This window comes from Bacillus sp. DU-106 (genome assembly GCF_004799705.1).
GTDB lineage: Bacteria > Bacillota > Bacilli > Bacillales > Bacillaceae_G > Bacillus_A > Bacillus_A cereus.
Map to the genome: position 1 here is coordinate 90,001 of NZ_CP026607.1, position 114,322 is coordinate 204,322.

The following is a 114,322-nucleotide window of genomic DNA, read 5'->3' on the forward strand; positions in this document are numbered from 1 at the left end:
ACCGTGTGCCTACAAATAGTCAGAGCCCGTTAACGGGTGATGGCGTGCCTTTTGTAGAATGAACCGGCGAGTTACGATCCCGTGCGAGGTTAAGCTGAAGAGGCGGAGCCGCAGCGAAAGCGAGTCTGAATAGGGCGTTTAGTACGTGGTCGTAGACCCGAAACCAGGTGATCTACCCATGTCCAGGGTGAAGTTCAGGTAACACTGAATGGAGGCCCGAACCCACGCACGTTGAAAAGTGCGGGGATGAGGTGTGGGTAGCGGAGAAATTCCAATCGAACCTGGAGATAGCTGGTTCTCCCCGAAATAGCTTTAGGGCTAGCCTTAAGTGTAAGAGTCTTGGAGGTAGAGCACTGATTGGACTAGGGGTCCTCATCGGATTACCGAATTCAGTCAAACTCCGAATGCCAATGACTTATCCTTAGGAGTCAGACTGCGAGTGATAAGATCCGTAGTCAAAAGGGAAACAGCCCAGACCGCCAGCTAAGGTCCCAAAGTGTGTATTAAGTGGAAAAGGATGTGGAGTTGCTTAGACAACTAGGATGTTGGCTTAGAAGCAGCCACCATTTAAAGAGTGCGTAATAGCTCACTAGTCGAGTGACTCTGCGCCGAAAATGTACCGGGGCTAAATACACCACCGAAGCTGCGGATTGATACCAATGGTATCAGTGGTAGGGGAGCGTTCTAAGGACAGTGAAGTCAGACCGGAAGGACTGGTGGAGTGCTTAGAAGTGAGAATGCCGGTATGAGTAGCGAAAGACGGGTGAGAATCCCGTCCACCGAATGCCTAAGGTTTCCTGAGGAAGGCTCGTCCGCTCAGGGTTAGTCAGGACCTAAGCCGAGGCCGACAGGCGTAGGCGATGGACAACAGGTTGATATTCCTGTACCACCTCTTTATCGTTTGAGCAATGGAGGGACGCAGAAGGATAGAAGAAGCGTGCGATTGGTTGTGCACGTCCAAGCAGTTAGGCTGATAAGTAGGCAAATCCGCTTATCGTAAAGGCTGAGCTGTGATGGGGAAGCTCCTTATGGAGCGAAGTCTTTGATTCCCCGCTGCCAAGAAAAGCTTCTAGCGAGATAAAAGGTGCCTGTACCGCAAACCGACACAGGTAGGCGAGGAGAGAATCCTAAGGTGTGCGAGAGAACTCTGGTTAAGGAACTCGGCAAAATGACCCCGTAACTTCGGGAGAAGGGGTGCTTTCTTAACGGAAAGCCGCAGTGAATAGGCCCAAGCGACTGTTTAGCAAAAACACAGCTCTCTGCGAAGCCGTAAGGCGAAGTATAGGGGGTGACACCTGCCCGGTGCTGGAAGGTTAAGGAGAGGGGTTAGCGTAAGCGAAGCTCTGAACTGAAGCCCCAGTAAACGGCGGCCGTAACTATAACGGTCCTAAGGTAGCGAAATTCCTTGTCGGGTAAGTTCCGACCCGCACGAAAGGTGTAACGATTTGGGCACTGTCTCAACCAGAGACTCGGTGAAATTATAGTACCTGTGAAGATGCAGGTTACCCGCGACAGGACGGAAAGACCCCGTGGAGCTTTACTGTAGCCTGATATTGAATTTTGGTACAGTTTGTACAGGATAGGCGGGAGCCATTGAAACCGGAGCGCTAGCTTCGGTGGAGGCGCTGGTGGGATACCGCCCTGACTGTATTGAAATTCTAACCTACGGGTCTTATCGACCCGGGAGACAGTGTCAGGTGGGCAGTTTGACTGGGGCGGTCGCCTCCTAAAGTGTAACGGAGGCGCCCAAAGGTTCCCTCAGAATGGTTGGAAATCATTCGTAGAGTGCAAAGGCATAAGGGAGCTTGACTGCGAGACCTACAAGTCGAGCAGGGACGAAAGTCGGGCTTAGTGATCCGGTGGTTCCGCATGGAAGGGCCATCGCTCAACGGATAAAAGCTACCCCGGGGATAACAGGCTTATCTCCCCCAAGAGTCCACATCGACGGGGAGGTTTGGCACCTCGATGTCGGCTCATCGCATCCTGGGGCTGTAGTCGGTCCCAAGGGTTGGGCTGTTCGCCCATTAAAGCGGTACGCGAGCTGGGTTCAGAACGTCGTGAGACAGTTCGGTCCCTATCCGTCGTGGGCGTAGGAAATTTGAGAGGAGCTGTCCTTAGTACGAGAGGACCGGGATGGACGCACCGCTGGTGTACCAGTTGTTCTGCCAAGGGCATAGCTGGGTAGCTATGTGCGGAAGGGATAAGTGCTGAAAGCATCTAAGCATGAAGCCCCCCTCAAGATGAGATTTCCCATAGCGTAAGCTAGTAAGATCCCTGAAAGATGATCAGGTTGATAGGTTCGAGGTGGAAGCATGGTGACATGTGGAGCTGACGAATACTAATAGATCGAGGACTTAACCATATAATATGTAGCAAATGTTATCTAGTTTTGAAGGAATATGCCTTCATAGTTTGGTGATGATGGCAGAGAGGTCACACCCGTTCCCATACCGAACACGGAAGTTAAGCTCTCTAGCGCCGATGGTAGTTGGGACCTTGTCCCTGTGAGAGTAGGACGTCGCCAAGCAACTAAACACGAGTCAAATGACTCGTGTTTTTTCGTGTTTTCTTTTATAATCCATAGTAATTAAAAAAATATGCTTAAATAATTACTATTTTGATTAAATGCAGGGGAATGTGGCTAGGATAGTGAATAAGCAAAAGAGTTGCAAATTTTATTAATACGTATATAATTAAAGTCAAAGATAGTCAAAGTCAATAAAGGTGGCGGATAAATGAGAAATATATCTGATATCATTGAGCAATATCTAAAGCAAGTTATTGACTTAAGTAATAATAATGTGATTGAAATCAAAAGAAATGAGATTGCGGATCGATTCGAGTGCGTACCATCTCAAATCAATTATGTAATCAATACCCGTTTTACATTAGAAAGAGGATTTGTAGTAGAAAGTAAACGTGGTGGAGGAGGTTACATTCGCATTATAAAAGTCAAACTGCATGATGATATAGACATTATTGATCAAATGCTTCATATGATTGATCATAGCGTTGCACAAGGGAATGCAGAGAGTATGATTATACGTTTATTAGAAGAGGGAATCATAACAGGCCGTGAAGCAAAATTAATGTTAAGTGTACTAGATCGTTCTGTATTATCAATGGATATTCCTTCTCGAGATGAACTTAGGGCTCGAATATTATGCGCAATGTTAAGAACACTGAAATATAAATAAATACAGCTTTTGTAAAAGAATGATAATTAAGATAGGGCAGTTAAATATTGTAGAAGTTTTGAAAAAGAGCATGTACTTTTATCTGAGTGGATTAAGGAAAGAGGACAATCTAGTAATGTATGAAAAGTATCATGAGGTAGATCGTTCCTGTTGTAAAGGTGGGGATATTGATGACTTGTCAAAACTGTAATATAAGACCAGCAACTTTACATTATACAAAAGTAATCAACGAGAAGAAGGCGGAAGTTCATCTTTGTGAGCAATGTGCGGAGCAAAGTGGCTATACGTCTTTCTTTCAATCATCACAGTCTAACTTTTCATTTCATGATGTATTTGCTGGTTTATTACACGGTGAATCAACAATGTTTGGAGAAGGAAAAAACGGGTTTTCAAATACAAATACAGTAAGATGTCCAGATTGTAAGATGACATATGAACATTTTACAAAAGTGGGACGCTTTGGTTGTGCTTCTTGTTACGATACATTTAAAGGACACTTAAACCCATTGTTAAAGCGACTTCATGGTGGACATACAGAACATTGTGGAAAAATTCCGGAACGAATGGAAGGAAATATCCACTTAAAGAAAGAATTAGATGAACTAAAACTTATTCTGAAACAATATGTACAGAATGAGGAGTTTGAGAAAGCTGCTGAGGTAAGAGATGAGATTCGAGGGCTTGAAACTCAGCTTAGTGAGCATAGAGAGGGGGAGTAGTTCTATGTCACTGGACAAAATTATGAATGAAGCGATTAGTCCATGGATGAAGGGGGATGGCCCTGATTCTGATATTGTTTTAAGTAGTCGAATTCGTTTGGCTCGTAATTTTAAGCAATATCAATTTTCTACTATGCAAAACGAAGAGGAAGCTCAAAAGGTTCAAGAATTATTTAAAAAGAAATTTATAAATAAAGCGGTAGAGCCCTTTGGGAAGTTTGGACTATTAAAAATGAATGAACTAACTCCTCTTCAAAGGCGAGTTTTAGTCGAAAAGCATTTAATTAGTCCAAATCTAGCAGGGACCGAATATGGAGCATGTCTGTTATCAGAAAGCGAACACATTAGTGTGATGCTTAATGAGGAAGACCACATTAGGATTCAGTGCCTATTTCCAGGACTACAGTTATCAAAGGCGCTTCAAAGCGCCAATCAAATAGATAATTGGATTGAGAAAGAGGTTGAATATGCTTTTGATGAATCACTTGGATATATTACGAGTTGTCCTACTAACGTTGGTACAGGATTAAGAGCTTCTGTAATGATTCATTTACCAGGGCTGGTTTTAACAAAAAGAATTAGCCGTATTATACAAGTAATTCAAAAATTAGGTTTAGTAGTAAGAGGAATATACGGTGAAGGTAGCGAAGCGTTAGGTAATATATTTCAAGTATCAAATCAAATGACGTTAGGGAAATCCGAAGAAGATATTATTGCAGATTTAAAGAGTGTCATGCAGCAAATTATACAACAAGAAAAATTGGCCAGAGAATTAATTGTACAAAATTCGAGCATTGAGCTTGAAGATAAGGTTTATCGTTCTTACGGTATACTAGCAAACAGTCGTTTAATTCAATCTGCAGAAGCGGCAACTTGCTTATCGGATGTACGACTCGGTATTGATCTAGGATATATAAAAGGTATATCGAGAAATATTTTGACTGAGCTAATGGTTCTTACGCAACCTGGTATTTTACAACAATATGCAGGAGGACCTTTAGGACCAGAAGAAAGAGATTATCGAAGAGCAACCTTAATCCGTGAGCGATTACGTATTGAAAAAAACTAAGCGCAAGTAGGAGGCGATTTCTATGATGTTTGGAAGATTTACAGAAAGAGCACAGAAAGTATTAGCTTTATCTCAAGAGGAAGCAATTCGCATTGGGCATAATAACATTGGAACAGAACATATTTTACTTGGGCTTGTACGCGAAGGTGAAGGAATTGCAGCAAAAGCGTTAATTGCTCTTGGATTGAGCCCGGAGAAAGTGCAAAAAGAGGTAGAAGCGTTAATTGGACGTGGAACAGAAGCTTCTCAAACTGTACATTATACACCTCGTGCTAAAAAAGTTATTGAATTGTCTATGGATGAAGCGCGTAAGCTAGGACATTCTTATGTTGGAACAGAACATATTTTACTTGGCTTAATCCGTGAAGGTGAAGGTGTAGCGGCACGTGTATTAAATAATTTAGGTGTAAGCCTCAACAAAGCAAGACAACAAGTGTTACAACTTCTTGGAAGTAACGAAGCAAGTTCAGGTCACCAAGGTGGTTCATCGACAAATGCAAATACACCGACACTAGACAGTTTAGCGCGCGACTTAACAGTTGTTGCACGTGAGAATCGTTTGGATCCTGTTATTGGACGTAGTAAAGAAATTCAACGTGTAATTGAAGTGTTAAGCCGTAGAACAAAAAACAATCCAGTGTTAATTGGAGAGCCTGGTGTAGGTAAAACAGCAATTGCTGAAGGGTTAGCACAGCAAATCGTAAATAATGAAGTTCCTGAAACGTTAAGAGATAAGCGTGTTATGACACTAGATATGGGAACAGTGGTAGCTGGGACGAAATATCGTGGTGAGTTTGAAGATCGTTTAAAGAAAGTAATGGATGAAATACGTCAAGCAGGGAATATTATTCTATTTATTGATGAACTTCATACATTAATCGGTGCAGGTGGAGCAGAAGGTGCAATCGATGCATCGAATATTTTAAAACCATCTTTAGCACGCGGAGAATTACAATGTATTGGTGCGACAACTTTAGATGAGTATCGTAAATATATTGAAAAGGATGCAGCTTTAGAGAGACGTTTCCAGCCAATTCATGTTGATGAGCCGAGTCTAGAAGAATCAACTCAAATCTTGAAAGGATTACGCGATCGTTATGAGGCGCATCACCGTGTGTCTATTACAGATGATGCAATTGATGCAGCTGTAAAACTTTCAGATCGTTATATTACGGATCGTTTCTTACCAGATAAAGCAATTGATTTAATTGATGAAGCTGCTTCAAAAGTTCGCTTGCGTTCTTATACAACACCACCAAACTTAAAAGAGCTTGAAGTGAAGCTTGAGGAAATTCGAAAAGAAAAAGATGCGGCTGTACAAAGTCAAGAGTTTGAAAAGGCTGCTTCCTTACGTGATATGGAACAACGCTTACGTGAGAAATTGGAAGATACAAAACGTCAGTGGAAAGAACAACAAGGAAAAGAAAATTCAGAGGTTACGGTAGAAGATATTGCAAATGTCGTTTCTACATGGACACGTATCCCTGTTTCTAAACTTGCACAAACAGAGACTGATAAATTATTAAACTTAGAATCCATTCTTCATGATCGTGTCATCGGTCAGGATGAAGCTGTAGTGGCTGTAGCGAAAGCTGTTCGTCGTGCAAGAGCAGGATTGAAAGATCCGAAACGTCCAATTGGTTCATTTATTTTCTTAGGGCCAACAGGTGTAGGTAAAACAGAATTAGCAAGAGCATTGGCAGAATCTATGTTCGGTGATGAGGATGCAATGATTCGCATTGATATGTCTGAGTATATGGAGAAACATTCAACTTCTCGCTTAGTTGGTTCTCCTCCAGGATATGTTGGGTATGAAGAAGGCGGACAATTAACAGAGAAGGTTCGTCGTAAGCCTTATTCAGTTGTCCTATTAGATGAAGTAGAGAAGGCACATCCTGATGTATTTAATATTCTACTACAGGTATTGGAAGATGGTCGTTTAACTGATTCTAAAGGACGTACAGTTGATTTCCGTAATACGATTGTTATTATGACGTCTAACGTTGGTGCTGAGGCGTTAAAACGTAACAAACATCTTGGATTTAACGTACAAGATGAAAGCCGTGATTATTCGGATATGAAAGGTAAAGTAATGGATGAGCTGAAAAAGGCATTTCGTCCAGAATTCTTAAACCGTATTGATGAAATTATCGTATTCCATATGCTTGAGAAAAAACATATTCAAGAAATTGTGACTCTTATGGTAAATCAGTTAGTGAATCGCTTAAAAGAACAAGAAATTGAATTGCACTTAACAGAAGGAGCGATTGCAGCTATTGCTGATAAAGGGTTTGATCGTGAATATGGTGCTCGTCCACTACGTAGAGCAATTCAGAAGCATGTAGAAGATAGACTATCGGAAGAACTTTTAAAAGGTGCTATTGAGAAAGGTCAAAAAGTTATCTTTGATGTAGAAGGGGAAACATTTGTCATTCATAGTGCTGAAAAGGTAAAATAAGTATAGACAAACTAAGAGGGCTACGAGATAGCCCTCTTTCTTGTACGAGAAGGTCAAATGTTTATAGATGAAAGCGAAGTGACATATAAAAAGATATGGCTAAAAAGAAAACAAAATTCACATGTCAAGAGTGTGGTTATCAATCACCAAAATATATGGGTAAATGTCCAGGGTGTGGTCAATGGAATTCGCTTGTTGAAGAGATGGAACCCGTTGTATCATCCAGACGCCTAAATTATGCAAATGCAATTCAAACAGAAGTAACAAAACCAAGACGTCTTACAGAAGTAGAAACAAAGTCTGAGGCACGTATTGAAACAAAATTTCAAGAGTTTAACCGTGTACTAGGTGGCGGAATTGTAGATGGATCTTTAGTACTTATTGGTGGGGACCCTGGGATTGGAAAATCAACGTTATTATTACAGATTTCCTCGCAATTAGCAGATGCTTCATATGATGTATTGTATATATCAGGTGAGGAGTCAGCAAAGCAGATTAAACTTCGTGCAGATCGTTTACATGTAAATGGTAGTAATCTATTTGTTGTATCAGAGACAGATTTACAGCGTATTGCAGCACATATTGAAGAGATGAATCCTGCTTTTGTTGTTATTGATTCTATTCAAACGATACATTTACCTGAGGTAACATCAGCTCCTGGTAGTGTGGCGCAAGTACGTGAATGTACAGCAGAATTAATGAAACTTGCAAAAACAAAGGGAATCCCAATTTTCATCGTAGGACATGTGACAAAAGAAGGTGCAATTGCGGGACCGCGTATGCTAGAACATATGGTTGATGCAGTTCTTTACTTTGAAGGAGATCGACACCATACATATCGTATTTTACGAGCTGTAAAGAATCGTTTTGGTTCTACGAATGAAATGGGTATCTTTGAAATGAAAGAACTTGGCCTTGCAGAAGTCTTAAATCCTTCTGAAATTTTCCTTGAGGAAAGACCAGTTGGAGTTGCAGGTTCAACAGTAGTTGCCTCAATGGAAGGAACAAGACCAGTTTTAGTAGAAATACAGGCATTAATTTCCCCTACTAGTTTTGGAAATCCTCGAAGAATGGCGACAGGAATTGATCATAATCGTGTCTCGCTTATTATGGCGGTACTAGAGAAAAGAACAGGTTTACTATTACAAAATCAAGATGCGTATTTAAAAGTAGCTGGTGGTTTGAAATTAGACGAACCGGCAATTGATTTAGCTGTCGCCTTAAGTATAGCTTCAAGTTTTAGAGATAAATCTACGGCACCAACTGATGCGGTAATAGGAGAAGTTGGATTAACTGGAGAAATAAGAAGAGTATCAAGAATTGAACAACGTGTACAAGAAGCAGCTAAATTAGGATTTCAACGTGCTATCATTCCTAGAAAAAATTTAGGGGGATGGACAATTCCAGAGGGGATTGAGGTTGTAGGTGTTTCTAATTTGGGAGAAGCGCTTCGTTTGACATTAGGAGGCTAGGCTATGGAAGAAAATAAGCAACGTGTCAAAAGTATGATTAACATTTTACAGCTCGTGGCCCCAGGAACACCACTGCGCGAAGGGATAGATAATGTACTTCGCGCACAAACGGGGGGACTAATTGTTCTTGGGTATAATGAGCAGATTAAAAGCATTGTTGATGGTGGTTTTCATATTAATTGCGCATTCTCTCCTGCTAGTTTATATGAATTAGCAAAAATGGATGGAGCACTTATTTTAAATGAAACTGGAAGTAAAATTTTAATTGCAAACGCACAGTTAGTTCCAGATTCATCTATTGATTCTATTGAAACAGGTATGCGTCACCGAACAGCAGAGCGTGTAGCAAAGCAGACGGGCAGCCTTGTTGTGGCCATTTCACAAAGACGTAATGTAATTACGCTATATCAAGGGAACTTACGTTATACATTAAAAGATATAGGTGTCATTTTAACGAAGGCAAATCAAGCAATTCAAACGCTAGAAAAATATAAGGCTGTATGGAATGACGGCATTACGAATTTGGGTATTCTAGAATTTGAAGAGGTCGTTACAATGTCCGAGGTGGTTCACGTTTTACATAGTGTTGAAATGGTGCTGCGTATTAAAAATGAAATATTGAGCTATATTCATGAGTTAGGAACAGAAGGTAGGTTAATTCGTTTACAGCTTACAGAATTACTAGCTGATTTAGAGGCAGAGGCAGCATTGTTAATTAAAGATTATCACCAGGAGAAAACACAAGACCATCATCAAATCTTGAAAAAGTTACAAGATCTTGCAAATACACAACTTTTAGAGGATAGTGATTTAGTTAAATTGCTTGGCTATCCAGGACAAACAAGTTTAGAAGAAAGTGTGACACCTAGAGGGTACCGAATCACAAGCAAGATTTCTCGTGTTCCGCCACTTATTATCGAGAATTTAATTAATCGATTTAAAACATTGCAAGGTGTTTGCCGAGCAACTATTAATGAATTGGATGATGTGGAAGGAATTGGAGAAGTGAGAGCGAAGAAAATACGAGAAGGTCTAAAAAGAATTCAAGAGCATCTCTATATGAGTAGACACAATTAAGAATATTACATTGATTCTATAATATAACGACACTAGAACATTTTTGGTATATGATATGATATATTGGTAAATAAAACTATTTACAAAAAAACACGTCCGCTTTTGCATTCGGCGTTTTGATTAGCGAAACAATGGTTAATAATGAGTAGGAGGTGGTTGGATGTTAAAACGGATTGTACAGCTCTTCTTTTTAGTGATTGGGGGAGCGTTAGGGATTTACTTAATCCCCAAAATTATTAATGTATTAGATATCGGTGCGGTTCCTTTGTTGGAAGGATCGTATGTTCGTGCAATTATTGGTGCAATTATTTTATTTTTAACAACATTTTGGCTTGTAGATTATATTGTTCAACTTATTAAGCATATTGAAGAGGCTCTTGTAAAGGCGCCTGTAGCAGATGTTTTATTTGGTACATTAGGATTAATCTCTGGTCTTATTGTTGCATATTTAATTTTGATACCAATTCGTGAATTTACAATTCCAGTTATTAGTACGGTGTTGCAAGTGTTCTTCACCCTTTTACTTGGATATTTAGGATTCCAAGTAGGATTTAAAAAAAGGAATGAATTGCTAGGATTATTTACATTACCCCAACGCGGAGGTAAGAAGAAAAACAATAGTGAGAATGAAGAGGTAGAGGTCGAAGCAGAAAAATCTACGACTCATTGGAAAATTCTCGATACGAGTGTAATTATTGACGGACGTATTGCAGATATTTGCCAAACAAAGTTTTTAGAAGGAACAATTGTCATTCCGCAATTCGTATTAGAAGAGCTTCAGCATATTGCCGATTCTTCAGATGCTTTAAAGCGTAATCGTGGCCGCAGAGGGCTAGACATTTTAAATCGTATTCAAAAGGAGATGCCAATTCCGGTAGAAATTTATGAAGGCGATTTCGATGATATCCAAGAAGTAGATAGCAAGCTTGTAAAGTTGGCAAAAATCACTGGTGGAACTGTAGTAACAAACGATTTCAATTTAAACAAAGTTTCTGAATTACAAGGGGTTACGGTGTTAAACATTAATGATTTAGCTAATGCGATTAAACCAGTCGTACTCCCTGGTGAAGAATTAAGTGTTTATGTTGTGAAAGATGGTAAAGAACAAAATCAAGGTGTTGCATACTTAGATGATGGTACGATGATTGTAGTAGAAGATGGTAGAGAGTATGTGGGTTCACAACTTGACGTACTTGTTACTAGCGTATTACAAACATCGGCTGGTCGTATGATTTTCGCAAAACGTAAATTGCTAGAAAAAGCATTATAAGTAGAGGATTATTAATATGTATACATTAATTATTCCGGCAGCAGGCCAAGGAAAACGAATGGGTGCTGGTAAAAATAAGTTATTTTTACTTATAGATGAAGTACCAATTATTGTGCACACATTGCGTGCTTTTGAAAAAGATAAAGCGTGCAAAAGTATTATTATGGCAATTAACGAAGAAGAACGCCCGTATTTTGAAGAGTTAATGCAGAAGTACCAGATTGAAAAGCACGTACAATTCATTCAGGGTGGAGCCGAAAGACAAGATAGCGTCTATAACGCACTTCAGTATGCGAGTGGTGTCGAATATGTTCTTGTGCATGACGGGGCGCGCCCGTTCGTAACGAATAAAGTGATTCGCGATGTATTAACTGCAGCAGAAAAATATGGAGCTTCCATTTGTGCAGTGCCAGTAAAAGATACTGTTAAGAAAGTAGAGCAGGGTGTTGTTGTAGAAACGGTAGAGCGATCTCAACTTAACGCTGTACAAACACCACAAGGATTCTCTGTTTCTCTTTTGCTAGAAGCTCATAGAAGCGCAAAGCAAAGTTGTTTTCTTGGCACAGATGATGCAAGTCTCGTAGAACGTGTTGGGAAGCAAGTAGGTGTAGTAGAGGGGAGTTACTATAATATTAAAGTGACGACTCCGGAAGATCTATTAATTGCTGAAAGTTTCCTACGTGTTCAAAAGAAATAACATTGATGACGTGTTAATAAAGAAAAGCTCGGCAACAGCCGGGCTTTTCTTTATAAGGATAGCGATATAATATAGAGTCATAAAGCTCAGTAGTTTAGCTTAAGGAGGAAGTAAGGATGTTTCGAATTGGACAAGGTTTTGATGTACATGAATTTGCGGAAGGGCGCCCGTTGATTATCGGTGGAATTACAATTCCACACGAGAAAGGATTAATCGGCCATTCAGATGCAGATGTATTGTTACATACGATTGCTGATGCATGTTTAGGTGCGATTGCAGCAGGAGATATCGGAAAGCATTTTCCTGATACAGACCCAGCTTTTAAAGATGCAGATTCAGCTGTATTGTTACAAAAAGTTTGGGAATTTGTGCGTGAACAAGGTTACGAGTTAGGAAATTTAGATTGTACAATTATTGCTCAAAAACCAAAAATGGCACCACATATTGAGAGTATGCGTAAGCGCATTAGTGAACTGTTAGAAACGTCTATCGATAACATTAATGTAAAGGCAACAACAACAGAAAAATTAGGATTTACAGGTAGAGAAGAAGGGATTGCTTCTCAAGCGGTTGTTTTATTACAGAAAAAATAATGGTTTTTAATTCGTAAGATGGATAATCACATTTTTTTGGTGTACAATTATAGAATGTGTTGACATTAAGAATGGAAGGTGTACCAATTATGGAAAAGCAAGTGAGAGTGCGCTACGCGCCAAGTCCAACAGGACACTTACATATCGGAAATGCGCGTACGGCATTATTTAATTATTTATTTGCTCGTCATTTAGATGGCAAATTTATTATTCGTATTGAAGATACTGATGTAAAACGTAACGTGGCTGGTGGAGAAGAAAGCCAATTAAAATACTTGAAATGGCTCGGTATGGACTGGGATGAAGGTGTTGATGTTGGTGGTGAATTTGGACCATATCGCCAAACAGAGCGTTTAGATATTTATAAAAAATTATATGAAGATTTATTAGAGCGTGGTCTAGCTTATAAATGTTATATGACAGAAGAAGAGCTAGAAGCAGAGCGTGAAGGACAAATCGCTCGCGGTGAAACACCTCGTTACGCAGGTAACCACCGTGAATTAACTGAAGAACAAGTGAAAGAATTTGAAGCTGAGGGACGTATTCCAAGTATTCGTTTCCGTGTACCAGCTAATCGTGACTACACATTCAAAGATATTGTAAAAGATGAAGTTGCGTTCCATTCAAATGATTTCGGTGATTTTGTTATTGTGAAAAAGGATGGAATTCCAACTTATAACTTTGCAGTAGCAGTAGATGATCATCTAATGGAAATTACACATGTACTTCGTGGTGATGATCATATTTCAAATACACCGAAACAAATGATGATTTATGAAGCTTTCGGCTGGGATATTCCACAATTCGGTCATATGACTCTAATTGTTAATGAAAGTCGTAAAAAGTTAAGTAAGCGTGATGAATCTATTATTCAATTTATTGAGCAATATAAAGAGCTTGGGTATCTTCCAGAAGCAATCTTTAACTTTATTGCACTACTAGGTTGGTCTCCGGTAGGAGAAGAAGAAATCTTCTCTAAAGATGAGTTTATCAAAATGTTCGATGCAGCTCGTTTATCAAAATCACCTGCATTATTTGATTCTCAAAAACTAAAATGGATGAACAACCAGTATATGAAAAAGCAAGATTTAGATACGGTTGTAGAGTTAAGCTTACCGCATTTAGTGAAAGCTGGACGTGTGGGAGAAACTTTAAGCGAACAAGACCAAGCTTGGATTCGTGATGTAATTGCTTTATACCATGAACAAATGAGTTTTGGAGCTGAAATTGTAGAGCTTTCTGAAATGTTCTTTAAAGATCATGTTGATTATGAAGAAGAAGGACAAGAAGTATTAAATGGTGAACAAGTACCTGAAGTACTTCGTGCATTTGCTGGTCAAATAGAAGCTCTAGAAGCAATGGAGCCAGCAGCAATTAAGGCAGCGATTAAAGCAGTTCAAAAGGAAACAGGACATAAAGGTAAAAATTTATTTATGCCAATCCGTGTTGCAACTACAGGACAAACGCATGGTCCAGAGCTTCCGAATGCTATTGCACTTCTTGGAAAAGAAAAAGTTTTAAATCGTCTTCAAAAAGTAATTGGTTAACATTTTCTAGGTTTAGAAATATAATAAGTATACCTAAAACCTAATAAGGAAAAGCGACGAGAAGGAGAAGTAGAAAATCAGGCTTTTTACAGAGAGAACCACCTTTAGGCTGGGAGTGGTTTATAAGCGGATTTTTGAAATGCCCCTTCGAGTCTTCTGCTGAACAGCGAATTGCTTCGTGGGATGTCTTAGGCCGCAAAGTAAGCAGAAGCGGTTTACACCGTTATCATGGATGAGTTTGAGGCTTTTTTAAGCCTAAACAGAGTGGAACCGCGCTTAAAAGGCGTCTCTGTCAATATGACAGAGACGCCTTTTTTTTATACCGTGTAAATAGGTATGAATATAGAATTTATCTCCTTATATAAAGAATTAGGGGAGAAGTGATGAGTTAGGGGAGTTAGTTCGCTCGACAAAAAAGCAGCCCATAAAGGGGAGGGAACACCGATGTTTAAGAGGCTTCGGGAAGATATTGAAGTCGTTTTTGAACAGGATCCAGCGGCAAGAGGTTATTTCGAAGTCATTTTAACTTACTCTGGATTACATGCAGTTTGGGCCCATCGAATTGCACATGCTTTTTATAAAAGAAATTTTTTCTTTCTTGCACGTTTTGTTTCACAAGTGAGCCGCTTTTTTACTGGCATTGAGATCCATCCAGGAGCAACAATTGGTCGACGTTTTTTCATAGATCATGGAATGGGAGTTGTAATCGGAGAAACTTGTGAAATTGGTGATAATGTAACGATTTATCAAGGGGTTACATTAGGTGGTACAGGAAAAGAAAAAGGAAAGAGGCATCCAACAATTCAGGATAATGTATTAATTGCGACGGGTGCTAAAGTTCTTGGTTCTATTACTGTGGGAGAGAATTCTAAAATCGGAGCAGGGTCTGTCGTATTAAAAGAAGTTCCTGCACATTCTACAGTTGTAGGTATACCTGGCCGTGTCGTTATTCAAAATGGAGTAAAGATTGGTCAAGAATTAAATCACTCTGACCTTCCGGATCCGATTTTTGATAAATTAAAGGCTATGGAAGTAGAACTTGATAAATTGAAGAAACAATTGGAATTAAAGGTAGAAAGGAAGGATAAAAATGACTATTCACATTTATAATACGTTAACACGTCAAAAAGAAGAGTTTGTTCCATTAGAAGAAAATAAGGTAAAGATGTATGTATGCGGACCTACAGTTTATAACTACATTCATATTGGGAATGCAAGGCCTCCTATGGTATTCGATACAGTGCGTCGTTATTTAGAATACAAAGGATACGATGTGCAATATGTATCTAACTTTACGGATGTAGATGATAAATTAATTAAAGCGGCAAATGAATTAGGTGAAGATGTACCGACAATTGCTGATCGTTTTGTTGAAGCGTACTTTGAAGATGTAACAGCACTAGGTTGCAAACACGCAACAGTTCATCCTCGTGTAACAGAAAATATGGATATCATTATTGAATTTATTCAAGAACTTGTGAATAAAGGGTATGCATATGAATCAGAGGGTGATGTGTACTTTAAGACGAAGGAATTCGAAGGTTACGGTAAATTATCACATCAACCAATCGCAGATTTACGTCACGGTGCTCGTATTGAGGTAGGGGAAAAGAAACAAGACCCTCTTGATTTTGCTTTATGGAAAGCTGCGAAAGAAGGAGAAATCTTCTGGGAAAGCCCTTGGGGGCAAGGACGTCCAGGATGGCATATTGAATGCTCAGCAATGGCGCGTAAGTACTTAGGGGATACAATTGACATTCATGCTGGTGGTCAAGACTTGGCTTTCCCACATCATGAAAATGAAATTGCGCAGTCAGAGGCATTGACTGGAAAAACGTTTGCACGTTACTGGATGCATAATGGATATATTAATATTAACAATGAGAAGATGTCTAAATCGCTTGGTAACTTTATTTTAGTTCACGATATTATTAAGCAATACGACCCGCAGTTAATTAGATTCTTTATGTTATCAGTACACTATCGTCACCCGATTAACTTTAGTGAAGAGTTATTACAAAGTACGAATAATGGACTGGAAAGAATTAAAACAGCTTATGGGAACTTAAAGCATCGTATGGAGAGTAGTACGGATTTAACGGACCATAATGAGAAATGGTTAGCTGAAATAGAGAAATTCCAGACTGCATTTGAAGAGGCAATGAATGATGACTTTAACACTGCAAATGCAATTACCGAATTATACAACGTAGCAAATCATGCAAATCAATATTTACTTGAAGAGCATACATCTAAAGTTGTGATTGAAGCATACGTAAAACAACTGGAAACGTTATTTGATATTTTGGGATTAGAATTATCAAAAGAAGAATTACTGGATGAAGAAATTGAAGAGCTTATCCAAAAGCGCATTGAAGCTCGTAAAAATCGTGATTTTGCATTGTCTGATCAAATTCGTGACGATTTAAAAGAACGTAATATTATTTTAGAAGATACCGCTCAAGGTACAAGATGGAAAAGAGGATAAGGATGATCGATGCAAAGCAATTAAACAGCTTGGCGTTAGCGTATATGGGTGATGCGGTATATGAACAATATATCCGCTATCACCTCCTTCAAAAAGGAAAAGTTCGCCCTAATCAATTACACCGCTTAGGGACGAGCTTTGTTTCAGCAAAAGCACAGGCGAAAGTTGTTTATCATTTATTAGAGACGGCATTTTTGACAGAGGAAGAAGAGGCGGTATTAAGAAGAGGGCGTAATGCAAATTCAGGTACAGTTCCGAAAAATACGGATGTACAAACATATCGACATAGTACAGCCTTTGAAGCGCTAATTGGTTATCATCATTTATTAAATAATCGTGAAAGATTAGACGAAATTGTATATAAGGCAATTGCAGTTTTAGAAGAAAAGGAAGGGGGCACATCATCATGACTAGTGAATATATTATCGGACGTAACCCTGTAATTGAAGCGTTAAGATCAGGGAGAGATATTAATAAAATTTGGATCGCAGAAGGTGCTGCCAAAGGACAAGTACAAATTGTACTAGCGTTAGCGAAAGAAAATAAGATTATTTTACAACATGCACCAAAGAAAAAGTTAGATCAATTAGTTGAGGGTAATCATCAAGGTGTAATTGCTCAAGTAGCTGCATATCAGTATGCAGAGTTAGAAGATTTATTCAAAGTGGCAGAAAAACGTAATGAAGATCCATTCTTCTTGATTTTAGATGAGATTGAAGATCCGCATAACCTAGGTTCTATTATGCGTACTGCTGATGCAACAGGAGCTCATGGAATTATTATTCCGAAGAGAAGAGCTGTGGGACTTACAGCATCAGTTGCGAAAGCATCAACAGGAGCGATTGAATACATTCCTGTTGCGCGCGTAACAAACTTATCTCGTACAATTGATGAATTAAAAGAGCGTGGACTTTGGATTGCTGGTACAGATGCCAAAGGGAAAACGGATTACCGTAATTTAGATGGTACAATGCCGATTGGGTTAGTAATTGGTAGTGAAGGAAAAGGTATGAGTCGTATTATTGGTGAAAAGTGTGATTTCTTAATCACTTTACCGATGGTTGGTAAAGTTACATCCTTAAATGCTTCAGTAGCCGCAAGTTTGTTAATGTATGAGGTATATCGTAAACGTCACGAAATTGGTAAATAAAAAATGAACGATATTTTAATCGTTGACGGTTACAACATTATCGGAGCTTGGGGAGATTTGAAGAAACTGCGGGATGTAGATTTACAATCATCAAGAGATGCGCTTATTGATAAGATGGCGGATTATCAAGGTTATACAGGTATAAAAGTGATGATAGTCTTTGATGCCTATACAGTCCATGGTATTGAAAAAAAGATGAAACAATCTCGTGTAGAAGTAATATTCACACGAAAGAATCAAACTGCAGACGAAAAGATAGAGCAACTTGCGATAGAGCTTAGAAATATAAATACACAAATATATGTTGCGACTTCGGATTATACAGAACAATGGGTTATATTTGGGCAAGGTGCCCTTCGAAAATCTGCGCGTGAATTAGAGTTGGAAGTACAAGCGATGGAACAACAAGTAAGAAGGCGCACAAAAGACACGAAAGAACAGCAGCCCGCCATGCGAAAGATATTTAGTAAAGATATTACAGAAAAATTAGAAAAATTAAGAAGAGGAGAGCGTTGAAGCATTGACGCTCTTTATCTTTTTACTGTATAATATTGCTAAATAAATAGCGGTCGGAGGGATCAAGGTGGAAGCAGGCTTCGTAAGTATAGGCGACGTTACATTTCGTGATTTAGAGGATGAGGCAATCGTTGAGTTAGTTCGAAAAGGTAATACTGACGCTCTAGAATATTTAATTCACAAGTATAAGAACTTTGTTCGTGCGAAATCAAGATCTTACTTTTTAGTGGGTGCCGATCGAGAAGACATTGTTCAAGAAGGTATGATAGGGTTGTTTAAAGCAATTCGTGATTATAAAGAGGACAAGCTGTCTTCATTCAAAGCATTTGCTGAACTATGTATCACTCGACAAATTATTACCGCTATTAAAACGGCAACAAGACAAAAACATATTCCTTTAAATTCGTATGTGTCTTTAGATAAGCCGATTTACGATGAGGAATCTGATCGAACGTTATTGGATGTTATTTCTGAAGCGAAGGTGACTGATCCTGAAGAGATGATCATTAGCCAGGAAGAATATACAGACATAGAATCAAAAATATCTGAATTATTAAGCGATTTAGAAAGGAAAGTGCTTTCTTTATATTTAGATGGTCGTTCTTATCAAGAGATTTCAGAACAGTTAAACAGGCATGTGAAATCTATTGATAACGCTTTACAAAGAGTAAAGAGAAAATTGGAACGATATATGGAAATGAGAGAAAGTACAACTTTAAATTCATAAGAAGTAACAAGTGCTACAGGTGTAAAATAAATCACCTGTTTTCTTTTGTAGAGAGTACAAAATGCATGTCATTGACATTGTCTTTTATTGTATGATACATTTTTAGGGACATAATGTTACAAGGTTGGTGTAACTAATGAGGAAAAAAGTTGTACTCTCATGTGAAGAGTGTAAAAATCGAAACTACTCTACTATGAAAGATACGAGCTCAATAGAGCGACTTGAAATAAAAAAGTTTTGTAAAACATGCAATCAGCATACAGTTCACAAGGAAACAAAATAAATAATTGAAATAATACACTGGAGGTCCCGCAGATGCGTTTAACGAACTTTTTCGGCGATGTAGGTCGCGAAATGAAAAAAGTAAGTTGGCCTAAAAAAGATGAATTACTCCGCTCAACAGCGACTGTTGTTGCTACAGTTGTGTTCTTTGCGATTTTCTTCGCAGTAGTTGATATGGGCATTTCTTCTTTAATTCGGTTAATTCTTGGTTAATTCTTGAATAAGAAGCACTTATCCATGATATAATGTTATTTATAAGAACTGTGTAAAAGCCCGGTGAACGGGTTTTTTCATTTGCGCAAAAAAATGTACGTCAGGGAGGGAAGGACGCTCGTCCTAAATGAATGGAAAAAAGTTGGTATGTTGTCCATACTTATTCTGGATATGAAAATAAAGTAAAAGCAAACCTAGAGAAACGTGTAGAATCAATGGGTATGCAAGATAAAATTTTCCGTGTTGTTGTCCCGGAAGAAGTAGAAGTAGAAATGAAAAACGGAAAAGAAAAATTAATGAAAAGAAAAGTGTTCCCAGGTTATGTATTAGTAGAATTAATCATGACTGATGACTCTTGGTATGTTGTACGTAACACGCCGGGTGTAACTGGGTTCGTTGGTTCTTCTGGTTCTGGATCTAAACCATCACCTCTATTAGAAGAGGAAGTTGTTACCATTATGAAACATATGGGAATGGATAACGAAGTGGTTGATTTCGACTTTGAACTTCATGAGACAGTACGTGTAAATGAGGGGCCATTCGCAGATTATACAGGTGCTATTGAAGAAATTGATGTGGAGAAGAAAAAGGTTAGCGTGCTTGTGGACATGTTTGGTCGCGAGACTCCAGTTGAACTTGACTTCCATCAAATTGAAAAATTATAAAATGAAACTTGAAATGAATTGTAAAAAGTGATAATATCTTTTAAGTCAGTACGTCTTCGTTATCGGAGACGTTTTTTGAAAGATTTTATCCTTACAGATAAAATATGACGTGGGAGGGCAAATCACTGTCCAATTGACCACATCACGGACTTAAGGAGGTGTGTCTCGTGGCTAAAAAGGTAATTAAAATGGTAAAGCTTCAAATTCCTGCAGGTAAAGCTAACCCAGCTCCACCAGTTGGTCCAGCATTAGGACAAGCAGGTGTTAACATCATGGGCTTCTGTAAAGAGTTTAACGCTCGTACAGCAGATCAAGCTGGTCTTATCATCCCTGTTGAAATTACGGTATTTGAGGACCGTTCATTCACTTTCATTACTAAAACTCCTCCTGCTGCTGTTCTTCTTAAGAAAGTAGCTGGTATTGAGTCTGGTTCTGGTGAACCAAACCGTAATAAAGTGGCAACTGTTAAGCGTGATAAAGTACGCGAAATCGCTGAAACTAAAATGCCTGACCTAAACGCTGCTAGCGTAGAAGCTGCAATGCGTATGGTTGAAGGTACTGCACGCAGTATGGGCATCGTTATCGAAGACTAATTCGATTTGTTTTTAAAAAAGGTTGCGGGTCTGGAATTCCAATTCGCAACCTTTATTATCGTAAATGATTATCGTTTTTAAATAAATGGATGGCGCTCATCCTCAGGTTATACCTGAAAACAGGCGTAAACGTGGGAGGTTATTCCGCTAAAACCACATTCGAGGAGGAAATAAAAATGGCTAAAAGAGGTAAAAAGTACGTAGAAGCTGCAAAGCTTGTTGATCGTGCAGCTGCTTACTCTGCGACAGAAGCAGTAGAATTAGTAAAGAAAACAAACACAGCTAAATTTGATGCAACTGTAGAAGCTGCATTCCGTTTAGGTGTTGACCCTAAGAAAGCTGACCAACAAATCCGTGGTGCAGTTGTTCTTCCACACGGTACTGGTAAAGTACAACGTGTATTAGTATTTGCTAAAGGTGAAAAAGCTAAAGAAGCTGAAGCTGCTGGAGCTGACTTCGTAGGCGATACTGATTACATCGGTAAAATCCAACAAGGTTGGTTCGATTTCGATGTAGTAGTAGCAACTCCTGACATGATGGGTGAAGTTGGTAAACTTGGTCGCGTATTAGGACCTAAAGGTTTAATGCCAAACCCTAAAACTGGAACAGTTACTTTCGATGTAACTAAAGCTGTTAACGAAATCAAAGCTGGTAAAGTTGAATACCGCGTTGATAAAGCTGGTAACATCCACGTTCCAATCGGTAAAGTATCTTTCGAAGATGCTAAATTAGTAGAAAACTTCAAAACAATTGCTGACACTTTACAAAAAGTTAAGCCAGCTGCTGCAAAAGGTACTTACATGAAGAACGTAACAGTTGCTTCTACAATGGGACCTGGCGTACGTGTAGACGTTTCTACATTAGCGTAAATTTTGGAAGTTGACTTCATAAAGAAGTTTTAATATAATCATTTATGTTGTGAATTTAATTAGTGTACCGTAGACAGTAGGTGTCAATAGACTTAATTTCCTACCTAGGTGTTAATATACGAAGCGGAATTTTTTTCTGTGACTATATGCCTCCATGTCTACAAGTTGGGCATGGAGGTTTTTAGTGCACTTTCGGTACATCTTCTATATAATCTACAGGAGGTGTAATAACATGAGCAAAGTAATCGAAACTAAACAACAAGTTGTAACTGAAATCGCGGACAAACTTCGCGCTAGTAAATCTACAATCGTTGTTGACTACCGTGGTTTAACAGTTTCTGAAGCAACAGAATTACGTAAGCAATTACGTGAAGCTGGCGTTGAGTTCAAAGTTTACAAAAACTCTCTAACTCGTCGTGCTGCAGAATCTGCTGAAATGGCTGAGTTAAATGAATTCTTAACGGGACCAAACGCAATCGCGTTCAGTAACGAGGATGTAGTTGCTCCTGCGAAAGTATTAAACGACTTCGCTAAAGATCATGAAGCTTTAGAAATTAAAGCGGGCGTAATCGAAGGTAAACTTGTAACACTTGATGAGGTTAAAGCAATCGCTACTCTTCCATCACGTGAAGGCTTACTTTCTATGCTTCTTAGCGTTCTTCAAGCTCCAATCCGTAACCTTGCACTTGCTACTAAAGCAGTTGCAGACCAAAAGGAAGAGCAAGGCGCTTAATTTTTTAAAAGATAATTACGTATTATCGATAAAACAATACAAACCTATTTAAGGGAGGATATTTACAATGACTAAAGAACAAATCATTGAAGCAGTTAAATCTATGACTGTATTAGAACTTAACGACTTAGTAAAAGCTATCGAGGAAGAATTCGGCGTAACTGCTGCTGCTCCTGTAGCTGTTGCTGGTGGCGCTGGAGAAGCTGCTGCTGAGAAAACTGAATTTGATGTGGAACTAACTAGCGCTGGTGCACAAAAAATCAAAGTTATCAAAGTTGTTCGTGAAATCACTGGTCTTGGCTTAAAAGAAGCTAAAGAATTAGTTGACAACACTCCAAAAGTAATCAAAGAAGCTGCTGCTAAAGAAGAAGCTGAAGAAATCAAAGCTAAACTTGAAGAAGTTGGCGCTGCTGTAGAAGTTAAGTAATTAACTTTTGATGCTTTAAAAAAAGCTCGCTCTCATGCGAGCTTTTTTTTTAACTGTAAAGAAAAGAGGTGGCCATATGGCAGACCATTATTTTTCTAACGACCCTTCTAGTAAAAGTGATCGTAAGCGATGGGAGTTTGTCCTTCGTGGATCTCGATTTACTTTCTTATCTGATCATGGGGTGTTCTCGAAAAACGAAGTGGACTTTGGTTCCCGTCTTTTAATTGAAGCGTTTCAAATGCCAGATATTAAAGGTAATATATTAGACGTAGGTTGCGGATACGGTCCTATTGGTTTGTCGTTAGCGAAAGAGTTTCAAGGTCGTGAAGTTCACATGGTGGATGTGAATGAGAGGGCACTTGGGCTTGCGAAAGAAAACGCCGCTAATAACAAAATCGAGAATATACGTATTTTTCAAAGTAGCGTCTATGAAAATGTAGATGGTAAGTATGCTGCTATTCTATCTAACCCTCCAATTCGTGCGGGTAAAGATATCGTACATGAGATTTTAGAAAAAGCTGTGGAGTATTTAGTTCCAGGTGGAGAACTTTGGATTGTTATTCAAAAGAAACAAGGTGCACCGTCTGCGCTAAAAAAACTAGAAGAAGTATTTTCTGAGGTTGAGGTTGTAGAAAAGAAAAAAGGATATTATATCATAAAATCAAAAAAACGTTGACGGTTATTTTTGGCTATGTTAACATTATACAATGCCAATATATGATTTTCTGCGTTGAGAAAGATGTATATTTTTGTTTCTCTTGGAAAAGATAGTAAAATCAGCAGATTATGAAACAGAATGATGGTTTTCTTATAGAAGCCATTTTTCTTTTTTGAGCAGGTAGAAAGACTCAACGTATTTATCTTTAAGAGAAAGAGACTACGCTAATAGCAGTAGTTGTATTTATTTGTGATTTTGCACAAATTTTTTTGTGCATTTATAATACTCATGATTTGAGGGGTGAAGCAGTTGACAGGTCAACTAGTTCAATACGGACGCCACCGCCAACGAAGAAGTTATGCCCGTATTAGTGAAGTATTAGAGTTACCAAATCTTATCGAAATTCAAACCTCTTCTTATCAGTGGTTTCTTGATGAGGGTTTGCGAGAAATGTTCCAAGACATTTCTCCGATTGAAGACTTTACGGGAAATCTATCGCTTGAATTTATCGACTACAGCTTAGGTGAACCTAAATACTCTGTAGACGAATGCAAAGAGCGTGATGTGACGTATGCAGCACCACTTCGTGTAAAAGTGCGTCTAATCAACAAGGAAACTGGTGAAGTAAAAGAACAAGATGTGTTCATGGGAGATTTCCCACTCATGACAGAGACTGGAACATTCGTAATTAACGGTGCAGAACGTGTTATCGTTTCCCAGTTAGTTCGCTCTCCAAGCGTATACTATAGTGGCAAAGTGGATAAAAACGGAAAACGTGGTTTTACTGCTACTGTAATTCCAAACCGCGGAGCTTGGTTAGAGTATGAGACAGATGCTAAGGATGTTGTATATGTGCGTATTGACCGTACGCGTAAACTTCCTGTAACTGTTTTGTTACGCGCATTAGGGTTTGGCTCTGATCAAGAAATCACCGAGCTTTTAGGTGATAACGAATACTTAAGCAACACATTAGAAAAAGACAACACAGATAGCACAGAAAAAGCATTGCTTGAAATTTATGAGCGTCTACGTCCTGGTGAACCACCAACAGTAGAAAATGCTAAGAGCTTACTTGTGTCTCGTTTCTTTGATCCAAAGCGCTACGATTTAGCAAATGTAGGTCGCTATAAGATCAACAAGAAGTTACACATTAAAAACAGATTGTTTAATCAACGTTTAGCTGAAACATTAGTGGATCCAGAAACTGGTGAAATTTTAGCGGCAGAAGGAACAATCTTAGATCGTCGTACACTTGATCGCATTTTACCTTACTTAGAGAAAAACATTGGATTCAAAACAGCGAAACCAATGGGTGGAGTGGTAGAAGGCGATGTTGAGCTGCAATCTATTAAGATTTATGCTCCTGAGTCGGAAGGCGAACGCGTAATTAATGTAATTGGTAATGCAAACATTACTCGTGATGTGAAACACATCACACCAGGTGATATCCTTGCTTCTATCAGTTACTTCTTCAACCTACTATACAAAGTAGGGGATACAGATGATATTGACCATTTAGGAAACCGTCGTCTGCGTTCTGTTGGAGAACTGTTACAAAATCAATTCCGTATCGGTCTTTCTCGTATGGAACGTGTTGTTCGTGAGAGAATGTCGATCCAAGATACAAATGCAATTACACCACAGGCACTAATTAATATTCGTCCTGTTATTGCATCTATTAAAGAGTTCTTCGGAAGTTCTCAGTTATCTCAGTTTATGGACCAAACAAACCCATTAGCAGAGTTAACTCACAAACGAAGACTATCTGCATTAGGACCTGGTGGTTTAACGCGTGAGCGCGCAGGCTTTGAAGTGCGTGACGTTCATTACTCTCACTACGGTCGTATGTGTCCGATTGAAACACCAGAGGGACCAAACATCGGTTTGATTAACTCATTATCTTCGTTCGCGAAAGTAAATGAGTTTGGTTTCATTGAAACACCATACCGTCGTGTTGACCCAGAAACTGGTCTTGTAACAGGGCATGTTGATTACTTAACAGCAGATGAAGAAGATAACTATGTTGTAGCCCAAGCGAATATGAAATTATCTGACGAAGGTGAATTCCTAAGTGAAGATATCGTAGCTCGTTTCCGTGGTGAAAACATTGTCACAAATAGAGAACGCATCGACTACATGGATGTATCTCCAAAACAAGTAGTGTCGGCAGCGACAGCTTGTATTCCGTTCTTAGAAAACGATGACTCTAACCGCGCACTTATGGGAGCGAACATGCAACGTCAGGCGGTTCCGTTAATGAATCCGGAATCTCCGATTGTAGGTACAGGTATGGAGTACGTATCAGCAAAAGACTCAGGTGCTGCAGTAATCTGTAAACATCCCGGTGTTGTTGAGCGCGTAGAAGCACGTGAAGTTTGGGTACGTCGCTATGTAGAAGTTGACGGTCAAATAGTAAAAGGCGACTTAGATCGCTACAAAATGCAAAAATTCATTCGTTCTAACCAAGGAACTTGTTACAACCAACGTCCAATCGTAAGTGTTGGAAATGAAGTTGTAAAAGGTGAAATCCTTGCGGATGGTCCTTCTATGGAATTAGGTGAACTAGCACTTGGACGTAACGTGCTTGTTGGCTTCATGACTTGGGACGGTTATAACTACGAGGATGCGATCATCATGAGTGAGCGCCTTGTAAAAGATGATGTGTACACTTCTATTCATATTGAAGAATATGAATCAGAAGCTCGTGATACGAAGCTTGGACCAGAAGAAATTACACGTGACATTCCAAACGTTGGGGAAGACGCATTACGTAACCTTGACGAGCGCGGTATCATTCGCGTTGGTGCTGAAGTAAAAGATGGAGATTTACTTGTTGGTAAAGTAACACCTAAAGGTGTAACAGAATTAACAGCTGAAGAACGTCTATTACATGCTATCTTTGGAGAAAAAGCGCGTGAAGTACGTGATACATCACTACGTGTACCACACGGTGGTGGCGGTATTATCTTAGACGTAAAAGTATTCAACCGTGAAGATGGCGATGAATTGCCACCGGGCGTGAATCAACTTGTACGTGCATATATCGTTCAAAAACGTAAAATTTCTGAAGGTGACAAGATGGCCGGACGTCACGGTAACAAAGGTGTTATTTCTCGTATTTTACCAGAAGAAGATATGCCTTACCTACCAGACGGTACGCCAATCGATATCATGTTAAACCCATTAGGGGTACCATCTCGTATGAATATCGGTCAGGTATTAGAGCTTCATCTTGGTATGGCAGCAAGATACCTTGGCATTCACATTGCAACACCAGTATTCGATGGTGCTCGTGAGGAAGATGTTTGGGGCACAATTGAAGAAGCTGGTATGGCAAATGACGCGAAAACAATCCTGTATGACGGACGTACTGGTGAACCATTCGATAACCGCGTATCTGTTGGTGTCATGTATATGATCAAACTTGCGCACATGGTTGACGATAAACTTCATGCTCGTTCTACTGGACCATACTCACTTGTAACGCAGCAACCTCTTGGAGGTAAAGCTCAGTTCGGTGGACAGCGTTTCGGTGAGATGGAGGTTTGGGCACTTGAAGCTTACGGTGCTGCTTATACTCTTCAAGAAATCTTAACAGTGAAGTCTGATGATGTTGTTGGACGTGTTAAGACTTATGAAGCAATTGTTAAAGGCGAAAATGTTCCAGAACCAGGCGTTCCTGAATCATTCAAAGTATTGATTAAAGAGCTGCAAAGTTTAGGTATGGACGTTAAAATGATGTCTAGCGACGATACAGAAATTGAAATGCGTGATACAGAAGATGACGATGATCATCAGTCAGCAGATAAATTGAATGTCGAAGTTGAGACAACTAAGGAATAATTGGGATAACCTGTAGACTAAAAGGGAGGTAGGCCCCTTGATAGATGTAAATAACTTTGAATATATGAAGATTGGACTTGCTTCACCTGACAAGATTCGTTCTTGGTCATACGGTGAAGTTAAGAAACCAGAAACTATTAACTATCGTACGTTAAAGCCTGAAAAAGATGGCTTGTTCTGTGAGCGTATTTTCGGACCACAAAAGGACTGGGAATGTCATTGCGGAAAATACAAACGTGTACGTTATAAAGGTGTAGTTTGTGATCGATGTGGCGTTGAAGTAACGCGTGCAAAAGTACGTCGTGAACGTATGGGTCATATCGAATTAGCTGCTCCTGTATCTCATATTTGGTATTTCAAAGGTATCCCGAGCCGCATGGGACTTGTCTTAGACATGTCCCCTCGCGCGCTTGAAGAAGTAATTTATTTCGCTTCTTATGTTGTAACAGAAAGTGGAGATACACCACTTGATAAGAAGCAATTACTTTCTGAAAAAGAATACCGTGCATATCGTGATCGATATGGTAGCACATTCCAAGCTGCTATGGGTGCAGAAGCAATTAAAAAGCTACTACAAGACATCGATTTAGATAAAGAAGTAGACTTCTTAAAAGAAGAATTAAAAACAGCACAAGGACAACGCCGTACTCGTGCTATTAAACGTCTAGAAGTATTAGAAGCATTCCGTAACTCTGGAAATGAACCGTCTTGGATGATCTTAGATGTTCTACCAGTAATCCCACCAGAACTACGCCCAATGGTACAGTTAGACGGTGGACGTTTTGCTACTTCTGACTTAAACGACTTATACCGTCGTGTAATTAACCGTAACAACCGTTTAAAACGTCTATTGGACTTAGGTGCACCAAGCATCATCGTTCAAAACGAAAAACGTATGTTACAAGAAGCTGTAGACGCATTAATCGATAATGGTCGTCGTGGCCGTCCAGTTACTGGGCCAGGTAACCGTCCATTAAAATCACTATCTCACATGCTAAAAGGTAAACAAGGACGTTTCCGTCAAAACTTATTAGGTAAACGTGTTGACTACTCTGGTCGTTCTGTAATCGTTGTAGGACCGAACTTAAAGATGTATCAATGTGGATTGCCAAAAGAAATGGCGCTTGAACTGTTCAAACCTTTCGTAATGAAAGAGTTAGTTGAAAAAGGATTAGCACATAACATTAAGAGTGCGAAACGTAAAATCGAGCGTGTACAACCTGAAGTTTGGGACGTTTTAGAGTCTGTGATTAAAGAACATCCAGTACTTCTAAACCGCGCACCAACACTTCACCGTCTTGGTATCCAGGCGTTTGAACCTACATTAGTAGAAGGTCGCGCAATCCGTCTTCACCCACTTGTATGTACTGCATACAACGCGGACTTTGACGGTGACCAAATGGCCGTTCACGTACCTTTATCATCAGAAGCTCAAGCTGAAGCTCGTCTTCTTATGTTAGCGGCACAAAACATCTTGAACCCGAAAGACGGTAAACCAGTTGTTACTCCATCTCAGGATATGGTATTAGGTAACTATTACTTAACACTTGAGCGTGAAGGTGCAATCGGTGAAGGTATGGTCTTCAAAGATGCAAACGAAGCATTGCTTGCATATCAAAATGGATATGTTCATCTTCATACACGTGTTGCAGTAGCTGCAAGTGCAGTAAACAACGCAACATTTACTGAAGAGCAAAAGAGTATGCTTCTATTAACAACAGTTGGTAAATTAATATTTAACGAAATCTTACCAGAGTCGTTCCCTTATATTAATGAACCAACAAATTCAAACCTTGAAAAAGAAACACCAGCGAAATATTTCGTTGAAAAAGGTGCGAACATTAAAGAAATTATTGCTAGTCGCGAAGAAGTGGCGCCATTTAGCAAGAAGATCCTTGGTAACATCATTGCGGAAGTGTTCAAACGTTTCCAAATTACAGAAACGTCTCGCATGCTTGACCGTATGAAAAACTTAGGATTCAAGTACTCTACAAAAGCTGGTATTACAGTTGGAGTATCTGACATTCTTGTATTAGGCGAAAAAGATGAAATTCTCCACGAAGCACAAGCAAAAGTAGATAATGTAATTAAACAATTCCGTCGCGGTTTAATCACGGAAGAAGAACGTTACGATCGCGTTATCTCTATTTGGAGTAATGCAAAAGATGTTATCCAAGGAAAACTGATGAAATCCTTGAATAAACGCAACCCAATCTTCATGATGAGTGACTCAGGTGCCCGTGGTAACGCATCTAACTTTACTCAGCTTGCTGGTATGCGTGGTCTTATGGCCAATCCATCTGGTCGTATCATCGAACTTCCAATCAAATCGAGTTTCCGTGAAGGTTTAACAGTACTTGAGTACTTCATCTCTACGCATGGTGCGCGTAAAGGTCTTGCCGATACAGCACTTAAAACTGCCGATTCTGGTTACTTAACACGTCGTCTTGTTGACGTTGCACAAGATGTAATCGTTCGTGAAGATGATTGTGGAACAGATCGCGGTTTATTAATTGGTGCGATTAAAGAGGGCAATGAAGTTATCGAGTCATTATATGATCGTCTTGTTGGACGTTTTGCAAGAAAAACTGTAAAACATCCTGAAACAGGTGAAGTATTAGTTGCTGAAAATCAATTAATTACTGAAGATATCGCTCATATCGTTGAAAATTCGGGTGTTGAAACTGTAAACATTCGTTCAGCGTTTACGTGTAACACTCGCCACGGTGTATGTAAGAAGTGTTACGGTCGTAACTTAGCAACTGGAACAGACGTAGAAGTAGGAGAAGCGGTAGGTATTATCGCAGCTCAATCTATCGGTGAGCCAGGTACACAGTTAACGATGCGTACATTCCATACAGGTGGGGTTGCCGGAGATGATATTACTCAAGGTTTACCTCGTATCCAAGAGATTTTCGAAGCTCGTAATCCGAAAGGTCAGGCAGTTATCAGTGAAATCGACGGTGTTATCGCAGCGATCAACGACGTTAAAGATCGCCAAGAAGTAGTTGTACAGGGTGAAGTTGAAGCTCGTACGTATGCTATTCCTTACGGTGCTCGTCTGAAAGTAACTCCAGGACAGCCAATTAGCCACGGTAAAGAGTTAACAGAAGGTTCTATTGATCCGAAAGAATTACTAAAAGTAACGGACATTACGGCGGTTCAAGAATACTTATTACGTGAAGTTCAAAAAGTATACCGTATGCAAGGGGTAGAAATTGGTGACAAACACGTAGAGGTAATGGTACGTCAAATGTTACGTAAAGTTCGTGTAAGTGATGCAGGTGAAACAGATGTATTACCAGGAACATTACTAGATATCCATCAGTTTACTGATGCGAATGCTAAGGTCTTACTGCAAGGTAAGCAACCAGCAACAGCTAGACCTGTTCTACTTGGTATTACAAAAGCTTCACTTGAAACAGATTCATTCTTATCTGCAGCATCGTTCCAAGAAACAACTCGTGTCTTAACTGATGCAGCAATTAAGGGTAAACGCGATGAACTTCTAGGATTAAAAGAAAATGTTATTATCGGTAAACTTGTTCCTGCTGGAACAGGTATGAATCGTTATCGCAAAGTGGATCTTGTAAAAACAACACAAGATGACATGAACGTAGAAAACGATGAGGTTTATGTGGAACAGTAAAATTTTCCGTCATAAATTTTGTATAAAAACAATTAATCTTAGTTGACATTGTATGAGTCAAAATGTTACTATAATCAAGGTTGCTCCTGAACGATGCTTTGGAGGATATTTATATGTCTTATCAAAAAGTATCAACTGCTGAAAATGTAGTCGTTGGTCATAAACGCACATTGGAAGCAATCAAAAATGGTACAGTTAAAGAAGTTGTCATCGCAGAGGATGCTGACATGCGGTTAACCCATGCTATCATTCGTATTGCAATGCAATATAACGTGCCCATAACAAAAGTTGAATCAGTTCGTAAGCTTGGTAAAGCTTCGGGGATTCAAGTGGGAGCTTCAGCAATAGGAATAATAAGTTAAAACTGTTTTTGTGAGGAGAGAGCATTTGCTCTTCCTTGCAAAAACTTTGTTTTCAACTAATAATGAACCACCTGGATATGTGGTCATACAAACATGCGAAGGGAGGATAATCAAATGCCTACTATTAACCAATTAGTGAGAAATGGTCGTACTGATAAAGTATGGAAATCTAAATCACCTGCGTTAAACAAAGGTTTTAACTCTTTAAAGAAAAAATCAACTGATATCTCTGCACCTCAAAAACGTGGTGTATGTACTCGTGTTGGTACAATGACTCCAAAGAAACCTAACTCAGCGTTACGTAAATACGCTCGTGTACGTTTAACAAACGGTATCGAGGTTACAGCTTACATCCCAGGTATCGGTCATAACCTACAAGAGCATAGCGTAGTATTAATTCGCGGTGGTCGTGTAAAGGATTTACCGGGGGTACGTTACCACATCGTTCGTGGTGCGCTTGACACAGCTGGTGTTGACAAACGTATGCAAGGACGTTCTAAATATGGTACTAAGAGACCAAAACCTGCTAAAAAATAATAACTTTAAAATGAAAGGAGGAACTCAATATGCCTCGTAAAGGACCTGTTGCGAAACGTGACGTGTTACCAGATCCAATGTACAATTCGAAGCTAGTAACACGCCTTATCAACAAAATGATGGTTGACGGTAAAAAAGGTAAATCTCAAACAATTCTTTATAATGCGTTCGATATCGTAAACGAACGTACTGGTAAAGAGCCAATGGAAGTATTCGAGCAAGCTCTTAAGAACATCATGCCTGTTCTTGAAGTACGCGCTCGTCGTGTTGGTGGTGCTAACTACCAAGTTCCAGTTGAGGTTCGTCCAGAACGCCGTACAACTTTAGGTCTTCGTTGGTTAGTAAACTACGCTCGTCTTCGTGGTGAAAAAACTATGGAAGAGCGTCTTGCTAACGAAATCTTAGATGCAGCTAACAACGCTGGTGCATCTGTTAAGAAACGTGAAGACACTCATAAAATGGCAGAAGCTAACAAAGCATTTGCTCATTACCGTTGGTAGGATTCAACGTAAAATAAATGTAAGCATAAACCGCTTTATTTGTCGCTTATGGAAGTGTGGAGAGGGAGAATGCCTCTCCCTTTCATCGGGCGCTCGTTTTACATAATGAGAGTACTGGACATACTGACATGTGTAACAATATAAAGTGGCTTTTTTGCTACTTAAAATAAAAAAATCCAATCCATATATGGAAGGAGCAAGACACCAAATGGCAAGAGAGTTCTCTTTAGAAAACACTCGTAATATTGGTATCATGGCTCACATCGATGCTGGTAAAACAACAGCAACTGAGCGTATTCTGTACTACACAGGACGTATTCATAAAATCGGTGAAACTCACGAAGGTGCATCTCAGATGGACTGGATGGAGCAAGAGCAAGAGCGTGGTATCACAATTACTTCTGCTGCAACTACAGCACAATGGAAAGGTCATCGTGTAAACATCATTGATACTCCAGGACACGTAGATTTCACAGTAGAAGTAGAACGTTCTTTACGCGTACTTGATGGCGCTGTAGCAGTACTTGATGCGCAATCTGGTGTAGAACCACAAACAGAAACTGTTTGGCGTCAGGCTACTACTTACGGCGTACCTCGTATCGTATTCGTTAACAAAATGGATAAGATCGGTGCAGATTTCTTATACTCTGTAGGAACAATCCACGATCGTTTACAAGCAAACGCACATCCAATTCAGTTACCAATCGGTGCTGAAGATGAGTTCAATGGTATCATTGACCTTGTTGAAGAGTGTGCTTACATGTACGGTAACGATTTAGGAACAGACATTCAACGTGTTGAAATTCCTGAAGAGCACAAAGAATTAGCTGAAGAATACCGTGGAAAACTTATTGAAGCGGTAGCTGAGCTTGATGAAGAAATGATGATGAAGTACCTAGAAGGTGAAGAAATCACTGTAGAAGAGCTTAAAGCTGGTATCCGTAAGGCTACAACTTCTGTAGAATTCTTCCCAGTAATCTGTGGTTCTGCATTCAAAAACAAAGGTGTTCAAATTCTGTTAGACGCAGTTATCGACTACCTTCCATCTCCACTAGATGTACCTGCTATTAAAGGTACTCTACCGGATACAGATGAAGAAGTAGAACGTAAGTCTAGCGATGAAGAACCATTCGCAGCTTTAGCATTCAAAATCATGACTGACCCTTATGTTGGTAAGTTAACGTTCTTCCGTGTGTACTCTGGTGTGTTAAACTCTGGATCATACGTGAAAAACTCAACTAAAGGTAAGCGTGAGCGTGTAGGTCGTATCCTACAAATGCACGCTAACAGCCGTGAAGAGATTTCAACAGTTTACGCTGGTGATATCGCTGCTGCTGTAGGTTTAAAAGATACTACTACTGGTGATACTCTTTGTGACGAGAAGAGCCTTGTTATCCTTGAGTCTATGGAATTCCCAGAGCCAGTTATCTCTGTAGCTATCGAACCAAAATCTAAAGCTGACCAAGATAAAATGGGTACAGCATTATCTAAGCTTTCTGAAGAAGATCCAACATTCCGTGCTCACACTGACCAAGAAACTGGCCAAACTATCATCGCTGGTATGGGTGAACTTCACCTTGATATCATCGTTGACCGTATGCGCCGTGAATTCAAAGTGGAAGCAAACGTTGGTGCTCCTCAGGTAGCATACCGTGAGACTTTCCGCGCTGCTGCGAAAGTTGAAGGTAAGTTCGCTCGTCAATCTGGTGGTCGTGGACAATTCGGTCACGTTTGGATTGAGTTTGAACCTAACGAAGAAGGTAAAGGATTCGAATTCGAAAACAAGATCGTCGGTGGTGTAGTTCCTCGTGAATACATCCCAGCTGTTGGAGCAGGTCTTGAAGATGCACTTAAAAATGGTGTACTAGCTGGTTATCCACTAGTTGACATTAAAGCTGCATTAGTTGACGGATCTTACCATGATGTCGATTCATCTGAGATGGCGTTCAAAATCGCTGCATCTATGGCACTTAAAGCTGCGGTTTCTAAATGTAGCCCAGTAATTCTTGAGCCAATGATGAAAGTTGAAGTTGTAATTCCTGAAGAGTACATGGGTGACATTATGGGTGACGTAACATCTCGTCGTGGACGTGTAGAAGGTATGGAAGCTCGCGGTAACGCACAAGTTGTTCGCGCTATGGTTCCACTTTCTGAAATGTTCGGTTATGCAACGTCATTACGTTCTAACACTCAAGGACGCGGAACATTCTCTATGGTGTTTGACCACTATGAAGAAGTACCAAAGTCTGTTTCTGAAGAAATTATCAAAAAAAATAAAGGTGAATAATTGATTTTTATCGATTGTTCAAGTATAACTACTTATGTAAGCTTAGAAAGTGGGACGTAAGTTTCACTTTCTAGTCTAAATATAAAATAACCTATATAAACTAAGGAGGAATTTAGAATGGCTAAAGCTAAATTCGAACGTTCTAAACCCCATGTTAACATCGGTACAATCGGCCACGTTGACCATGGTAAAACTACATTAACTGCTGCGATCACTACAGTTCTTGCAAAAGCTGGTGGTGCTGAAGCACGCGGATACGATCAAATCGATGCTGCTCCAGAAGAAAGAGAGCGCGGTATCACAATCTCAACTGCACACGTTGAGTACGAAACTGAAACTCGTCACTATGCACACGTTGACTGCCCAGGTCACGCTGACTATGTTAAAAACATGATCACTGGTGCTGCTCAAATGGACGGCGGTATCTTAGTAGTATCTGCTGCTGATGGCCCAATGCCTCAAACACGTGAGCACATCCTTCTTTCTCGTCAAGTAGGTGTTCCTTACATCGTTGTATTCTTAAACAAATGCGACATGGTAGATGACGAAGAATTATTAGAATTAGTAGAAATGGAAGTTCGCGACCTATTATCTGAATACGGATTCCCAGGCGACGACATTCCTGTAATCAAAGGTTCTGCTCTTAAAGCTCTTCAAGGAGAAGCTGATTGGGAAGCAAAAATCATTGAATTAATGGCTGAAGTTGATGCTTACATCCCAACTCCAGAACGTGAAACTGACAAACCATTCTTAATGCCTGTAGAGGACGTATTCTCTATCACAGGTCGTGGTACAGTTGCTACTGGTCGTGTTGAGCGCGGTATCGTTAAAGTTGGTGACGTAGTAGAAATCATCGGTCTTGCTGAAGAAAATGCTTCTACAACTGTAACTGGTGTAGAGATGTTCCGTAAACTTCTTGACCAAGCTCAAGCTGGAGACAACATCGGTGCTTTACTTCGTGGGGTTGCTCGTGAAGACATCCAACGTGGACAAGTACTTGCAAAAAGCGGTTCTGTAAAAGCTCACGCTAAATTCAAAGCTGAAGTTTTCGTATTATCTAAAGAAGAAGGTGGACGTCACACTCCATTCTTCGCTAACTACCGTCCTCAGTTCTACTTCCGTACAACTGACGTAACTGGTATCATCCAATTACCAGAAGGTACTGAAATGGTAATGCCTGGTGACAACATCGAAATGACTATCGAACTTATCGCTCCAATCGCTATCGAAGAGGGAACTAAATTCTCTATTCGTGAAGGTGGACGTACAGTAGGTTACGGTGTAGTTGCTACTATCGTTGAGTAATCTTAACTGATATAAAAAAACCTAAGGGATTTTCCCTTAGGTTTTTTGTTTGCGTTTATATAAGGAAGAAGAGGGTGTTTTTTGTTTTGACGAGTTTCTTCTATAGTATTATAAAAACGACAAAAGATAATCCAGAAACTGTAAAATGAATTCTGTTAGATGAAAACTTGAAATTCTTTAAAGTGCCATGTATAATAGCAAAAGTAGAGAAAAGCAGATGCAAACAAAAAGATGCTTGCATCTAGACGAATAACATTGTATAATAGACAATGTTGGTCTTTGACTGCGATGAAGTGGAAGGTTGCTGACACACCCGGCCGCTTTGCCATGGCATGGTGTGGGGAAATTTCCATGGAGAAGGTCTATTTTAGAAATAGGCGAACGAAGGAGGGAAAATAATGGCAAAAGAAAAAATTCGTATCCGTTTAAAAGCTTACGATCACCGTATTCTTGATCAGTCAGCTGAGAAAATTGTAGAAACAGCTAAGCGTTCTGGGGCAACAGTTTCTGGTCCGATCCCATTACCAACTGAAAAAACTGTTTACACAATTCTTCGTGCTGTTCATAAGTACAAAGATTCTCGTGAGCAATTCGAAATGCGCACGCACAAACGTCTAATCGACATCGTGAGTCCTACTCCACAAACAGTAGATTCATTAATGCGTTTAGACTTACCATCTGGTGTAGATATCGAAATCAAACTATAATTTATATAACTTAAAAATGTAGGAGGTGTAACTCATGACCAAAGGAATCTTAGGAAGAAAGATCGGTATGACTCAAGTATTTGCTGAGAACGGTGAGTTAATCCCAGTAACAGTTATCGCTGCTAATCCAAACGTTGTTCTTCAAAAGAAAACAACTGAAACTGATGGCTACAATGCAATCCAGTTAGGATTTGAAGATAAACGTGAAAAGTTAACTAACAAACCTGAACAAGGCCACACTGCTAAAGCATCTACAACTCCTAAGCGCTTCATTCGCGAAATCCGCGATGCAGACGTGGACGGATTAGAGGTTGGTCAAGAGGTAAAAGTTGACGTATTCGCTACAGGTGAAATCGTTGATGTAACAGGAATTTCTAAAGGTAAAGGTTTCCAAGGTGTTATCAAACGCCACGGACAATCTCGCGGACCTATGTCTCATGGTTCTCGCTATCACCGTCGTCCAGGTTCAATGGGCCCAGTTGCTCCGAACCGTGTATTCAAAGGCAAAAAACTTGCTGGACGTATGGGTGGAGACCAAGTTACTATCCAAAACTTAGAAATCGTTCAAGTTGACACTGAGCGCAACTTATTACTAGTAAAAGGTAACGTTCCAGGTGCTAAGAAATCTCTTGTAGTTGTTCAAGGCGCTGTGAAGGTTAGCAAATAATTCACAATAGGAAGGAGGAATTCCAATGCCAAAAGTTACTGTATATAACCAAACTGGTTCACAGGTTGGTGAAATCGAATTAGCTGAAGCTATTTTCGGTATCGAACCAAATGAAGCTGTACTTTTCGAAGCTGTAATGATGCAACGTGCATCTTTACGTCAAGGTACACACAAAGTAAAAACTCGCTCTGAAGTTCGCGGTGGTGGTCGTAAACCATGGCGTCAAAAAGGAACTGGACGTGCTCGTCAAGGGTCTATCCGCTCTCCTCAATGGCGTGGTGGTGGTACGGTATTCGGACCTACACCAAGAAGCTATGCGTACAAACTTCCTAAGAAAGTTCGTCGTTTAGCAATCAAATCTGCATTAGCTACTAAAGTAGTTGAGAACAACATTGTAGTTCTTGAAGACCTAGTGTTAAATGCACCAAAAACAAAAGACATGCTAGCAGTACTTAAAGGATTAACTGTTGAGAAGAAAGCTCTTATCGTAACTGCTGATGCAAACGAATCTGTAGAGTTATCTGCTCGCAATATCCCTGGAGTAACAGTAATCACTGCTGATGGCGTAAACGTTTTAGACGTGCTTCATCATGATAAGCTAATCATGACAAAAGCGGCAGTGGAAAAAGTAGAGGAGGTGCTTGCATAATGAGAGATCCTCGTGATATCATTAAGCGCCCAGTTATCACTGAACGTTCTATGGAAATGATGGCTGAAAAAAAATACACGTTCGATGTGGACGTTAAATCTAATAAAACAGAAGTTAAAGATGCTCTTGAAGCGATCTTTGGTGTTAAAGTAGAAAAAGTGAACATCATGAACTACAAGCCGAAAGCAAAACGCGTTGGTCGTCACGCTGGTTTTACTAGCCGTCGTCGTAAAGCAATCGTTAAGCTAACTGCTGACAGCAAAGAAATCGAAATCTTCCAAGGCGTTTAATTCTTACTAAAGAAGGAGGGAAATTGAGATGGGAATCAAAAAGTATAATCCAACTACTAACGGTCGTCGTAATATGACTACGAATGATTTCGCTGAAATCACGACTGATAGACCCGAAAAGTCATTACTTGCTCCTTTAAGCAAGAAGGCTGGTCGTAATAACCAAGGTAAAATCACTGTACGTCATCAAGGTGGCGGACATAAGCGTCAATACCGTATCATCGACTTTAAGCGTAACAAAGATGGAATTCCAGGACGCGTTGCTACGATCGAATACGATCCAAACCGCTCTGCGAATATCGCATTAATTAACTACGTTGACGGTGAAAAACGTTACATTCTTGCTCCTAAATCTTTAGAAGTAGGTATGGAAGTTATGTCTGGCCCAGAAGCTGACATTAAAATCGGTAACGCATTACCATTAATCAACATTCCAGTAGGTACTGTTGTTCATAACATCGAGCTTAAGCCTGGTCGTGGCGGACAATTAGTTCGTTCTGCTGGTACATCTGCTCAAGTACTTGGTAAAGAAGGTAAATACGTACTTGTACGTTTAACTTCTGGTGAAGTACGTCTTGTATTATCTGCTTGTCGCGCTTCAATCGGTCAAGTAGGTAACGAACAACACGAACTTATCAAAATCGGTAAAGCAGGTCGCTCTCGCTGGTTAGGTAAACGCCCAACAGTTCGTGGTTCTGTAATGAACCCTGTTGATCACCCACACGGTGGTGGTGAAGGACGTTCTCCAATCGGACGTAAGTCTCCAATGTCTCCATGGGGTAAACCAACTCTTGGATTCAAGACTCGTAAGAAAAACAAAGCGTCTGACAAATTTATCGTTCGTCGTCGTAAAAAATAATGGGATTGTAGTACGGTTCATTTCTAGAACCGTACGCCAATCACGAAGGGAGGCACCAAAATGGCTCGTAGCTTAAAAAAAGGACCATTTGTCGATGATCACTTAATGAGCAAAATGGAAAAATTAGTTGCATCTGAGCAAAAACAAGTTGTTAAAACTTGGTCTCGCCGTTCAACAATCTTCCCTCAGTTCATCGGACACACAATCGCTGTATATGATGGTCGTAAACACGTACCTGTGTACATCACTGAGGATATGGTTGGCCATAAGTTAGGTGAATTCGCACCAACTCGTACGTACAAAGGTCACCTTGCTGACGATAAGAAAACTAGAAGATAATGAGAGGAGGCACTTCAATGCAAGCTAAAGCAGTAGCGAGAACAGTTCGTATTGCTCCTCGTAAAGTTCGTTTAGTAGTAGACTTAATCCGAGGTAAGCAAGTGGGTGAAGCGATTGCTATCCTTAACCACACACCAAAAACTGCTTCTCCAGTTGTAGAAAAAGTTTTAAAATCTGCAATCGCAAATGCAGAGCACAATTATGAGATGGACATTAACAACCTAGTTGTAGAAAAAGTTTTCGTTGACGAAGGTCCAACGTTAAAACGTTTCCGTCCACGTGCAATGGGTCGTGCAAGCCAAATTAACAAACGCACAAGCCACATCACAGTTGTGGTATCAGAAAAGAAGGAGGGATAATCGATGGGTCAAAAGGTTAATCCAATTGGTCTTCGTGTCGGCGTTATCCGTGACTGGGAATCTCGTTGGTTCGCTGAGAAAGATTACGCTACATTATTACATGAAGACATCAAAATCCGTGAGTACATTAATGTACGCTTAAAAGATTCTGCTGTTGCTAAAGTAGAAATCGAACGTGCAGCAAATCGTGTAAATGTTACAATTCACACTGCAAAACCTGGTATGGTAATTGGTAAAGGTGGTACTGAAGTTGAAGCACTTCGTAAAGCTCTTAACCAATTAACAGGCAAGCGTGTACACATCAACATTTTAGAAGTTAAGAGAGCTGATCTTAACGCTAAATTAGTAGGCGAAAACATCGCTCGTCAATTAGAAAACCGTGTATCATTCCGTCGTGCACAAAAGCAAGTTATTCAACGTGCTATGCGTGCAGGTGCTAAAGGTATTAAAACACAGGTTTCTGGTCGTCTTGGCGGAGCTGATATCGCTCGTGCAGAATCTTACAGTGAAGGAACTGTTCCACTTCATACACTTCGCGCTGATATTGACTATGCAGCAGTTGAAGCTGATACAACATACGGTAAATTAGGCGTAAAAGTATGGATCTACCGTGGAGAAGTCCTTCCTACAAAAAAGAAAGCTTCTGAGGAAGGAGGAAAATAATATGTTAATGCCAAAACGCGTAAAATATCGTAGAGAGCATCGTGGTAAAATGCGTGGTCGTGCTAAAGGTGGAACTGAAATTGCTTTCGGTGAATTCGGTTTACAAGCACAAGCTGCTTCATGGATTACAAACCGTCAAATCGAAGCTGCTCGTCGTGCAATGACTCGTTACATGAAACGTGGCGGTAAAGTATGGATTAAAATTTTCCCTTCTAAACCTTACACTGCAAAACCTCTAGAAGTACGTATGGGTTCCGGTAAAGGGGCACCAGAAGGCTGGGTAGCAGTAGTAAAACCTGGGAAAATTATGTTCGAAATCGCGGGTGTATCTGAAGAGGTAGCACGCGAAGCATTACGTCTTGCAGCTCACAAGTTACCTGTGAAATGTAAATTCGTAAAACGTGAAGAAAATGGTGGTGAATCTAATGAAAACTAATGATATTCGTGAATTAACCACTGCCGAAATCGAAACAAAAGTTAAAGCTTTAAAGGAAGAGTTGTTTAATCTTCGCTTCCAACTTGCTACAGGACAATTAGAGAATCCAACTCGCATTCGTGAAGTGCGTAAAGCAATTGCTCGTATGAAAACTGTAGTTCGTGAAAGAGAGATCGGAATTAATCGATAAATTGAGGGGAGGTTTGCATAGTGAGCGAACGTAACCAACGCAAAGTTTATACTGGTCGTGTAGTGTCTGACAAAATGGACAAAACGATTACAGTTTTAGTTGAAACTTACAAAACTCATTCCTTGTACGGAAAACGTGTTAAGTATTCTAAGAAGTACAAAGCCCATGATGAGCAAAACCAAGCGAAACTTGGCGATATCGTTAAAATCATGGAAACTCGCCCGCTTTCTGCTACTAAGCGTTTCCGTTTAGTTGAAATCGTTGAAGAAGCGGTTATTATCTAAATAGACGAATCGGAATTTTTAGTCCGAAGGGAGGTTTCATAACATGATCCAACAAGAATCTCGTTTGAAAGTTGCTGACAACTCTGGTGCACGTGAACTTTTAACAATTAAAGTATTAGGCGGCTCTGGTCGTAAATATGCTAACATTGGTGACATTATCGTTGCTACGGTAAAACAAGCAACACCAGGTGGCGTTGTTAAAAAAGGTGACGTTGTTAAAGCAGTAGTAGTACGTACGAAGAGCGGAGCTCGTCGTCCGGACGGTTCTTACATCAAATTTGATGAAAACGCAGCGGTTATCATTAAAGACGATAAGAGCCCACGTGGTACTCGTATCTTCGGACCAGTAGCTCGTGAATTACGTGATAGCAACTTCATGAAGATCGTTTCTTTAGCTCCAGAAGTTCTATAATTTAAGGTATTGCCTTGCTAAGGAGGTGCAGAATTAAGATGCATGTAAAAAAAGGTGATAAAGTACAGGTAATCACTGGTAAAGACAAAGGAAAACAAGGCGTTATCCTTGTGGCTTTCCCAAAGCAAAACCGTGTTATCGTTGAGGGTGTCAATATCGTTAAGAAGCACTCTAAGCCATCTCAATTAAATCCACAAGGTGGAATTATTACTAAAGAAGCACCTATTCACGTTTCTAACGTTATGATTTTAGATCCGAAAACAGGTGAACCTACTCGCGTAGGCTTCAAAGTAGAAGATGGTAAAAAAGTTCGTATTGCAAAAAAATCTGGTGAATTATTAGATAAATAATTTTCTTAAGAAAGGAGGTCACTTCATTGAATCGCCTTAAAGAGAAGTTCCAAAAGGAAATTACTCCTGCTCTAGTGAGCAAGTTTAACTATAAATCTGTAATGCAGGTACCAAAAATCGAAAAGATCGTAATCAACACTGGTGTTGGTGACGCGGTATCTAACTCAAAAGCGTTAGACAACGCAGTAGAAGAATTAACACAAATCACAGGTCAAAAACCTGTTGTAACTCGTGCTAAAAAATCAATCGCTGGTTTCCGTCTTCGTGAAGGTATGCCAATCGGTGCGAAAGTAACTTTACGCGGCGAGCAAATGTATGAGTTCTTCGACAAATTAGTATCAGTTTCTTTACCACGTGTACGTGATTTCCGTGGTGTTTCTAAGAAATCATTCGATGGTCGTGGAAACTATACATTAGGTGTTAAAGAGCAACTTATTTTCCCTGAGATTGATTATGATAAAGTAAGCAAAGTCCGCGGTATGGACATCGTAATCGTTACTACAGCGAAAACTGATGAAGAAGCTCGTGAACTTTTAACACAATTCGGTATGCCATTCCAAAAATAATGGAAGCCAACGCTAAGTAGAGGAGGCGAAAACGTGGCTAAAAAATCTATGATAGCGAAACAAAAGCGTACTCCTAAGTTTAAAGTACAAGAGTATACACGTTGCGAACGCTGCGGTCGTCCGCATTCTGTATACCGCAAATTTAAACTTTGCCGTATTTGTTTCCGTGAACTTGCATATAAAGGTCAAATTCCTGGTGTTAAAAAAGCTAGTTGGTAAAACCCACAAATGGGAAGGAGGTAAAACACATGGTGATGACAGATCCAATTGCAGACATGCTTACTCGCATCCGTAATGCGAACATGGTACGTCATGAGAAATTAGAGGTTCCTGCTTCTAAAATCAAAAAAGAGATCGCTGAACTTTTAAAACGTGAAGGTTTCATTCGTGATGTAGAATACATCGAGGATAACAAACAAGGTATCCTTCGTATTTTCCTGAAATATGGTGCAAACAATGAACGTGTAATCACTGGATTAAAACGTATCAGTAAACCTGGCTTACGCGTTTACGCTAAAGCTGACGAAGTACCACGTGTACTTAACGGATTAGGTATCGCTCTTGTTTCTACATCTAAGGGAGTAATGACAGACAAAGACGCTCGTCAATTACAAACTGGTGGAGAAGTAGTAGCATACGTTTGGTAATATATATTTAAAACGAACGGAGGTGTGACCACATGTCTCGTATTGGTAAAAAGATTCTTGAAATCCCTGCAGGTGTTACTATTACAGTTGCAGAAGACAATACTGTAACAGTAAAAGGCCCTAAAGGTGAATTAACTCGTACTTTCAATGCTGATATGCTTATCAAAATTGAAGAGAATACATTAACAGTTGAGCGTCCATCTGAACAGAAGGAACACCGTGCATTACACGGTACAACTCGTGCTTTAATCGGAAACATGGTTGAAGGTGTAACTGAAGGTTTCGCACGCGGACTTGAATTAGTCGGTGTTGGTTACCGTGCTCAAAAACAAGGTGATAAACTTGTATTAAGCGTAGGTTATTCTCATCCAGTAGAAATGACTCCGGAAGCAGGTCTTGAAGTTGAAGTACCTGCACCAACTAAGATCGTAATTAAAGGTATCGACAAGCAACGTGTTGGCGAATTCGCTGCTAACATCCGTGCTGTACGTGCTCCTGAGCCTTACAAAGGTAAAGGTATTCGTTACGAAGGCGAAGTTGTTCGTCGTAAAGAAGGTAAAACTGCTAAGTAAACCCGTTAGGTGAGAGAAAGGAGTGACAAGAATGATCACTAAAGCTGATAAAAATGCGACTCGTAAGAAAAGACATGCACGTGTACGTGCTAAACTTACTGGTACTGCAGAGCGTCCACGTTTAAACGTGTTCCGTTCTAACCAACATATTTACGCTCAAGTTATTGATGATGTGAATGGTGTAACGTTAGTAAGTGCATCTACTCTTGATAAAGACCTTGCTCTTAACGGTACTAGCAATATTGAAGCTGCTACGAAAGTTGGAGAATCAGTTGCTAAGCGTGCTGTAGAGAAAGGCGTTAAAGAAGTAGTATTTGATCGCGGTGGTTACTTATACCATGGCCGTGTTAAAGCTCTAGCTGAAGCTGCTCGTGAGGCTGGATTACAATTTTAATGGTCAAAGGAGGGAAAATTGATGCATCGCATTGACCCAAGTAAATTAGAACTTGAAGAACGTGTAGTTACGATAAATCGTGTCGCGAAAGTTGTTAAGGGTGGTCGTCGTTTCCGCTTTGCTGCACTAGTTGTAGTTGGCGATAAAAACGGTCATGTTGGATTCGGTACTGGTAAAGCACAAGAGGTACCAGACGCAATCCGTAAAGCTATCGAAGACGCTAAGAAAAACTTAATCGCTGTACCATTAGTTGGTACAACAATTCCACACACAATCAACGGTCATTTTGGCGCTGGTGAAGTATTCTTAAAACCTGCTGCTGAGGGTACTGGTGTTATTGCTGGTGGACCTGTTCGTGCGGTCCTTGAATTAGCTGGTGTACAAGATATTCTTTCGAAATCTCTTGGTTCTAACACACCAATCAACATGATTCGCGCTACTGTGAACGGATTAAGCGAACTTAAGCGCGCTGAAGATGTTGCAAAATTACGCGGTAAATCTGTAGAAGAGCTACTAGGTTAAGGAGGGAAAACAAATGGCGAAAAAGTTAGAAATTACCCTCACTCGTAGTGTAATTGGTCGTCCACAAGATCAACGTGCGACGGTAGAAGCTTTAGGTCTTAAAAAGTTGAATTCAACTGTAGTTAAGGAAGAAACTCCTGCTATTCTTGGTATGATCAACAAAGTTTCTCACCTTGTAACTGTAAAAGAAGCTTAAGGATAACTCATTAATATAAGGAGGTGCCTGGGAATGAAACTTCATGAATTAAAACCTGCAGAAGGTTCTCGTAAAGTACGTAACCGTGTCGGTCGTGGTATCGGTTCTGGTAACGGTAAAACTGCTGGTAAAGGTCATAAAGGACAAAACGCACGTTCTGGCGGCGGTGTTCGTCTTGGCTTCGAAGGTGGTCAAACTCCATTATTCCGTCGTTTACCAAAACGCGGCTTCACAAACATTAACCGTAAAGAGTTTGCTATTGTAAACTTATCAACGTTAAATCGTTTTGAAGATGGTACAGAAGTAACACCTGAATTATTGCTGGAAACTGGCGTTATCAGCAAGTTAAACGACGGTGTTAAAGTTCTTGCAAGCGGAGCAGTAGAGAAAAAACTAACTGTTAAAGCGCACAAGTTCTCTTCAAGTGCTAAAGAAGCAATTGAAGCAGCTGGCGGATCAGTTGAGGTGATCTAATGTTTCGTACAATCTCCAACTTTATGCGCGTTGCTGAGATAAGACGTAAAATATTATTCACTTTAGCGATGTTAATCGTATTCAGGATTGGCACGTTTATCCCCGTGCCATTTACAAATGGAGACGTACTGAAGGCACAAGATCAATTAAATGCTTTAGGTATTCTAAATACATTTGGCGGTGGAGCCTTGAAAAACTTCTCCATCTTTGCGATGGGAATCATGCCGTATATTACAGCATCCATCATCGTGCAATTATTGCAGATGGATGTTGTTCCTAAATTTTCGGAATGGTCGAAGCAAGGTGAAATGGGCCGTCGTAAATTAACGCAATTCACGCGTTACTTTACAATTGTTCTTGCGTTTATTCAGGGGTTTGGTATGTCAATCGGTTTTAACGGTATGGTAGGTGGACAATTAATTTTGAATCCAGGTTGGAGCACTTATTTATACATTGCTACGGTACTGACTGCTGGTACTGCATTTTTAATGTGGTTAGGTGAACAGATTACAGCTAAAGGTGTAGGTAATGGTATTTCCATCCTTATCTTTGGCGGTATTGCCGCAGCGATCCCAAGTGTTATATCTCAAGTGTATCAGCAACAGTTTCAAAATATCGGAGATCAATTGTTCATGAGTATCGTTAAAGTTGCATTGATTTTACTAGCTGTGCTAGCAGTTATTGTGGGTGTTATTTTCATTCAACAGGCTGTTAGAAAGATCCCAATTCAATATGCGAAGCGTGTAACAGGAGGAAATGGTGGTTATGCTGGAGCACAAAACACACATTTACCGCTTAAGGTAAATAGTGCTGGTGTTATTCCAGTAATTTTTGCTGTTTCATTCTTAATTACGCCTCCGACTATTGCACAGTTCTTCCCGAAACATGATGTATCGCAGTGGATTATTGCAAACTTTAACTATTCTCACCCAGTGGGAATGATCATATATGTTGCGCTCATTGTAGCCTTCACATATTTCTATGCATTTGTTCAGGTTAATCCAGAGCAAATGTCAGAGAATCTAAACAAGCAAGGTGGATATGTTCCAGGTATTCGTCCGGGTAAGAATACGGAACAATATCTAACAAAAATCTTGTATCGTTTGACCTTTGTAGGATCAATTTTCCTAGCAGCGATTGCAATCTTACCAGTTATCTTTACGAAATTGGGAAATCTTCCTCCATCTGCACAGATCGGTGGAACGAGTATGTTAATCGTTGTCGGCGTTGCTTTAGAAACAATGAAGCAGCTAGAAAGCCAACTGGTAAAACGCCATTACAAAGGGTTTATCAAGCAGTGAGTAAGTGGGAAGAATTGTCTTCCCTACATGCTCATGTACTCTGAGGGGGAACAAGGATGAACTTAATTTTAATGGGGCTTCCTGGTGCTGGTAAAGGTACACAAGCCGAACAGATTGTTGCCAAGTATAACATCCCTCACATTTCAACAGGAGACATGTTCCGTGCAGCTATGAAGGCTGAAACTGAAATGGGTCTACAAGCAAAATCTTTTATTGATAAAGGTGCACTTGTTCCAGATGAAGTTACAATCGGAATCGTTCGTGAACGTTTAAGTCAAGACGACTGCGTAAGAGGTTTCTTACTAGACGGTTTCCCACGAACTGTTGCACAAGCATCAGCTCTTGAAGAAATTATGAAAGATCTTGGCAAAAAAATCGACTATGTTTTAAACATTAATGTGGATTCAGGGTTGTTATTAAAACGCCTTACAGGCCGTCGCATTTGTAAAGAGTGCGGTGCGACTTACCACTTAGAATTCAATCCACCAGCAAAAGCTGATGTGTGCGATAAATGTGGTGGCGAATTATATCAACGCTCTGATGACAATGAAGAAACTGTAGCAAATCGTTTAGATGTAAATATTAAGCAAACAAAACCTTTGCTTGATTTCTACGAAGAGCTTGGTTACTTACAAAGCATTAATGGTGAGCAAGATATCAATAAAGTATTTGCTGATATCGATGTTCTCATCGGAGGCTTAGCGTAATGATAATCTGCAAAACTCCTCGCGAGATAGAAATCATGCGAGAAGCTGGCAGGATCGTTGCTTTGACTCATCAAGAGTTGAAACAGCACATTACTCCAGGAATTACAACGAAAGAGCTCGATCAAATAGCGGAAAAGACGATTCAAAAATATGGTGCTACGCCATCTTTTAAAGGATACAACGGATTTCCGGGGAGCATATGTGCTTCTGTAAATGAAGAGCTTGTACACGGAATTCCAGGGAAGCGCAAGCTCAAAGAGGGCGATATCATCAGTATCGATATTGGTGCGAAATACAATGGGTACCATGGAGATTCTGCATGGACGTATCCAGTTGGAAACATTTCTGAATCTGTTCAAAAGCTACTTGATGTCACAGAAAAATCGTTGTATCTTGGTCTAGAACAAGTAAAACCAGGCGAGAGATTATCAAATATCTCACATGCGGTTCAAACCCATGCTGAAGAGAATGGATTCTCGATCGTTAGGGAGTATGTTGGTCACGGAATCGGGCAAGACTTACATGAGGACCCTCAAATCCCGCACTATGGTCCACCAAATAGAGGCCCTAGATTAAAGCCGGGAATGGTCATCTGTGTTGAGCCGATGGTGAATCAAGGAAGACGATATGTAAAAACACTATCTGATGACTGGACAGTGGTAACGGTAGATGGTAAATGGTGTGCCCATTTTGAGCACACGATTGCTCTTACAGAAGCAGGATACGAAATCCTTACCACTTTATAAGTAGCTGGCTCTCCGGGATTTCAGAGCAGTGTAAAATGTTACTGATTTGAAGAAGGGAGAACTATTGAATGGCTAAAGATGATGTAATTGAAGTCGAAGGTACCGTTCTTGAAACGTTGCCAAATGCTATGTTCAAAGTAGAATTAGAGAATGGGCATGTCGTATTGGCTCACGTTTCTGGTAAAATCCGTATGAACTTCATTCGTATTTTACCAGGAGACAAAGTTACGGTAGAATTATCTCCGTACGATTTAAATCGTGGTCGTATTACGTACCGTTTTAAATAATATAGCACTCCGTAATCTTTAAGGAGGTTCGAGACATGAAAGTAAGACCGTCAGTTAAACCAATCTGCGAAAAATGTAAAGTTATTCGTAGACGTGGAAAAGTAATGGTTATTTGTGAAAACCCTAAACATAAACAAAAACAAGGTTAATCAGAAGGAGGTGCATTCGTAATGGCACGTATCGCAGGTGTAGATATTCCTCGAGACAAACGCGTTGTTATTTCTTTAACTTACGTATTCGGCATTGGTCGCACAACTGCTGAAAAAATTCTTGCTGAAGCAGGTATTTCTGAAGAAACACGAGTTCGTGATTTAACGGAAGACGAATTAGGACGTATCCGTGATATCATCGATCGTATTAAAGTTGAGGGAGACCTTCGTCGTGAAGTATCTCTTAACATCAAACGTCTAATGGAGATCGGTTCTTACCGTGGTCTTCGTCACCGTCGTGGTTTACCAGTTCGTGGTCAAAACTCTAAAAACAATGCTCGTACACGTAAAGGTCCACGTCGTACAGTAGCAAATAAAAAGAAATAATAAGTAAAGGAGGTTGAACTAACAATGGCACGTAAAACAAACACTCGTAAAAAACGTGTGAAAAAGAATATTGAAGCTGGTATAGCTCATATTCGTTCTACTTTCAACAACACAATCGTAACACTTACAGATACTCACGGTAACGCACTTTCTTGGTCTAGTGCTGGTGCACTTGGTTTCCGTGGATCTCGTAAATCTACTCCATTCGCTGCGCAAATGGCTGCTGAAACTGCTGCTAAAGCTGCAATGGAACACGGTTTAAAAACTTTAGAGGTTACTGTTAAAGGTCCTGGTGCTGGTCGTGAAGCTGCAATTCGTGCTCTTCAAGCTGCAGGTCTAGAAGTAACAGCAATTAGAGATGTTACTCCAGTTCCTCATAATGGATGTCGTCCACCAAAACGTCGTCGTGTGTAATTTTTCTGTATAGAATTTTCCCTTTTGTCTATAATGGATATGATGCATTATCGAGAAATTTCGTACAGAAACATCGCTTGTTGTGCACAATCGGGAACTGCCTAAGGGGGACTTTCGGTTAGACAGGGGTTATACCTTTGTTTAACCGGGGTTTCGACGTTTTGAAGGAGGGTTTAGTTAATGATTGAAATCGAAAAGCCGAAAATCGAAACGGTTGAACTTAACGAAGATGCTAAATATGGTAAATTCGTAATTGAACCGCTTGAGCGTGGATATGGTACTACTTTGGGTAACTCCTTACGTCGTATTCTTTTATCCTCACTCCCTGGTGCCGCTGTTACTGCTATCCAAATCGATGGCGTATTACATGAATTTTCAACAGTTGAGGGCGTAGTAGAAGACGTTACGACGATCATCTTAAACTTGAAAAAGTTAGCTCTTAAAATCTACTCTGAAGAAGAGAAGACGTTGGAAATTGATGTACAGGGCGAAGGTATTGTCACAGCTGCTGATATTACTCACGATAGTGATGTAGAAATCTTAAATCCAGATTTACACATTGCAACGTTAGCAAAAGATGCGCATTTCCGCGTGCGTTTAACTGCAAAGCGTGGCCGTGGGTATACGCCAGCTGATGCAAATAAAAGCGAAGATCAACCAATAGGAGTAATTCCTATTGATTCTATTTATACTCCAGTATCACGTGTGACTTACCAAGTGGAAAAGACACGTGTCGGACAAGTGGCTAATTATGATAAGCTTACGCTTGATGTATGGACGGATGGAAGCATCGGGCCAAAAGAAGCTATCTCTTTAGGTGCCAAAATCTTAACTGAGCATTTAAATATCTTTGTTGGTTTAACTGATGAAGCACAAAATGCTGAGATTATGGTCGAGAAGGAAGAAGATCAAAAAGAGAAAGTTCTTGAGATGACTATCGAAGAACTAGACCTTTCTGTTCGTTCTTATAATTGCCTAAAACGTGCAGGAATTAATACTGTACAAGAGCTTGCGAACAAAACAGAAGAAGATATGATGAAAGTTCGTAACTTAGGACGTAAATCCTTAGAAGAAGTTAAACATAAACTTGAGGAATTAGGTTTAGGTTTACGTAAAGACGACTGAGGATTTAAACCCATCAACAAAGGAGGGAACTACGAATGGCATACAGAAAATTAGGCCGTACAAGTGCGCAACGTAAAGCTATGTTACGTGATTTAGCTACTGATTTAATTATCAACGAGCGCATCCAAACGACAGAAACTCGTGCAAAAGAACTTCGTTCTGTAGTGGAAAAAATGATCACTTTAGGTAAACGCGGAGATCTTCATGCTCGTCGTCAAGCAGCAGCTTTCATTCGCAATGAAGTAGCTAACGCTGAGACTGGTCAAGATGCACTTCAAAAACTATTCGCTGATGTAGCTCCACGCTATGCTGAGCGCCAAGGCGGATACACTCGTATTGCAAAAATTGGTCCACGTCGCGGAGACGCAGCACCAATGGTAATTATCGAGTTAGTATAATGATAATTAAAAGGGCAGGACAGTTCTTTTCAAGAAACTGGTCATGGCCCTTTTTTTTAAATATAAAAATAGGCTAACTTGGCGAAGGAAAGGGTGCCTTCTATTGAAAAAAGAGAAACTTCGGATAGAAAATATATCATTTCAATATCCTGGGGCAGCCACTTATGCATTAAAAGATGTTTCATTTTCCTTATATGAGGGAGAATGGGTATCTATTATTGGACAAAACGGTTCAGGAAAGTCTACACTTGCAAAATTATTGAATGGTTTGTTTTTGCCAGAAGCAGGGACTATTACAGTAAATGATACAATGGTTTTATCAGAGGAAACGGTATGGGATGTTCGAAAACAAATTGGAATGGTATTTCAAAATCCAGATAATCAATTTGTTGGAACGACAGTGCAAGATGATGTTGTATTTGGCTTGGAGAATATCGGAATGCCAAGAGAACAAATGATTGAAAGATTAGAACAGGCCTTGCAACTTGTCCGTATGGAAGATTTTCTTAATGATGAGCCTCATTCCTTATCTGGTGGGCAAAAGCAGCGAGTGGCAATAGCTGGCGTTTTAGCACTTCAACCATCTATTTTAATATTAGATGAAGCAACGTCAATGTTAGACCCTCAAGGGAGACGTGAAGTAGTAGAAACGGTTAGACAACTTGTTACTCAAAAAGGTATTACCGTGTTATCAATTACGCACGATTTAGAAGAAGCGGCACAGTCAGATCGTGTCATTATTTTAAATAAGGGAGAAATATTAGAGGAAGGGACTCCAGAAAAAATTTTCAAATCCTCTCATATGCTCCAAGAAATTGGCTTAGATGTACCGTTTTCGGTGAAAATAGCAGAATTATTAAAAAGAAATGAAATTCTCTTGCAAAATACGCATCTTACAATGGAAAGCTTGGTGAACGAACTTTGGAGATTACATTCCAAAAAGTAGAACATCGTTATCAATATAAAACTCCATTTGAAAGACGCGCACTTTATGATGTAGACGTGTCGTTTCCAAGTGGGGGCTATTATGCCATTATCGGTCATACTGGTTCAGGAAAGTCGACGATGATTCAACATTTAAATGGTTTATTGCAGCCGACAAATGGTACAGTTCAAATTGGTGAACATTTGATTTCGGCAGGAAAGAAAGAAAAAAAGCTAAAGCCACTACGTAAAAAAGTAGGGGTTGTCTTTCAATTTCCAGAACATCAGTTGTTTGAAGAGACTGTGGAGAAAGATATTTGTTTCGGCCCTACTAATTTTGGAGTATCTGTAGACGAAGCAAGGCAAAAGGCTAGAAAGGCAATTGAACTTGTAGGGCTAGAACCAGAACTGTTAACACGTTCTCCGTTCGAATTAAGTGGTGGACAAATGAGACGTGTTGCTATAGCGGGTGTACTGGCAATGGAACCTGAAGTGCTTGTATTAGATGAACCTACAGCAGGACTAGATCCAAAAGGGCAGAACGAACTTATGGAGATGTTTTATAAGCTGCACAAGGAGAAGGGTCTTACAGTCATCCTTGTAACGCATAATATGGAGGATGCTGCTCAGTATGCGGAGCAGATTGTAGTTATGCATAAAGGAACGGTCTTTTTGCAAGGAAGTGCAGAGGAAGTATTTTCACATGCTGATGAACTAGAGAAAATTGGTGTGGATCTTCCTATGTCATTAAAGTATAAACGTGCAATTGAAGAGAAGTTTGGTATTTCAATTCCAAAGGCTACCTTATCTTTAGAGGATCTTACTCATGAAGTTGTGCAGGTGTTACGAAAAGGTGGTCATGAATCATGCAGCAGTTGATTATTGGGAGATATATCCCGGGGAATTCACTTATTCATCAACTTGATCCACGTACGAAGCTGCTGATTGTCTTTTTATATGTATTTGTTGTTTTCTTAGCAAATAATGCGATTTCATATGGATTTTTATTTTTATATGCACTCATTGCTTTATTTTTTGCAAAAGTGCCGATTCGTTATGTACTTTCGGGCTTAAAACCAATTTTATGGATTTTTCTTTTTACATTTTTCCTGCATATTTTTACAAATAAAGAGGGGGATGTACTATTCCAGCTTGGTTGGTTTTCGATATATGAAAAAGGATTAGAGCAAGGGATATACATTTCTGTACGATTCTTCGTTATTATTTTAATGACGACATTATTAACGTTAACGACGACACCTATTGAAATTACAGATGGTTTGGAGACGTTATTAAAGCCGTTGAAGCGTATAAAGGTTCCTGTTCATGAAATCGCATTAATGATGTCAATTTCTCTTCGTTTTATCCCGACATTAATGGATGAAACGAGTAAAATAATGAAAGCACAAGCGTCACGTGGTATTGATTTTGCCGGGGGACCGATAAAAGATAGAATGAAAGCTATTATTTCACTGCTCGTTCCTCTGTTTATCAGTGCTTTTAAGCGTGCAGAGGACTTAGCCATTGCGATGGAAGCTCGTGGATATCAAAGTGGTGAAGGACGTACTAAATTTAGGCAACTACGCTGGAAAACAAGCGATACAGTAACGATTGTCAGCTTATTTTGTTTAGCTTGTATTTTGGCATGGGTGCGATCGTAATGGAGAATAGAGAAATGGATAGAATAAAATGTACGGTTGCATATGATGGCATGCATTTTTGTGGTTATCAAATTCAGCCGAACCATCGTACTGTTCAACAGGAGATAGAAAAAGCATTGCAGAAATTGCATAAGGGAGAACTTGTTCGTGTTCAGGCATCTGGTAGAACAGATTCTACAGTTCATGCAAAAGGACAAGTAATACACTTTGATACTCCTTTGTCTCTTGAAGAGTGGCAATGGAGTAATGCTTTAAACACAATGTTGCCAGATGATATTGTTATTAGGCAAGTAGAGAAAAAAACAGAAGAATTTCATGCACGTTACGGTGTTGAGAAAAAAGAATATCGTTATCGTGTATTATTATCAAAGACTGCGGATGTATTCCGTAGAAATTACGTATATCAATATCCATACCCGCTCGAAATCAACTCTATAAGAAAAGCAATTCCTTATTTTATTGGAACGCATGATTTTACTTCTTTTTGTTCGGCAAAAACTGACAAAAAAGATAAAGTGCGAACAATTTATGAAATCGAGTTAATTGAACAAGATGATGAAATAATTTTTCGTTTTGTAGGTAATGGATTTTTATATAATATGGTCAGAATTATTGTTGGTACGTTACTTAGCGTAGGGCAAGGAAAGCTTGATTCTGATAGCATTCCAGAGATTTTAGCGAAACAAAATCGTCAGTTTGCTGGAAAGATGGCTCCAGGTCATGGGCTTTACTTGTGGGAGGTAAACTATAACAACTAATCCTGGTGTAACATTTGCTTGACATTAGAAACTCAAAAGTATATCATAACATATGGTATTGTTTCTAAAACCACGATTAGCCCCGGAAGGAAATCGTGTTTAAGATAAACAATAGATTTTTTCTATGGAAAAGATAACGAGGAGGGAAACACATGCGTACGACTTTTATGGCAAAAGCTAACGAAGTTGAGCGTAAATGGTATGTGGTTGATGCTGAAGGTCAAACTTTAGGTCGCCTTGCTAGTGAAGTAGCATCCATTTTACGTGGTAAAAACAAACCTACATTTACACCACACGTTGACACGGGTGATCATGTAATTATTATTAACGCTGAGAAAATTCATTTAACAGGTAATAAATTAAACGATAAAATTTACTACCGTCACACTAACCACCCAGGTGGACTTAAGCAAAGAACAGCTCTTGAAATGCGTACAAACTACCCTGTACAAATGTTAGAGCTTGCAATTAAAGGCATGCTTCCAAAAGGACGCTTAGGCCGTCAAGTTTCTAAGAAACTTAACGTGTATGCTGGAGCAGAGCATCCACACCAAGCACAAAAACCAGAAGTTTACGAACTTCGCGGATAATTAATTAAAGGAGGGCTTACTTTGGCACAGGTTCAATACTATGGCACTGGACGTCGTAAGAGTTCAGTAGCGCGCGTACGCCTAGTTCCAGGCGAAGGACGCGTTATCATTAACGGTCGTGATTTTGAAAACTATATCCCATTTGCTGCATTACGTGAAGTAGTGAAACAACCTCTAGTTGCAACAGAAACTTTAGGTAACTACGATGTACTTGTAAACGTAAATGGTGGTGGATACACTGGTCAAGCTGGTGCTATTCGTCACGGTATTTCTCGCGCTTTATTAAAAGCTGATCCAGAATACCGTCTAACACTAAAACGTGCAGGTCTATTAACTCGTGACGCACGTATGAAAGAGCGTAAAAAATACGGTCTTAAAGGCGCACGTCGTGCACCTCAGTTCTCAAAACGTTAATTTTTGCGAACTAAAAACCCCAACCATTTTGGTTGGGGTTTTTTATGTTTCATTCCTCTTTTGCAATTTTTATAGCTTGGAATATTTTAGTGCTACCGCCGCGCGTATGCTTCTTCTTTAGAAGTTTAGACTAATATGTATTAGGGAGGTTTATATGTACTATGAATGTCATTGTCAGCTTACAAGAAAAACAAAAAGAAAAGCAGTTAAAATACGAGCGGAAGATGTTGCGGGAATTATCATTAAAAACATTGCGTTCAAATATTCGTGATGCCTTTCAAATGCAAGAGCTTCATCGTCAGTATGAAGATTACTGTATTGAATTAGGGATAGAATCTTATTTATTAGGAGCGAGATACAGTAAATTTGGTTATTATGGTGAATCGTTTTTTGATGTGAAATATAGAGCTTTAGAAGAAGAACAACAATTAACTGAAACGCTATTTCAATTTTTAACGAGTATGACTATGCGAGAAATAAAGTTGAAAGATGAGGAGTTACTTTTTGAATCTTGTCAGCAGTTTATAGGATTGTGGTGGCAAGAAGGGTATGAAAAAGGTGAAAGAAGATATCGATTAAAGCTTCATTAAGACAAGCATAAACTTTCCTCTTGTCCCATATAAGTAATTAGAGGGACTAGCTGGAGGAGGAAAGGTATGAAGAGAATTCGAATTATCTCTTTTGCACTCGCTGCGGTTGTATTGTTTTTTTTAGTCAAGCAAGAATTTCAAATTACAAAATCGTGGCGAGCTTGGAATTTACCCTTATCAGGGAAAGTAATTGTATTAGATGCTGGGCATGGTGGACCAGATGGAGGGGCTGTTGGTGGAAAGGATATTATAGAAAAGGATATTACGCTTGAAATTACAAAAAAGGTACAAGACTATTTACAAGAACAAGGTGCACTAGTTATTTTAACGCGTGAGGGAGATTATGATTTAGCTAACAAAGATACAAAGTCATATAGTAGACGTAAAGCAGAGGATTTAAAAAAACGTGTAGAAATCATCAATAAACCTGATGTAGATTTTTTTGCAAGTATTCATTTAAATGCTTTAACTAGTAGTGGATCGAAAGGCGCACAAACGTTCTATTACCGCTCTTCGATTGAAAATGAACGTGCTGCAAAATTTATACAGGCTGAATTGAGAACAAGTTTAGAGAACACGAATCGTTCTGCTAAGACAATTTCGCATGTATATTTATTAAAGTATTCTAAAACACCAGGTGCTTTAATTGAAGCTGGCTTTTTATCGAATGTGAACGAAAGGTATATGTTAAATTCGGAGAAATATCAGCAAAAGGTAGCAGCTGCAATATACCGTGGTATATTACGTTATTTCACGGAAAAAGGAAATCCTCCAGAATAAGGAGGATTTTTTTGAGCTTCTCTCGTTAACGAAGTTTTCGGAAAATATGTTATACTGGAAATGTAAACGCATTTATTTCAAGAATACGCAGAGATAAATTCAATTAACATTACGTTATTTTTCATACAGGGGGCTGGGCTAATTATGGTAACGAAAGAGCAAGTGGTTGAAGCGTTAGAAGGGATTGTAGATCCGTTTTTACATAAAACATTAAAAGAAACAAGTGCAATTAAAGAGGTAACAGTCAAGCCAGAGAAGGAACATGTGAGTGTTAAAATTGCAATCGTAAAAACCGGTACAGCGGAACAAATGCAGTTGCAGTCTGGAATTGTAAAGTTAGTAAAAGAACTTGGGGCAGCAACAGTTGGACTTCGTTTTGCAGAATTTACAGAAGAGGAATTAGCTCAGTTTGCACCGGAACAAGAAGAAGAGCAAAGTGAATCTTTATTGTCACCTAATTCAAAAACAACATTCTTAGCAGTAGCGAGTGGAAAAGGTGGCGTGGGAAAATCAACTGTTTCCGTTAACCTTGCAGTTGCTTTAGCTCGTTTAGGAAAAAAAGTTGGTATTATTGATGCGGACATTTACGGTTTTAGTGTGCCAGACATGATGGGGATAGAAAAACGTCCTATCGTAAGAGGTGACAAGATAATTCCGGTGGAACGTTTAGGTGTAAAGGTAATCTCAATGGGCTTCTTTGTAGAGGATAATGCACCAGTTATTTGGAGAGGACCTATGCTTGGGAAAATGTTAAACCACTTCTTCACAGAAGTAGAATGGGGCGATTTAGATTATTTAGTACTAGATTTGCCACCAGGCACAGGTGATGTTGCGTTAGATGTGCACTCAATGTTGCCATCTTGCAAAGAGATTATTGTAACGACGCCTCATCCAACAGCTGCGTTTGTAGCAGCGCGTGCTGGAGCGATGGCATTGCGCACTGAACATAGTATTCTTGGTGTTGTTGAGAATATGGCATATTTTGAAAGTAAGGTAACTGGTGAGAAAGAATATGTATTTGGAAAAGGCGGGGGAGATAAGTTAGCTACCGAATTACAAACGAATGTTCTTGGTCGTATTCCACTGCAACAACCCGATTGGAATAAAGAAGACTTTGCTCCTTCAGTATATGAAGATACACATACAACGGGCATTATTTATAGTAAAATAGCTGAAACAGTAATTGATAAAACAGCTGTTACACAAAAATAAAGTGAAACTTTAATCAGTGGGGTTCACCTGTTACTGACAACAATAAGGCTTTTGTTGCTAGTAAACCTTTCGTTTAATTAGAGGGGTCCATTTTGTCTGTTAATAGCAAGATAAAGTAATAACGAGTGGACAATATATAAATTGTCCACTCGTTATTATAGTTATTATTTTTTACTGTTCTTCCTTCTTATCGCCTTGAGAACCACCGTCACCGCCTGCTTCTTTCTTACCAGATCCGCCTTTTTCAGCTTTTTGCACACCTTTACTAATGATATCAATCATCTTGGCTTGGAAGAGTGGACTTTCAGCAGTTTCTGTTAGTACTTGTTGTAGATATTGACGGTATTCTTTACTCTTCATTGTTTGTAACATCATTTTTTCTACTTCAGGATTTTTCATAATTTCTATAACGCCTGCTTGGTATTCAGGGTCTTTTAATAAGGTTTTCATTAATTGAGTTTGTTCTTTCCCCATACTTTTAGCAAATTTTGATGAGAACTCAGGATCTTTAAAGAGCTTTTCCCAGAATTGTTGCCCTTTATCGGATACCATGGCATCTTCAATCGTTTTCTTTACTACTGTTTCATCTAGTATGAGTGCTTGTTTCATTTTTTCATCAGTTAATACATCTTGAATAGCTTTCTTACCTTGATCTGTTTTTAAAATATCAACAATCATTTTCTTTGTTTGATCGTAATCTAGTTCGGATTTCGTTTCTTTTCCTTGTGCGCATGCTGCAAGTGCGATAAGTAGAAAAGAAGAAACGAAAATGAATAGCATCCGTTTCATAAGTTGGAACTCCTTTCAGCACAGTTCTCTCTTTTTAATATAAATATCTTTAAGGAATTTATACATGAACATGGCTAGCTTTTTGAAATTGTCATTGATACAATTTAATTAGAAATATAAGGATAATGGGGGATGTGTTGTGAATAGCCGCAAGTGGGTACGACTATTTTTAACGACGTTGTTTCTTGGTGGGATTAGCACAGTTATTATTGGTTTTGTTTTGGAGTGGGACAAGTACAATAAATTTTTTCAAAATTTCGACGGTAAGGAGATTTTAGCAGTATCTTTCTGGCTGATGGGTGTAGGATTTATTTTTAGTGTTATAAGTCAAATGGGATTCTTTGCATATTTAACAATCCACCGTTTTGGACTAGGGATGTTTCGCTCATCTTCTTTATGGAATGCAGTCCAGCTCTTCTTTATTGCATTCGTATTATTTGATTTTGTGTATTTAAGATCTGTACTTATTGCAAATGGGGAAGTCTCGTTAGGGAATAATATACTTGTTGCTGGAATGTTATTTGTGTTTGGAGCAATTGTTGCTTATGTAAAAAGTAAAGAAACAAATAAAAAAGCATTTGTGCCAGCTCTGTTCTTTATGGTTGTTGTAACGATCCTTGAATGGGTACCGGCGCTTCGGATTAATGATACAGATTGGTTATATTTAATGGTTATACCGCTATTGTTATGTAATGCATATCAATTACTTGTATTACATCGTTTAATCGGAAAAACAAGTAAATCAGCTTAATAGAGAGTTTTTATACAACATCAGTTATAATGTTGTAAATGGTATGATTAAAAAAGCTCTACCACCTTCTTGAAAGGTAGTAGAGCTTTTTATGCGTGAAGAGTAGTAGGGAAGAAGCTACTTCACATCTTCACTTTTCGTACTTGTGTTGGAAATAAGTTGTGAAACGGATATTTGCTCATATCCATCACTTTTTATTTTTTGCAGGAGCAGCGGTAAAGCTCTATTTGTTTGAAGGGCAGAATCGGATGCGTGTAATAACACGATATCTCCACCTTTCAAATTATTAGAGACAGTGGAAACGATGTTATTTACACCTGGGTTTTTCCAATCGTTTGAATTATTACTCCAATGCACGACGGTGTATCCAAGTGATTCTGCGATTTTAAGGGTTGCTTTGTTAAATTCGCCACTAGGTGGACGTAACAGCTTGACTTGTTTTACACCAAGTTTCGTAAAAACATCTTGTGCTCGTAAAAGGTCTCGTCTTATTTCATTTGTCTCTAGAGAAGTATAGGATGTGTAATTGTACCCCATACTACCGATTTCGTGTCCATCTTTCATGATTCGCTCTACAATATCGGGGTGTCTTTCGGCCCATGCAGCAGAAAGGAAGAAGGTTGCATTCTTAATTTCTTTTTCTTTAAGAGTATCTAGGATTGGAATTGCTTTTTTGTCTCCCCAACTAATATCAAACGTAAATGCAACTTGCTTTTTAGCGGTGTCTCCTTTGTAAATTACTTTAGGGCCTGTAGCAGTTGAAAAAGCAGATTCATGTGAATATGTTTTTAAAAAGAGTAGCCATGCTGTAAATAAGGACAGTATCACTATTAAGCTAATGTGTTTAAAATTTCTCTTACTCGTAATAAAAAAGAAAAACATAATATTACGCCCCTTTGTCCAATCCTTTTCAGTTACATATATGCTGGAAATATAAAAAAGAGAACAAAGGATTAATATCGTAAGTAGTGGATATAATGGATGATAGGATTGTGATAATTGAAAATGAGCGGAACGTTTATTGTTGCGTAAGGAATTATTGAGGTGATTGTTTGCTTGGGCTGATGTTGACAAAAGAAGAGAGAAAAGAAATGGAATACATATTGAAGAGAGAATTAGAGGAACTTTTATTTGATTTTGAAGATGAGCGTATTCATGAAGTTGTAAAAAAAGCTATGGAAGAAAGATATAAAATCATTTTCTGTTTATTCCGGAGAGTAGCTAACACAGAAGAATGTATTCGTTATGTAAGAAAAAGAATTTTTTATTAAAAAGTGTTGACGTTAATAGTTTGTATATGTTAAATTAATAACCGTCGCTGATGCGGAAACGCAGAAAACGACAAAAAGAAATTGAAAAACTTAGTTGACATTAACTAACGAAGATGTTAACATAAGGAAGTCGTAAATGAGCGACCAAGTAGTTCTTTGAAAACTGAACGAAACAAACAACGTGAAACGTCAATTTTTATTTTAGATGCTAGACAAACTAACTTTATTGGAGAGTTTGATCCTGGCTCAGGATGAACGCTGGCGGCGTGCCTAATACATGCAAGTCGAGCGAATGGATTAAGAGCTTGCTCTTATGAAGTTAGCGGCGGACGGGTGAGTAACACGTGGGTAACCTGCCCATAAGACTGGGATAACTCCGGGAAACCGGGGCTAATACCGGATAACATTTTGAACCGCATGGTTCGAAATTGAAAGGCGGCTTCGGCTGTCACTTATGGATGGACCCGCGTCGCATTAGCTAGTTGGTGAGGTAACGGCTCACCAAGGCAACGATGCGTAGCCGACCTGAGAGGGTGATCGGCCACACTGGGACTGAGACACGGCCCAGACTCCTACGGGAGGCAGCAGTAGGGAATCTTCCGCAATGGACGAAAGTCTGACGGAGCAACGCCGCGTGAGTGATGAAGGCTTTCGGGTCGTAAAACTCTGTTGTTAGGGAAGAACAAGTGCTAGTTGAATAAGCTGGCACCTTGACGGTACCTAACCAGAAAGCCACGGCTAACTACGTGCCAGCAGCCGCGGTAATACGTAGGTGGCAAGCGTTATCCGGAATTATTGGGCGTAAAGCGCGCGCAGGTGGTTTCTTAAGTCTGATGTGAAAGCCCACGGCTCAACCGTGGAGGGTCATTGGAAACTGGGAGACTTGAGTGCAGAAGAGGAAAGTGGAATTCCATGTGTAGCGGTGAAATGCGTAGAGATATGGAGGAACACCAGTGGCGAAGGCGACTTTCTGGTCTGTAACTGACACTGAGGCGCGAAAGCGTGGGGAGCAAACAGGATTAGATACCCTGGTAGTCCACGCCGTAAACGATGAGTGCTAAGTGTTAGAGGGTTTCCGCCCTTTAGTGCTGAAGTTAACGCATTAAGCACTCCGCCTGGGGAGTACGGCCGCAAGGCTGAAACTCAAAGGAATTGACGGGGGCCCGCACAAGCGGTGGAGCATGTGGTTTAATTCGAAGCAACGCGAAGAACCTTACCAGGTCTTGACATCCTCTGAAAACCCTAGAGATAGGGCTTCTCCTTCGGGAGCAGAGTGACAGGTGGTGCATGGTTGTCGTCAGCTCGTGTCGTGAGATGTTGGGTTAAGTCCCGCAACGAGCGCAACCCTTGATCTTAGTTGCCATCATTAAGTTGGGCACTCTAAGGTGACTGCCGGTGACAAACCGGAGGAAGGTGGGGATGACGTCAAATCATCATGCCCCTTATGACCTGGGCTACACACGTGCTACAATGGACGGTACAAAGAGCTGCAAGACCGCGAGGTGGAGCTAATCTCATAAAACCGTTCTCAGTTCGGATTGTAGGCTGCAACTCGCCTACATGAAGCTGGAATCGCTAGTAATCGCGGATCAGCATGCCGCGGTGAATACGTTCCCGGGCCTTGTACACACCGCCCGTCACACCACGAGAGTTTGTAACACCCGAAGTCGGTGGGGTAACCTTTTTGGAGCCAGCCGCCTAAGGTGGGACAGATGATTGGGGTGAAGTCGTAACAAGGTAGCCGTATCGGAAGGTGCGGCTGGATCACCTCCTTTCTATGGAGAATTGATGAACGCTGTTCATCAATAAAGTTTCCGTGTTTCGTTTTGTTCAGTTTTGAGAGAACTATCTCTCATATATAAATGTATGTTCTTTGAAAACTAGATAACAGTGTAGCTCATATTTTTTAATTTTTAGTTTGGTTAAGTTAGAAAGGGCGCACGGTGGATGCCTTGACACTAGGAGTCGATGAAGGACGGGACTAACGCCGATATGCTTCGGGGAGCTGTAAGTAAGCTTTGATCCGAAGATTTCCGAATGGGGAAACCCACCATACGTAATGGTATGGTATCCTTATCTGAATACATAGGGTAAGGAAGACAGACCCAGGGAACTGAAACATCTAAGTACCTGGAGGAAGAGAAAGCAAATGCGATTTCCTGAGTAGCGGCGAGCGAAACGGAACATAGCCCAAACCAAGAGGCTTGCCTCTTGGGGTTGTAGGACATTCTATACGGAGTTACAAAGGAACGAGGTAGACGAAGCGACCTGGAAAGGTCCGTCGTAGAGGGTAACAACCCCGTAGTCGAAACTTCGTTCTCTCTTGAATGTATCCTGAGTACGGCGGAACACGTGAAATTCCGTCGGAATCTGGGAGGACCATCTCCCAAGGCTAAATACTCCCTAGTGATCGATAGTGAACCAGTACCGTGAGGGAAAGGTGAAAAGCACCCCGGAAGGGGAGTGAAAGAGATCCTGAAACCGTGTGCCTACAAATAGTCAGAGCCCGTTAACGGGTGATGGCGTGCCTTTTGTAGAATGAACCGGCGAGTTACGATCCCGTGCGAGGTTAAGCTGAAGAGGCGGAGCCGCAGCGAAAGCGAGTCTGAATAGGGCGTTTAGTACGTGGTCGTAGACCCGAAACCAGGTGATCTACCCATGTCCAGGGTGAAGTTCAGGTAACACTGAATGGAGGCCCGAACCCACGCACGTTGAAAAGTGCGGGGATGAGGTGTGGGTAGCGGAGAAATTCCAATCGAACCTGGAGATAGCTGGTTCTCCCCGAAATAGCTTTAGGGCTAGCCTTAAGTGTAAGAGTCTTGGAGGTAGAGCACTGATTGGACTAGGGGTCCTCATCGGATTACCGAATTCAGTCAAACTCCGAATGCCAATGACTTATCCTTAGGAGTCAGACTGCGAGTGATAAGATCCGTAGTCAAAAGGGAAACAGCCCAGACCGCCAGCTAAGGTCCCAAAGTGTGTATTAAGTGGAAAAGGATGTGGAGTTGCTTAGACAACTAGGATGTTGGCTTAGAAGCAGCCACCATTTAAAGAGTGCGTAATAGCTCACTAGTCGAGTGACTCTGCGCCGAAAATGTACCGGGGCTAAATACACCACCGAAGCTGCGGATTGATACCAATGGTATCAGTGGTAGGGGAGCGTTCTAAGGACAGTGAAGTCAGACCGGAAGGACTGGTGGAGTGCTTAGAAGTGAGAATGCCGGTATGAGTAGCGAAAGACGGGTGAGAATCCCGTCCACCGAATGCCTAAGGTTTCCTGAGGAAGGCTCGTCCGCTCAGGGTTAGTCAGGACCTAAGCCGAGGCCGACAGGCGTAGGCGATGGACAACAGGTTGATATTCCTGTACCACCTCTTTATCGTTTGAGCAATGGAGGGACGCAGAAGGATAGAAGAAGCGTGCGATTGGTTGTGCACGTCCAAGCAGTTAGGCTGATAAGTAGGCAAATCCGCTTATCGTGAAGGCTGAGCTGTGATGGGGAAGTTCCTTATGGAGCGAAGTCTTTGATTCCCCGCTGCCAAGAAAAGCTTCTAGCGAGATAAAAGGTGCCTGTACCGCAAACCGACACAGGTAGGCGAGGAGAGAATCCTAAGGTGTGCGAGAGAACTCTGGTTAAGGAACTCGGCAAAATGACCCCGTAACTTCGGGAGAAGGGGTGCTTTCTTAACGGAAAGCCGCAGTGAATAGGCCCAAGCGACTGTTTAGCAAAAACACAGCTCTCTGCGAAGCCGTAAGGCGAAGTATAGGGGGTGACACCTGCCCGGTGCTGGAAGGTTAAGGAGAGGGGTTAGCGTAAGCGAAGCTCTGAACTGAAGCCCCAGTAAACGGCGGCCGTAACTATAACGGTCCTAAGGTAGCGAAATTCCTTGTCGGGTAAGTTCCGACCCGCACGAAAGGTGTAACGATTTGGGCACTGTCTCAACCAGAGACTCGGTGAAATTATAGTACCTGTGAAGATGCAGGTTACCCGCGACAGGACGGAAAGACCCCGTGGAGCTTTACTGTAGCCTGATATTGAATTTTGGTACAGTTTGTACAGGATAGGCGGGAGCCATTGAAACCGGAGCGCTAGCTTCGGTGGAGGCGCTGGTGGGATACCGCCCTGACTGTATTGAAATTCTAACCTACGGGTCTTATCGACCCGGGAGACAGTGTCAGGTGGGCAGTTTGACTGGGGCGGTCGCCTCCTAAAGTGTAACGGAGGCGCCCAAAGGTTCCCTCAGAATGGTTGGAAATCATTCGTAGAGTGCAAAGGCATAAGGGAGCTTGACTGCGAGACCTACAAGTCGAGCAGGGACGAAAGTCGGGCTTAGTGATCCGGTGGTTCCGCATGGAAGGGCCATCGCTCAACGGATAAAAGCTACCCCGGGGATAACAGGCTTATCTCCCCCAAGAGTCCACATCGACGGGGAGGTTTGGCACCTCGATGTCGGCTCATCGCATCCTGGGGCTGTAGTCGGTCCCAAGGGTTGGGCTGTTCGCCCATTAAAGCGGTACGCGAGCTGGGTTCAGAACGTCGTGAGACAGTTCGGTCCCTATCCGTCGTGGGCGTAGGAAATTTGAGAGGAGCTGTCCTTAGTACGAGAGGACCGGGATGGACGCACCGCTGGTGTACCAGTTGTTCTGCCAAGGGCATAGCTGGGTAGCTATGTGCGGAAGGGATAAGTGCTGAAAGCATCTAAGCATGAAGCCCCCCTCAAGATGAGATTTCCCATAGCGTAAGCTAGTAAGATCCCTGAAAGATGATCAGGTTGATAGGTTCGAGGTGGAAGCATGGTGACATGTGGAGCTGACGAATACTAATAGATCGAGGACTTAACCATATAATATGTAGCAAATGTTATCTAGTTTTGAAGGAATATATATTAAAATTTCTTCTTGACATTTCGAAAGAAATGTTTATAATGATAAAAGTCTGGTAATGATGGCAGAGAGGTCACACCCGTTCCCATACCGAACACGGAAGTTAAGCTCTCTAGCGCCGATGGTAGTTGGGACCTTGTCCCTGTGAGAGTAGGACGTTGCCAGGCTAATATTATTCCGCAGTAGCTCAGTGGTAGAGCTATCGGCTGTTAACCGATCGGTCGTAGGTTCGAGTCCTACCTGCGGAGCCATTATGCTTCCATAGCTCAGCTGGTAGAGCACTTCCATGGTAAGGAAGAGGTCACCGGTTCAAGCCCGGTTGGAAGCTTGGGAATAGGTTTAAAACTTTTTTGGCCCGTTGGTCAAGTGGTTAAGACACCGCCCTTTCACGGCGGTAACACGGGTTCGAATCCCGTACGGGTCACCACTTTTGGAGGATTAGCTCAGCTGGGAGAGCACCTGCCTTACAAGCAGGGGGTCGGCGGTTCGATCCCGTCATCCTCCACCATATATATTTAAAATGTCGGAGGGGTAGCGAAGTGGCTAAACGCGGCGGACTGTAAATCCGCTCCTTCGGGTTCGGCAGTTCGAATCTGCCCCCCTCCACCATTTTCTTTAAAATAACCTGAGAGGGTTTATTTTTTTGAAAAGATAACCATACTAGTAAATATTAATGGGCTATAGCCAAGCGGTAAGGCAACGGACTTTGACTCCGTCATGCGCTGGTTCGAATCCAGCTAGCCCAGCCATTTACGAGCCATTAGCTCAGTTGGTAGAGCATCTGACTTTTAATCAGAGGGTCGAAGGTTCGAGTCCTTCATGGCTCATCATTTTTGCGGAAGTAGTTCAGTGGTAGAATACAACCTTGCCAAGGTTGGGGTCGCGGGTTCGAATCCCGTCTTCCGCTTAATTAATAAGGGGCCTTAGCTCAGCTGGGAGAGCGCCTGCCTTGCACGCAGGAGGTCAGCGGTTCGATCCCGCTAGGCTCCATCTAAATAAAAAAGCTTACATCATACGATGTAAGCTTTTTTTGTGTTTAAAAAGACAACTTTTATACTTGTCGTTTAAAATGAAGAAAACGTAAAAATAAGGGATGGGGAGATAATTGTGAAAGTTATTATTGCATCTGATTCATATAAAGAAAGCCTAAAAGCTATAGAAGTATGTGGAGCTATTGAAAGAGGTTTTAGAGCAATTTTTCCTAATGCAGAGTATGTGAAAATACCAATTGGAGATGGAGGAGAAGGGACGGTTGAATCACTTGTTGATGCTACAGGGGGGAGAATTATATCAATTAGTGTGACAGGACCGCTTAGAGAAGGTATACAAGCTTTTTATGGCATTTCTAAAGATAAAAAGACAGCGTTTATTGAAATGGCAGCAGCATCAGGATTACAGCACGTTCCAGTTGAAAAGCGCAACCCACTTATTACAACGACAAAAGGAACAGGAGAACTTATATTACATGCGCTAGATCAAGGAGTGGAGTACATAATTTTAGGACTTGGAGGAAGTGCTACAAATGATGGCGGGGCAGGTATGTTAGCGGCTTTAGGAGTAAGGTTTATAAATGGTAAGGGTGAAGTAATAGATCCATCTGGAGGCACATTACACTCGATTGTTACTATTGATTTTTCACGAATGGACCCACGCTTAAAGGGGGTAAAGATAGAAGCGGCATGTGATGTGGATAATCCATTAGTCGGAATGCAGGGAGCATCTTTCGTATTTGGGAGACAAAAGGGTGCAAATATAGAGATGATGAAAGAGCTAGATGAGAATTTACAACATTATGCGAATATGCTTAAACGATATGTATCTTTTGATGTATCTGAAATACCTGGTGCAGGGGCAGCGGGAGGAATGGGAGCGGCTGTTATTTCAGTGTTAAAGGGAGACTTGCGTAGGGGCATTGAAATTGTATTAGATTATACAAATTTCGATAAACATATAGAAGATGCACATCTTATTATAACTGGTGAAGGTAGAATAGATAAACAAACTGCATATGGAAAGGCTCCTGTGGGTGTTGCGGGGCGTGCAAAACGTTTTTCTGTGCCTGTAATTGCTATTGGAGGGTCTGTATCATCTGATTATTCAGCTGTGTACGAGAAAGGAATAGATGCGGTATTTAGTATCACAACGAAACCGATGACACTAGAAGAAGCATATAAAGTAGCAGAAGAAAATATTGAAATGACAACGAAGAATATTGCAACAGTATGGAAAATAGCATCAGAAAAACACTTCTAAATATAGGAGTGTTTTATTATTATTATTTAATAATAGTGATTGCGATTGTTTCATTAAGTTAACTTTATACATAGAATAGTCTTAAAATTTGGTTTTCAACGTGAATATAAGTGAATAAATTGTATATCCATACAGAAAAATGTCGAGTTGAGTCAGACTATATAAAAGATTTAAAATATTTAGTGAAGGCATAAAAGGGGGATACTATCTATGAAAAAAGAAATCTCAGTTATTGGAGTTCCAATGGATTTAGGACAGATGCGTCGTGGAGTTGATATGGGACCGAGCGCGATCCGTTATGCAGGGGTAATTGAAAGAATTGAAGAAATTGGATATGACGTTAAAGATATGGGAGATATATGTATAGAGAGAGAAAAAGAGATAGATGAAAATACAAAATTAAGAAACCTTACACAAGTTGCAACTGTATGTAATGAATTAGCAAGTAAGGTGGATCATATTATAGAAGAAGGTCGTTTTCCACTTGTATTAGGTGGTGACCATAGTATTGCTATCGGTACATTAGCTGGTGTAGCAAAACATTATAAAAACTTAGGCGTTATTTGGTATGATGCACACGGTGATTTAAATACAGAGGAAACTTCACCATCTGGAAATATTCATGGTATGTCACTTGCAGCAAGTTTAGGTTATGGACATTCTTCACTTGTAGATTTATACGGAGCATATCCAAAGGTGAAAAAAGAGAATGTCGTAATTATCGGTGCGCGTGCATTGGATGAAGGAGAAAAAGATTTCATTCGCAATGAAGGTATTAAAGTGTTCTCAATGCATGAAATTGATCGTATGGGGATGACGGCTGTGATGGAAGAAACAATCGCATATTTATCTCATACCGATGGTGTACACTTATCATTAGATTTAGATGGTCTTGATCCTCATGATGCACCAGGTGTTGGAACGCCTGTAATTGGCGGTCTATCTTATCGTGAAAGTCATTTGGCGATGGAAATGTTAGCAGAAGCTGATATTATCACATCTGCTGAATTTGTTGAGGTAAATACGATTTTAGATGAGAGAAATAGAACGGCAACAACAGCAGTTGCTTTAATGGGTTCTTTATTCGGTGAAAAACTAAAATAAATGTAAGAAAAGCAACTGAGAAGTTGCTTTTTTTATTTGAAAATAAGCGTATAATAATGATTTATATTATACTGTACAATAAAAATGTTTGACATCTTACCAATTTGAGCTAAAGGGGGTTGTTTGTAATTGTCGTTTGTTTCATGTATGGTATAATTAACTAGTTGTTGGAAATACATACAGATAGAGCATAAAACAATATTTCAATATATGGATAGAATTGCTCGTAAGTAGGAGGAAGGGATAGCATGCCTTTTGAAGATACGACCATTTTGAAATATCTTAGTACGGCATTAGATATTGCCATTGTATGGTTTATTATATATAAGCTAATTCTTATAATCCGAGGGACGAAAGCTGTTCAACTTTTAAAAGGGATTACAGTTATTATCGTAGTTAAGATGATCAGTATTTTCCTTGAATTGCGTACGCTATCTTGGCTAACTGAACAAGTATTAACGTGGGGATTTTTAGCCGTTATTATTATCTTTCAGCCAGAATTGCGAAGAGCACTTGAGCAGCTAGGGCGCGGGAGTTTATTTTCGCGTGTTGGAACGCATGAGGATGATGAACCTGAAATGGTTGCAACAGCGATAGCAAAAGCAACCGAATATATGGGGAAACGTAGAATTGGTGCATTAATTACTTTGTCAAAAGAGACCGGTATGGGTGATTATGTGGAAACGGGTATTCCGCTTAATGCAAACGTATCATCGGAATTACTTATTAATATTTTTATTCCAAATACACCTCTTCATGACGGAGCGGTAATTATGCAAGGAAGTACAATTAAAGCAGCAGCATGCTATCTTCCATTATCAGAAAGTCCGTTTATTTCTAAAGAATTAGGAACTAGACATCGTGCTGCAATGGGAGTTAGTGAAGTTACTGATAGTATTACAGTAGTTGTGTCTGAAGAAACTGGTCAAATTTCTTTAACGAAAAATGGTAAGTTGCATCGTGATTTGAAGACAGAACAGCTGAAAGATATGTTATTAGCTGAATTTAGTGGAAACGAAAAAACGACTTCTTCGTCTTTATGGAATTGGAGGAGAAAGCGTCATGGATAAGTTAATGGAGAATCATTGGTTTTTAAAAGGGATCTCATTACTATTGGCGTGTATGCTTTTTATGTCAGCGACGTTAACTGAAAAAAATACGACATCAGGTATATTACCTTTTGCAAATGATACGAAAGAAACATTAACTAATTATGCTATTAATCTTAAGTATGATGAGGAGAAATATATTGTAAGTGGTATTCCGGCAGAGGGCGTTAAAGTAAAATTAGAAGGCCCAAAAGCATCAGTTGCTACAGCAAAAGCAAAAAAACAATTTGACATACCGGTTGATTTGCGAGATAGTCCAAAAGGAACTTATGAGATTTCTTTAAAAACGAACGGGCTTCCAGATGATGTGAAAGGAACAGTTCAGCCATCAACAATTAAAGTTACTCTTCATGAAAAGGCGAGAAAATATGTTCATGTAGATCTGAAATTATCAAATGAGGATCAGATGCCAGCGGGGGCTACTCTAGAAAAATCAAGCCTTAAACCGGATACTGTTGAGGTAGTTGGGACGAAAGAAGAAATTGAAAGCATTTCCTCTGCCAAAGCGTATGTTGATTTAAAAGGTGTTAATAAAACTGTTACAAAAACGCCCGAAGTTACATTATACAATAAAGAAGGAAAACGTTTAAATGTAAGAACAAGTCCATCTAAGATTAGTGTAACGTTGAATGTGGCAACGCAAACTACAGCCAATAATACTGAAAAAACTGTTCCTGTAACGTATACGAAGAAGGGGAGTTTAGCAGAAGGATTGGCGGTTACAAATATCAGTGTTGAACCGAGAGAAGTAACGATAGCTGGTCCAAAAGATATTTTGGATAATATACAATCGCTAGAGGGGGTCGAAGTAGATCTTAGTCAATTGACAGAGTCTACAACATTCGATGCCTCTGTTTTATTACCCAAGGGTGTAACAAGTGCAAAACCGAATCAAGTGAAGGTTTCGGTGGGAGTGCAAAAAACAAAACAAACGAAAACAAAAACGATTGATGGTATCCCAATCCAGAAAAATGGACTGTCTAAAGATGTTACTGCTCAGCTACTTTCGCCGCAAGATGGAAAGATAAGTGTTGATATTTCAGGAGAAGCAAGTATAGTAGATAAAATAACAGCTGCTCAAATAACAGCGGTAATTAATCTGCAAAATGTATCCTCAGGGACGAAAGATATTTCCATTCAAGTGAGCGGTCCTGGTAATATTTCAATAGAGCCAAAACAAAAAAGTGCTAAAGTTACTATTGTGAAGAAAGAAAAACCAGATAAAGAAGTACAGGGTAATGGTCAACAACCGGATTCAAATACGGATCAAGAAAATCAAAATGAGAAACCAAAAAATCCTGAACCTGATTCAGAAAAAGAACAGGAAAAGAATCAAAACCAAAATCAAAATCAAGATAAAGATAAAGAAACGAGTCAAGAACCAACAGTAGATAATCAAAAAGAGCAAGAAAAAGGAGCGAATCATAATGGGTAAATATTTTGGTACAGATGGAGTACGCGGAGTTGCAAATAAGGAGTTAACACCTGAATTAGCTTTCAAAATTGGACGTTTTGGTGGTTATGTATTAACAAAAGATACAGATCGTCCAAAAGTAATTATCGGTCGTGATACACGTGTATCTGGTCATATGTTAGAAGGAGCTTTAGTAGCAGGTCTATTATCAACTGGAGCAGAAGTAATGCGCCTTGGCGTTATTTCTACACCGGGCGTTGCTTATTTAACAAAAGCACTAGATGCACAAGCGGGTGTTATGATTTCTGCATCTCATAATCCAGTACAAGATAACGGTATTAAATTCTTTGGTTCAGACGGCTTTAAATTAACAGATGAGCAAGAAGCTGAGATTGAAGCTTTATTAGACAAAGAAGTTGATGAACTACCACGTCCGACAGGTACTAATCTTGGACAAGTGAGCGATTACTTTGAAGGTGGACAAAAATATTTACAGTACATTAAACAAACTGTTGAAGAAGATTTCTCTGGCCTACATATCGCTTTAGATTGTGCACATGGTGCAACTTCTTCTCTAGCTCCATACTTATTTGCAGACCTAGAAGCTGATATTTCAACAATGGGAACTTCTCCAAACGGTATGAATATTAATGAGGGTGTAGGATCTACACATCCAGAAGGCTTAGCTGAATTGGTAAAAGAAAAAGGTGCGGATATCGGACTTGCTTTTGATGGCGATGGCGACCGTTTAATTGCTGTAGACGAAAAAGGAAACATCGTTGACGGTGATCAAATTATGTTCATTTGTGCGAAATATATGAAAGAAACTGGTCAATTAAAACATAATACAGTTGTTTCAACTGTTATGAGTAACTTAGGTTTTTACAAGGCACTTGAAGCAAATAATATTACAAGTGATAAAACAGCAGTTGGTGACCGCTACGTAATGGAAGAAATGAAGCGTGGGGGTTACAACCTAGGTGGAGAACAATCAGGCCATATTATCTTACTTGATTACATTACAACTGGTGATGGAATGTTAAGTGCACTTCAACTTGTAAACATCATGAAAATGACGAAAAAGCCATTATCTGAGCTTGCAGGAGAAATGACGAAATTCCCACAATTGTTAGTAAACGTTCGTGTAACAGATAAAAAATTAGCATTAGAAAATGAAAAAATTAAAGAAATTATTCGTGTTGTAGAGGAAGAAATGAACGGTGATGGCCGTATTCTTGTTCGTCCATCTGGAACAGAGCCACTTATTCGTGTAATGGCAGAAGCACCAACACAAGAAGTTTGTGATGCATATGTACATCGCATTGTAGAAGTTGTGAAAGCCGAAGTTGGCGCTGAATAATTAGCTGAATTTATATGAAAAAGGAGCACAAAAAGTGCTCCTTTTTCATATGTTTTATAGACGATGAAAAAAATTTCATTGACGGTTTATCCATGTTTGTTATAAGATGGTCTTGTTCTTTTTCTCAAAGGAAATATTGTAAATTATAAAAGCGCCAGAACTACAAATAGTGTAGTTGACGAGGTGGGGTTTATCGAGATTTCGGCGGATGACTCCCGGTTGTTCATCACAACCGCAAGCTTTTACTTAAATCATTAAGGTGACTTAGTGGACAAAGGTGAAAGTGTGATGAGAGAAGAGGAACGGATGAAAACTAGCTGTATAAGTATATACGGACTTAAACCCAATCGAGAGGAAGGTGAAAGCCGTTACAAGCTTACAGGGCTAGCAATATGTAATCCGTTTTTTAGTATAAATAAAAATGGTATCGGACTATGTCGTTACATGTTCGCAGAGCAGTGTAAGCATTTGTAACGGCGACTAAACATGTGTGGAATCGTAGGATTTATTGGAGAGCAAGATGCAAAGGAAATTTTATTAAAAGGTTTAGAAAAGCTAGAATATCGTGGATATGATTCAGCAGGTATTGCAGTACAAGCAGAGAACGGTGTTGTTGTATACAAAGAAAAAGGCCGTATCGCAAAACTTCGTGAAATCGTAGATGAGAACGTAGCAGCAAGCGTGGGTATCGGACACACACGCTGGGCTACACACGGTGTTCCAAGTAAAGTAAACGCGCATCCGCATCAAAGTACATCAAAACGCTTTACATTAGTTCATAACGGTGTAATTGAAAACTATGAATTAGTGAAAAAGGAATATTTACAAGATGTAACGTTCGTAAGTGAAACAGATACAGAGGTTATCGTACAGCTTATGGAACAACAAGTGAGCACAGGATTAAGTGTAGAAGAAGCGTTCCGTAATACGCTATCTCTTTTACATGGCTCTTATGCAATCGGATTACTTGATGCTGAAAATCCAAACATGATTTATGTTGCTAAAAACAAAAGCCCGCTATTAGTAGGTGTTGGTGACAACTTTAATGTTGTGGCAAGCGACGCTATGGCGATGTTACAAGTTACAGATCAATTTATTGAGCTAATGGATAAAGAAATCGTAATCGTAACGAAAGAAAGTATTACAATTAAAAACTTACAAGGTGAAACGATTGAACGTGCACCGTTTACAGCGGAATTAGACGCAAGTGATATTGAAAAGGGAACATATCCTCATTTCATGCTTAAAGAAATCGATGAGCAACCACTTGTAATCCGTAATATAATTCAAAAGTATCAAGATGAAAATGGCGAAATTGAATTAAATCAAGACATCCGCAATGCGATTTTAGATAGCGATCGTATTTACATCATTGCATGTGGAACGAGTTATCATGCAGGTCTTGTTGGAAAACAATTTATCGAGAAGTTTGCAAAAATGCCAGTTGAAGTACACGTGGCAAGTGAATTCTCTTACAACATGCCATTATTAACAGAAAGACCATTCTTCATTTATATTTCACAAAGTGGTGAAACAGCTGATAGCCGTGCAGTACTTGTGCAAACAAATGAAATGGGTCATAAAGCATTAACAATTACAAACGTGCCTGGTTCTACGCTTTCTCGTGAAGCTGATTATACACTTCCGTTATACGCTGGACCAGAAATTGCAGTTGCATCAACGAAAGCTTACACAGCACAGCTTGCAGTACTTTCAATTTTAGCAGCTGATATTGCTAAAGCAAAAGGTGAAGTTCTTGATTTCGATTTAACACACGAACTAGGACTTGTAGCAAATGCAATGATAGAACTTTGTGATCAAAAAGAAGAAATGGACGCATTAGCAAAACAATTTTTAGCGACAACGCGTAACTGTTTCTTCATCGGACGTAGCGTAGACTTCTACGTAGGATTAGAAGGTGCGTTAAAACTAAAAGAAATCTCTTACATCCAAGCAGAAGGATTCGCTGGAGGAGAGTTAAAACACGGTACAATCGCTTTAATCGAAAATGGTACACCAGTTATCGCACTTGCTACACAAGAGCACGTAAACCTTGGAATTCGCGGCAACGTGAAAGAGGTAGTAGCACGCGGAGCTAACCCATGTATCATCTCAATGAAAGGCTTAGAAATGGAAGGAGACAGCTTCGTATTACCAGCTGTACACGAAGCGCTAGCACCGCTAGTAGCAGTTATTCCATTACAACTTATCTCATACTACGCAGCACTTCACCGCGAGTGTGACGTTGATAAGCCACGTAACTTAGCTAAGTCTGTTACTGTTGAGTAGGAGATTGGTAGGTTAATAAGTATAGTTATACGTTTGAAATAAATTAAAACTAAGAAAAAACTCTGTAAAAATTATTTTACAGAGTTTTTTTAGTTATTTATTGTTTTACATAACAAATTGTTACTTGTTCGTCTATGTGGAAAATCTGTAACGCTTTACCATCTAAATTTTTAACCTCATATGATGAATAAATAGGTCTTTCCAATTTCACTTCTTGACCATTTTGAGTTCCTTTTTCCACCATTAGCGTTAACTGATGGGAAGAAACGTCTGCTTGGTATGTTCCTGTTAAGTAATTATCTTTATTTGGATAAGAACCATTTGCATATGTTTCAAATGTCTTATCTGCTTTTAGGACTAACGTAGTTTTGACTCCGTCTCCGTAATCAATACCCCAATTACCTACAAGCTCTGTACCGTCTTTATAGTTGTTCTGTACATTCTTAAACTTAGCGGAATCCTCGTCTGGTGTATCAATTTTTCCTTTGAATATACCAGTTTTATCTTGGGTACTGTATGTTTTAACTGTATTACCACTAGATAAACTCGGTGAGTTAGAAGAACTAGTACCACTTGTTGGAGAAGTAGTTGTTGAACCACCCTTAGCTTCCGCTTTTAACTTATTAAATACAGGTTTCCAAATGCGTTTTGCTTCATCTAATTTATTGTTTGCTTTATCTATGATTGCATCATCCGTATCTTTAAGTGTTTTAGAGTAATCAAATAACTTCGATACTTCTTTGAAAGATTCTTTTAACTTTTGAACAGCTTTTACAATTTCCTTATGATCTTCCTTGTATTTTCCTGGTGCATCTATACGCTCTATTTTATTAAATACTTTATCTAAGTCTTTAATACTATCTCGTACCTCTTCATTTGACTTACTTCCCTTTTTATTATCCCTCACAGAAGCATCATAGTAATCTAGACGTCTTAATAAGTCTTCTTCAATGTCTACCATAAGTTGTGGGTAATCCTCAGGCAAAACCATAATCATCTTAACATCTTTACTTTCTTCTTTTGAGTTAGTTGATTTTTCCTTTGTTTCAGATGATTTACCTTCTGTCTTAGTTTCTTTACTTTCTTGTTTACCAGATTCAGCATTTGTTTTTTCTTTTTCTCCAAATAAATTTGTTACACTACAAGCTGACATAGAAACTACTAATCCAGATGCTAGTAAAATTTTACCTGTACTCTTTTTGAAATTCTTCATATGATTTTTCAATTCTCCCTTTCAAAACATAAAATAGATGTGCTTTAGCCCCTTTAAAACTAAAAAACATACCCCTTCTATATTTATTTTATAATACCTTTCTATGTATAATATTTTACAATTAATTACAGATACGGTCAAAATTTATCTTAGTTTAACGATGTTCACAAAAAAGATGCGAAGCTTTATTCCTTCAAGTAAAGATTCTAAGTGAGTTTTGATTAAAATTTTTTTATAAAAATCTCATACTTAGTTAAAAAGAGTGATTCTATTTTGATCAATCGTTTTTTCAAAATGAATTTTTTTGTTGTTAAATAAAGATTTGTGACTTCATTTTTATCAAATTTTATTCCAAACCAATATATAGTTATAGCTTTAAAATAAATTTACAAATTTGTATCTAAAAGGGGTGTTTTTGTGTCGAAAAAGAACATCTAGAATTGGTAAGTGGATAGAACTCCATAAATTAAAGTTTTACTTTATCGACTTCACTTTTATTTATCTGAATTTTCCGTTATCATTTTAAGTATTCGTGAACAATTTCCTTTATTACGGCAAAAAGAGACGAGAGATTTATGGACATTTCAAGGGGGGATATTGATGAAAGTGAATGAAAAAACATATCTAAGTATAGAAGAGATTATTTCATTGCCAACCGTATCAAGTACAAACATAAGTGATGATGGTAAAAACGTAGCATTTGTTAAGAAGACGGCTGATTGGAAAGACAATACATATAGGAATCATGTATGGATATATGAAAAAGATAAGAAGCAGAGTTACCCATTATCAAATGGTGATATAGATAGTACACACCCATTATGGTCTCCAGATGCTAGGTGTATCGCATATCTTAGTCCAGTTGGTGATGGGAAAAATCAGATATTTGTTAAGTCACTAGATGGTTATAGAGAGGTTCAAATTACCGATGAGAAAGAAGGAGTCAGTACATTCAAATGGGGTCCTACTGGCAAGGGTCTTTATTATGTTACGCAGTCAAAAGAATGTGAGGAGATAAAGAAACGTGAGGATCTATATGGAGATTTTCAACATATAGGTAAGGAACACCAGAATAATTGTTTATATTACATTGAAATAGAGAAGGTGATACAAAGTGATACAGATGAACACAAGAACAGAGTTGTTTATCAATTAACGGATGGTAAGGATTTTCATATCCATGAATTTGATATTTCAAATGATGGTAAAAAGGTTGTATTTATGGCGACACCAAGCTCAAATATGGCAGATTATATAAATGGAGATCTATACATACTCCATATTAAAGCTGGAGAGCTACAAAAGCTGAATGTGGATAAGTTGTTGGGAGGGAGTGTTTGCTTTTCTCCTGACGGCAGTGAAATATGTTACACAGCAAGCATAAGAGAGAAGGGTTACTATAGAAACCATATACAAGATAGTACGTTAGAGATATATGATATAAATACCGGAGAGCTAATTCAACCTTTAACAGATTTTGATAGTACGGTTATGCCATTACAGTGGACAGCTAAAGGGGTTTTAATTAGGTGGCAGAATAAAACGAATTATCTTATTGGATTGCTAGCCGAAGATGGCACTGTGGAAATATTAAGCGAAAAAGTAGATGGCTTTATAATGGATGCTTCTATAACAAAGGATGGCAAACATATATCCTACAATAAGGCTATAACAAATGAAACCTTTGAAATCTATTTAGACGATAAAAAAATAACGGATGAAAATAGCTTTTTCAAAGGGAAACTTAGAAGTAACAGGGAAATCATCTCATGGAAAAGTAGCGATGGTCTTGAAATAGAAGGTGTTTTATCAACGCCAGTAGAGTTGGACAATAATAAAAAATATCCTTTATTAGTAGTAATTCACGGCGGTCCGGCTTGGGCATCTTTTCCGATATTTTCAGACTGCTTCAATGAGAAATATCCGATTGAACAGTTTGTTGAAAAGGGCTTTATCGTTTTAGAACCAAATTACAGAGGAAGTTCAGGTTATGGTAATGAATTTTTAAAAGCTAACTATAGAAAACAGGGGATTGCTGACTACGATGATGTTATATCTGGAGTGGATGAACTAGTAGAAAAAGGGATGGTAGACAAGGATAGAGTAGGAGTTATGGGATGGAGCAACGGTGGATATGTATCAGCTTTCTGTTCTACGTTTAGTAGTCGGTTTAAAGCTATTTCAGTTGGCGGTGGAATAACTAACTGGAGTACCCATTATGTAAATACAGATATACCTTACTTTATTAGAAGGTATTTAGGAAATACTCCATGGAATGATCCAGAGATATATACGAAGACATCACCTATGACGTATATTAAATCAGCTTGTACGCCTACCTTAATTCAACATGGGGAAAAGGATGCAAGAATTCCAATTACAAATGCATATGATCTATATCAAGGATTAATGGATATGGAAGTTGATACAGAATTAATTATATTTAAAGGAATGGCATATAGTTCTGACCAACCAGGAGTTCATGTGGCTATTATGAAGCAGAACTTGATGTGGTTTTCACACTATATTCTTGGAGAGAGTATGGAGGGTTTTAGGACTTTGTAAGGGATGTTTGTACAAGACATAAGGTTGAAACGGTCTTCATATTGAGATGATTTATTATAAAATATATACTTAAACTACTATCAGTACATAAATCAGGGAGGACTAATATGACAGGAAATAAAAATGACTTACTAGTAGAAAAACGTGAAGAGTTATTGAAAGTATTGCAAGCTCGTTTTGAGAAAAACATGAACCGCCATGAAGGTCTTGAATGGGCTAAAGTTGAAGCGAAGCTGACTACTAATAATGAAAAAATGTGGTCACTTAACGAAATGGAAGTAACTGGTGGTGAACCGGATGTTATTGGTTATGATGAAGAAAAGGACGAATATACTTTCTATGATTGTTCAAAGGAGAGTCCTAAAGGCCGCAGAAGTCTTTGTTATGATCTTGAAGCGTTAGAATCAAGAAAAAAACATAAACCAGAAAATAACGTTATTGATGTTGCCAATGCTATGGGCATTGAATTATTAACGGAAGAACAGTATCGGGAATTGCAACAACTTGGCGATTTTGACATGAAATCATCAAGTTGGGTACAAACACCTTCAGATATTCGAGAACTTGGTGGTGCTTTATTTTGCGATTATCGCTTTGGACATGTTTTCGTGTACCATAATGGAGCAGACTCTTACTATGCTGCCAGAGGTTTTCGTGGCTCGTTAAAAGTTTAAATTAGGAGAAATAAGAAAAAGAGCCTATATTCAGGCTCTTTTTCTTATTTATATTTTAAAAGTAAACTGTTACTATGCAGTTTTACTTAATTTATATGTTCCGTGGTTGTTTTTACGGAAAAGTTTAGGGAAAACATAGCCATCTAATCCAATACGTCCAGCGTTCTGCCCTGCAACTAAAATGAACATAGTCAAAATAAGCAGGTTTGGGTTTACACTAACGGTTCCACTTAATAAAAATGAAAGATTCATTATGATTCCGAAAAATGCAGCTGTTTTTGTTAATCCGCCTAAAATTAAACCTAGACCTACTAAAATTTCTCCCCATTGAACTAAAAAGCTAAATAGGTCTGCGTTTGGAAGGACAAAATGTTGAAGAAAATCTGCCCACCAACTTTGTACTGCAGGGTGGTCACCTGATGCTTGAGCAATAGCACCCTTTAGAAAGCCACTTGCGTCAAAAGATTGTCCGAAGACTTTGCCTATCCCAGCAGCGAGCCATGTATACCCTATGTAAAGCCGTAAAAGTAATAATATGAAAGTAGCACGTTTATCAGTTCTTAAAAAATTGATAACCATTGAAATCCCTCCAATATTGTATTTACATGTTTATTATATATATATTGTGAATAAATTCACAATAGAGGAAATGTGAACGAATATATGTTTTGAGTAATTGTTTTATTTTTTGTAACATTTCATCTTTTTTGATAGACTAATAATAGAGATATATCAAAAGGAGACGAAGACTCAATATGTGGATGAACTTGTAATGATTAGAAACTAGATAGATGAATTTTGCTCTCATAAGCGAGGGTTTATTTAGTCATCTGTAAATCATTCAAGGAATGCATATTTGGATTGTACATCCCTTTTATAAGGATAGGTGCCTATTTTATGTATCTGTCTTTTTTGTGGGAAAGTTTATATCTCTTATATAAAATATGCGTCCTTTAAACTTGGAGGAGTATATGATGAACCAATTAAAAAATAAAGTAGCAGTTATTACAGGGGTAAGTCGTCTAGATGGTATAGGCGCAGCGGTTTGTAAAGAATTAGCTGAATCAGGATACGATATATTTTTTACGTATTGGACAGCTTACGATAAAGAGATGCCTTGGGGCGTTGATAAAAATGAACAAATACAATTAAAAGAAGAGTTACTAAAAAACGGTGTTAAAGTCTCAAGTATGGAGTTAGATTTAACTCAGAATGATGCACCGAAAGAGCTTATAAATAAAGTTACTGAACAATTAGGGTACCCTCATATATTAATTAATAATGCAGCATATTCTACGAATAATGATTTCTCTACGTTGACTGCTGAAGAATTAGATAAGCATTATATGGTGAATATTCGTGCGACTACATTGCTCAGTAGTCAATTTGCCCGAGGATTTGATAAAAAATCTGGTGGTAGAATTGTGAATATGACTTCGGGGCAATTTCAAGGTCCTATGGTAGAAGAACTAGCGTATGCAACAACGGAGGGAGCTATTGATGCTCTTACTAGTACGTTGTCAGCAGAGGTAGCTCATTTAGGAATAACAGTGAATGCAATTAATCCAGGACCAACTGATACAGGATGGATGACTGAAGAGATAAAACAAGGGTTAAAGCCGATGTTTCCTTTTGGCAGAATTGGTGAGCCAAAGGATGCAGCTAGACTCATTAAATTTTTAGTAAGTGAAGAAGCTGAGTGGATTACTGGGCAAGTTATTCATTCAGAAGGTGGATTTAAAAGATAAAAAAGAAGGTATCTCACCTTAGTGAGATACCTTCTTTTTTAATCTTTCTTCAACCTTCGTGCAATACCATTCCCTAAAGACTGTAATCCTTGAACGAGGATAATTAAAATAAAGACAGTTGCATACATTACTTCAGGTTCATAGCGTAAATGTCCGAAGCGATATGCTAAGTCCCCTAGCCCACCAGCGCCTACAAGACCAGCCATTGCTGTTGCGCCGATTAAGCCAATCGTTGCAATTGTTAATCCAAGTACAAGGGAGGGACGAGCTTCTTTCACCATAACGTGCCAAATAATTTTTATAGTAGAAACGCCCATCGCTTGATAGGCTTCAATAACGCCGCGATCTACTTCTAATAAAGCAGTTTCCATTAATCGTGCAATATAAGGGGCCGTGAGTACGACAAGCGGTACGATTACGCCTTGTACACCAATGGAGGTTCCCATTAGAAACTTTGTAAAAGGTAAAATGAAGAATAATAGAATGATAAATGGAAGAGAGCGAATGATATTAATAATTGTATTAAGAATTGGGTAAATGATTTTATTTTCGTGCTGCCCACCAGGTCTTGTTAAAACAAGTGTGACACCAAGTGGTAGTGCAATAAGGATAGAGATGAATAGTGAAATAGATGTCATTTGAAATGTTTGAATGGTTGCTTCCCATATGACTTTACCCCATTCATCCAAAAAGGACTTGTTTCCCATAATCTGTTCTACCCCCTTCTACGATGATTCCTTGCTCTTGTAAAAATGATAAAGCGTGGTTGATTTCATTTTGTTCCCCTTGCATATGAATGACAAGTTTCCCGTATGCCTCATGTTTTAACTGTGTAATATTACCGGATAAAATATTTGGATACACTTGGAAACGTTTTGTAGCGATAGCTAACGCTGGTTCACCAGAAGAATTTCCTATAAATGAAAGTGTTACGATTTCTCCGGTTCTTTGTAGTTCTTTTTGTACTTCAGCTGGGATTTTTGCTGCAAATGCACTATTTACAAATTTCTTCGTTGTTACATGTTGTGGGTTTGTGAAGATCTCCTTCACAGTCCCGCTTTCAATTACTGCTCCATGTTCCATAACAGCAACTCGGTCGCATATACGTTGGATGACATTCATTTCATGTGTAATTAATAAAATTGTAATCCCGATTTCCTCATTAATCTTTAATAATAGGTCAAGAATAGAATCAGTTGTTTCTGGATCTAAAGCACTCGTTGCTTCGTCGCTTAATAACACTTCCGGTTCATGTGATAGTGCACGTGCAATGGCAACACGTTGTTTCTGGCCACCAGAAAGTTCACTCGGATAGGCATCTTTTCGATTAAAAAGATCGACAATACGTAAATACTTTTCTACCCTTTTTTCAATTTCTGCTTTTGGAATGCCAGCAAGCCGTAACGGTAATGCGATATTTTCATAAACGGTAACAGTTTTAAGTAAATTGAATCCTTGAAAGATCATTCCGATTTTTTGTCTCGCTTTTGCTAGTTCTTTTGTCGATAACGTTGTTAAGTCTTGTTCGTTTACAATGATATTTCCTGTCGTTGGTTTTTCTAATAAATTTACACATCGAATCAATGTACTTTTACCAGCGCCACTATACCCAATGATTCCAAATACCTCGCCTTTTTCTACTTTAAGGGAAGTAGACTTAAGAGCCTCAACATTCCCTTTTTTTGTTGTAAATACTTTGGATATGTTTTTTAATTCAATCATTATCGTCAGCTCCTACCAAGATGGTAAAACTGAACCATCAAATTTTTTCTCGATAAACTCTTTTACTTCTTTAGATTGATAAGCTTTCTTTAATTTATTTACAACGGCATCATCTTTATTTTCAGTACGAACAACAACCCAGTTCACATAGGGTGAATCTTTTCCTTCGCGGAAAATAGAATCTTTCGCTGGACTTAATTTTGCACCTAATGCAAAGTTTGTGTTAATTGCAGCTGCTTTCACTTCACTTAGTTGCGTTGGTAATTGAGATGCCTCTAATTCGACAATCTTTAATTTTTTTGGATTTTCAATTACATCTTTTGCAGTCGCTTTTTCTGTAGCCTTTGGATCAACTTTTAAAACCCCTGCTTTTTCAAATAATTTTAAAGCTCGAAGTTCATTCGTTGGGTCATTTGGTACAGCAATTGCATCGCCCTCTTTTAAGTCTTTTACATCTTTTATATCTTTAGAATATACACCCATAGGGAATGTTACTGTTGAAAATACTTCAGCTAATTTCATATTGCGTTCAGCTTTAAATACATCTAAATACGATTTCGTTTGGTAGCTATTTACATCAAGGCTTTTTTCATCTAATGATACGTTTGGCGCTACATAATCATTAAATACTTTTATATCAATTTCGAGGCCATCTTTTGCTGCAACTTCTTTTACCTTTTCAAAAATTTGTTCATGTGGTCCACCTGTTACACCGACAGTAATCTTTTTCTCGTCTAATTCTTTTACCTCTTTATCTGAACTCACACTACATGCGCCTAATAATAATACTGCTCCGCTTACAATGCTTAATAATACCTTTTTCATCTATAAATCCCCCTTCATATACGTTCCAAAATAAAAAGCACCTCCCAAAAAATAAGAGAGGTGCCGAATAGACGAAATAGATTCCTCTCTTATCTTCCAAAACGAAAACTCGTTTTGCAGGAATTAGCACCTTAGCTTATACGTCATAAGCTCGGTTGCCGGGCATCATCGGGCCAGTCCCTCCGCCACTCTTGATAAGAGTATGTGTATGTAGTTTTTTAGTATGGTACTAATAGTAAATCTTACAAAAAGAATTGTCAATATTGTTTTCTGAATATATTTTATTTTAAGGTAATCGAAACGTTTCCTTTTTTATGCCCTTTTTCCACATACATATGAGCTTCAGCAATTTCTTCTAATCGGTAAGTTCTATCAATAACAGGTTTTAAATGTTCTGTTTCAGTTAGTCTTTTTAGTAGAATCATATCCTCTTTACTTACTTTTGCCATCATTCCATTCACAGATACATATTTTCCATTAGGCGCTAATACTTGTTTACAAAGGGATTTTTTATGCTTCCCAACTGCATCAAATATAATATCGTAACGCTCGCGCCGCTTAGTAAAATCTTCTTTCGTATAATCAATCACTTTATCCGCTCCTAAAGATTGCACTAGTTCAAAATTTGAATTACTACAAACAGCTGTAACGATCGCACCAAAATATTTAGCGAGTTGTATGGCAGCTGTTCCTACTGATCCAGAGGCACCATATATGAGAACTTGTTGCCCCTTTTTTATTCGGCCTTTTCTCAGAAAATGCAACGCTGAAGTTCCACCAAAAGGAATAACTGCCGCTTCTTCATACGTTACATTGGTAGGTTTTAATGTTATTAATCCACTTTCATGCACGCATGTGTATTCGGCATAACCACCAAGATTTAGTTCTGTTAATGCAAAAATTTGATCTCCTTTTTTAAATTGAGTTACATCTGTCCCGATCTCCTCTATCTCTCCTGCTAATTCTACGCCAAGTATAGGGTTTCTCGGTTTTCTAAGTCCTAATATAAGTCGCATAGGAATCCAAAATAATAGAGGGCTATTAAATCCGCGTATTCTACAATCTCCAGTCGATACACTTGTTGCGTGAATTTTAACTAATACTTCGTTCTTTTTAGGTATAGGTTTCTCTATATTTTGAAGCTGAAGAACGTTAGGTGGTCCATACTGTGTGCAAATGATCGCCTTCATAATGTCCTCCTGAAATGAGTTGTCTTTATTTACATCATATTTAAGATCTTTATTAAACATGTCGCTATATAGTGAGTATAGATTAAAAATTATATAGATTTCATAGGAAAAGAGGTGATATTATTTTGGGAAAGGGGGCAACAATATGAAAAAAATTATTTTTGTTTCAAGTTTAGTACTTGCAATCAGTCTAGGGGTAGGGTGTAGTAATGAGAAAACAGCAAAGACGGATGAGCCGAAAAAAGAATCCGTTCAAAAAGAAAAGGAATTAACGGCGAAAGATGTTTTCAAGAAAACGAATGAAGCTTTTAAAAATGAAGAACATGTAACGATGACATATGGTGTAGGGGTAAAAGCTGAGGGAACTGAGATGGATATATTAAAGGCTAAGATGCAATTAGAGCCAAAGACAAAGAATTCTCGTTCTGAAATGAATATTTCCGGTACAGATGTTGTAGTGTATACTGTGGATGGTAAAGTTGCTGGTGAGGTAAAAAACCCTAATACAGGAGAAGTTGTAACCGTACCAGAGGAGCAATTAAACGCTGGTGGAATGAAAGCGACTCAAGATATTATAGATAAATTAGAAGTACCGGAAGTAGTTTTAGATAAAATGAAGCTGGAGAAAAGCGGAGATAAATATAAACTGAAATTTACATTAAAAGGGCAAGAAACAGAAAGTATGTTAACTAGCATGGATGAAACGCAGAAGAAAATGTTACAAGCACAAAATGCGAAGATAGAAGAAGTGGATGCAGAATATATCATTACAAAAGATTTTAAATATGAATCAGCAAAGATAGACATGATTATGAGTAGCAATGGCAAGGATAAAGCACACATTATTACGAACGCAAAATATACGTCGTATGAAAAGTTTGACCCAATACAATTGCCAGCAGCAAAGTAACAGTTTTGATAAGGAGGGACCTAAAATAAGGTCCCTCTTTTTTGTATTCTTTCTTCATAGGAAAATAGGTACAATATAAAGAGGAAAAGATGTAGAAGAGGAGAGTGTCATTTGAAAAAAGGAAAGATAGCGGCGGTCATTGTTGCATATACGGTTTTGCTTGCAACGTCTGTACATACGTATAAAAAACAAATTGATCATCCTATTATGAGTGATGTAGGTAAATTGCTTCCGACAAAAATAAAACGTGTTGAAAGTGCTACGGAAGAGCGCTCGTTAATAAAATTAGTGCGAGATGCAAAAGTTTCAGGAGAGAAAATTTCCATTGCAGGCATGCAACATAGCCAAGGAGGACAGACATATTATCCAAATGGCACGATGCTCGATATGAAAGGATATAATAAAATACTAGAATTTGATCCAGAGAAGAAGCAGATTACAGTTCAAAGTGGTGTCACGTGGAATGATATTCAGAAGAAAATAAATCCATATGGCCTTGCGGTACAGGTCATGCAGTCTCAAAATATTTTTACTGTTGGTGGTTCATTAAGTGTAAATGTACACGGGCGTGATATTCGTCATGAGGCACTAATTGATACAGTAGATTCATTTAGATTGTTAATGGCAGATGGCACGGTACGTAATGTAAGTAGAGAAGAAAATGCAGAGTTATTTCCATATGTCATTGGGGGTTACGGTTTATTTGGAGTTATTTTAGATGTGACGCTGAAGTTAACAGATGATGAATTATATGAAATGCACACGAGAATGATAGATTATAAAGAATACGTATCTTATTTCAAAGAGAAAGTGAAAAGAGATGAAAATGTTCGTATGCACTTAGCGCGTATTTCTGTTGCTCCAAATTCATTTTTAAAAGAGATGTATGTGACAGATTATACTTTGGCACAAAATCAAAATATGAGAGAAGAGTACAGTGAATTAAAGGAAGAAAATATTATAGCGGTACCGAAATTTTTACTTGGATTATCACGTTATAGTGATTGGGGAAAGGATACATTTTGGGATATACAAAGAGGTTATTTTGAACGTACAGATGGAAAGTATGAGACGCGTAATAATGTTATGAGATCAGATAGTGCTTTTATGGAATATGAAAATCCAAATAGGACCGAAGTGTTACAAGAATACTTTGTGCCTATAGATGCTTTCACGGAGTATATAGATGATTTACGTAACGTATTAAATGAAGAAGAGTTTAATTTACTCAACATTACGATTCGTTACGTGGAAAAGAATGAAAATGCAGTTTTGTCCTATGCGAAAGATGATATGTTTGCGCTGGTTCTTTTAATTAACCAGGGACGCTCAGAGAGTGAGATAAAGAAAACAGAGGATGTCATTCGGAAGATGATTGATGTTACTTTAAAGCATAACGGTAGTTACTATTTGCCGTACTATTCTTATCCAACGAAAGAGCAGTTAAAGAGGGCATATCCTCGTATTGAAGAATTTCTCAAGAAAAAGAAGGAAGTAGATTCAGAAGAGAGATTTGTGAATTTATTTTATAGGGAGTATACGAAATGACATATAGAAGATTTGTGGCTTCGCAAAGTATCATCATGATGGCAGGAAGTATGGTATTTCCTTTTTATATATTATTGCTTCGAAACGTTGGAAATAGCTTCTCGCAATTTGGCTGGGCGTATGGCTTATTTGCTTTAACATCAGCACTTGTATATCCACTAGTGGGAAAGATATCTGATCAAGTAGGTGATAAAAAATTATTAATCATATACGCTTGGTCCATGGCAATCTTAATGCTTTGCTTTCCGATTGCCACGGAAGTATGGCATGTATATATTCTTCAAATTGTAATGGGCATTTTAGGTGCTGTGCAGCGTAATACTGAGAAGACTTCGTTAGCACGAAAGGTTGCGCAGGAAAAGGCTGGTTATGAGATTGGAAAATACCATGTGTGGACATCCATTGGCGGAGCAGTAGCGGTTATTGCCACGGGATATTTAGTAGATTTCTTTACGATTGGTACAATTTTTTATATTGCATCTATTCTATATGTAGTGAGCGGGATTGTATTAAGTAGTAAAAAAATATAACTATTCCTATTTTCACCTTAATACCCTTTATTTGTTATACTAAAAGGGAATACAAAAGAAAAGGGGACAGTGCCTTTGATGAAATTTGTAGTTTTAGCTATTCTTACTTTGTTTTTGATTCCATGGACAAGAAGTAGTAGTAAGCTTCGAGCAGTGGATAAGAAGGGAGATAAGAAGGTTGTAAAGGGTAAGAAATCATCTATTTTAGTTATTCCTGTTTTATTTTGGATAGGTATTGCAATCTATGAATACTTTTGGCTAATTGATGATCGGGTAGACTCGATTCTTACTCATTATTCTGTTGCAGTAGCAATTTTAATTGGGCTTGTTTTATTTTCACAAGATCAAATAGGGAAATTAGAAGGCACATTAAAAGGACTTCTAATGTTTATTTTACTCGCAAGTTACGGCTACTTTGGTTATTTGCATGATATAGTAATCTCGCAAAAGAAATATGATTCTGTTGTTAAGGTAGAGAAAGATATTTCAGAGCCATTTACTGAAAATGACCAGCCGTTTACAGTGCCGCCAAAGACAGCGGAGAATAAGATGAAAAAAGTATTTGGTGATATTCCAAAAGTAGCTTATTTTGAGCTAGGAGAATTAACGCCACAAATGGTAAACGGCGAGGCTTTATATGTAGCGCCGATTGAAGTTTCAGGATTTTTTAAAGCGCGTAAAGCTGAGACAATTCCAGGGTACGTAACGATGTCAGGTACGAATCCTGATGCGGAAGCGAAACTGCACCTCGGTTATAAAATGAAATATGTGCCAAGCATGTTTTTTGGTAATAATTTAGAGCGTGTGGTAAGGCAAGCAGAACCAAATTTAATCTTTAAAGGAAAACCTAAATTTGAGGTTGATGATAAAGGAAAACCATATTATACAATGACGTATGGTGAATTTATTTCAGGAAGATCTGGATTTGAGGTAGAAGGTGTTGTCGTAGTAGATGCACAAACAGGTGAAGTGAAAAGATATGATAAAGGAAAGGCACCTAAATTTGTTGATGGTGTATTAAATCATGAGACTGCATCTACGTTAAATACGTACTTTGGTAAATATATTCACGGATTTTGGAATACGAAATTCTCACAAACAGATATGAAAATTCCGACTGAGTGGGGAACGAAAGAAGGCGTGACCCCGATCTTTGGTAAAGATGGAACACTGTATTATTTTACAGACTTTACTTCTCCAAAAGAAGGAGTAGATTCAGCCCTAGGCTATTCATTAGTAGATGCACGCACAGGCAAGCTATATTACTATAATGGAAAAGAAGTAAAGGGGATTATGGATGGTTCAGCAGCTACAGAAGTAGTAGATAATTCCTTTAAGAGAGAGAAATGGCATGGGACAATGCCTGTCATTTATAACGTATACGGTAAACCAGCTTGGATTATTCCGGTTGTCGATGACGGAGGCCTAGTACGTGCACATACAGTTGTATATGCTGCTAATGCAAAAATATTTGCGACAGGTTCTTCGCAGAAAGAAGCGCTTGAGAATTATAAAAACGTAATGAGCGGTAATGGTGATACATTTAGACCAACCTCAACAGGAAAAGAAGCGCAAAAAGAAGGTATTGTACAACGTGTATATAAAGAAAAATCAGGTGAAAATACAATCGTGTACGTACTTTTAGAGAATGAACAAAAGGTATTTATGATACCGGTGAAGAAATTCCCATATGCTATGTTTACAGAAGTAGGAGACCCAATTCAAATTACATATTTAGATACGGGAGAGATGATGTCCTCAGTATCTAAATTTACGAATAGCAATGTGAAAAAGTAAAGCGATAGAATTTCTATCGCTTTTTTTACATTATGAAAGAGGAAAATGCGCTGTACTTGACGTATGTTTATGATGTAACTATAATTGTTACGATTCAGTTTGTATAGGAAAGGGTGAATTGAAAAAGTGAATGAAGTTAATCACGAAATATATAAACCTGTAAAGGCAAACAGGTTATGGATGATTCTTGTATTAGGAACACTTACGGCGATTGGACCATTATCTATTGATATGTATTTGCCTTCATTACCGAAGTTAACGGATGATTTGCAAACAGGTGCATCCCTCGCGCAGCTTACATTAACAGCTTGTTTGCTTGGGCTGTCAGTAGGACAATTATTTGTTGGCTCAATTAGTGATATTTACGGAAGACGCAAACCTCTTATTATTGCTCTTATTATTTATGTTGCTTCTTCTTTACTTTGTGCTGTTGCGCCATCTATTTGGACATTAGTGTTATTGCGCTTCCTACAAGGAGCTTCAGGATCAGCCGGGATTGTTATATCACGTGCGATGGTACGTGATATGTATTCAGGTTCTGAAATGACGAAGTTTTTCTCACTGCTTATGTTAGTAAACGGAGCAGCACCTATTTTGGCACCGATTATTGGGGGGCAATTATTACAGTTTACAACGTGGCGCGGTGTTTTCATCGTTCTTGGAGCAATAAGTGTATTCATGTTAATCTCAGCTACTTTTGTATTGCGTGAAACATTACCTCCTGAAGAAAGAGAAACGGGTGGTTTGTCAGGGACTTTGGCGACGTACGGAAAATTGTTAAAGGACCGTCTATTTATGGGATATGCATTGTCACAAGGATTAGTAACAGCGGCAATGTTTGCATACATTTCGGGCTCACCATTTGTGTTGCAGAACATATACGGAGCATCACCACAGCAATTTAGTTTATTCTTTGCGATTAACGGCATCGGTATTATTATTGCTAGTCAGGTAACGGGTCGTTTAGCGGGGAAAGTGAATGAGAAGACATTATTTGTTGCTGGTATTATTATCGCAGCTGTTGGTGGCCTATCTTTACTACTGACAATCGTACTAGGAATAGGTTTAATCGGTGTTTTATGTTCGTTATTCCTTGTCGTATCAAGTGTCGGGGTTGTATCAACAACTGGGTTTTCATTAGCGATGAGAAATCAGAAACAAGCTGCAGGAACAGCATCAGCTTTATTAGGCTTATTACAGTTCATTTCAGGAGCTCTTGTTGCGCCGCTAGTAGGTATCGGTGGAAGTAATACAGCATTACCGATGGGGGTTGTTATTGCGCTTTGTGAAGTAGGAGCAGTGTTATGTTATCTATTTATGGCCAGAAGAAGTGAGAAGCAGTTTGAACTGCAGCAAAAACAAAATTTAGAGGCTTAACAAAAAAGAACTGATTCAAAGGGAATGTTTGAATCAGTTCTTTTTTTCATTTCTTTGAAATACCTCATACATATTATTCATGATCGTATCATATAAAACAGCAAGTTTATCCCACACCCAGCGATTACTATCGACTTCTTTTTCCCCACAGTCGATAATATCGGTATGGTCAGTAATTTTATACGCTTTTTTAACGATAATAGGAGCAATCTTCGGTATACGTGGGATTTCCTTTAAGGTATCTGCAAAGTTTCCAATGTAGACATGACCGATGATTTCGATTGTTAATGATTTATCCGATATATTGAGCACGGTATGAAATTGATTTGTATGTTGTTGTTTTAAATATTGAGCTAACTTAAATGGAGCATGCTTCTTCTTTAATACGCGGCGAAGGCTCTCTGTATTTTCGATATGAAGTGATTTTTCGCGAATAAGGACACGAATATCTTCTCCCATAAAAGGTATTGTGTTGTACATAGATGATTCTCCTTAAAACCTTACATATGTTTGCGTTATGCATATGTAAGTCTAGCATGGTTTGTTCTTTATGTGTGCTTACAGTTTTGTAAGGTGAGTAGTAAAGCAGTGCAAAAGTTATTTGTATAAAGTGACGATACTGTGACAAACATGTTGGTATACATGTTACGATGTCGTCTTAAGTGTAAAAAGTAGGATGTTCTCGGTATAATAACAAGTGGAGATAAAAGAAACTATAATGAGTAGTAGCTGTAGATAAAAGGAGAAGAAGAGATGAAGAAGGTTTTGGGTATTGCTGTAATGGGAAGTATGATCCTTCTAGCAGGATGTAATGGAAATAAGGATACGAAAGAACCGAAAGAAAAGGTAGAGCAATCTACAGAACAAACAGAAGAAATGAAAGAATACCTTGCAGTACATGAAAAATACGATTTGAAAATGAATAAAGAAATTAATAATGCACTGCAGTTATTTGAAGTGGCAAAAGAAAAGGGCGGTAAGGAAATAACGACTGCTACATATAAAGAAGATGTGCAAAAGGTAACAACGAGCATGTTAGAAGATATTGATCATATACGAAAAGAAATTCGTGTTCCGAAGTCGAAAGAGCAAGAACATGAGGTATATGTCGGTTTCTTGAATGAATCGGAACAAGCAATGAAAAAATTACAGAAGTTAGCTAAAGAAGAAGATTCATCGTTGATTCGTGATATAGAAATTAATTTTGCAACAGCATCGACATACTATAAACGTTTTCAAGCAGAAACGAAAAAATAACCTTGCCTATGCAAGGTTATTTTTTCTTCTTGCCATCTCCATCTTCATCCTCGGATACTAATATCTTCTGTTCTTCGTGAAATTCGGAAATAGTTTGCCCGGTAATATTATCGAAAGGGGTATAAAAAGAAGTGATACTTTTCTTTTTGATGAAGAGTTTGTAGAAGCCGATGATGACAAGTATAACGATTGTTAAGGGTAATCCTATAGTAGCTAGAAGTAAGGGGTCCATCTTATAACTCCTTTCATATCTTTTTTTATTATAAGCGAAATACGATATAGATAAATAAAAGTATTGAAAACTGATTTTTCTAAATATATCCAATTTGATTGACTTTTCATTTTTTCAGAATTATAATTCGAAATATACAATTTGAACCAAATAATAATATAGCAATTTACTTATCCAGAGAGGTAGAGGGACTGGCCCTATGACACCTCAGCAGCGGGTTCTGTAATAGGAACACCGTGCTAATTCCAGCAAGCAAGTCTTGAAAGATAAGTGATGGGCCTTTGTTTATTAAGCCTTGATCTTATTTTTTAAGATCAAGGCTTTTTGTATTCTAAAAAGAGAAAAGGGAGTAATGGAAAGAGTACGTTTATAAAACTAAGTAAATATATGTGTTTAGGGGGTTATTAGGGTGTATGTAATTAAAAAATTATCAGTTATGGTGTTCACGCTATGGGTTATTACGACGGTGACATTTCTAATTATGCATATTATTCCGGGGGATCCATTTTCATCAGATGCAAAAGTCTTTCCTGAAGAAGTGATCCAAAACATGAGAGCGAAGTATCACCTTGATGAACCGTTATGGAATCAATATGTTGCTTATTTAGACGGCGTAGTTCATTTTGATTTTGGTGAATCTGTTCAATCAACCGGGCAAGGTGTATCAGAAATTATAACAACTGGTTTTGGTCCATCAGCAATTATTGGTTTACAAGCACTTATTATTTCATTGCTAGTCGGAATTGCTGCAGGTACATTTGCTGCTCTCTATCATGGGAAGGTAATTGATTACGGTGTAAGTTTACTTGCCATCCTCGGTATTTCTATTCCGAGCTTTATTTTAGCACCACTATTTATACAAGTATTCGCTATTCAATTCGAGCTCTTACCAGTAGCTTCTTGGGGTACATTTGAACATACGGTATTGCCATCCTTTGCATTAGCGTTAGGACCAATCGCAGTGATTACAAGATTTGTTCGCTCTAATATGATCGAAGTACTGCAGAGTGATTATATTAAGTTAGCGAGAGCGAAAGGTATACCGATTAAGAAGATTATTATAAGACATGCTCTTCGAAATGCAATTGTTCCGGTACTTACATTTGTTGGACCATTAATGGCGGGACTTTTAACAGGTACTTTCGTTATTGAAAAGATTTTTTCAATTCCTGGTCTCGGAAAATATTTTGTAGATAGTATTTTTAATCGAGATTATCCAGTGATTATGGGAACAACCATTTTTTATAGTGCACTTTTAATTGTATGTATTTTTATTACAGATATTATTCATCGTATTGTTGATCCACGTATTCGTTCTATTACGTAAGGAGGGGGATGTTTAGATGGGAGCTTATGAAATTAATGACCAGTTATTAACAAATGAAGAGAAGAAAGAATTAACGATAAATAAAGATCAGCAAAAGATTAGCCGAAAGAAAGAAGTGTTTCGTAAGTTTGTATCGAATCCAATCGCAGTTTTAGGATCAGTGACATTATTACTCATTATTGTTTTCTCACTTGTTGGTGAAAGTTTAACGCCATTTACTGCGAGTGAACAAGTAAAAGAGGCAACAAACTTACCACCTAGTAGTGAGCATTGGTTCGGAACAGATGATTTGGGAAGAGATACATGGGCACGTACTTGGGCTGGCGGGAAAATTTCATTAACAGTTGGATTAGTGGCAGCTGCTCTTGATATAGGACTTGGTGTGCTAATCGGAGGATTTAGTGGATATGTGAGAGGGCGCAATCCCCTTGGGACATTAATTGATGAGTGGATTATACGAGGAATCGAAGTGTTATACGGTATCCCGTATTTATTAATTGTTATTTTACTATTAATTGTTATGAAACCAGGTCTTTTTACCATTATTATCGCCCTTGCATTAACAGGATGGATTGGTATGGCACGTCTCGTTAGGGCGCAAGTCTTATCTTTAAAACAAAGAGAGTTTGTTATTGCAGCGGAGCGATTAGGTACATCCCATATGAAAATTATATACGGGCATTTAATTCCGAACTTAACGGGCATTATTATCGTAAATTTATCATTTACAATTCCCGCAGCTATTTTCTCAGAATCATTTTTAAGCTTTATCGGACTAGGAGTGCAATCACCGGCAGCAAGCTGGGGGACGATGACGAATGATGCACTTGGGACATTATTGAGTGGAGAATGGTGGCAGCTATTCTTCCCAGCAATCATGATTGCGCTCATTATGTTCGCATTTAATGCGATTGGTGATGGTTTACAAGATGCAATTGATCCAAAAATCGTAAAACGGAATCGAAAGGAGAAAAAACATGGGACAGCTCTTATCTTTAGAAAACGTAACGTTAGCCGTTGAAAAAGAGAATAGTAACCAAGCAATTGTGAAGCATGTTTCCTTTTCTATTAGCGAAGGTGAAATAGTTGCACTTGTAGGAGAAAGTGGTTCAGGGAAAAGTGTTACAGCACAATCTATTATCGGCTTAAATCAAGAATCAATTCATATTGATGATGGAAATATATCTTTTGAATCAAAGGAATTAACGAATCTACAAGAATCAGAATGGAATCAAATTCGAGGGAAAGATATTTCGTTTATCTTTCAAGACCCACTTTCATCTTTAAATCCGACGATGAAGGTGGGAAGGCAAATTACAGAGGTGATTTTGCAACACGAAAAGAAATCGAAAAAAGAAGCAAAAGAAATTACGATTAACTTATTAAATGATTTAGGGATACATGAAGCAGAGAAACGCTTTGAACAGTACCCACATCAATTAAGCGGAGGCATGAGGCAACGTATTTGTTTAGCAATCGCATTTGCCTGCCACCCCAAACTCGTTATTGCGGATGAACCTACGACAGCATTAGATGTAACAATTCAAAAGCAAATTATGGAGTTATTAAAGGAAAGAAAGGAAAAGCAAAATACGAGTATTTTACTAATTACGCACGATTTAGCACTTGTACGTGAAGTAGCGGATCGAGTAGTTGTGATGTATGGAGGACGTGTTGTTGAAAAAGGAACGATAGAGGAAGTGATAGGTTCCCCTAAACATCCATACACAAAAAGCTTATTACAAGCAATTCCGAATATGGATGATTCTGAAAAAGTATTACGTGCAATAGAAGGGACGACACCTTCCATTGAGACGTTAAATAGCTTTGGTTGTCCTTTTGTAAATCGTTGTCCAGTAGCGATAAAAGAATGTATTCATCGTTTCCCAGAGAGAACAACATATTCCAAGGAGCATAGTTCACATTGCTGGCAACATGTTCTGGAGCATAATAAAGCGAAATCAAAAGAGAAGGTGAATGCCTCATGACGACAGATTTAATTACTGTAAAGCAAGTAACGAAAACGTATGGAAGTAAAAATAAAGAAATCGCAGCGTTAAAAGATATATCACTTTCTATCCCGAAAGGAACAACGCTTGGCATTATTGGAGAAAGTGGTTCAGGAAAAACAACACTTGGTAAGCTCATAGCTGGGATTGAGAGCCCAACGTCTGGTGAAATTGATTATAACGGTCAAGTCGTTCACAAGTTGAAGGCAACTCATAAACGCGATTTCTTACAGAAAGTACAGTTTATTTTTCAAGATTCCACAGCAGCATTAAATCCGCGCTGGAAAGTACGCGATAGCGTAACGGAAGGCTATATTTCATTTGGTTTAGGTGATAAAGGATTGAAAGATAAAGTAGCAGGTGATGCGCTAGAGCGTGTTGGGTTAGATAGACGATATATTGATCGCTATCCGCACGAATTTAGCGGAGGACAACGTCAACGAATTGCTATTGCAAGAGCGTTATTGTGTGAGCCGGAAGTATTAATTCTTGATGAACCAATTTCGGCATTAGATGTTTCGCTTCAAATCCAAATTGTGCACTTGCTGCAAAAAATTCAAAAGGAACAAGGTTATACATATTTATTTATCGCGCACGATTTACCGATGGTTCACTATTTATGTGAAAAAGTAGCTGTCTTATACAAAGGAGAACTTGTTGAATTTGGAAATACGGACGAAGTATTCCGTAATCCACAACATTCTTATACAAAAACACTATTGGCATCAACACCAAAAATTTCAGGTTAAAGGAGAATGTAGGATGAAGAAGTTTTTACTGTTTGTCATTATGACTGTTTTAGCAATTACTTCTGTCGCTTGCGGTAAGAAAGAGACGCAAAAGGCGAGTGCTGGTAAGGGAGAAGGAGATCGATTAGTAACGAATATTGGTAGCGATCCATATACACTTGATTCCGCTATTGCGACAGATAGTACTTCAGGTTATGTAATTGGACATTTATTCTCAAGCTTATATACGCAAGATAGTGATGGAAAATATCAAAATGAATTAGCAGAGAAAGAAGAAGTAAATGCTGATGGAACTGAGTATACAATTCATTTAAAGAAAGATATTAAATGGTCAGATGGTTCTCCTATTACAGCAAATGATTTTGAATTTGCATGGAAGCGATTATTAAATCCGAAAACGGGTTCTATGAATGCGACAGAAATGTATTTTATTAAAGGGGCAGAGGCATACAATACTGGAAAAGGTGAAGAAGGACAAGTTGGTATTCAAGTTGTTGATCCTCAAACATTAAAGGTAACACTTGAGCACCCAGTGTCTTCCATTAAACAAAAATTAGCAAGCTCATTATTCATTCCATTATCAAAAAAATCAATTGATGATAATAATAAATTAAAAACAGATCCAAAAGAGTTAATTACGAACGGACCATTCACATTAAAAGAATGGAAGCATAATCAGGCTATTACGGTACAAAAAAATAAAGAATACTATGATAAAAAGGTAACATTAAAAGAAATTGAGTTTCGTATTATTCCAGATTCTAAAACAGCGTACCAATTATACAAATCAAAAGAATTAGATTTACTAAGTAGTTTACCGCAAGAAATGATTGAGAAAGAAAAAGGAAATAAAGAATATAAACGTGTTGCAGGATTTTCATCTTATATTTATTCGTTTAACGTAGAAAAAGAGCCGTTCACAAATGCGAAAGTACGTAAAGCATTCTCATTAGCAGTTGATCGTAAGTTTATTGTTGAAAAACTGTATAAAAACAATGCACAAGAAGCAAATGCATTCGTTCCAGAAGGAGCAAAAACACAAAGTGGGCGTGATTTCCGTAAAGAAAAAGGTGGTTACGTTAAATTTGATCCAGCAGAAGCGAAAAAATTATTAGAAGAAGGTATGAAAGAACAAGGCTGGTCTACATTACCTGAAGTAACATTAAAATTCACTACAGATACACAACATAAAAAAGTAGCAGAAGCGATGCAAGAAATGTTTAAGAAAAATCTTGGCGTAGATATTAAATTAGAAAATAAAGAGTGGAAGAGTTACATCGACACATATAAGCAAAGTGATTTCCAATTAGCTTATATGGGATGGGGCGGTTCTCTATTAGACCCAATTACTAAATTAGATTTATATGCAGGTGATGGTCCAAACAATTATGCAAAATGGCATAATAAAGAATTTGATGCTTTAGTGAAGGAAGCAGAAGTAGAACAAAATGAAGATAAGCGTTTTGATTTATTGCATAAAGCGGAAGATATTATGTTTACAGATTCACCATTAATTCCAATTATATTCCCGTCGGATTCCTATTTACAAAAACAAACGGTATCTGGACTTCAATATTATGTTGGATCTAAACCAGATTTAAGATATGCAAAAATAAAGAAGTAGGCAACCGCCTACTTCTTTATTTTATTTCTCTTTTATATTCTTTTTTCGTTCCATCAGAGAAGACAACTTCTAAATCGAATTTTTGATAGTCTTTATCAAGTTTGAACACGTTCACTACTTGATCGATTACTTCTTGATCAGGAGTATCTTTATCAAATTTTAATTCTTGTAGAAGTGGGCTTAATTTTGTGATAGCCTCGTCTCCTGTTAATTTTACATCTGCTTTATGATCTTCAATTTTTGCTTCCATTTTCTTGTCAGCTGCTACATTTTTATAGTCTGCTTCGTAGTCTTTCTTTGTATCTTGGTAGTCTGCCTTTAAATCGAATTCATTGAAGTTTAGTTTTAAATCTGCAGGAGCCTCATTTTTTGCTTCTTCAGTCGTCTTTTTATTAGAAGTTGTGTCTTCTTTGGCAGGAGCTTTACATCCTGTTAATGCAGGTACTAGCATAAGAGCTAATAAAACTGATAGTAGAATTCTCATTATAAATTCCTCCTTATGTAAATTCGTTCTATACAAGTTTTTCCCAAAAACATGTAATTATGTATGTGTTGAAAATAAATTATTATCCTGCAGTCACAAGGACTAATCCGCAATTTAAATCAAAAACGATTTGTATGTATATGGTAAATTGAAGTTGTGAGGGAGGGGCTAAAATGCATGAAGAATATAAAGAGATAATAAAAAAATCAATTGAATATATAGAGAATCACTTACATGAGGAGCTTACAACAGAAAGAGTGGCATCCCACAGTGCAGTATCGATGTACCATTTTCATCGCATCTTTCAAAGATATGTTGGGATGAGTGTAACAGATTATATTCGAAAGAGAAGGTTAACTCATGCTGCGCAAGTTTTAGTGTCAACGGAGAGAGCTGTTATTGATATTGCAGTGCAATACGGTTTTTCCTCACAAGAGGCATTTACGAGAGCTTTTAAAAGAATGTTTCAATTGCCACCAAAGAAATATCGAAAGTACTTTCAGTCATTTTATATAGAAAGAGAGGGTGTTTCAATGCAAAAAGGTATACCGAAAGGATGGATCTTAAGTGGAAGTCATCCTGCTGAATATGAGATGGGTTTAGATTATGAAGTTGTCCATCAAGGAAAAGTATCTGCATACATAAAAGCAAAAGAGAATGTTACGCATGGAGGATTTTCAACATTAATGCAAATGTTCCGAGCGGATAAATATGTAGGGAAGAGATTACGTTTTACAGCATTTATTAAGAGTGAAAATGTAAGAGATTGGGCAGGATTGTGGATGCGAGTAGATGGAAAAGATACAGAACCGCTCGCTATGGATAATATGCAAAATCGCCCCATTAAAAATACGAATAACTGGCAATCGTACTCGGTTGTATTAGATATAAAAGAAGAAGCACTTGGTATTGCATTTGGTGTTTTATTATCAGGAGAAGGTTGTGTGTGGCTAGATAGTATTCGATTTGATGAAGTAGATGAAAAAATCCCTTCAACAGATTTGGCAGAGAACTTTTATGAAACACTTTTAGAAGATCCGGTGAATCTACAGTTTGAAGAAGTAGAAAAATAAAAACAAGGAGAAAAGATATGCTCAAATATGTAAAACTAATAAGTATTAGTTTAGTAATATCGTCTTGTATTATGGGAATTAATTATTTAGTTAGCTATCTTTGGTCAGGGCATATACCTTCTTTGACGTGGAGAACATATTTGATGTTTGTGTTTATATTTATGATGAGTTTTGGTTCAATGCAAAAAGAAGGAAAAGAGGATTATTGACAATAGTCTTTTTCGCCTTTCTTTCATTAACACAAATGGTTGTAACTGTGCCACATGAAATGCTTTCTAAAACATATCAAACAATTAGTGAATTATTTCCTGCAACATATGCAGCGAATGGCTATTATACAATAATATTTGGAGGAGTTAGTTTAGAGAGAAATATTATTTCATTATTAGTTATTGTATTGGTTACACAATCAGTAGCAGTGATGACTTTAGCTATAAAAGGAATGGTAAAGGGAAGAAGAAGCTCTGTAGTTAAAGAAGTATAAAATAAAAAGGTATCCTCGGTGGGATACCTTTTTATTAGCACTTATTATTTTGTAACTTCTGTCCACTTGTAGTTAAACTCACCACCGAAGTCAGTTGTTACAAGTCCTTTAATGAAAGAGCGTTGTAAGTAAGAACGGCCTTGTTGGTATAAAGGAGCGACAGCGCCGTCTTGTAATAGAATTTTTTCAGCTTGCTTCATTGCTTCAAAGCGTGCTTTTTCATCGCCAGCTAAATCTGTTTTCACTTTATGAATTAGCTCATCGTACTCTTTGTTAGAGTATTTATCGAAGTTATAAGCACTATCTGTTGTAAATAAATCTAAGAATGTAATTGGATCAGCGAAGTCAGGGCCCCAGCCGTCAATACCAATTTCATAGTCACCACTTAATAGTAGTTTTAGCTGTTGTTTACGTGGTTGTGGTTTTAAATTCACTGTTAATCCATCTAGGTTCTTTTCTAATTCACCTTTTAAATATTCACCAGTCTTTTTAGCTAAAGCATTGTCACTTGTTAATAGTTCGATTGTTACTTTGTCAGTACCAAGTTCTTGTTTTGCTTTTTTCCAGTTTTCTTTAGCTGTTTTCACATCATCCTTGACTAGATTTCCATTTTCTTTACGGAAGTCATTGCCTTCTGGGCTCTTTGCAAATTTCGCAGGAACCATTCCTTCAGCTGGAACAGCGCCGTTATTTAAGATTGTTTCTACGTAAGCTTTTTTATTCATTGCGCCGTTAATAGCAAGGCGTGCATGTTGATTTTTTAATGTTTCATTTTTCTGATTTAATCGTAAGAATTGAATACCGACTTCAGCGCGTTCTTTGAAGTTTGGATCGCTCTTATATTTATCAACAAACTCTGCAGTTAAAGCAACACGATCAATTTGTCCTGAATCATATAAGTTCACTTCTGTAGACTTATCTTTAACGACATTGAAGTTAATTTCTTCTAATTTTACAGTTTTAGCATCCCAATAGTTAGGATTTTTCTTCAATTGGAAGCTTTGTTCATGTTTCCAGTTATCTAATGTGAAAGCACCGTTATAAATTAAATGATTTGTTTCTAAACCATATTTATCGCCTTGAGACTTTAAGTACTCTTCATTAATTGGTAAGAATGTTGAGAATGTAGTTAAGCTTAAGAAGTAGGGAACAGGACGGTCTAGTTGTACTTCTAACGTTTTATCATCAACAGCTTTGACCCCTAGTTGATCAATTGGCAATTGTTTTTGGTTTATTTGTTTCGCATTCTTTATATCGAAGAATAAGAATGCGTATTCAGCTGCTGTATCAGGATTTACGGCACGTTGCCAAGCGAAGGCAAAGTCCTTTGCTGTAACAGGAGTACCGTTTGACCATTTTGAATCACGGAGATGGAATGTATATTTTGTTTTATCGGGACTAATGTCAACCGACTCAGCGACACCAGGAACCGGTTTATTATCTTCTCCCATTGCATATAGCCCTTCAAAAACATTACGCATTACGTTCATGGATTCCCCATCCGTTGCTTTTGCAACATCCATTGTTGGAATTTCTGAAGCGAATGATAAGTTAATTGCCTGTTTATCAGGTGCTTTATCGTTTGCTTTCGCTCCGCTTGCATTATCTTTATTTCCCCCGCAAGCAGTTAGTAATAGACTTGCCCCTAAAACAGATGCAACAACAGGTACAACTTTTTTCTTCATTGTTCGTTCCTCCCTAAATGTGTTGTTCGTAACGTCATAATGTCCGTGTCTTGAAGTAGCTATAGAAGGAGATAAAACCTATTATAAATATTTGTTTATAGGTAATCAGGTGTTCTATATGTATATACATGTCGAACTATAATCTATCGTTATATGTTTCAACGTAGTAGACATTATATTTTGATGGTGAAATATTTTGTTTCTTTGATTATTTAGAATATTAACACTGAAAAGAACTATATGTCAATAATAAAAATAGATTGTTAATTTCTCAGAATAATATATTAAAAAAGCAGATTCTCATGTGTGAGAGAACCTATTTTTAATATATTTTGCTAAAAAAACAATTGGTGTGGGCTAATAATAAGTGGGGATGAAGAAACCCCCACTTATTAAAGTTTCACTTTATTTTTCAATTTTTGCCCACTTGAAGTTTAATTGACCTGCAAAGTCTACTTGCACAATTCCTTTCACATAAGAACGTTCTAAATAAGATTCGCCTTTTTGGTAAAGAGGAGCGATAACAGAGTCTTTAAATAATATTTTCTCGGATGCTAGTAATGCTTCCCAGCGAGCTTTTTCATCACCAGCTAAAGTTGTTTTCACTTTTGCTATTGTTTCATCGAATTCCTTATTAGAGTAATGATCTAAGTTATAAGGGTTATTCGTTGTAAATAGCTCAAGGAATGTAATTGGATCCGCAAAGTCAGGGCTCCAGCCATCAATTCCGATTTCGTAGTCACCTTTTAATAAAAGCGAAACTTGTTGCTTACGCGGCTGAGGTTTTATATTTACTGTTAATCCATCTAGATTCTTTTCTAGTTGTCCTTTTAAGAATTCACCAGTTTTCTTATCAAGGTCAGCATCACTCGTTAATAATTCTAATGTTATCTTTTCAGAACCAAGCTCTTGTTTAGCTTTTTTCCATAACTCTTGTGCAGATTTTGTATCAACTTTTGTTAAATCGCCGTTTGCAGTACGGAAGTCTTTTCCTTCAGGTCCTTTTGCAAAGTTTTTTGGAACGAGACCAAATGTTGGTGTAGAGCCATCATTTAATAACGTATTTACAAAGGATTTTCTATCAATTGTTTGATCAATTGCTTGGCGTGCAGAAACGTTTTGAAGTATTTTGTTTTGTTGATTCATACGTAAAAATTGTACGCCTACGTTTGGACGTTCTTTAAAGTTAGCATCCTTTTTATATTTATCGACGAAGTCAGATGTTAGTTTTATACGATCTAATTGTTTTGACTCGAATAAATTTACTTCTGTTGATTTTTCTTTTACGACATTAAAATTGATTTCTTCTAGTTTGACAGTATCTTTATCCCAATAGGTAGGGTTCTTCTTAAATTTAAAGCTTTGTTCGTGCTTCCAATCGCTTAGTGTAAAAGCTCCATTGTACAAAATTGTATTATCTTCTAAAGCGTACTTATCACCTTGTACTTTAAAGAATTCCTCATTAATTGGTAGAAATGTTGGGAACGCTGTTAAGCTAATAAAATAAGGAACAGGACGCTCTAATTCTACCTCAAACGTATGGTCATCAACTGCTTTTACACCAAGTTGGTCGGCTGGAAGTTCTTTGTTGTTAATTTTTGTTGCGTTTTTAATATCAAAGAATAAAAATGCATATTCAGAGGCTGTTGCTGGATCTACGGCACGTTGCCAAGCGAACACAAAATCTTTAGCTGTAACAGGAGTGCCATTTGACCATTTTGAATCTCGCAAATGGAATGTGTATTTCGTTTTATCGCCACTTACTTCATGAGATTTTGCAACACCAGGAACAGGTTTGTTACCTTCACCAAGATTATACAAACCTTCAAATACGTTTCTCATTACTTGACCAGAATCAGTATCTGTAGCACGAGCCGTATCCATTGTTCGTATTTCAGTAGGTGAAGATAAGTTTAAAACCTGTTTACTAGGTGCCTCGTCTTTTGCATTTGCTCCGCTTGCTTCGTTTTTATAACTACCGCAACCAGTTAATAAAATACTTACTCCTACAACTGATGCAATACCGGGTACAAACTTCTTTTTCATTTGATTTTCCTCCTAAATAATTAAGTTTGGATGATGATGAGGGAAATGAAAAATAAAAAATCCCTCTTTTCATATTGAGAAAGAGGGATTTTTACGTACAAGTTATGCACCCGTATATAAACGAAGTCCCTCATTCTATCTTTCAAGCATAAAGCTTGCAGGAAGTGGCACAGTATTCAAAATGAACCTGTTGCCGAGGTTTCAAAGGGCCAGTCCCTCCACCTCTCTTGATACAATGAGTAAACGAATAAATTTTATTAATTTTTTTGTTTCTTTGATAATTCAAAATCTTACACCTTGAATAATGAAGTGTCAACTAAATGAAATATAGTTTAAATTTTCAGTTTTCTTAAATGAAAAAACCACTGCATATGGCAGTGGTTTTTCTACTAGAAGTTAAAGTTATCTGGATCTGGACCAACGCGACGATCTTCATTTAAAGCTTGAATTGCTTTCATATCATCAGCACTTAATTCAAAGTCGAAGATGTTTGCATTTTCAATAATGCGATGTTCTTTAATTGATTTAGGAATTGTTACAACTTCGTTTTGTAAATCCCAACGTAAAATAATTTGCGCAGTTGATTTATTATATTTTGTCGCAATTTCTTGTAACGTTGGATTATCTAGTAGTTGTCCTTGCATTAATGGTGACCAAGCTTCAAGCTGGATATTATGTTCTTTACAGAATGCATGTAACTCTTCTTGTGCTAAACGTGGGTGGTATTCCACTTGGTTGACCATTGGCTTAATTTCAGCAATTTCAAATACGTCTTGTAAGTGGTGAATGTGGAAATTACTCACACCGATAGCGCGAACACGGCCATCTTTATAAAGTGTTTCTAATGCTTTCCATGATTCAGTATATTTCCCTTTTACAGGCCAATGTACTAAATATAAATCTAAATATTCTAGACCTAATTTCTCTAATGTAGTTTCAAATGCTTGAAGCGTTGTTTCATATCCTTGATCGCTATTCCATACTTTTGAGGTAATAAATAATTCTTCACGTGAAACACCGGATTCACGAATCGCTTGCCCAACGCCTTCTTCATTTTGATAGATTGCTGCAGTATCGATGCTGCGGTAGCCATTTTTAATTGCTGCTTTTACAGAATCAATTACTTCTGAACCATCTTCTACTTTAAAAACACCTAAACCAAACCAAGGCATTTTTACACCGTTATGTAATGTTGTATAGTCTTTTAAACTTGTTAAAATCATATTATTTCCCCCTAGCTTTTTTGTTTGTTGCTTCTACTGCTTTTTGAATTGCCTCTGAAAAATTATATTCGTATAAAGTTTTGAGACCCTCAGCTGTGGAACCACCTGGCGTTGTTACTTGTTCGCGAAGGTTAGCTGGATTTTGCGTTTGTTCAAGCATAGAAGCAGAGCCAGAAATCATTTGAATGACAAGATGTTTTGCGGTTTCTTCATCAACTCCATAACTTTTTGTTGCTTCAATTAAGCTTTCAGCAAAGTAATAAAGGAAGGCTGGTGCACTTCCAGTAACTGCAGTAAGCTGATGAACTTCTTCCTCAGTACAAAGTTGCGAAGTACCAATACCTTTTAAAAGTAGTTGCAGGGTTTCTTGATGTATCTCGTTTACTGATTGTCCCATTGTATATAAGGAGATAGACTTTCCAATTTCAGCAGCTGTATTAGGCATAATCCAAGCAACAGGCGTGCCTTTTGGGAGTCTAGCTTCTAAATAAGATGGTCCAATGCCAGCTGCTACTGTTACGACTAGTTGATTTGATATTAACGGAGATAGCTCAGCTAATAACTCTTCATGAGCCGAAGGTGGCATTGCTAAAACAACCGTATCAACAGATGTAACATGCTGTTTCCAATCTGTTGTAGTAGACACATTATATCGATGTTGTAACTGTTTTAGCTTTTCTATGTTGCTTCGGTTAGAGACGATAATTTCTTCGATGTACTCTTTGCTTGTTTTAAGTAATCCGGAAAATATAGCTTCTGCCATACGACCGGCACCAATAAATAAAATTCGATGTTTAGTTAGCATATCCTTTATTCCTTTCTAGTAGAGATATGTTATAAAAACGATATCATCTTTAAGAGAATTTTGTAAAAAGAAAAGACTTACCGTAGATGGAATGGATAATGAGAAGGAGGAAATTCATGCTAATATTAGCTATTATTAATCTCTTTATATGTGTAGCTGGTTTGCTAGAGTGGAAGAGCAATTATAAGGGGCAAGAACATACAAATAATTATATCTAGAAAATAATTAGAATTAAAAAACCCCTGAAGTACATATGCTTCAGGGGTTTACTAATAGAATATAAGATTATGCTTTTGTCATACCAAGTAATACAGCGCCGCCGATAATTAAAACACTACCTAGTGCAATAAAGATCAATTGACGTTTTGTTTTCTTTTCACCTAAGAATACAATCGCACCGAATGTTGAGATAACGATTCCAGTTTGAGATAATGGGAAGCTTGTTGCTACTCCAACACGTGGTAATGAAAGAAGTAAGAATAAGTTTCCAGTTCCCCATAGTAAACCAGACAAAGCATTACGGATTGCATATTTGTTAAATGGTTTATGTTTAGACGTCAGTACAACCGCACCAACAAACATACCAACTGCTTGTGGTAAAATAGCAGACCAACCATCGATATTATACCAACGAATAATAATTACATATACAAGATAGCCGAAAGTAGAAACAATTAAAGTAAGAAGTCCTTTTTTCAATTGTCCAGGTGGCTGAGCATTTTCTTTATCATCTAATGATGTGAATACAACACCAACTACGATTAATAGGATTGCAATCGTTCCCAGAATGATCGTTGTAGTAGTAGTCCACTCACGGAAAGCGATAACCCCAAAGATAGAAGTTGCAACAAGTTGCATACCAGTAGAAATCGTTACAGTAGTTGAAACACCTAGTTTTTCAACTGTTTTTAATTGGTTTACTTGTCCTAAAGCCCAGAATAAACCTGAAATAAAACCAACAATTAAGATTGTCATTGTTAAAGCTGGTTGAGTAAATACATACATAATTGTTGCGAAGAATAGAGCACCGATTGTCATACCTACCGTTTGGCTATATGCACCACCGCCCATTTTTACGCTTACTAATAAGATGTTTCCCCATGCAATTGCAGGAAGAAGCGCTAATAAAATGTCCATTACAAGACTCCCTTCGGTTTGCTATACCAATATAGTTACATATCGTTCTAACGATCGGTAATGCCCCACTAATAGAGTAGAAGATTACCGATCGCTAAAACAGGATGAAGAATTCACGATATAAATGCGTTTTCATTTCTTCATTTTTTGAAACACCTCCATATAATAACAGGAAATTGCCTATTTTAGAAAGTGAATTCAAATAAAATGTATATTTTAATAAGAGGTAAAATTCAGTTATTTCCCGGTGGTATATTTTATTTCCTAAGAAATAAAGAAGCAGCTTCGAAAAAAGCTGCTTTAAGAGTTAGTAATTCTTTTATTAATAAGTTGAATACATAGTAGAAATACGAGTGACATACCGATAGTAATAACTACAAGTGTCCATGCGAGTTGCATATTACTTGCATCAATAGCCATGTAAATTGCAGTTGGGATTGTCTGTGTTTTACCAGGAATGTTCCCGGCAAACATAAGTGTAGCGCCAAATTCACCGAGCGCGCGGACAAAGCTCAAAATCATCCCGCTTAGTAAGGCAGGAAATGCGAGCGGAAGTGTAACGTGCAGAAAAACTTGATATTCACTTGCGCCAAGGTCACGAGCACTTTCTTCAATTTGTACATTTGCGATAGAAAATCCCGTTTTCGCTGATTGGTACATAAGCGGAAATGCAACAACTGTAGAAGCAATGATCGCAGCAGTAGATGTGAACATAATAGACTGCTGAAATAATGATTCAACCCACTTTCCGATCGGGCTGTTGTTTCCAAAGATGATAATGAGAAAGAAGCCGATAACAGTTGGTGGAAGTACCATTGGTAATAAAAATATGGTTTCTAATAGTACTTTATATCGCCATGAGGAGCGAGCTAGTGCTCGCCCGACAATTGTCCCTAAAATTGTAACGAGAATAGTGGCGCATGCAGCTACTCTTAAAGATAGAAAGACAGGCGATAAAATAGCATCAATGCTCATAGTAATTAAGACAGGACTGTAAATCCATATTTTTTAAAGATAGATTGTGCATCTTTTGACTGCAAATACTCATAAAATGAAGTCGCCTCTTTCTTATGTTTAGATTCCTTTATAACACCTAAAGGATAGTGGATTGGCTCATGAGAAGTAGCTGCTGCTGTCTCACCAATCTTTACTTTATCCGAAATGAGAGCATCTGTTTTGTATACGATACCAGCATCGACATTCCCTGTTTCTACATATGTTAACACTTGGCGAACATCTTTTGTAAATACGACTTTATTTTGAACATCATTCCAAAGGTTTTCGTGTGTTAGAGAAGCCTTTGCATATTTGCCAGCAGGTACAGATTCAGGTGTACCAAGTGCAATTTTTTTTATTTTTTCATCTTTTAAATCTTGAATTTTTGTAAGAGAACTATCTTTTGGGACGACTAGAACGAGTTCGTTTCCAAGGAGATTTTTCCCCTCTTTTTCATTAATGAATCCTTTTTTTACAAGGGTTTGGAATTTATCTTCTGCTGCTGAGAAGAATAAATCAGCAGGTGCACCTTGTTCAATTTGTTGTTGAAGTGCTCCAGAAGCACCGAAGTTAAAAGAAAGTTTGATATTTGGCTCTTTTTCTTTATATTGTTTTTCGATTTCTTTTAATGCATCTTGTAAGCTTGCAGCAGCTGAGATAGTCAGTTCAACTGTTTTATCCTCTTTAGCAGCTGACTTTGTATGCTTTTCCCCACTTGTACAAGCAGCGCTAAATATAAGAAGGAAAGAAAGTATAAGTGCCCCGATGGAACGTAATATAAATTTATTCATAAAAAAATCCCCTTTCATTTTGACACATCTAATTATAACTAAATATAACTAAATATAACTAGTTATAATTGAATATAATTTGAACATATGTCTATTTTTAAAAAATAGGAGAAATATTCTTTTCTTTGTTACAATGAAAGGAGAAAGTGAGGAATCGTCTATGGATCATCATTCCTACACAACGGAAGAAGTAGCAAAGCGATTAAAAGTATCAAAATTAACTGTATACGACTTAATTAAAAAAGGAGAACTTCCTTCTTATAGAGTTGGTAGACAGATGCGCATTGATGCAGCAGATTTAGATCAATATATAAAGCAAATGAAAACAGGGAAAGTACAAGTTAATCCTGTGAAAAACGATGGTAGTAGTATCTTGAACACGTGTATTATTAGTGGTCAAGAACTAACGTTAGATATGTTAGCTAAACGTATAGAAAATCGTTTGCCAAGTTCTAATGTTTTAAGAGCGTATCAAGGTAGCTTAACGAGTTTAGTGAAAATGTATCAAGGAGAAGGAAGTATCGTTAGTTTGCATTTGTTTGATGGTGAAACGGGTACATATAATATTCCTTACGTAAAACGTATTTTAGTAGGACAGCCATGTCTTATGATTAATTTATTGTCCAGAAATGTAGGGTTTTATGTTCAAAAAGGAAATCCGAAGAAAATAAAGACATGGGCTGACATATCCGGTTCCACTATAAAGTTTGTGAATCGAGAAAAGGGTTCTGGTATTAGAGTGTTAGTGGATGAACAATTACGAATCCGAAAATTAAATAAAGCTGATATTAGTGGATATGAATGGGAAGAATCGAATCATCTTGGTGTTGCCACGCAAGTTGCAAATGGAAAAGCTGATGTAGGAGTAGGTTCAGAAAAGTTTTCGCAAATTGTAAATGTGGACTTTATTCCAATCATGAAAGAACAGTATGATTTAGTAATTTTGAAGAATAAAGAAAATGAAGAGCTGATTGAAGTTGTGAAAGACATTCTGCAATCGGAAGAATTTCATAATGAATTAAATGCGATTGGCGGATATGATATTACGAAAACAGGTCAAATTGTATATGAAATAAAGTGAAACTTTAATCAGTGTGGGGGTTCTTCATCCCCCACTGATTATTAGCCTTCACCAATCGGACTTTTATGGGCAGCCCGACCCCCACCTAACTTCTTTGCTTTCGCAGAATTTTGAGGAGGGGGTCTTACTGCCCATTAAAGCGGGACAAACTAAAAAGCTGCTTGTCTATAAGACGAGCAGCTTTTTCTATATATAAAGGGGTTTGGGGAAACAAAGTGTTAAATAAGACCTTGAGCAAGTGTATAAATGAAAGCCGTAAGAAGAGTAGCTCCACTTGCAAGTCCGATAAAGTCTGATTTGTTGAAAGTAATGTTGTTCATTATAATCTCTCCTTATTTGTTTAATGTAGTTGCAACAGCTTTTGCATCGACAAGTGCGGATAGCACCATGCCCATTGTATTTAAAAATTTATTTGATTTCATATTGTTCATCATGCGTATCCGCTCCTTTTCGAATAGTTGTTGCCCTGCTTATGTCTTAATTATAGGGAATATGGATACTTCCAACTATCGAATTAGCTTACGAAAGACTTACACTTTTGTAAGAAAAAAAGACATTCATGTAAGAATGTCTTTCACAGCATATTGATATGATGATGGTCTTCAATTGTTTTTAAAAAACTACGCATTGAATTCGTCATATAGCTATCTTTACGGCGTATGAAAACCGTTGAAATACTGCCGTATTTTTCAGGGATTGCATGACAATGTACCTTACCTGCTTTAGAAAGATGATGGACAGCAGACTGTGGTACGAGTGTAATTCCGAGACCGAGTGCAACACTGTTTAATATTGTCTCTAATATATTGAATTCCATAATTCTTTTTGGTAGCAAACCTTCGTCTTTAAGCCAACGTTCTAGTTTGGAGCGGTATCCACATCCTTGGTTAAAAACGAGTAGAGGCGTTGTTGTAAATTCTTCTATATGAAAGGCTTTATTTTGTGTTATAAGCATTAATTTCTCTGTACTAACATCGTATTGTTCGATTAGTGGATGTTTAATAGGACCTGATATAAAGGCGCCATCTAATTGATGATCAAGTACTTCTCTAATTAATTCTTCTGTTAGACCCGCTTGTAATGATAAATCGACATTCGGATAGCTTTTATAGTAAGAAGATAAAATGGTAGGCAGTGTACTTACTGTTTCGACTGTACCGATTTTTAATATACCAGAAGGTGTTTCGCTATCTAAAAATACTTGTTTTAGTTCGTCGACATCTTGCAAAATTTTACTAACATAAACGAGCATTTTTCTTCCTTCAGCTGTTAAAGTCATTCCTCGTTTATGGCGGTAAAAGAGTGGGGTTTTTAATTCGTTTTCTAGTTGTTTAATACGTGCAGTTACATTTGATTGTACATAATTTAATTCCTTTGCTGCGCTACTTACACTACCCTGATCGGCAACGCTTTTAAAGATTTGTAAGTCTCTTAATTCCATTTTGTAATCCCCCTTGATGTTAACTATCATTATAAATGATAGTTAACATCATTTTGAATCATTTTACGTGATATATTTTTTCTTTTACAATTCTCTTTGTGCAAATAGAAAGAAACGGGGGATTGCGGTGAGAAGAGGTCAAATGATAATAGGGGCTTTGGCGTGTTTAATTGCGAGTATGTCATGGGGAGCGATGTTTCCAGTTGCTGATCATGCGCTAGAATACATAGATCCATTTTATTTTTCGCTTATTCGCTATGGAGCAGTGGCGATAATGCTGATTGTATTGTTGTTAGTGAAAGAAGGAAAACAGGCATTTTGTTTAGAGGGAAGAGGAAAGTTACTCGTCTTTTTTGGAACGATGGCATTTACAGTATATAATGTCCTCATATTTTTAGGGCAAATGTTAATGGGTAAGTCGGGTGTAATGGTAGCTTCCATTATGGAAGCACTTATGCCGATGATTTCTATTTGTATTTTATGGGGATATAAGCATATAAAACCGAAGAAGTATATGATAACGAGTATGGTTATTGCTTTTGTAGGAGCTGTGTTTGTTATTACAAAAGGTGACATGAGTTTCTTTGTAACATTGAAAGATAATATGTTCCCATTAGCATTTATATTTATTGGTGTTGTAGGGTGGGTTATTTATACGATGGGTGGTCAAACTTGTAGTGATTGGTCAACGTTACGTTATTCTACGTTGACGTGTGTATTCGGTACGACTGTTACAGGAATTATAACGGTAATTATTACGTCGCTTGGATATATTTCAGTTCCGAGTATGGGAACGATTTCTATTGTGAAATATGATTTGTTATTCATGATGACATTGCCAGGTATTGTAGCGCTACTTGCTTGGAACTATGGTGTGAAAATTTTATCATCCATTAATGGGATTTTATTTATTAATTTTGTACCAATTACGACTTTAGCTATTATGATGATGCAAGGGTATCAAATCACAATGTTTGATATTATAGGGACTGTACTTGTTATTGCAGCGCTTATTCGCAATAACGTTTGTCAGAGAAAAGAAGAAAATATAAATAAGAGAGTTTTACAAGAAGAACAATTACGTCAAGCTGTTTAATAGGCAAATGGAGGATTTCACATGTTAGAAAGTTTATTGTTTTTCTTCGCCGTCGGAGTTGCCTGTGAGCTTGCAGCAATTAATCGAAATGGTCGTAAAAAGATAAAACAACAAGCTGAGCTAATACAGCTTTTAAAAGAATTGAAAGAAAGAAAAAATTAAAAAGACGACCGGGCATAGACGGTCGTCTTTTTCTATATAAAGGGGAAAGGGGACACAAAGTTATACAAGCGTAGCAGCGTAAATGAAAGCAGTAAGAAGAAGAGAGCCGCTAGCTAATCCTAAAAAATCTAATTTGTTAAAAGTAATGTTATTCATAATACATTCTCCTTACTTGTTTAATGCAGAAGCAACAGCTTTTGCATCGAAAAGAGCCGATAATACCATGCCCATTGTATTTAAGAAATTGTTCGTTTTCATTTTGTTCATCATATTGATCCACTCCTTTTCGAATAATTGTTGCCCTGTTTCTGACTTAATTGTATGAAATATAGTAAGAAGTAACTATCGAATTAGCTTACAAGAAAATTACACTTTTGTAAGAATTGAAATTTAACAATTCATCCTTAATTTTATTACCAACTCCTAAAACTTAGTGTTATAATTGTTATAAGAATATGATTATACTTCGGATGTTTAGAAAGGAACGAAATAAATGTATAAACCAATTACATTTTTGTTGAAATATATATTTAAAACAGCTGGGAAAGTAGAAGTACAAGGAAGAGAAAAGCTACCAGAAGGTGGACCCTATGTTGTTGCATGTACACATACAAGTTTTATGGATGTATTAATGTTAGCTACAGGGATGTATCCAACTCAAATTCATTACATGGCCAAAAAAGAATTATTTGAAGGGAAATTCAAAAATTGGTTCTTTAAAAATGTAAATGCATTCCCTGTAGATCGTGCGAATCCAGGACCAAGTACACTTAAAATTCCATCACGTTTATTAAAAGAAGGAAAGGTAGTAGGGATTTTTCCGAGTGGAACAAGATCAGCGGAAGATGTTTCATTAAAAGCGGGTGCTGTGACAATTGCGATGCGTTCCAATGTTCCGTTAGTACCAGCAGCTTATGTTGGTCCATCAAGTGTAAAAGAATTAATAAAGGGGAAAAAGGCACAATTGATTTTTGGAGATCCAATTCAAATTGAGGCTGGAGAACAAATAGATCGAAAAACCGCTATGAAAATGATGACAGATCAATTAAATGAGAAGTTTGAGGAGTTAAAAGAAGCTTTGCAATCAAATCAAAAATAAGAAAAGACGACCGGGCATAGACGGTCGTCTTTTCTATTACTATTTATAATAAAGGGGAAAGGGGACACAAAGTTATACAAGCGTAGCGGCGTAAATAAAAGCAGTAAGAAGAATCGAGCCACTAGCTAGTCCTAAAAAATCTAATTTGTTAAAAGTGATGTTATTCATAATACATTCTCCTTACTTGTTTAATGTAGAAGCAACAGCTTTTGCGTCGATAAGAGCGAAAAATACCATGCCCATTGTATGTAAGAAATTGTTCGTTTTCATTTTGTTCA

The 114,322-nt window shown here is 38.3% G+C and carries 122 protein-coding genes, 9 tRNA genes, 5 rRNA genes, 3 riboswitches and 2 other annotated features (1 of these 141 cut by a window edge); of the genes, 114 read left to right on the forward strand and 22 right to left on the reverse strand.

Annotation, left to right across the window (positions count from 1 at the left end):
- From C3Y97_RS00505 to C3Y97_RS00865, 72 genes are all read left to right on the forward strand, one after another.
- A 23S ribosomal RNA gene (locus C3Y97_RS00505) occupies positions 1-2,362 on the forward strand (it extends 560 nt beyond the left edge of the window).
- Positions 2,363-2,411: 49 nt separating this feature from the next.
- Positions 2,412-2,527 (forward strand): 5S ribosomal RNA (gene rrf / locus C3Y97_RS00510).
- Positions 2,528-2,735: 208 nt separating this feature from the next.
- Positions 2,736-3,197 (forward strand): transcriptional regulator CtsR, encoded by a 462-nt coding sequence (gene ctsR / locus C3Y97_RS00515; RefSeq protein WP_001244565.1) that lies wholly within the window; start codon positions 2,736-2,738, stop codon positions 3,195-3,197.
- Positions 3,198-3,367: 170 nt separating this feature from the next.
- Positions 3,368-3,916 (forward strand): protein-arginine kinase activator protein McsA, encoded by a 549-nt coding sequence (mcsA, locus tag C3Y97_RS00520; protein WP_000128399.1) that lies wholly within the window; start codon positions 3,368-3,370, stop codon positions 3,914-3,916.
- Between the two features lie 4 nt (positions 3,917-3,920).
- A complete protein-coding gene (mcsB, locus tag C3Y97_RS00525; protein WP_000050842.1) occupies positions 3,921-4,985 on the forward strand; it encodes a protein-arginine kinase McsB in 1,065 nt (354 codons plus the stop codon).
- Between the two features lie 22 nt (positions 4,986-5,007).
- Positions 5,008-7,443 (forward strand): ATP-dependent protease ATP-binding subunit ClpC, encoded by a 2,436-nt coding sequence (clpC, locus tag C3Y97_RS00530; RefSeq protein ID WP_000971183.1) that lies wholly within the window; start codon positions 5,008-5,010, stop codon positions 7,441-7,443.
- 95 nt (positions 7,444-7,538) lie between these two features.
- Entirely contained in the window at positions 7,539-8,915 is a 1,377-nt protein-coding gene (gene radA, locus C3Y97_RS00535; protein ID WP_001085202.1) for a DNA repair protein RadA, read from the forward strand.
- 3 nt (positions 8,916-8,918) lie between these two features.
- Positions 8,919-9,992 carry a DNA integrity scanning diadenylate cyclase DisA gene (disA, locus tag C3Y97_RS00540; RefSeq protein WP_000392163.1) on the forward strand — a complete coding sequence of 358 codons (1,074 nt, stop codon included), beginning with the start codon at positions 8,919-8,921 and terminating at the stop codon, positions 9,990-9,992.
- Between the two features lie 160 nt (positions 9,993-10,152).
- Positions 10,153-11,262 carry a PIN/TRAM domain-containing protein gene (locus tag C3Y97_RS00545; RefSeq protein ID WP_000919677.1) on the forward strand — a complete coding sequence of 370 codons (1,110 nt, stop codon included), beginning with the start codon at positions 10,153-10,155 and terminating at the stop codon, positions 11,260-11,262.
- A 16-nt stretch (positions 11,263-11,278) separates the two neighbouring features.
- Entirely contained in the window at positions 11,279-11,959 is a 681-nt protein-coding gene (gene ispD, locus C3Y97_RS00550) for a 2-C-methyl-D-erythritol 4-phosphate cytidylyltransferase (RefSeq protein WP_000288284.1), read from the forward strand.
- A 116-nt stretch (positions 11,960-12,075) separates the two neighbouring features.
- The gene (gene ispF / locus C3Y97_RS00555) at positions 12,076-12,552 is read left to right on the forward strand and encodes a 2-C-methyl-D-erythritol 2,4-cyclodiphosphate synthase (RefSeq protein WP_000488386.1); all 477 of its coding nucleotides are present in this window, start codon (positions 12,076-12,078) and stop codon (positions 12,550-12,552) included.
- An 89-nt stretch (positions 12,553-12,641) separates the two neighbouring features.
- Positions 12,642-14,099 (forward strand): glutamate--tRNA ligase, encoded by a 1,458-nt coding sequence (gltX, locus tag C3Y97_RS00560; RefSeq protein ID WP_000415146.1) that lies wholly within the window; start codon positions 12,642-12,644, stop codon positions 14,097-14,099.
- Positions 14,100-14,146: 47 nt separating this feature from the next.
- Positions 14,147-14,393, forward strand: a binding site (T-box leader).
- 150 nt (positions 14,394-14,543) lie between these two features.
- A complete protein-coding gene (cysE, locus tag C3Y97_RS00565) occupies positions 14,544-15,209 on the forward strand; it encodes a serine O-acetyltransferase (protein ID WP_000476497.1) in 666 nt (221 codons plus the stop codon).
- The gene (gene cysS, locus C3Y97_RS00570; RefSeq protein ID WP_000152276.1) at positions 15,190-16,587 is read left to right on the forward strand and encodes a cysteine--tRNA ligase; all 1,398 of its coding nucleotides are present in this window, start codon (positions 15,190-15,192) and stop codon (positions 16,585-16,587) included. Before cysE ends, cysS begins: the two co-directional genes overlap by 20 nt.
- Positions 16,588-16,589: 2 nt before the next feature.
- The gene (locus tag C3Y97_RS00575) at positions 16,590-16,997 is read left to right on the forward strand and encodes a Mini-ribonuclease 3 (protein ID WP_000564261.1); all 408 of its coding nucleotides are present in this window, start codon (positions 16,590-16,592) and stop codon (positions 16,995-16,997) included.
- On the forward strand, positions 16,994-17,737 hold the full coding sequence (gene rlmB, locus C3Y97_RS00580; protein ID WP_000200237.1) for a 23S rRNA (guanosine(2251)-2'-O)-methyltransferase RlmB: 744 nt from the start codon (positions 16,994-16,996) through the stop codon (positions 17,735-17,737). Before C3Y97_RS00575 ends, rlmB begins: the two co-directional genes overlap by 4 nt.
- 3 nt (positions 17,738-17,740) lie before the next feature.
- Positions 17,741-18,253, forward strand: a complete 513-nt coding sequence (locus C3Y97_RS00585) for an NYN domain-containing protein (protein WP_000997876.1) — start codon at positions 17,741-17,743, stop codon at positions 18,251-18,253.
- A 67-nt stretch (positions 18,254-18,320) separates the two neighbouring features.
- The gene (locus C3Y97_RS00590) at positions 18,321-18,980 is read left to right on the forward strand and encodes an RNA polymerase factor sigma-70 (RefSeq protein ID WP_000387193.1); all 660 of its coding nucleotides are present in this window, start codon (positions 18,321-18,323) and stop codon (positions 18,978-18,980) included.
- A 136-nt stretch (positions 18,981-19,116) separates the two neighbouring features.
- Positions 19,117-19,263: a 50S ribosomal protein L33 gene (gene rpmG / locus C3Y97_RS00595; RefSeq protein ID WP_014481927.1), complete on the forward strand. Its 147-nt coding sequence runs from the start codon at positions 19,117-19,119 to the stop codon at positions 19,261-19,263.
- Positions 19,264-19,295: 32 nt separating this feature from the next.
- A complete protein-coding gene (gene secE, locus C3Y97_RS00600) occupies positions 19,296-19,475 on the forward strand; it encodes a preprotein translocase subunit SecE (RefSeq protein WP_001241323.1) in 180 nt (59 codons plus the stop codon).
- Between the two features lie 131 nt (positions 19,476-19,606).
- A complete protein-coding gene (gene nusG / locus C3Y97_RS00605) occupies positions 19,607-20,140 on the forward strand; it encodes a transcription termination/antitermination protein NusG (RefSeq protein WP_000415794.1) in 534 nt (177 codons plus the stop codon).
- A gap of 167 nt (positions 20,141-20,307) precedes the next feature.
- On the forward strand, positions 20,308-20,733 hold the full coding sequence (rplK, locus tag C3Y97_RS00610) for a 50S ribosomal protein L11 (protein WP_001085872.1): 426 nt from the start codon (positions 20,308-20,310) through the stop codon (positions 20,731-20,733).
- A 176-nt stretch (positions 20,734-20,909) separates the two neighbouring features.
- Entirely contained in the window at positions 20,910-21,602 is a 693-nt protein-coding gene (gene rplA, locus C3Y97_RS00615) for a 50S ribosomal protein L1 (protein ID WP_001987630.1), read from the forward strand.
- Positions 21,603-21,651: 49 nt separating this feature from the next.
- Positions 21,652-21,795: a sequence feature (ribosomal protein L10 leader region), on the forward strand.
- Between the two features lie 39 nt (positions 21,796-21,834).
- The gene (gene rplJ / locus C3Y97_RS00620; RefSeq protein WP_000048716.1) at positions 21,835-22,335 is read left to right on the forward strand and encodes a 50S ribosomal protein L10; all 501 of its coding nucleotides are present in this window, start codon (positions 21,835-21,837) and stop codon (positions 22,333-22,335) included.
- A 67-nt stretch (positions 22,336-22,402) separates the two neighbouring features.
- Positions 22,403-22,762: a 50S ribosomal protein L7/L12 gene (gene rplL / locus C3Y97_RS00625; RefSeq protein ID WP_000159736.1), complete on the forward strand. Its 360-nt coding sequence runs from the start codon at positions 22,403-22,405 to the stop codon at positions 22,760-22,762.
- Positions 22,763-22,838: 76 nt separating this feature from the next.
- A complete protein-coding gene (locus C3Y97_RS00630; RefSeq protein ID WP_000763289.1) occupies positions 22,839-23,438 on the forward strand; it encodes a class I SAM-dependent methyltransferase in 600 nt (199 codons plus the stop codon).
- A gap of 291 nt (positions 23,439-23,729) precedes the next feature.
- Positions 23,730-27,263 carry a DNA-directed RNA polymerase subunit beta gene (gene rpoB, locus C3Y97_RS00635; protein WP_000147552.1) on the forward strand — a complete coding sequence of 1,178 codons (3,534 nt, stop codon included), beginning with the start codon at positions 23,730-23,732 and terminating at the stop codon, positions 27,261-27,263.
- Between the two features lie 37 nt (positions 27,264-27,300).
- Complete coding sequence (gene rpoC, locus C3Y97_RS00640) at positions 27,301-30,912, forward strand: DNA-directed RNA polymerase subunit beta' (protein ID WP_000567939.1); 3,612 nt, start codon at positions 27,301-27,303, stop codon at positions 30,910-30,912.
- Between the two features lie 113 nt (positions 30,913-31,025).
- Positions 31,026-31,274: a 50S ribosomal protein L7ae-like protein gene (locus C3Y97_RS00645; protein WP_000121836.1), complete on the forward strand. Its 249-nt coding sequence runs from the start codon at positions 31,026-31,028 to the stop codon at positions 31,272-31,274.
- 114 nt (positions 31,275-31,388) lie between these two features.
- The gene (rpsL, locus tag C3Y97_RS00650; protein WP_001142341.1) at positions 31,389-31,811 is read left to right on the forward strand and encodes a 30S ribosomal protein S12; all 423 of its coding nucleotides are present in this window, start codon (positions 31,389-31,391) and stop codon (positions 31,809-31,811) included.
- Positions 31,812-31,840: 29 nt separating this feature from the next.
- Positions 31,841-32,311, forward strand: coding sequence for a 30S ribosomal protein S7 (gene rpsG, locus C3Y97_RS00655; protein ID WP_001137491.1), 471 nt, complete (start codon positions 31,841-31,843; stop codon positions 32,309-32,311).
- A gap of 208 nt (positions 32,312-32,519) precedes the next feature.
- On the forward strand, positions 32,520-34,598 hold the full coding sequence (gene fusA, locus C3Y97_RS00660) for an elongation factor G (RefSeq protein ID WP_000090370.1): 2,079 nt from the start codon (positions 32,520-32,522) through the stop codon (positions 34,596-34,598).
- Between the two features lie 117 nt (positions 34,599-34,715).
- Complete coding sequence (gene tuf / locus C3Y97_RS00665) at positions 34,716-35,903, forward strand: elongation factor Tu (protein WP_001029614.1); 1,188 nt, start codon at positions 34,716-34,718, stop codon at positions 35,901-35,903.
- 398 nt (positions 35,904-36,301) lie between these two features.
- Entirely contained in the window at positions 36,302-36,610 is a 309-nt protein-coding gene (rpsJ, locus tag C3Y97_RS00675; protein WP_001040596.1) for a 30S ribosomal protein S10, read from the forward strand.
- A 34-nt stretch (positions 36,611-36,644) separates the two neighbouring features.
- A complete protein-coding gene (rplC, locus tag C3Y97_RS00680; RefSeq protein WP_000160207.1) occupies positions 36,645-37,277 on the forward strand; it encodes a 50S ribosomal protein L3 in 633 nt (210 codons plus the stop codon).
- Positions 37,278-37,302: 25 nt separating this feature from the next.
- Complete coding sequence (rplD, locus tag C3Y97_RS00685) at positions 37,303-37,926, forward strand: 50S ribosomal protein L4 (RefSeq protein ID WP_001127258.1); 624 nt, start codon at positions 37,303-37,305, stop codon at positions 37,924-37,926.
- Positions 37,926-38,216 (forward strand): 50S ribosomal protein L23, encoded by a 291-nt coding sequence (rplW, locus tag C3Y97_RS00690; protein WP_001205558.1) that lies wholly within the window; start codon positions 37,926-37,928, stop codon positions 38,214-38,216. The genes rplD and rplW overlap by 1 nt, the downstream gene beginning before the upstream one ends.
- A 28-nt stretch (positions 38,217-38,244) precedes the next feature.
- A complete protein-coding gene (gene rplB, locus C3Y97_RS00695) occupies positions 38,245-39,075 on the forward strand; it encodes a 50S ribosomal protein L2 (protein WP_000511583.1) in 831 nt (276 codons plus the stop codon).
- Between the two features lie 60 nt (positions 39,076-39,135).
- Complete coding sequence (rpsS, locus tag C3Y97_RS00700) at positions 39,136-39,414, forward strand: 30S ribosomal protein S19 (protein ID WP_000124454.1); 279 nt, start codon at positions 39,136-39,138, stop codon at positions 39,412-39,414.
- Between the two features lie 17 nt (positions 39,415-39,431).
- On the forward strand, positions 39,432-39,773 hold the full coding sequence (gene rplV, locus C3Y97_RS00705) for a 50S ribosomal protein L22 (RefSeq protein WP_001148024.1): 342 nt from the start codon (positions 39,432-39,434) through the stop codon (positions 39,771-39,773).
- Between the two features lie 3 nt (positions 39,774-39,776).
- Positions 39,777-40,436, forward strand: a complete 660-nt coding sequence (gene rpsC / locus C3Y97_RS00710) for a 30S ribosomal protein S3 (RefSeq protein ID WP_000529956.1) — start codon at positions 39,777-39,779, stop codon at positions 40,434-40,436.
- Between the two features lies 1 nt (position 40,437).
- Entirely contained in the window at positions 40,438-40,872 is a 435-nt protein-coding gene (gene rplP / locus C3Y97_RS00715; protein WP_000928969.1) for a 50S ribosomal protein L16, read from the forward strand.
- Complete coding sequence (gene rpmC / locus C3Y97_RS00720; RefSeq protein WP_000855718.1) at positions 40,862-41,062, forward strand: 50S ribosomal protein L29; 201 nt, start codon at positions 40,862-40,864, stop codon at positions 41,060-41,062. The genes rplP and rpmC overlap by 11 nt, the downstream gene beginning before the upstream one ends.
- 20 nt (positions 41,063-41,082) lie before the next feature.
- Positions 41,083-41,346, forward strand: a complete 264-nt coding sequence (rpsQ, locus tag C3Y97_RS00725; protein ID WP_000004106.1) for a 30S ribosomal protein S17 — start codon at positions 41,083-41,085, stop codon at positions 41,344-41,346.
- 43 nt (positions 41,347-41,389) lie between these two features.
- A complete protein-coding gene (rplN, locus tag C3Y97_RS00730) occupies positions 41,390-41,758 on the forward strand; it encodes a 50S ribosomal protein L14 (protein ID WP_000615912.1) in 369 nt (122 codons plus the stop codon).
- Positions 41,759-41,796: 38 nt separating this feature from the next.
- Positions 41,797-42,108 (forward strand): 50S ribosomal protein L24, encoded by a 312-nt coding sequence (rplX, locus tag C3Y97_RS00735; protein WP_000558200.1) that lies wholly within the window; start codon positions 41,797-41,799, stop codon positions 42,106-42,108.
- Between the two features lie 26 nt (positions 42,109-42,134).
- Entirely contained in the window at positions 42,135-42,674 is a 540-nt protein-coding gene (gene rplE, locus C3Y97_RS00740) for a 50S ribosomal protein L5 (RefSeq protein WP_001080831.1), read from the forward strand.
- Positions 42,675-42,707: 33 nt separating this feature from the next.
- Positions 42,708-42,893, forward strand: coding sequence for a 30S ribosomal protein S14 (rpsN, locus tag C3Y97_RS00745; protein WP_001085700.1), 186 nt, complete (start codon positions 42,708-42,710; stop codon positions 42,891-42,893).
- Between the two features lie 29 nt (positions 42,894-42,922).
- Positions 42,923-43,321: a 30S ribosomal protein S8 gene (rpsH, locus tag C3Y97_RS00750; RefSeq protein WP_000245511.1), complete on the forward strand. Its 399-nt coding sequence runs from the start codon at positions 42,923-42,925 to the stop codon at positions 43,319-43,321.
- A 32-nt stretch (positions 43,322-43,353) separates the two neighbouring features.
- A complete protein-coding gene (gene rplF / locus C3Y97_RS00755) occupies positions 43,354-43,893 on the forward strand; it encodes a 50S ribosomal protein L6 (protein ID WP_000086558.1) in 540 nt (179 codons plus the stop codon).
- A 31-nt stretch (positions 43,894-43,924) separates the two neighbouring features.
- Positions 43,925-44,287, forward strand: coding sequence for a 50S ribosomal protein L18 (gene rplR, locus C3Y97_RS00760; protein WP_000628816.1), 363 nt, complete (start codon positions 43,925-43,927; stop codon positions 44,285-44,287).
- Between the two features lie 21 nt (positions 44,288-44,308).
- Positions 44,309-44,809 (forward strand): 30S ribosomal protein S5, encoded by a 501-nt coding sequence (gene rpsE / locus C3Y97_RS00765; RefSeq protein ID WP_000554646.1) that lies wholly within the window; start codon positions 44,309-44,311, stop codon positions 44,807-44,809.
- 13 nt (positions 44,810-44,822) lie between these two features.
- Positions 44,823-45,005 (forward strand): 50S ribosomal protein L30, encoded by a 183-nt coding sequence (rpmD, locus tag C3Y97_RS00770; RefSeq protein WP_001085234.1) that lies wholly within the window; start codon positions 44,823-44,825, stop codon positions 45,003-45,005.
- Positions 45,006-45,038: 33 nt separating this feature from the next.
- The gene (rplO, locus tag C3Y97_RS00775) at positions 45,039-45,479 is read left to right on the forward strand and encodes a 50S ribosomal protein L15 (RefSeq protein ID WP_000766081.1); all 441 of its coding nucleotides are present in this window, start codon (positions 45,039-45,041) and stop codon (positions 45,477-45,479) included.
- Positions 45,479-46,780: a preprotein translocase subunit SecY gene (secY, locus tag C3Y97_RS00780; RefSeq protein WP_000490117.1), complete on the forward strand. Its 1,302-nt coding sequence runs from the start codon at positions 45,479-45,481 to the stop codon at positions 46,778-46,780. Before rplO ends, secY begins: the two co-directional genes overlap by 1 nt.
- A gap of 56 nt (positions 46,781-46,836) precedes the next feature.
- Positions 46,837-47,487: an adenylate kinase gene (locus C3Y97_RS00785; protein ID WP_001048989.1), complete on the forward strand. Its 651-nt coding sequence runs from the start codon at positions 46,837-46,839 to the stop codon at positions 47,485-47,487.
- Positions 47,487-48,233, forward strand: a complete 747-nt coding sequence (gene map / locus C3Y97_RS00790; protein WP_000582539.1) for a type I methionyl aminopeptidase — start codon at positions 47,487-47,489, stop codon at positions 48,231-48,233. Before C3Y97_RS00785 ends, map begins: the two co-directional genes overlap by 1 nt.
- 68 nt (positions 48,234-48,301) lie before the next feature.
- The gene (gene infA, locus C3Y97_RS00795; RefSeq protein ID WP_001029884.1) at positions 48,302-48,520 is read left to right on the forward strand and encodes a translation initiation factor IF-1; all 219 of its coding nucleotides are present in this window, start codon (positions 48,302-48,304) and stop codon (positions 48,518-48,520) included.
- 35 nt (positions 48,521-48,555) lie between these two features.
- Positions 48,556-48,669: a 50S ribosomal protein L36 gene (gene rpmJ / locus C3Y97_RS00800; protein WP_000868344.1), complete on the forward strand. Its 114-nt coding sequence runs from the start codon at positions 48,556-48,558 to the stop codon at positions 48,667-48,669.
- Positions 48,670-48,690: 21 nt separating this feature from the next.
- Positions 48,691-49,056 carry a 30S ribosomal protein S13 gene (gene rpsM, locus C3Y97_RS00805; RefSeq protein WP_000090788.1) on the forward strand — a complete coding sequence of 122 codons (366 nt, stop codon included), beginning with the start codon at positions 48,691-48,693 and terminating at the stop codon, positions 49,054-49,056.
- A 24-nt stretch (positions 49,057-49,080) separates the two neighbouring features.
- A complete protein-coding gene (gene rpsK, locus C3Y97_RS00810) occupies positions 49,081-49,470 on the forward strand; it encodes a 30S ribosomal protein S11 (protein ID WP_000101798.1) in 390 nt (129 codons plus the stop codon).
- A 180-nt stretch (positions 49,471-49,650) separates the two neighbouring features.
- Positions 49,651-50,595 (forward strand): DNA-directed RNA polymerase subunit alpha, encoded by a 945-nt coding sequence (locus C3Y97_RS00815; protein WP_000569643.1) that lies wholly within the window; start codon positions 49,651-49,653, stop codon positions 50,593-50,595.
- Between the two features lie 35 nt (positions 50,596-50,630).
- A complete protein-coding gene (rplQ, locus tag C3Y97_RS00820) occupies positions 50,631-50,993 on the forward strand; it encodes a 50S ribosomal protein L17 (RefSeq protein WP_000331490.1) in 363 nt (120 codons plus the stop codon).
- Between the two features lie 103 nt (positions 50,994-51,096).
- Complete coding sequence (locus tag C3Y97_RS00825) at positions 51,097-51,939, forward strand: energy-coupling factor ABC transporter ATP-binding protein (RefSeq protein WP_000711757.1); 843 nt, start codon at positions 51,097-51,099, stop codon at positions 51,937-51,939.
- Positions 51,915-52,796, forward strand: a complete 882-nt coding sequence (locus C3Y97_RS00830) for an energy-coupling factor ABC transporter ATP-binding protein (RefSeq protein ID WP_000406535.1) — start codon at positions 51,915-51,917, stop codon at positions 52,794-52,796. Before C3Y97_RS00825 ends, C3Y97_RS00830 begins: the two co-directional genes overlap by 25 nt.
- Positions 52,784-53,578, forward strand: a complete 795-nt coding sequence (locus C3Y97_RS00835) for an energy-coupling factor transporter transmembrane component T family protein (protein WP_001186526.1) — start codon at positions 52,784-52,786, stop codon at positions 53,576-53,578. Before C3Y97_RS00830 ends, C3Y97_RS00835 begins: the two co-directional genes overlap by 13 nt.
- Before the next feature lie 14 nt (positions 53,579-53,592).
- A complete protein-coding gene (gene truA / locus C3Y97_RS00840) occupies positions 53,593-54,336 on the forward strand; it encodes a tRNA pseudouridine(38-40) synthase TruA (RefSeq protein WP_033666535.1) in 744 nt (247 codons plus the stop codon).
- A gap of 152 nt (positions 54,337-54,488) precedes the next feature.
- Entirely contained in the window at positions 54,489-54,926 is a 438-nt protein-coding gene (gene rplM / locus C3Y97_RS00845) for a 50S ribosomal protein L13 (protein WP_001260793.1), read from the forward strand.
- A 21-nt stretch (positions 54,927-54,947) separates the two neighbouring features.
- Positions 54,948-55,340, forward strand: coding sequence for a 30S ribosomal protein S9 (rpsI, locus tag C3Y97_RS00850; protein ID WP_000079986.1), 393 nt, complete (start codon positions 54,948-54,950; stop codon positions 55,338-55,340).
- A gap of 161 nt (positions 55,341-55,501) precedes the next feature.
- A complete protein-coding gene (locus C3Y97_RS00855) occupies positions 55,502-55,930 on the forward strand; it encodes a DUF2521 family protein (RefSeq protein ID WP_001101005.1) in 429 nt (142 codons plus the stop codon).
- Positions 55,931-55,996: 66 nt separating this feature from the next.
- On the forward strand, positions 55,997-56,710 hold the full coding sequence (gene cwlD, locus C3Y97_RS00860; RefSeq protein WP_000822439.1) for an N-acetylmuramoyl-L-alanine amidase CwlD: 714 nt from the start codon (positions 55,997-55,999) through the stop codon (positions 56,708-56,710).
- 144 nt (positions 56,711-56,854) lie between these two features.
- Entirely contained in the window at positions 56,855-57,922 is a 1,068-nt protein-coding gene (locus C3Y97_RS00865; protein WP_000256628.1) for an Mrp/NBP35 family ATP-binding protein, read from the forward strand.
- 171 nt (positions 57,923-58,093) lie between these two features.
- Here the strand turns inward: C3Y97_RS00865 and gerD are convergent, their stop codons facing one another.
- The gene (gene gerD / locus C3Y97_RS00870) at positions 58,094-58,711 is read right to left on the reverse strand and encodes a spore germination lipoprotein GerD (RefSeq protein WP_000827294.1); all 618 of its coding nucleotides are present in this window, start codon (positions 58,709-58,711) and stop codon (positions 58,094-58,096) included.
- A gap of 139 nt (positions 58,712-58,850) precedes the next feature.
- Here gerD and kbaA point away from each other — a divergent pair, with 139 nt between their 5' ends.
- Entirely contained in the window at positions 58,851-59,462 is a 612-nt protein-coding gene (gene kbaA, locus C3Y97_RS00875; RefSeq protein ID WP_001088527.1) for a KinB signaling pathway activation protein KbaA, read from the forward strand.
- A gap of 117 nt (positions 59,463-59,579) precedes the next feature.
- Here the strand turns inward: kbaA and pdaB are convergent, their stop codons facing one another.
- On the reverse strand, positions 59,580-60,344 hold the full coding sequence (gene pdaB / locus C3Y97_RS00880) for a polysaccharide deacetylase family sporulation protein PdaB (protein WP_000464703.1): 765 nt from the start codon (positions 60,342-60,344) through the stop codon (positions 59,580-59,582).
- 170 nt (positions 60,345-60,514) lie between these two features.
- Here pdaB and C3Y97_RS00885 point away from each other — a divergent pair, with 170 nt between their 5' ends.
- The 20 genes from C3Y97_RS00885 (at position 60,515) to glmS (ending at position 75,144) form a co-directional block, all read left to right on the forward strand.
- A complete protein-coding gene (locus tag C3Y97_RS00885; RefSeq protein WP_000901147.1) occupies positions 60,515-60,733 on the forward strand; it encodes a hypothetical protein in 219 nt (72 codons plus the stop codon).
- Between the two features lie 223 nt (positions 60,734-60,956).
- A 16S ribosomal RNA gene (locus C3Y97_RS00890) occupies positions 60,957-62,508 on the forward strand.
- Positions 62,509-62,653: 145 nt separating this feature from the next.
- A 23S ribosomal RNA gene (locus C3Y97_RS00895) occupies positions 62,654-65,575 on the forward strand.
- Positions 65,576-65,666: 91 nt separating this feature from the next.
- Positions 65,667-65,782: ribosomal RNA gene (rrf, locus tag C3Y97_RS00900) — 5S ribosomal RNA — on the forward strand.
- The 16S, 23S and 5S rRNA genes sit together here with 9 tRNA genes alongside, the layout of an rRNA operon.
- 9 nt (positions 65,783-65,791) lie before the next feature.
- Positions 65,792-65,866 (forward strand) — tRNA-Asn (locus C3Y97_RS00905).
- Between the two features lie 4 nt (positions 65,867-65,870).
- A tRNA-Thr gene (locus C3Y97_RS00910) sits at positions 65,871-65,943 on the forward strand.
- A 24-nt stretch (positions 65,944-65,967) separates the two neighbouring features.
- Positions 65,968-66,042, forward strand: a tRNA-Glu gene (locus C3Y97_RS00915).
- A gap of 5 nt (positions 66,043-66,047) precedes the next feature.
- Positions 66,048-66,123, forward strand: a tRNA-Val gene (locus C3Y97_RS00920).
- Positions 66,124-66,140: 17 nt separating this feature from the next.
- Positions 66,141-66,224, forward strand: a tRNA-Tyr gene (locus C3Y97_RS00925).
- Between the two features lie 65 nt (positions 66,225-66,289).
- Positions 66,290-66,364, forward strand: a tRNA-Gln gene (locus C3Y97_RS00930).
- Between the two features lie 5 nt (positions 66,365-66,369).
- Positions 66,370-66,442 (forward strand) — tRNA-Lys (locus tag C3Y97_RS00935).
- A gap of 8 nt (positions 66,443-66,450) precedes the next feature.
- A tRNA-Gly gene (locus tag C3Y97_RS00940) sits at positions 66,451-66,522 on the forward strand.
- A 10-nt stretch (positions 66,523-66,532) separates the two neighbouring features.
- Positions 66,533-66,605: transfer RNA gene (locus C3Y97_RS00945), tRNA-Ala, on the forward strand.
- A 117-nt stretch (positions 66,606-66,722) separates the two neighbouring features.
- Entirely contained in the window at positions 66,723-67,868 is a 1,146-nt protein-coding gene (locus tag C3Y97_RS00950) for a glycerate kinase (RefSeq protein WP_000864411.1), read from the forward strand.
- Positions 67,869-68,078: 210 nt separating this feature from the next.
- Complete coding sequence (rocF, locus tag C3Y97_RS00955) at positions 68,079-68,972, forward strand: arginase (RefSeq protein WP_000711563.1); 894 nt, start codon at positions 68,079-68,081, stop codon at positions 68,970-68,972.
- 248 nt (positions 68,973-69,220) lie between these two features.
- Complete coding sequence (gene cdaA, locus C3Y97_RS00960; RefSeq protein ID WP_001115697.1) at positions 69,221-70,042, forward strand: diadenylate cyclase CdaA; 822 nt, start codon at positions 69,221-69,223, stop codon at positions 70,040-70,042.
- Positions 70,035-71,516 (forward strand): CdaR family protein, encoded by a 1,482-nt coding sequence (locus tag C3Y97_RS00965; protein ID WP_000359601.1) that lies wholly within the window; start codon positions 70,035-70,037, stop codon positions 71,514-71,516. The genes cdaA and C3Y97_RS00965 overlap by 8 nt, the downstream gene beginning before the upstream one ends.
- Positions 71,509-72,855 (forward strand): phosphoglucosamine mutase, encoded by a 1,347-nt coding sequence (gene glmM, locus C3Y97_RS00970; RefSeq protein ID WP_000521476.1) that lies wholly within the window; start codon positions 71,509-71,511, stop codon positions 72,853-72,855. The genes C3Y97_RS00965 and glmM overlap by 8 nt, the downstream gene beginning before the upstream one ends.
- Positions 72,856-73,143: 288 nt before the next feature.
- Positions 73,144-73,329 (forward strand): hypothetical protein, encoded by a 186-nt coding sequence (locus tag C3Y97_RS00975; protein ID WP_001206405.1) that lies wholly within the window; start codon positions 73,144-73,146, stop codon positions 73,327-73,329.
- A gap of 12 nt (positions 73,330-73,341) precedes the next feature.
- The gene (glmS, locus tag C3Y97_RS00980) at positions 73,342-75,144 is read left to right on the forward strand and encodes a glutamine--fructose-6-phosphate transaminase (isomerizing) (RefSeq protein ID WP_000334163.1); all 1,803 of its coding nucleotides are present in this window, start codon (positions 73,342-73,344) and stop codon (positions 75,142-75,144) included.
- A gap of 97 nt (positions 75,145-75,241) precedes the next feature.
- Here the strand turns inward: glmS and C3Y97_RS00985 are convergent, their stop codons facing one another.
- Complete coding sequence (locus tag C3Y97_RS00985; protein WP_079998760.1) at positions 75,242-76,369, reverse strand: DUF3994 domain-containing protein; 1,128 nt, start codon at positions 76,367-76,369, stop codon at positions 75,242-75,244.
- Between the two features lie 588 nt (positions 76,370-76,957).
- Between C3Y97_RS00985 and C3Y97_RS00990 the strand changes: the two genes are divergently transcribed.
- The gene (locus C3Y97_RS00990; RefSeq protein ID WP_136362963.1) at positions 76,958-78,922 is read left to right on the forward strand and encodes a S9 family peptidase; all 1,965 of its coding nucleotides are present in this window, start codon (positions 76,958-76,960) and stop codon (positions 78,920-78,922) included.
- A gap of 107 nt (positions 78,923-79,029) precedes the next feature.
- Positions 79,030-79,596 (forward strand): DUF4256 domain-containing protein, encoded by a 567-nt coding sequence (locus C3Y97_RS00995; protein WP_000147392.1) that lies wholly within the window; start codon positions 79,030-79,032, stop codon positions 79,594-79,596.
- Between the two features lie 72 nt (positions 79,597-79,668).
- Here C3Y97_RS00995 and C3Y97_RS01000 read toward each other — a convergent pair whose 3' ends face one another.
- Positions 79,669-80,175 (reverse strand): DoxX family membrane protein, encoded by a 507-nt coding sequence (locus C3Y97_RS01000; protein WP_000236367.1) that lies wholly within the window; start codon positions 80,173-80,175, stop codon positions 79,669-79,671.
- A gap of 392 nt (positions 80,176-80,567) precedes the next feature.
- Here C3Y97_RS01000 and C3Y97_RS01005 point away from each other — a divergent pair, with 392 nt between their 5' ends.
- Positions 80,568-81,344 carry an SDR family oxidoreductase gene (locus tag C3Y97_RS01005; RefSeq protein ID WP_033665755.1) on the forward strand — a complete coding sequence of 259 codons (777 nt, stop codon included), beginning with the start codon at positions 80,568-80,570 and terminating at the stop codon, positions 81,342-81,344.
- Positions 81,345-81,382: 38 nt separating this feature from the next.
- On the opposite strand, the gene C3Y97_RS01010 is transcribed toward C3Y97_RS01005, so the two are convergent.
- The 4 genes from C3Y97_RS01010 to C3Y97_RS01025 form a co-directional block, all read right to left on the reverse strand.
- Positions 81,383-82,051, reverse strand: a complete 669-nt coding sequence (locus C3Y97_RS01010; RefSeq protein WP_136362965.1) for a methionine ABC transporter permease — start codon at positions 82,049-82,051, stop codon at positions 81,383-81,385.
- Entirely contained in the window at positions 82,026-83,066 is a 1,041-nt protein-coding gene (locus C3Y97_RS01015) for a methionine ABC transporter ATP-binding protein (RefSeq protein WP_000571311.1), read from the reverse strand. The genes C3Y97_RS01010 and C3Y97_RS01015 overlap by 26 nt, the downstream gene beginning before the upstream one ends.
- A 12-nt stretch (positions 83,067-83,078) precedes the next feature.
- Positions 83,079-83,891: a MetQ/NlpA family ABC transporter substrate-binding protein gene (locus tag C3Y97_RS01020; RefSeq protein ID WP_000756994.1), complete on the reverse strand. Its 813-nt coding sequence runs from the start codon at positions 83,889-83,891 to the stop codon at positions 83,079-83,081.
- A gap of 86 nt (positions 83,892-83,977) precedes the next feature.
- Positions 83,978-84,092: riboswitch (SAM riboswitch) on the reverse strand.
- A gap of 80 nt (positions 84,093-84,172) precedes the next feature.
- Positions 84,173-85,081: an NAD(P)-dependent alcohol dehydrogenase gene (locus tag C3Y97_RS01025; RefSeq protein WP_000643882.1), complete on the reverse strand. Its 909-nt coding sequence runs from the start codon at positions 85,079-85,081 to the stop codon at positions 84,173-84,175.
- Positions 85,082-85,226: 145 nt separating this feature from the next.
- Between C3Y97_RS01025 and C3Y97_RS01030 the strand changes: the two genes are divergently transcribed.
- From C3Y97_RS01030 to C3Y97_RS01050, 5 genes are all read left to right on the forward strand, one after another.
- Complete coding sequence (locus tag C3Y97_RS01030) at positions 85,227-85,991, forward strand: DUF6612 family protein (protein ID WP_000720094.1); 765 nt, start codon at positions 85,227-85,229, stop codon at positions 85,989-85,991.
- 111 nt (positions 85,992-86,102) lie between these two features.
- Positions 86,103-87,539: an FAD-binding oxidoreductase gene (locus C3Y97_RS01035; RefSeq protein ID WP_000715435.1), complete on the forward strand. Its 1,437-nt coding sequence runs from the start codon at positions 86,103-86,105 to the stop codon at positions 87,537-87,539.
- Positions 87,536-88,069, forward strand: coding sequence for an MFS transporter (locus C3Y97_RS01040; RefSeq protein WP_000222361.1), 534 nt, complete (start codon positions 87,536-87,538; stop codon positions 88,067-88,069). Before C3Y97_RS01035 ends, C3Y97_RS01040 begins: the two co-directional genes overlap by 4 nt.
- 78 nt (positions 88,070-88,147) lie before the next feature.
- A complete protein-coding gene (locus C3Y97_RS01045) occupies positions 88,148-89,866 on the forward strand; it encodes a DUF3981 domain-containing protein (RefSeq protein WP_000674047.1) in 1,719 nt (572 codons plus the stop codon).
- A 117-nt stretch (positions 89,867-89,983) separates the two neighbouring features.
- Entirely contained in the window at positions 89,984-91,243 is a 1,260-nt protein-coding gene (locus C3Y97_RS01050; RefSeq protein ID WP_224200803.1) for a multidrug effflux MFS transporter, read from the forward strand.
- A gap of 33 nt (positions 91,244-91,276) precedes the next feature.
- Here the strand turns inward: C3Y97_RS01050 and C3Y97_RS01055 are convergent, their stop codons facing one another.
- Positions 91,277-91,723: a hypothetical protein gene (locus C3Y97_RS01055; RefSeq protein ID WP_000282860.1), complete on the reverse strand. Its 447-nt coding sequence runs from the start codon at positions 91,721-91,723 to the stop codon at positions 91,277-91,279.
- 273 nt (positions 91,724-91,996) lie between these two features.
- Between C3Y97_RS01055 and C3Y97_RS01060 the strand changes: the two genes are divergently transcribed.
- Positions 91,997-92,500 (forward strand): hypothetical protein, encoded by a 504-nt coding sequence (locus tag C3Y97_RS01060; protein ID WP_000756525.1) that lies wholly within the window; start codon positions 91,997-91,999, stop codon positions 92,498-92,500.
- Positions 92,501-92,516: 16 nt separating this feature from the next.
- Here the strand turns inward: C3Y97_RS01060 and C3Y97_RS01065 are convergent, their stop codons facing one another.
- Entirely contained in the window at positions 92,517-92,732 is a 216-nt protein-coding gene (locus C3Y97_RS01065; RefSeq protein ID WP_000371388.1) for a DUF3951 domain-containing protein, read from the reverse strand.
- Between the two features lie 167 nt (positions 92,733-92,899).
- Positions 92,900-93,005: riboswitch (SAM riboswitch) on the forward strand.
- Between the two features lie 136 nt (positions 93,006-93,141).
- On the opposite strand from C3Y97_RS01065, the gene C3Y97_RS01070 reads away from it, so the two are divergent.
- The 5 genes from C3Y97_RS01070 to C3Y97_RS01090 are packed head-to-tail and all read left to right on the forward strand — an operon-like array spanning position 93,142 to position 98,441.
- A complete protein-coding gene (locus C3Y97_RS01070) occupies positions 93,142-94,059 on the forward strand; it encodes an ABC transporter permease (protein WP_000289336.1) in 918 nt (305 codons plus the stop codon).
- 16 nt (positions 94,060-94,075) lie between these two features.
- The gene (locus C3Y97_RS01075) at positions 94,076-95,080 is read left to right on the forward strand and encodes an ABC transporter permease (RefSeq protein ID WP_136362967.1); all 1,005 of its coding nucleotides are present in this window, start codon (positions 94,076-94,078) and stop codon (positions 95,078-95,080) included.
- On the forward strand, positions 95,037-96,047 hold the full coding sequence (locus tag C3Y97_RS01080) for an ABC transporter ATP-binding protein (RefSeq protein ID WP_121868638.1): 1,011 nt from the start codon (positions 95,037-95,039) through the stop codon (positions 96,045-96,047). The genes C3Y97_RS01075 and C3Y97_RS01080 overlap by 44 nt, the downstream gene beginning before the upstream one ends.
- Complete coding sequence (locus C3Y97_RS01085; RefSeq protein WP_000205673.1) at positions 96,044-96,817, forward strand: ABC transporter ATP-binding protein; 774 nt, start codon at positions 96,044-96,046, stop codon at positions 96,815-96,817. The genes C3Y97_RS01080 and C3Y97_RS01085 overlap by 4 nt, the downstream gene beginning before the upstream one ends.
- 13 nt (positions 96,818-96,830) lie before the next feature.
- A complete protein-coding gene (locus C3Y97_RS01090) occupies positions 96,831-98,441 on the forward strand; it encodes a peptide ABC transporter substrate-binding protein (protein ID WP_025690493.1) in 1,611 nt (536 codons plus the stop codon).
- A gap of 16 nt (positions 98,442-98,457) precedes the next feature.
- On the opposite strand, the gene C3Y97_RS01095 is transcribed toward C3Y97_RS01090, so the two are convergent.
- The gene (locus tag C3Y97_RS01095) at positions 98,458-98,925 is read right to left on the reverse strand and encodes a YusW family protein (protein ID WP_001221552.1); all 468 of its coding nucleotides are present in this window, start codon (positions 98,923-98,925) and stop codon (positions 98,458-98,460) included.
- Positions 98,926-99,098: 173 nt separating this feature from the next.
- Here C3Y97_RS01095 and C3Y97_RS01100 point away from each other — a divergent pair, with 173 nt between their 5' ends.
- The 3 genes from C3Y97_RS01100 to C3Y97_RS01110 are packed head-to-tail and all read left to right on the forward strand — an operon-like array spanning position 99,099 to position 100,482.
- The gene (locus C3Y97_RS01100; protein WP_000544202.1) at positions 99,099-99,998 is read left to right on the forward strand and encodes a helix-turn-helix transcriptional regulator; all 900 of its coding nucleotides are present in this window, start codon (positions 99,099-99,101) and stop codon (positions 99,996-99,998) included.
- A 17-nt stretch (positions 99,999-100,015) separates the two neighbouring features.
- Positions 100,016-100,207: a hypothetical protein gene (locus C3Y97_RS01105; RefSeq protein ID WP_000922547.1), complete on the forward strand. Its 192-nt coding sequence runs from the start codon at positions 100,016-100,018 to the stop codon at positions 100,205-100,207.
- A complete protein-coding gene (locus tag C3Y97_RS01110) occupies positions 100,204-100,482 on the forward strand; it encodes a hypothetical protein (RefSeq protein ID WP_000156944.1) in 279 nt (92 codons plus the stop codon). Before C3Y97_RS01105 ends, C3Y97_RS01110 begins: the two co-directional genes overlap by 4 nt.
- Positions 100,483-100,526: 44 nt before the next feature.
- On the opposite strand, the gene C3Y97_RS01115 is transcribed toward C3Y97_RS01110, so the two are convergent.
- The 7 genes from C3Y97_RS01115 to modA all read right to left on the reverse strand — a co-directional run bounded on the left by C3Y97_RS01115 (position 100,527) and on the right by modA (position 109,165).
- A complete protein-coding gene (locus C3Y97_RS01115) occupies positions 100,527-102,167 on the reverse strand; it encodes a peptide ABC transporter substrate-binding protein (RefSeq protein ID WP_000731086.1) in 1,641 nt (546 codons plus the stop codon).
- 405 nt (positions 102,168-102,572) lie between these two features.
- Complete coding sequence (locus C3Y97_RS01120; RefSeq protein ID WP_000726480.1) at positions 102,573-104,213, reverse strand: peptide ABC transporter substrate-binding protein; 1,641 nt, start codon at positions 104,211-104,213, stop codon at positions 102,573-102,575.
- A 132-nt stretch (positions 104,214-104,345) separates the two neighbouring features.
- Positions 104,346-104,450, reverse strand: a riboswitch (SAM riboswitch).
- Positions 104,451-104,602: 152 nt separating this feature from the next.
- Positions 104,603-105,436, reverse strand: a complete 834-nt coding sequence (locus C3Y97_RS01125) for an aldo/keto reductase (protein ID WP_000604203.1) — start codon at positions 105,434-105,436, stop codon at positions 104,603-104,605.
- A 1-nt stretch (position 105,437) separates the two neighbouring features.
- Positions 105,438-106,241: a pyrroline-5-carboxylate reductase gene (gene proC, locus C3Y97_RS01130; RefSeq protein WP_000956253.1), complete on the reverse strand. Its 804-nt coding sequence runs from the start codon at positions 106,239-106,241 to the stop codon at positions 105,438-105,440.
- Between the two features lie 285 nt (positions 106,242-106,526).
- On the reverse strand, positions 106,527-107,378 hold the full coding sequence (locus C3Y97_RS01135) for a GRP family sugar transporter (RefSeq protein ID WP_000353544.1): 852 nt from the start codon (positions 107,376-107,378) through the stop codon (positions 106,527-106,529).
- 300 nt (positions 107,379-107,678) lie between these two features.
- Positions 107,679-108,353 carry a molybdate ABC transporter permease subunit gene (modB, locus tag C3Y97_RS01140; protein WP_000020526.1) on the reverse strand — a complete coding sequence of 225 codons (675 nt, stop codon included), beginning with the start codon at positions 108,351-108,353 and terminating at the stop codon, positions 107,679-107,681.
- A 5-nt stretch (positions 108,354-108,358) separates the two neighbouring features.
- Positions 108,359-109,165, reverse strand: coding sequence for a molybdate ABC transporter substrate-binding protein (modA, locus tag C3Y97_RS01145; RefSeq protein WP_001031841.1), 807 nt, complete (start codon positions 109,163-109,165; stop codon positions 108,359-108,361).
- Positions 109,166-109,325: 160 nt separating this feature from the next.
- Here modA and C3Y97_RS01150 point away from each other — a divergent pair, with 160 nt between their 5' ends.
- Positions 109,326-110,246, forward strand: a complete 921-nt coding sequence (locus tag C3Y97_RS01150; protein ID WP_002180310.1) for a substrate-binding domain-containing protein — start codon at positions 109,326-109,328, stop codon at positions 110,244-110,246.
- A gap of 218 nt (positions 110,247-110,464) precedes the next feature.
- Here the strand turns inward: C3Y97_RS01150 and C3Y97_RS01155 are convergent, their stop codons facing one another.
- The gene (locus C3Y97_RS01155; protein ID WP_001060017.1) at positions 110,465-110,566 is read right to left on the reverse strand and encodes a DUF3948 family protein; all 102 of its coding nucleotides are present in this window, start codon (positions 110,564-110,566) and stop codon (positions 110,465-110,467) included.
- A gap of 254 nt (positions 110,567-110,820) precedes the next feature.
- Positions 110,821-111,687, reverse strand: coding sequence for a LysR family transcriptional regulator (locus C3Y97_RS01160; RefSeq protein WP_000423031.1), 867 nt, complete (start codon positions 111,685-111,687; stop codon positions 110,821-110,823).
- Positions 111,688-111,814: 127 nt separating this feature from the next.
- On the opposite strand from C3Y97_RS01160, the gene C3Y97_RS01165 reads away from it, so the two are divergent.
- Both C3Y97_RS01165 and C3Y97_RS01170 read left to right on the forward strand, forming a co-directional pair.
- Positions 111,815-112,783 carry a DMT family transporter gene (locus tag C3Y97_RS01165; protein WP_002182372.1) on the forward strand — a complete coding sequence of 323 codons (969 nt, stop codon included), beginning with the start codon at positions 111,815-111,817 and terminating at the stop codon, positions 112,781-112,783.
- 21 nt (positions 112,784-112,804) lie between these two features.
- On the forward strand, positions 112,805-112,945 hold the full coding sequence (locus C3Y97_RS01170; RefSeq protein ID WP_000894065.1) for a YrzO family protein: 141 nt from the start codon (positions 112,805-112,807) through the stop codon (positions 112,943-112,945).
- 60 nt (positions 112,946-113,005) lie between these two features.
- Here the strand turns inward: C3Y97_RS01170 and C3Y97_RS01175 are convergent, their stop codons facing one another.
- Positions 113,006-113,101 (reverse strand): DUF3948 family protein, encoded by a 96-nt coding sequence (locus C3Y97_RS01175; protein ID WP_001060007.1) that lies wholly within the window; start codon positions 113,099-113,101, stop codon positions 113,006-113,008.
- Positions 113,102-113,438: 337 nt separating this feature from the next.
- Here C3Y97_RS01175 and C3Y97_RS01180 point away from each other — a divergent pair, with 337 nt between their 5' ends.
- Complete coding sequence (locus tag C3Y97_RS01180; RefSeq protein ID WP_000277778.1) at positions 113,439-114,044, forward strand: lysophospholipid acyltransferase family protein; 606 nt, start codon at positions 113,439-113,441, stop codon at positions 114,042-114,044.
- Positions 114,045-114,116: 72 nt separating this feature from the next.
- Here C3Y97_RS01180 and C3Y97_RS01185 read toward each other — a convergent pair whose 3' ends face one another.
- Complete coding sequence (locus C3Y97_RS01185; RefSeq protein ID WP_001059999.1) at positions 114,117-114,212, reverse strand: DUF3948 family protein; 96 nt, start codon at positions 114,210-114,212, stop codon at positions 114,117-114,119.
- Positions 114,213-114,322: the final 110 nt, after the last annotated feature.

What these genes read in the sequence shown, in the direction of transcription:
- ctsR (WP_001244565.1), top strand. Translation starts at nt 2,736, where the DNA reads ATGAGAAATATATCTGATATCATTGAGCAATATCTAAAGCAAGTTATT.
- mcsA (WP_000128399.1), top strand. Translation starts at nt 3,368, where the DNA reads ATGACTTGTCAAAACTGTAATATAAGACCAGCAACTTTACATTATACA.
- mcsB (WP_000050842.1), top strand. Translation starts at nt 3,921, where the DNA reads ATGTCACTGGACAAAATTATGAATGAAGCGATTAGTCCATGGATGAAG.
- clpC (WP_000971183.1), top strand. Translation starts at nt 5,008, where the DNA reads ATGATGTTTGGAAGATTTACAGAAAGAGCACAGAAAGTATTAGCTTTA.
- radA (WP_001085202.1), top strand. Translation starts at nt 7,539, where the DNA reads ATGGCTAAAAAGAAAACAAAATTCACATGTCAAGAGTGTGGTTATCAA.
- disA (WP_000392163.1), top strand. Translation starts at nt 8,919, where the DNA reads ATGGAAGAAAATAAGCAACGTGTCAAAAGTATGATTAACATTTTACAG.
- C3Y97_RS00545 (WP_000919677.1), top strand. Translation starts at nt 10,153, where the DNA reads ATGTTAAAACGGATTGTACAGCTCTTCTTTTTAGTGATTGGGGGAGCG.
- ispD (WP_000288284.1), top strand. Translation starts at nt 11,279, where the DNA reads ATGTATACATTAATTATTCCGGCAGCAGGCCAAGGAAAACGAATGGGT.
- ispF (WP_000488386.1), top strand. Translation starts at nt 12,076, where the DNA reads ATGTTTCGAATTGGACAAGGTTTTGATGTACATGAATTTGCGGAAGGG.
- gltX (WP_000415146.1), top strand. Translation starts at nt 12,642, where the DNA reads ATGGAAAAGCAAGTGAGAGTGCGCTACGCGCCAAGTCCAACAGGACAC.
- cysE (WP_000476497.1), top strand. Translation starts at nt 14,544, where the DNA reads ATGTTTAAGAGGCTTCGGGAAGATATTGAAGTCGTTTTTGAACAGGAT.
- cysS (WP_000152276.1), top strand. Translation starts at nt 15,190, where the DNA reads ATGACTATTCACATTTATAATACGTTAACACGTCAAAAAGAAGAGTTT.
- C3Y97_RS00575 (WP_000564261.1), top strand. Translation starts at nt 16,590, where the DNA reads ATGATCGATGCAAAGCAATTAAACAGCTTGGCGTTAGCGTATATGGGT.
- rlmB (WP_000200237.1), top strand. Translation starts at nt 16,994, where the DNA reads ATGACTAGTGAATATATTATCGGACGTAACCCTGTAATTGAAGCGTTA.
- C3Y97_RS00585 (WP_000997876.1), top strand. Translation starts at nt 17,741, where the DNA reads ATGAACGATATTTTAATCGTTGACGGTTACAACATTATCGGAGCTTGG.
- rpmG (WP_014481927.1), top strand. Translation starts at nt 19,117, where the DNA reads ATGAGGAAAAAAGTTGTACTCTCATGTGAAGAGTGTAAAAATCGAAAC.
- secE (WP_001241323.1), top strand. Translation starts at nt 19,296, where the DNA reads ATGCGTTTAACGAACTTTTTCGGCGATGTAGGTCGCGAAATGAAAAAA.
- nusG (WP_000415794.1), top strand. Translation starts at nt 19,607, where the DNA reads ATGGAAAAAAGTTGGTATGTTGTCCATACTTATTCTGGATATGAAAAT.
- rplA (WP_001987630.1), top strand. Translation starts at nt 20,910, where the DNA reads ATGGCTAAAAGAGGTAAAAAGTACGTAGAAGCTGCAAAGCTTGTTGAT.
- rplJ (WP_000048716.1), top strand. Translation starts at nt 21,835, where the DNA reads ATGAGCAAAGTAATCGAAACTAAACAACAAGTTGTAACTGAAATCGCG.
- rplL (WP_000159736.1), top strand. Translation starts at nt 22,403, where the DNA reads ATGACTAAAGAACAAATCATTGAAGCAGTTAAATCTATGACTGTATTA.
- C3Y97_RS00630 (WP_000763289.1), top strand. Translation starts at nt 22,839, where the DNA reads ATGGCAGACCATTATTTTTCTAACGACCCTTCTAGTAAAAGTGATCGT.
- C3Y97_RS00645 (WP_000121836.1), top strand. Translation starts at nt 31,026, where the DNA reads ATGTCTTATCAAAAAGTATCAACTGCTGAAAATGTAGTCGTTGGTCAT.
- rpsL (WP_001142341.1), top strand. Translation starts at nt 31,389, where the DNA reads ATGCCTACTATTAACCAATTAGTGAGAAATGGTCGTACTGATAAAGTA.
- rpsG (WP_001137491.1), top strand. Translation starts at nt 31,841, where the DNA reads ATGCCTCGTAAAGGACCTGTTGCGAAACGTGACGTGTTACCAGATCCA.
- fusA (WP_000090370.1), top strand. Translation starts at nt 32,520, where the DNA reads ATGGCAAGAGAGTTCTCTTTAGAAAACACTCGTAATATTGGTATCATG.
- tuf (WP_001029614.1), top strand. Translation starts at nt 34,716, where the DNA reads ATGGCTAAAGCTAAATTCGAACGTTCTAAACCCCATGTTAACATCGGT.
- rpsJ (WP_001040596.1), top strand. Translation starts at nt 36,302, where the DNA reads ATGGCAAAAGAAAAAATTCGTATCCGTTTAAAAGCTTACGATCACCGT.
- rplC (WP_000160207.1), top strand. Translation starts at nt 36,645, where the DNA reads ATGACCAAAGGAATCTTAGGAAGAAAGATCGGTATGACTCAAGTATTT.
- rplD (WP_001127258.1), top strand. Translation starts at nt 37,303, where the DNA reads ATGCCAAAAGTTACTGTATATAACCAAACTGGTTCACAGGTTGGTGAA.
- rplW (WP_001205558.1), top strand. Translation starts at nt 37,926, where the DNA reads ATGAGAGATCCTCGTGATATCATTAAGCGCCCAGTTATCACTGAACGT.
- rplB (WP_000511583.1), top strand. Translation starts at nt 38,245, where the DNA reads ATGGGAATCAAAAAGTATAATCCAACTACTAACGGTCGTCGTAATATG.
- rpsS (WP_000124454.1), top strand. Translation starts at nt 39,136, where the DNA reads ATGGCTCGTAGCTTAAAAAAAGGACCATTTGTCGATGATCACTTAATG.
- rplV (WP_001148024.1), top strand. Translation starts at nt 39,432, where the DNA reads ATGCAAGCTAAAGCAGTAGCGAGAACAGTTCGTATTGCTCCTCGTAAA.
- rpsC (WP_000529956.1), top strand. Translation starts at nt 39,777, where the DNA reads ATGGGTCAAAAGGTTAATCCAATTGGTCTTCGTGTCGGCGTTATCCGT.
- rplP (WP_000928969.1), top strand. Translation starts at nt 40,438, where the DNA reads ATGTTAATGCCAAAACGCGTAAAATATCGTAGAGAGCATCGTGGTAAA.
- rpmC (WP_000855718.1), top strand. Translation starts at nt 40,862, where the DNA reads ATGAAAACTAATGATATTCGTGAATTAACCACTGCCGAAATCGAAACA.
- rplN (WP_000615912.1), top strand. Translation starts at nt 41,390, where the DNA reads ATGATCCAACAAGAATCTCGTTTGAAAGTTGCTGACAACTCTGGTGCA.
- rplX (WP_000558200.1), top strand. Translation starts at nt 41,797, where the DNA reads ATGCATGTAAAAAAAGGTGATAAAGTACAGGTAATCACTGGTAAAGAC.
- rpsH (WP_000245511.1), top strand. Translation starts at nt 42,923, where the DNA reads ATGGTGATGACAGATCCAATTGCAGACATGCTTACTCGCATCCGTAAT.
- rplF (WP_000086558.1), top strand. Translation starts at nt 43,354, where the DNA reads ATGTCTCGTATTGGTAAAAAGATTCTTGAAATCCCTGCAGGTGTTACT.
- rplR (WP_000628816.1), top strand. Translation starts at nt 43,925, where the DNA reads ATGATCACTAAAGCTGATAAAAATGCGACTCGTAAGAAAAGACATGCA.
- rpsE (WP_000554646.1), top strand. Translation starts at nt 44,309, where the DNA reads ATGCATCGCATTGACCCAAGTAAATTAGAACTTGAAGAACGTGTAGTT.
- rpmD (WP_001085234.1), top strand. Translation starts at nt 44,823, where the DNA reads ATGGCGAAAAAGTTAGAAATTACCCTCACTCGTAGTGTAATTGGTCGT.
- rplO (WP_000766081.1), top strand. Translation starts at nt 45,039, where the DNA reads ATGAAACTTCATGAATTAAAACCTGCAGAAGGTTCTCGTAAAGTACGT.
- secY (WP_000490117.1), top strand. Translation starts at nt 45,479, where the DNA reads ATGTTTCGTACAATCTCCAACTTTATGCGCGTTGCTGAGATAAGACGT.
- C3Y97_RS00785 (WP_001048989.1), top strand. Translation starts at nt 46,837, where the DNA reads ATGAACTTAATTTTAATGGGGCTTCCTGGTGCTGGTAAAGGTACACAA.
- map (WP_000582539.1), top strand. Translation starts at nt 47,487, where the DNA reads ATGATAATCTGCAAAACTCCTCGCGAGATAGAAATCATGCGAGAAGCT.
- infA (WP_001029884.1), top strand. Translation starts at nt 48,302, where the DNA reads ATGGCTAAAGATGATGTAATTGAAGTCGAAGGTACCGTTCTTGAAACG.
- rpmJ (WP_000868344.1), top strand. Translation starts at nt 48,556, where the DNA reads ATGAAAGTAAGACCGTCAGTTAAACCAATCTGCGAAAAATGTAAAGTT.
- rpsM (WP_000090788.1), top strand. Translation starts at nt 48,691, where the DNA reads ATGGCACGTATCGCAGGTGTAGATATTCCTCGAGACAAACGCGTTGTT.
- rpsK (WP_000101798.1), top strand. Translation starts at nt 49,081, where the DNA reads ATGGCACGTAAAACAAACACTCGTAAAAAACGTGTGAAAAAGAATATT.
- C3Y97_RS00815 (WP_000569643.1), top strand. Translation starts at nt 49,651, where the DNA reads ATGATTGAAATCGAAAAGCCGAAAATCGAAACGGTTGAACTTAACGAA.
- rplQ (WP_000331490.1), top strand. Translation starts at nt 50,631, where the DNA reads ATGGCATACAGAAAATTAGGCCGTACAAGTGCGCAACGTAAAGCTATG.
- C3Y97_RS00835 (WP_001186526.1), top strand. Translation starts at nt 52,784, where the DNA reads ATGCAGCAGTTGATTATTGGGAGATATATCCCGGGGAATTCACTTATT.
- truA (WP_033666535.1), top strand. Translation starts at nt 53,593, where the DNA reads ATGGATAGAATAAAATGTACGGTTGCATATGATGGCATGCATTTTTGT.
- rplM (WP_001260793.1), top strand. Translation starts at nt 54,489, where the DNA reads ATGCGTACGACTTTTATGGCAAAAGCTAACGAAGTTGAGCGTAAATGG.
- C3Y97_RS00855 (WP_001101005.1), top strand. Translation starts at nt 55,502, where the DNA reads ATGAATGTCATTGTCAGCTTACAAGAAAAACAAAAAGAAAAGCAGTTA.
- cwlD (WP_000822439.1), top strand. Translation starts at nt 55,997, where the DNA reads ATGAAGAGAATTCGAATTATCTCTTTTGCACTCGCTGCGGTTGTATTG.
- C3Y97_RS00865 (WP_000256628.1), top strand. Translation starts at nt 56,855, where the DNA reads ATGGTAACGAAAGAGCAAGTGGTTGAAGCGTTAGAAGGGATTGTAGAT.
- gerD (WP_000827294.1), bottom strand. Translation starts at nt 58,711, where the DNA reads ATGAAACGGATGCTATTCATTTTCGTTTCTTCTTTTCTACTTATCGCA.
- pdaB (WP_000464703.1), bottom strand. Translation starts at nt 60,344, where the DNA reads ATGTTTTTCTTTTTTATTACGAGTAAGAGAAATTTTAAACACATTAGC.
- rocF (WP_000711563.1), top strand. Translation starts at nt 68,079, where the DNA reads ATGAAAAAAGAAATCTCAGTTATTGGAGTTCCAATGGATTTAGGACAG.
- cdaA (WP_001115697.1), top strand. Translation starts at nt 69,221, where the DNA reads ATGCCTTTTGAAGATACGACCATTTTGAAATATCTTAGTACGGCATTA.
- C3Y97_RS00965 (WP_000359601.1), top strand. Translation starts at nt 70,035, where the DNA reads ATGGATAAGTTAATGGAGAATCATTGGTTTTTAAAAGGGATCTCATTA.
- glmM (WP_000521476.1), top strand. Translation starts at nt 71,509, where the DNA reads ATGGGTAAATATTTTGGTACAGATGGAGTACGCGGAGTTGCAAATAAG.
- C3Y97_RS00975 (WP_001206405.1), top strand. Translation starts at nt 73,144, where the DNA reads ATGAGAGAAGAGGAACGGATGAAAACTAGCTGTATAAGTATATACGGA.
- glmS (WP_000334163.1), top strand. Translation starts at nt 73,342, where the DNA reads ATGTGTGGAATCGTAGGATTTATTGGAGAGCAAGATGCAAAGGAAATT.
- C3Y97_RS00990 (WP_136362963.1), top strand. Translation starts at nt 76,958, where the DNA reads ATGAAAGTGAATGAAAAAACATATCTAAGTATAGAAGAGATTATTTCA.
- C3Y97_RS00995 (WP_000147392.1), top strand. Translation starts at nt 79,030, where the DNA reads ATGACAGGAAATAAAAATGACTTACTAGTAGAAAAACGTGAAGAGTTA.
- C3Y97_RS01000 (WP_000236367.1), bottom strand. Translation starts at nt 80,175, where the DNA reads ATGGTTATCAATTTTTTAAGAACTGATAAACGTGCTACTTTCATATTA.
- C3Y97_RS01005 (WP_033665755.1), top strand. Translation starts at nt 80,568, where the DNA reads ATGATGAACCAATTAAAAAATAAAGTAGCAGTTATTACAGGGGTAAGT.
- C3Y97_RS01010 (WP_136362965.1), bottom strand. Translation starts at nt 82,051, where the DNA reads ATGGGAAACAAGTCCTTTTTGGATGAATGGGGTAAAGTCATATGGGAA.
- C3Y97_RS01015 (WP_000571311.1), bottom strand. Translation starts at nt 83,066, where the DNA reads ATGATTGAATTAAAAAACATATCCAAAGTATTTACAACAAAAAAAGGG.
- C3Y97_RS01020 (WP_000756994.1), bottom strand. Translation starts at nt 83,891, where the DNA reads ATGAAAAAGGTATTATTAAGCATTGTAAGCGGAGCAGTATTATTATTA.
- C3Y97_RS01025 (WP_000643882.1), bottom strand. Translation starts at nt 85,081, where the DNA reads ATGAAGGCGATCATTTGCACACAGTATGGACCACCTAACGTTCTTCAG.
- C3Y97_RS01030 (WP_000720094.1), top strand. Translation starts at nt 85,227, where the DNA reads ATGAAAAAAATTATTTTTGTTTCAAGTTTAGTACTTGCAATCAGTCTA.
- C3Y97_RS01040 (WP_000222361.1), top strand. Translation starts at nt 87,536, where the DNA reads ATGACATATAGAAGATTTGTGGCTTCGCAAAGTATCATCATGATGGCA.
- C3Y97_RS01045 (WP_000674047.1), top strand. Translation starts at nt 88,148, where the DNA reads ATGAAATTTGTAGTTTTAGCTATTCTTACTTTGTTTTTGATTCCATGG.
- C3Y97_RS01055 (WP_000282860.1), bottom strand. Translation starts at nt 91,723, where the DNA reads ATGTACAACACAATACCTTTTATGGGAGAAGATATTCGTGTCCTTATT.
- C3Y97_RS01060 (WP_000756525.1), top strand. Translation starts at nt 91,997, where the DNA reads ATGAAGAAGGTTTTGGGTATTGCTGTAATGGGAAGTATGATCCTTCTA.
- C3Y97_RS01065 (WP_000371388.1), bottom strand. Translation starts at nt 92,732, where the DNA reads ATGGACCCCTTACTTCTAGCTACTATAGGATTACCCTTAACAATCGTT.
- C3Y97_RS01075 (WP_136362967.1), top strand. Translation starts at nt 94,076, where the DNA reads ATGGGAGCTTATGAAATTAATGACCAGTTATTAACAAATGAAGAGAAG.
- C3Y97_RS01080 (WP_121868638.1), top strand. Translation starts at nt 95,037, where the DNA reads ATGGGACAGCTCTTATCTTTAGAAAACGTAACGTTAGCCGTTGAAAAA.
- C3Y97_RS01085 (WP_000205673.1), top strand. Translation starts at nt 96,044, where the DNA reads ATGACGACAGATTTAATTACTGTAAAGCAAGTAACGAAAACGTATGGA.
- C3Y97_RS01090 (WP_025690493.1), top strand. Translation starts at nt 96,831, where the DNA reads ATGAAGAAGTTTTTACTGTTTGTCATTATGACTGTTTTAGCAATTACT.
- C3Y97_RS01095 (WP_001221552.1), bottom strand. Translation starts at nt 98,925, where the DNA reads ATGAGAATTCTACTATCAGTTTTATTAGCTCTTATGCTAGTACCTGCA.
- C3Y97_RS01100 (WP_000544202.1), top strand. Translation starts at nt 99,099, where the DNA reads ATGCATGAAGAATATAAAGAGATAATAAAAAAATCAATTGAATATATA.
- C3Y97_RS01105 (WP_000922547.1), top strand. Translation starts at nt 100,016, where the DNA reads ATGCTCAAATATGTAAAACTAATAAGTATTAGTTTAGTAATATCGTCT.
- C3Y97_RS01115 (WP_000731086.1), bottom strand. Translation starts at nt 102,167, where the DNA reads ATGAAGAAAAAAGTTGTACCTGTTGTTGCATCTGTTTTAGGGGCAAGT.
- C3Y97_RS01120 (WP_000726480.1), bottom strand. Translation starts at nt 104,213, where the DNA reads ATGAAAAAGAAGTTTGTACCCGGTATTGCATCAGTTGTAGGAGTAAGT.
- C3Y97_RS01125 (WP_000604203.1), bottom strand. Translation starts at nt 105,436, where the DNA reads ATGATTTTAACAAGTTTAAAAGACTATACAACATTACATAACGGTGTA.
- proC (WP_000956253.1), bottom strand. Translation starts at nt 106,241, where the DNA reads ATGCTAACTAAACATCGAATTTTATTTATTGGTGCCGGTCGTATGGCA.
- C3Y97_RS01135 (WP_000353544.1), bottom strand. Translation starts at nt 107,378, where the DNA reads ATGGACATTTTATTAGCGCTTCTTCCTGCAATTGCATGGGGAAACATC.
- modB (WP_000020526.1), bottom strand. Translation starts at nt 108,353, where the DNA reads ATGAGCATTGATGCTATTTTATCGCCTGTCTTTCTATCTTTAAGAGTA.
- modA (WP_001031841.1), bottom strand. Translation starts at nt 109,165, where the DNA reads ATGAATAAATTTATATTACGTTCCATCGGGGCACTTATACTTTCTTTC.
- C3Y97_RS01150 (WP_002180310.1), top strand. Translation starts at nt 109,326, where the DNA reads ATGGATCATCATTCCTACACAACGGAAGAAGTAGCAAAGCGATTAAAA.
- C3Y97_RS01155 (WP_001060017.1), bottom strand. Translation starts at nt 110,566, where the DNA reads ATGAACAACATTACTTTCAACAAATCAGACTTTATCGGACTTGCAAGT.
- C3Y97_RS01160 (WP_000423031.1), bottom strand. Translation starts at nt 111,687, where the DNA reads ATGGAATTAAGAGACTTACAAATCTTTAAAAGCGTTGCCGATCAGGGT.
- C3Y97_RS01170 (WP_000894065.1), top strand. Translation starts at nt 112,805, where the DNA reads ATGTTAGAAAGTTTATTGTTTTTCTTCGCCGTCGGAGTTGCCTGTGAG.
- C3Y97_RS01175 (WP_001060007.1), bottom strand. Translation starts at nt 113,101, where the DNA reads ATGAATAACATTACTTTTAACAAATTAGATTTTTTAGGATTAGCTAGC.
- C3Y97_RS01180 (WP_000277778.1), top strand. Translation starts at nt 113,439, where the DNA reads ATGTATAAACCAATTACATTTTTGTTGAAATATATATTTAAAACAGCT.
- C3Y97_RS01185 (WP_001059999.1), bottom strand. Translation starts at nt 114,212, where the DNA reads ATGAATAACATCACTTTTAACAAATTAGATTTTTTAGGACTAGCTAGT.